The organism is Nonomuraea sp. NPDC001636, from assembly GCF_040298265.1.
GTDB lineage: Bacteria > Actinomycetota > Actinomycetes > Streptosporangiales > Streptosporangiaceae > Nonomuraea.
This window is the reverse complement of sequence record NZ_JBEOZT010000018.1, coordinates 1-112325: the sequence shown is the minus strand read 5'-3', so window position 1 is coordinate 112325 and position 112325 is coordinate 1. Positions and strand designations below refer to the sequence as shown.

The 112325-nt window shown below is 72.5% G+C and carries 112 protein-coding genes and 1 pseudogene (1 of these 113 running past the window's edge); 57 read left to right on the top strand and 56 right to left on the bottom strand.

The window, feature by feature from the left end; all coding sequences use genetic code 11:
* Window positions 1-1133, bottom strand: partial view of a cytochrome P450 gene (locus ABT158_RS30115; protein ID WP_352359067.1) — the 5' portion only. Its footprint begins 178 nt before the window's first position; only the first 1133 of its 1311 coding nucleotides appear in the window; its start codon is at window positions 1131-1133; its stop codon lies beyond the left edge, outside the window.
* 25 nt (window positions 1134-1158) lie between these two features.
* Here ABT158_RS30115 and ABT158_RS30110 point away from each other — a divergent pair, with 25 nt between their 5' ends.
* The 3 genes from ABT158_RS30110 to ABT158_RS30100 are packed head-to-tail and all read left to right on the top strand — an operon-like array spanning window position 1159 to window position 5124.
* Window positions 1159-1566, top strand: coding sequence for a PaaI family thioesterase (locus ABT158_RS30110; protein WP_352359065.1), 408 nt, complete (start codon window positions 1159-1161; stop codon window positions 1564-1566).
* Window positions 1567-1612: 46 nt separating this feature from the next.
* Window positions 1613-4279, top strand: a complete 2667-nt coding sequence (locus tag ABT158_RS30105) for a CocE/NonD family hydrolase (RefSeq protein ID WP_352359063.1) — start codon at window positions 1613-1615, stop codon at window positions 4277-4279.
* Window positions 4276-5124 carry an ABC transporter permease gene (locus ABT158_RS30100; protein ID WP_352359061.1) on the top strand — a complete coding sequence of 283 codons (849 nt, stop codon included), beginning with the start codon at window positions 4276-4278 and terminating at the stop codon, window positions 5122-5124. Before ABT158_RS30105 ends, ABT158_RS30100 begins: the two co-directional genes overlap by 4 nt.
* On the opposite strand, the gene ABT158_RS30095 is transcribed toward ABT158_RS30100, so the two are convergent.
* Both ABT158_RS30095 and ABT158_RS30090 read right to left on the bottom strand, forming a co-directional pair.
* On the bottom strand, window positions 5117-5593 hold the full coding sequence (locus tag ABT158_RS30095) for a VOC family protein (RefSeq protein ID WP_352359059.1): 477 nt from the start codon (window positions 5591-5593) through the stop codon (window positions 5117-5119). The genes ABT158_RS30100 and ABT158_RS30095 overlap by 8 nt on opposite strands.
* Window positions 5594-5742: 149 nt before the next feature.
* The gene (locus tag ABT158_RS30090; protein ID WP_352359057.1) at window positions 5743-6534 is read right to left on the bottom strand and encodes a helix-turn-helix domain-containing protein; all 792 of its coding nucleotides are present in this window, start codon (window positions 6532-6534) and stop codon (window positions 5743-5745) included.
* An 88-nt stretch (window positions 6535-6622) separates the two neighbouring features.
* Between ABT158_RS30090 and ABT158_RS30085 the strand changes: the two genes are divergently transcribed.
* From ABT158_RS30085 to ABT158_RS30075, 3 genes are all read left to right on the top strand, one after another.
* Window positions 6623-7003, top strand: a complete 381-nt coding sequence (locus ABT158_RS30085) for a nuclear transport factor 2 family protein (RefSeq protein WP_352359055.1) — start codon at window positions 6623-6625, stop codon at window positions 7001-7003.
* 64 nt (window positions 7004-7067) lie between these two features.
* Window positions 7068-7889 (top strand): MBL fold metallo-hydrolase, encoded by an 822-nt coding sequence (locus tag ABT158_RS30080; protein ID WP_352359053.1) that lies wholly within the window; start codon window positions 7068-7070, stop codon window positions 7887-7889.
* A 395-nt stretch (window positions 7890-8284) separates the two neighbouring features.
* On the top strand, window positions 8285-10405 hold the full coding sequence (locus tag ABT158_RS30075; RefSeq protein WP_352359051.1) for an ATP-binding protein: 2121 nt from the start codon (window positions 8285-8287) through the stop codon (window positions 10403-10405).
* Between the two features lie 10 nt (window positions 10406-10415).
* Here the strand turns inward: ABT158_RS30075 and ABT158_RS30070 are convergent, their stop codons facing one another.
* Window positions 10416-11336 (bottom strand): terpene synthase family protein, encoded by a 921-nt coding sequence (locus ABT158_RS30070; RefSeq protein WP_352359049.1) that lies wholly within the window; start codon window positions 11334-11336, stop codon window positions 10416-10418.
* Window positions 11337-11953: 617 nt separating this feature from the next.
* Between ABT158_RS30070 and ABT158_RS30065 the strand changes: the two genes are divergently transcribed.
* Together ABT158_RS30065 and ABT158_RS30060 are read left to right on the top strand one after the other, a co-directional pair.
* Window positions 11954-12853: a proteasome assembly chaperone family protein gene (locus tag ABT158_RS30065; protein WP_352359047.1), complete on the top strand. Its 900-nt coding sequence runs from the start codon at window positions 11954-11956 to the stop codon at window positions 12851-12853.
* Between the two features lie 35 nt (window positions 12854-12888).
* A complete protein-coding gene (locus ABT158_RS30060; protein ID WP_352359045.1) occupies window positions 12889-13929 on the top strand; it encodes a Gfo/Idh/MocA family protein in 1041 nt (346 codons plus the stop codon).
* A gap of 21 nt (window positions 13930-13950) precedes the next feature.
* On the opposite strand, the gene ABT158_RS30055 is transcribed toward ABT158_RS30060, so the two are convergent.
* Window positions 13951-14733 (bottom strand): tyrosine-protein phosphatase, encoded by a 783-nt coding sequence (locus ABT158_RS30055; RefSeq protein ID WP_352359043.1) that lies wholly within the window; start codon window positions 14731-14733, stop codon window positions 13951-13953.
* Window positions 14734-14806: 73 nt separating this feature from the next.
* On the opposite strand from ABT158_RS30055, the gene ABT158_RS30050 reads away from it, so the two are divergent.
* Window positions 14807-15814, top strand: coding sequence for a hypothetical protein (locus ABT158_RS30050; RefSeq protein ID WP_352359041.1), 1008 nt, complete (start codon window positions 14807-14809; stop codon window positions 15812-15814).
* 13 nt (window positions 15815-15827) lie between these two features.
* On the opposite strand, the gene ABT158_RS30045 is transcribed toward ABT158_RS30050, so the two are convergent.
* Complete coding sequence (locus ABT158_RS30045) at window positions 15828-18350, bottom strand: ATP-binding protein (protein WP_352359039.1); 2523 nt, start codon at window positions 18348-18350, stop codon at window positions 15828-15830.
* Between the two features lie 71 nt (window positions 18351-18421).
* The gene (locus ABT158_RS30040; RefSeq protein WP_352359037.1) at window positions 18422-20533 is read right to left on the bottom strand and encodes a M6 family metalloprotease domain-containing protein; all 2112 of its coding nucleotides are present in this window, start codon (window positions 20531-20533) and stop codon (window positions 18422-18424) included.
* Window positions 20534-20643: 110 nt separating this feature from the next.
* Here ABT158_RS30040 and ABT158_RS30035 point away from each other — a divergent pair, with 110 nt between their 5' ends.
* Together ABT158_RS30035 and ABT158_RS30030 are read left to right on the top strand one after the other, a co-directional pair.
* Entirely contained in the window at window positions 20644-21798 is a 1155-nt protein-coding gene (locus ABT158_RS30035) for a PucR family transcriptional regulator (RefSeq protein ID WP_352359035.1), read from the top strand.
* A 189-nt stretch (window positions 21799-21987) separates the two neighbouring features.
* Window positions 21988-23013, top strand: coding sequence for an amidohydrolase family protein (locus ABT158_RS30030; RefSeq protein ID WP_352359033.1), 1026 nt, complete (start codon window positions 21988-21990; stop codon window positions 23011-23013).
* Here the strand turns inward: ABT158_RS30030 and ABT158_RS30025 are convergent.
* Entirely contained in the window at window positions 22973-23392 is a 420-nt protein-coding gene (locus tag ABT158_RS30025) for a MarR family winged helix-turn-helix transcriptional regulator (RefSeq protein ID WP_352321555.1), read from the bottom strand. The genes ABT158_RS30030 and ABT158_RS30025 overlap by 41 nt on opposite strands.
* 71 nt (window positions 23393-23463) lie before the next feature.
* On the opposite strand from ABT158_RS30025, the gene ABT158_RS30020 reads away from it, so the two are divergent.
* The 4 genes from ABT158_RS30020 (at window position 23464) to ABT158_RS30005 (ending at window position 28596) form a co-directional block, all read left to right on the top strand.
* Window positions 23464-25197, top strand: coding sequence for an ABC transporter ATP-binding protein (locus ABT158_RS30020; protein ID WP_352359031.1), 1734 nt, complete (start codon window positions 23464-23466; stop codon window positions 25195-25197).
* A 119-nt stretch (window positions 25198-25316) separates the two neighbouring features.
* Entirely contained in the window at window positions 25317-26597 is a 1281-nt protein-coding gene (locus tag ABT158_RS30015) for an MFS transporter (RefSeq protein WP_352359029.1), read from the top strand.
* Between the two features lie 9 nt (window positions 26598-26606).
* Window positions 26607-28187 carry a gamma-glutamyltransferase family protein gene (locus ABT158_RS30010; RefSeq protein WP_352359027.1) on the top strand — a complete coding sequence of 527 codons (1581 nt, stop codon included), beginning with the start codon at window positions 26607-26609 and terminating at the stop codon, window positions 28185-28187.
* 82 nt (window positions 28188-28269) lie between these two features.
* Window positions 28270-28596: a DUF5709 domain-containing protein gene (locus ABT158_RS30005; protein ID WP_352359025.1), complete on the top strand. Its 327-nt coding sequence runs from the start codon at window positions 28270-28272 to the stop codon at window positions 28594-28596.
* Window positions 28597-28674: 78 nt separating this feature from the next.
* On the opposite strand, the gene ABT158_RS30000 is transcribed toward ABT158_RS30005, so the two are convergent.
* The 3 genes from ABT158_RS30000 to ppgK form a co-directional block, all read right to left on the bottom strand.
* Window positions 28675-29337 carry an HAD family hydrolase gene (locus ABT158_RS30000; protein WP_352359023.1) on the bottom strand — a complete coding sequence of 221 codons (663 nt, stop codon included), beginning with the start codon at window positions 29335-29337 and terminating at the stop codon, window positions 28675-28677.
* A gap of 34 nt (window positions 29338-29371) precedes the next feature.
* Entirely contained in the window at window positions 29372-33244 is a 3873-nt protein-coding gene (gene hrpA / locus ABT158_RS29995; protein WP_352359021.1) for an ATP-dependent RNA helicase HrpA, read from the bottom strand.
* 140 nt (window positions 33245-33384) lie between these two features.
* On the bottom strand, window positions 33385-34116 hold the full coding sequence (gene ppgK, locus ABT158_RS29990) for a polyphosphate--glucose phosphotransferase (protein WP_352359019.1): 732 nt from the start codon (window positions 34114-34116) through the stop codon (window positions 33385-33387).
* Between the two features lie 119 nt (window positions 34117-34235).
* Here ppgK and ABT158_RS29985 point away from each other — a divergent pair, with 119 nt between their 5' ends.
* Together ABT158_RS29985 and ABT158_RS29980 are read left to right on the top strand one after the other, a co-directional pair.
* Window positions 34236-35357, top strand: coding sequence for a TIGR03118 family protein (locus ABT158_RS29985; RefSeq protein ID WP_352359017.1), 1122 nt, complete (start codon window positions 34236-34238; stop codon window positions 35355-35357).
* 240 nt (window positions 35358-35597) lie between these two features.
* A complete protein-coding gene (locus ABT158_RS29980; RefSeq protein WP_352359015.1) occupies window positions 35598-35957 on the top strand; it encodes a hypothetical protein in 360 nt (119 codons plus the stop codon).
* Between the two features lie 59 nt (window positions 35958-36016).
* On the opposite strand, the gene ABT158_RS29975 is transcribed toward ABT158_RS29980, so the two are convergent.
* The gene (locus ABT158_RS29975) at window positions 36017-36607 is read right to left on the bottom strand and encodes an HAD family hydrolase (protein WP_352359240.1); all 591 of its coding nucleotides are present in this window, start codon (window positions 36605-36607) and stop codon (window positions 36017-36019) included.
* Between the two features lie 120 nt (window positions 36608-36727).
* Between ABT158_RS29975 and ABT158_RS29970 the strand changes: the two genes are divergently transcribed.
* Genes ABT158_RS29970 through ABT158_RS29955 form a run of 4 tightly spaced genes read left to right on the top strand, consistent with a single transcriptional unit; the run spans window position 36728 to window position 41186 of the window.
* Window positions 36728-37546, top strand: coding sequence for a DUF4253 domain-containing protein (locus tag ABT158_RS29970; RefSeq protein ID WP_352359013.1), 819 nt, complete (start codon window positions 36728-36730; stop codon window positions 37544-37546).
* A 53-nt stretch (window positions 37547-37599) separates the two neighbouring features.
* The gene (locus ABT158_RS29965; protein WP_352359011.1) at window positions 37600-39117 is read left to right on the top strand and encodes a hypothetical protein; all 1518 of its coding nucleotides are present in this window, start codon (window positions 37600-37602) and stop codon (window positions 39115-39117) included.
* Complete coding sequence (locus ABT158_RS29960; protein WP_352359010.1) at window positions 39114-39533, top strand: hypothetical protein; 420 nt, start codon at window positions 39114-39116, stop codon at window positions 39531-39533. Before ABT158_RS29965 ends, ABT158_RS29960 begins: the two co-directional genes overlap by 4 nt.
* Before the next feature lie 33 nt (window positions 39534-39566).
* The gene (locus ABT158_RS29955; protein ID WP_352359008.1) at window positions 39567-41186 is read left to right on the top strand and encodes an MFS transporter; all 1620 of its coding nucleotides are present in this window, start codon (window positions 39567-39569) and stop codon (window positions 41184-41186) included.
* 48 nt (window positions 41187-41234) lie between these two features.
* Here ABT158_RS29955 and ABT158_RS29950 read toward each other — a convergent pair whose 3' ends face one another.
* Window positions 41235-42053: an SAM-dependent methyltransferase gene (locus ABT158_RS29950; RefSeq protein WP_352359006.1), complete on the bottom strand. Its 819-nt coding sequence runs from the start codon at window positions 42051-42053 to the stop codon at window positions 41235-41237.
* A gap of 188 nt (window positions 42054-42241) precedes the next feature.
* A complete protein-coding gene (locus ABT158_RS29945) occupies window positions 42242-43498 on the bottom strand; it encodes a Scr1 family TA system antitoxin-like transcriptional regulator (RefSeq protein WP_352359004.1) in 1257 nt (418 codons plus the stop codon).
* 222 nt (window positions 43499-43720) lie between these two features.
* On the opposite strand from ABT158_RS29945, the gene ABT158_RS29940 reads away from it, so the two are divergent.
* The 5 genes from ABT158_RS29940 to ABT158_RS29920 all read left to right on the top strand — a co-directional run bounded on the left by ABT158_RS29940 (window position 43721) and on the right by ABT158_RS29920 (window position 48950).
* The gene (locus ABT158_RS29940) at window positions 43721-44452 is read left to right on the top strand and encodes a hypothetical protein (protein ID WP_352359002.1); all 732 of its coding nucleotides are present in this window, start codon (window positions 43721-43723) and stop codon (window positions 44450-44452) included.
* 477 nt (window positions 44453-44929) lie between these two features.
* The gene (locus ABT158_RS29935; RefSeq protein WP_352359000.1) at window positions 44930-45130 is read left to right on the top strand and encodes a hypothetical protein; all 201 of its coding nucleotides are present in this window, start codon (window positions 44930-44932) and stop codon (window positions 45128-45130) included.
* A gap of 37 nt (window positions 45131-45167) precedes the next feature.
* Complete coding sequence (locus tag ABT158_RS29930) at window positions 45168-45908, top strand: maleate cis-trans isomerase family protein (RefSeq protein ID WP_352358998.1); 741 nt, start codon at window positions 45168-45170, stop codon at window positions 45906-45908.
* Entirely contained in the window at window positions 45905-47089 is a 1185-nt protein-coding gene (locus ABT158_RS29925) for an FAD-dependent oxidoreductase (RefSeq protein ID WP_352358996.1), read from the top strand. Before ABT158_RS29930 ends, ABT158_RS29925 begins: the two co-directional genes overlap by 4 nt.
* Before the next feature lie 25 nt (window positions 47090-47114).
* Window positions 47115-48950: an RNA polymerase sigma factor gene (locus ABT158_RS29920; protein ID WP_352358994.1), complete on the top strand. Its 1836-nt coding sequence runs from the start codon at window positions 47115-47117 to the stop codon at window positions 48948-48950.
* A 31-nt stretch (window positions 48951-48981) separates the two neighbouring features.
* Here ABT158_RS29920 and ABT158_RS29915 read toward each other — a convergent pair whose 3' ends face one another.
* Complete coding sequence (locus ABT158_RS29915) at window positions 48982-50904, bottom strand: Xaa-Pro dipeptidyl-peptidase (protein ID WP_352358992.1); 1923 nt, start codon at window positions 50902-50904, stop codon at window positions 48982-48984.
* Window positions 50905-50980: 76 nt separating this feature from the next.
* On the opposite strand from ABT158_RS29915, the gene ABT158_RS29910 reads away from it, so the two are divergent.
* Together ABT158_RS29910 and ABT158_RS29905 are read left to right on the top strand one after the other, a co-directional pair.
* A complete protein-coding gene (locus ABT158_RS29910) occupies window positions 50981-51970 on the top strand; it encodes an ADP-ribosylglycohydrolase family protein (protein ID WP_352358990.1) in 990 nt (329 codons plus the stop codon).
* Window positions 51971-52001: 31 nt separating this feature from the next.
* Complete coding sequence (locus ABT158_RS29905) at window positions 52002-52661, top strand: FadR/GntR family transcriptional regulator (protein ID WP_352358988.1); 660 nt, start codon at window positions 52002-52004, stop codon at window positions 52659-52661.
* A 13-nt stretch (window positions 52662-52674) separates the two neighbouring features.
* Here the strand turns inward: ABT158_RS29905 and ABT158_RS29900 are convergent, their stop codons facing one another.
* The 9 genes from ABT158_RS29900 to ABT158_RS29860 all read right to left on the bottom strand — a co-directional run bounded on the left by ABT158_RS29900 (window position 52675) and on the right by ABT158_RS29860 (window position 61258).
* Window positions 52675-54024 carry an NADH-quinone oxidoreductase subunit N gene (locus ABT158_RS29900; RefSeq protein WP_352358986.1) on the bottom strand — a complete coding sequence of 450 codons (1350 nt, stop codon included), beginning with the start codon at window positions 54022-54024 and terminating at the stop codon, window positions 52675-52677.
* Window positions 54021-55484, bottom strand: coding sequence for a complex I subunit 4 family protein (locus tag ABT158_RS29895; protein ID WP_352358984.1), 1464 nt, complete (start codon window positions 55482-55484; stop codon window positions 54021-54023). The genes ABT158_RS29900 and ABT158_RS29895 overlap by 4 nt, the downstream gene beginning before the upstream one ends.
* A gap of 3 nt (window positions 55485-55487) precedes the next feature.
* The gene (locus ABT158_RS29890; RefSeq protein ID WP_352358982.1) at window positions 55488-57311 is read right to left on the bottom strand and encodes a proton-conducting transporter transmembrane domain-containing protein; all 1824 of its coding nucleotides are present in this window, start codon (window positions 57309-57311) and stop codon (window positions 55488-55490) included.
* Window positions 57308-57613, bottom strand: coding sequence for an NADH-quinone oxidoreductase subunit NuoK (nuoK, locus tag ABT158_RS29885; RefSeq protein WP_352358980.1), 306 nt, complete (start codon window positions 57611-57613; stop codon window positions 57308-57310). The genes ABT158_RS29890 and nuoK overlap by 4 nt, the downstream gene beginning before the upstream one ends.
* The gene (locus tag ABT158_RS29880) at window positions 57610-58107 is read right to left on the bottom strand and encodes an NADH-quinone oxidoreductase subunit J (protein ID WP_352358978.1); all 498 of its coding nucleotides are present in this window, start codon (window positions 58105-58107) and stop codon (window positions 57610-57612) included. Before ABT158_RS29880 ends, nuoK begins: the two co-directional genes overlap by 4 nt.
* A complete protein-coding gene (locus tag ABT158_RS29875; protein WP_352358976.1) occupies window positions 58104-59009 on the bottom strand; it encodes an NADH-quinone oxidoreductase subunit H in 906 nt (301 codons plus the stop codon). The genes ABT158_RS29880 and ABT158_RS29875 overlap by 4 nt, the downstream gene beginning before the upstream one ends.
* A gap of 4 nt (window positions 59010-59013) precedes the next feature.
* On the bottom strand, window positions 59014-60087 hold the full coding sequence (locus ABT158_RS29870; protein WP_352358974.1) for a hypothetical protein: 1074 nt from the start codon (window positions 60085-60087) through the stop codon (window positions 59014-59016).
* The gene (locus ABT158_RS29865) at window positions 60078-60416 is read right to left on the bottom strand and encodes an NADH-quinone oxidoreductase subunit A (protein ID WP_352358972.1); all 339 of its coding nucleotides are present in this window, start codon (window positions 60414-60416) and stop codon (window positions 60078-60080) included. The genes ABT158_RS29870 and ABT158_RS29865 overlap by 10 nt, the downstream gene beginning before the upstream one ends.
* Before the next feature lie 131 nt (window positions 60417-60547).
* The gene (locus tag ABT158_RS29860) at window positions 60548-61258 is read right to left on the bottom strand and encodes a TetR/AcrR family transcriptional regulator (protein WP_352358970.1); all 711 of its coding nucleotides are present in this window, start codon (window positions 61256-61258) and stop codon (window positions 60548-60550) included.
* A gap of 73 nt (window positions 61259-61331) precedes the next feature.
* On the opposite strand from ABT158_RS29860, the gene ABT158_RS29855 reads away from it, so the two are divergent.
* Window positions 61332-61664 carry a nuclear transport factor 2 family protein gene (locus ABT158_RS29855; protein WP_352358968.1) on the top strand — a complete coding sequence of 111 codons (333 nt, stop codon included), beginning with the start codon at window positions 61332-61334 and terminating at the stop codon, window positions 61662-61664.
* Window positions 61665-61805: 141 nt separating this feature from the next.
* Window positions 61806-62699 carry an NAD(P)-dependent oxidoreductase gene (locus ABT158_RS29850; RefSeq protein WP_352358966.1) on the top strand — a complete coding sequence of 298 codons (894 nt, stop codon included), beginning with the start codon at window positions 61806-61808 and terminating at the stop codon, window positions 62697-62699.
* Between the two features lie 33 nt (window positions 62700-62732).
* Here ABT158_RS29850 and ABT158_RS29845 read toward each other — a convergent pair whose 3' ends face one another.
* Window positions 62733-63647: a hypothetical protein gene (locus ABT158_RS29845; RefSeq protein WP_352358964.1), complete on the bottom strand. Its 915-nt coding sequence runs from the start codon at window positions 63645-63647 to the stop codon at window positions 62733-62735.
* 159 nt (window positions 63648-63806) lie between these two features.
* On the opposite strand from ABT158_RS29845, the gene ABT158_RS29840 reads away from it, so the two are divergent.
* Entirely contained in the window at window positions 63807-64049 is a 243-nt protein-coding gene (locus ABT158_RS29840) for a hypothetical protein (protein WP_352358962.1), read from the top strand.
* A 74-nt stretch (window positions 64050-64123) separates the two neighbouring features.
* Here ABT158_RS29840 and ABT158_RS29835 read toward each other — a convergent pair whose 3' ends face one another.
* From ABT158_RS29835 to ABT158_RS29825, 3 genes are all read right to left on the bottom strand, one after another.
* A complete protein-coding gene (locus ABT158_RS29835) occupies window positions 64124-64765 on the bottom strand; it encodes a class I SAM-dependent methyltransferase (RefSeq protein WP_352358960.1) in 642 nt (213 codons plus the stop codon).
* A 41-nt stretch (window positions 64766-64806) separates the two neighbouring features.
* Window positions 64807-65088, bottom strand: coding sequence for a metal-sensitive transcriptional regulator (locus ABT158_RS29830; protein WP_352358958.1), 282 nt, complete (start codon window positions 65086-65088; stop codon window positions 64807-64809).
* A gap of 71 nt (window positions 65089-65159) precedes the next feature.
* A complete protein-coding gene (locus ABT158_RS29825) occupies window positions 65160-65735 on the bottom strand; it encodes a YybH family protein (RefSeq protein WP_352358956.1) in 576 nt (191 codons plus the stop codon).
* A gap of 375 nt (window positions 65736-66110) precedes the next feature.
* Between ABT158_RS29825 and ABT158_RS29820 the strand changes: the two are divergent.
* Window positions 66111-66224, top strand: a pseudogene (locus tag ABT158_RS29820) (hypothetical protein); the annotation flags it as partial.
* Here ABT158_RS29820 and ABT158_RS29815 read toward each other — a convergent pair.
* Genes ABT158_RS29815 through ABT158_RS29780 form a run of 8 tightly spaced genes read right to left on the bottom strand, consistent with a single transcriptional unit; the run spans window position 66188 to window position 76499 of the window.
* A complete protein-coding gene (locus ABT158_RS29815) occupies window positions 66188-67276 on the bottom strand; it encodes a glycosyltransferase family 2 protein (protein WP_352358954.1) in 1089 nt (362 codons plus the stop codon). The pseudogene ABT158_RS29820 and the gene ABT158_RS29815 overlap by 37 nt on opposite strands.
* Complete coding sequence (locus tag ABT158_RS29810; protein WP_352358952.1) at window positions 67273-68256, bottom strand: iron-containing redox enzyme family protein; 984 nt, start codon at window positions 68254-68256, stop codon at window positions 67273-67275. Before ABT158_RS29810 ends, ABT158_RS29815 begins: the two co-directional genes overlap by 4 nt.
* The gene (locus ABT158_RS29805; RefSeq protein WP_352358950.1) at window positions 68256-68987 is read right to left on the bottom strand and encodes a class I SAM-dependent DNA methyltransferase; all 732 of its coding nucleotides are present in this window, start codon (window positions 68985-68987) and stop codon (window positions 68256-68258) included. The genes ABT158_RS29810 and ABT158_RS29805 overlap by 1 nt, the downstream gene beginning before the upstream one ends.
* 53 nt (window positions 68988-69040) lie before the next feature.
* Window positions 69041-69361: a nitrite reductase small subunit NirD gene (nirD, locus tag ABT158_RS29800; RefSeq protein ID WP_352358948.1), complete on the bottom strand. Its 321-nt coding sequence runs from the start codon at window positions 69359-69361 to the stop codon at window positions 69041-69043.
* The gene (gene nirB / locus ABT158_RS29795; protein ID WP_352358946.1) at window positions 69358-71787 is read right to left on the bottom strand and encodes a nitrite reductase large subunit NirB; all 2430 of its coding nucleotides are present in this window, start codon (window positions 71785-71787) and stop codon (window positions 69358-69360) included. Before nirB ends, nirD begins: the two co-directional genes overlap by 4 nt.
* Entirely contained in the window at window positions 71784-73178 is a 1395-nt protein-coding gene (locus ABT158_RS29790; RefSeq protein ID WP_352358944.1) for an FAD-dependent oxidoreductase, read from the bottom strand. The genes nirB and ABT158_RS29790 overlap by 4 nt, the downstream gene beginning before the upstream one ends.
* Complete coding sequence (locus ABT158_RS29785; protein ID WP_352358942.1) at window positions 73175-75187, bottom strand: molybdopterin oxidoreductase family protein; 2013 nt, start codon at window positions 75185-75187, stop codon at window positions 73175-73177. The genes ABT158_RS29790 and ABT158_RS29785 overlap by 4 nt, the downstream gene beginning before the upstream one ends.
* A 1-nt stretch (window position 75188) precedes the next feature.
* Window positions 75189-76499 carry an MFS transporter gene (locus ABT158_RS29780; protein ID WP_352358940.1) on the bottom strand — a complete coding sequence of 437 codons (1311 nt, stop codon included), beginning with the start codon at window positions 76497-76499 and terminating at the stop codon, window positions 75189-75191.
* 213 nt (window positions 76500-76712) lie between these two features.
* Here ABT158_RS29780 and ABT158_RS29775 point away from each other — a divergent pair, with 213 nt between their 5' ends.
* On the top strand, window positions 76713-77003 hold the full coding sequence (locus ABT158_RS29775) for a hypothetical protein (protein ID WP_352358938.1): 291 nt from the start codon (window positions 76713-76715) through the stop codon (window positions 77001-77003).
* 64 nt (window positions 77004-77067) lie between these two features.
* Here ABT158_RS29775 and ABT158_RS29770 read toward each other — a convergent pair whose 3' ends face one another.
* Complete coding sequence (locus ABT158_RS29770) at window positions 77068-77535, bottom strand: GNAT family N-acetyltransferase (protein WP_352358936.1); 468 nt, start codon at window positions 77533-77535, stop codon at window positions 77068-77070.
* A gap of 123 nt (window positions 77536-77658) precedes the next feature.
* Here ABT158_RS29770 and ABT158_RS29765 point away from each other — a divergent pair, with 123 nt between their 5' ends.
* The 3 genes from ABT158_RS29765 to ABT158_RS29755 all read left to right on the top strand — a co-directional run bounded on the left by ABT158_RS29765 (window position 77659) and on the right by ABT158_RS29755 (window position 81079).
* Window positions 77659-79581: a hypothetical protein gene (locus ABT158_RS29765; RefSeq protein WP_352358934.1), complete on the top strand. Its 1923-nt coding sequence runs from the start codon at window positions 77659-77661 to the stop codon at window positions 79579-79581.
* 125 nt (window positions 79582-79706) lie between these two features.
* On the top strand, window positions 79707-80684 hold the full coding sequence (locus tag ABT158_RS29760; protein ID WP_352358932.1) for an aldo/keto reductase: 978 nt from the start codon (window positions 79707-79709) through the stop codon (window positions 80682-80684).
* Window positions 80685-80773: 89 nt separating this feature from the next.
* Entirely contained in the window at window positions 80774-81079 is a 306-nt protein-coding gene (locus tag ABT158_RS29755) for a hypothetical protein (RefSeq protein ID WP_352358930.1), read from the top strand.
* A 220-nt stretch (window positions 81080-81299) separates the two neighbouring features.
* Here the strand turns inward: ABT158_RS29755 and ABT158_RS29750 are convergent, their stop codons facing one another.
* Both ABT158_RS29750 and ABT158_RS29745 read right to left on the bottom strand, forming a co-directional pair.
* Window positions 81300-81536 (bottom strand): PLDc N-terminal domain-containing protein, encoded by a 237-nt coding sequence (locus ABT158_RS29750; RefSeq protein ID WP_352358928.1) that lies wholly within the window; start codon window positions 81534-81536, stop codon window positions 81300-81302.
* A gap of 244 nt (window positions 81537-81780) precedes the next feature.
* Complete coding sequence (locus ABT158_RS29745) at window positions 81781-82476, bottom strand: GntR family transcriptional regulator (RefSeq protein WP_352358926.1); 696 nt, start codon at window positions 82474-82476, stop codon at window positions 81781-81783.
* A 115-nt stretch (window positions 82477-82591) separates the two neighbouring features.
* Here ABT158_RS29745 and ABT158_RS29740 point away from each other — a divergent pair, with 115 nt between their 5' ends.
* Window positions 82592-83335: an N-acetylmannosamine-6-phosphate 2-epimerase gene (locus tag ABT158_RS29740; protein WP_352358924.1), complete on the top strand. Its 744-nt coding sequence runs from the start codon at window positions 82592-82594 to the stop codon at window positions 83333-83335.
* Between the two features lie 395 nt (window positions 83336-83730).
* Window positions 83731-84804 carry an ROK family protein gene (locus tag ABT158_RS29735; protein WP_352358922.1) on the top strand — a complete coding sequence of 358 codons (1074 nt, stop codon included), beginning with the start codon at window positions 83731-83733 and terminating at the stop codon, window positions 84802-84804.
* A 31-nt stretch (window positions 84805-84835) separates the two neighbouring features.
* Here ABT158_RS29735 and ABT158_RS29730 read toward each other — a convergent pair whose 3' ends face one another.
* Window positions 84836-85765, bottom strand: a complete 930-nt coding sequence (locus tag ABT158_RS29730; RefSeq protein ID WP_352359238.1) for an ankyrin repeat domain-containing protein — start codon at window positions 85763-85765, stop codon at window positions 84836-84838.
* A gap of 342 nt (window positions 85766-86107) precedes the next feature.
* On the opposite strand from ABT158_RS29730, the gene ABT158_RS29725 reads away from it, so the two are divergent.
* Window positions 86108-86791 carry a thermonuclease family protein gene (locus ABT158_RS29725; protein ID WP_352358920.1) on the top strand — a complete coding sequence of 228 codons (684 nt, stop codon included), beginning with the start codon at window positions 86108-86110 and terminating at the stop codon, window positions 86789-86791.
* Window positions 86792-86884: 93 nt separating this feature from the next.
* Here ABT158_RS29725 and ABT158_RS29720 read toward each other — a convergent pair whose 3' ends face one another.
* Window positions 86885-87115 (bottom strand): hypothetical protein, encoded by a 231-nt coding sequence (locus ABT158_RS29720; RefSeq protein WP_352358918.1) that lies wholly within the window; start codon window positions 87113-87115, stop codon window positions 86885-86887.
* A gap of 123 nt (window positions 87116-87238) precedes the next feature.
* Between ABT158_RS29720 and ABT158_RS29715 the strand changes: the two genes are divergently transcribed.
* The 3 genes from ABT158_RS29715 to ABT158_RS29705 are packed head-to-tail and all read left to right on the top strand — an operon-like array spanning window position 87239 to window position 89070.
* Entirely contained in the window at window positions 87239-87619 is a 381-nt protein-coding gene (locus ABT158_RS29715) for an ArsR/SmtB family transcription factor (protein ID WP_352358916.1), read from the top strand.
* The gene (locus ABT158_RS29710; RefSeq protein ID WP_352358914.1) at window positions 87616-88308 is read left to right on the top strand and encodes a cation efflux transmembrane domain-containing protein; all 693 of its coding nucleotides are present in this window, start codon (window positions 87616-87618) and stop codon (window positions 88306-88308) included. Before ABT158_RS29715 ends, ABT158_RS29710 begins: the two co-directional genes overlap by 4 nt.
* A 33-nt stretch (window positions 88309-88341) precedes the next feature.
* On the top strand, window positions 88342-89070 hold the full coding sequence (locus ABT158_RS29705; protein ID WP_352358912.1) for a TSUP family transporter: 729 nt from the start codon (window positions 88342-88344) through the stop codon (window positions 89068-89070).
* 36 nt (window positions 89071-89106) lie between these two features.
* Here the strand turns inward: ABT158_RS29705 and ABT158_RS29700 are convergent, their stop codons facing one another.
* Both ABT158_RS29700 and ABT158_RS29695 read right to left on the bottom strand, forming a co-directional pair.
* Complete coding sequence (locus ABT158_RS29700) at window positions 89107-90243, bottom strand: RNA polymerase sigma factor (RefSeq protein ID WP_352359236.1); 1137 nt, start codon at window positions 90241-90243, stop codon at window positions 89107-89109.
* Window positions 90244-90281: 38 nt separating this feature from the next.
* Window positions 90282-90689, bottom strand: a complete 408-nt coding sequence (locus tag ABT158_RS29695) for a YciI family protein (protein ID WP_352358910.1) — start codon at window positions 90687-90689, stop codon at window positions 90282-90284.
* A 100-nt stretch (window positions 90690-90789) separates the two neighbouring features.
* Here ABT158_RS29695 and ABT158_RS29690 point away from each other — a divergent pair, with 100 nt between their 5' ends.
* Genes ABT158_RS29690 through ABT158_RS29680 form a run of 3 tightly spaced genes read left to right on the top strand, consistent with a single transcriptional unit; the run spans window position 90790 to window position 93057 of the window.
* Window positions 90790-91674, top strand: coding sequence for a DUF2268 domain-containing putative Zn-dependent protease (locus ABT158_RS29690; protein ID WP_352358908.1), 885 nt, complete (start codon window positions 90790-90792; stop codon window positions 91672-91674).
* Window positions 91675-91684: 10 nt separating this feature from the next.
* Window positions 91685-92443: a MerR family transcriptional regulator gene (locus tag ABT158_RS29685; protein WP_352358906.1), complete on the top strand. Its 759-nt coding sequence runs from the start codon at window positions 91685-91687 to the stop codon at window positions 92441-92443.
* Between the two features lie 56 nt (window positions 92444-92499).
* The gene (locus ABT158_RS29680) at window positions 92500-93057 is read left to right on the top strand and encodes a DUF6624 domain-containing protein (protein ID WP_352358904.1); all 558 of its coding nucleotides are present in this window, start codon (window positions 92500-92502) and stop codon (window positions 93055-93057) included.
* Between the two features lie 13 nt (window positions 93058-93070).
* Here the strand turns inward: ABT158_RS29680 and ABT158_RS29675 are convergent, their stop codons facing one another.
* Complete coding sequence (locus ABT158_RS29675; RefSeq protein WP_352358902.1) at window positions 93071-94333, bottom strand: serine hydrolase domain-containing protein; 1263 nt, start codon at window positions 94331-94333, stop codon at window positions 93071-93073.
* Window positions 94334-94471: 138 nt separating this feature from the next.
* On the bottom strand, window positions 94472-94882 hold the full coding sequence (locus tag ABT158_RS29670; protein ID WP_352358900.1) for a hypothetical protein: 411 nt from the start codon (window positions 94880-94882) through the stop codon (window positions 94472-94474).
* 433 nt (window positions 94883-95315) lie between these two features.
* Between ABT158_RS29670 and ABT158_RS29665 the strand changes: the two genes are divergently transcribed.
* The 7 genes from ABT158_RS29665 (at window position 95316) to ABT158_RS29635 (ending at window position 101801) form a co-directional block, all read left to right on the top strand.
* On the top strand, window positions 95316-96230 hold the full coding sequence (locus ABT158_RS29665) for a DMT family transporter (RefSeq protein ID WP_352358898.1): 915 nt from the start codon (window positions 95316-95318) through the stop codon (window positions 96228-96230).
* Window positions 96231-96369: 139 nt separating this feature from the next.
* A complete protein-coding gene (locus ABT158_RS29660) occupies window positions 96370-97839 on the top strand; it encodes an AMP-binding protein (RefSeq protein WP_352358896.1) in 1470 nt (489 codons plus the stop codon).
* A gap of 48 nt (window positions 97840-97887) precedes the next feature.
* Window positions 97888-98184 (top strand): acyl carrier protein, encoded by a 297-nt coding sequence (locus ABT158_RS29655; RefSeq protein WP_352358894.1) that lies wholly within the window; start codon window positions 97888-97890, stop codon window positions 98182-98184.
* A complete protein-coding gene (locus ABT158_RS29650; protein ID WP_352323183.1) occupies window positions 98181-98555 on the top strand; it encodes an ectoine synthase in 375 nt (124 codons plus the stop codon). The genes ABT158_RS29655 and ABT158_RS29650 overlap by 4 nt, the downstream gene beginning before the upstream one ends.
* Window positions 98556-98570: 15 nt before the next feature.
* Window positions 98571-99737, top strand: coding sequence for an acyl-CoA dehydrogenase family protein (locus ABT158_RS29645; protein ID WP_352358892.1), 1167 nt, complete (start codon window positions 98571-98573; stop codon window positions 99735-99737).
* Complete coding sequence (locus ABT158_RS29640; RefSeq protein WP_352358890.1) at window positions 99734-100402, top strand: transglutaminase-like domain-containing protein; 669 nt, start codon at window positions 99734-99736, stop codon at window positions 100400-100402. Before ABT158_RS29645 ends, ABT158_RS29640 begins: the two co-directional genes overlap by 4 nt.
* A gap of 34 nt (window positions 100403-100436) precedes the next feature.
* The gene (locus ABT158_RS29635) at window positions 100437-101801 is read left to right on the top strand and encodes a TrpB-like pyridoxal phosphate-dependent enzyme (protein WP_352358888.1); all 1365 of its coding nucleotides are present in this window, start codon (window positions 100437-100439) and stop codon (window positions 101799-101801) included.
* Between the two features lie 60 nt (window positions 101802-101861).
* On the opposite strand, the gene ABT158_RS29630 is transcribed toward ABT158_RS29635, so the two are convergent.
* Entirely contained in the window at window positions 101862-102233 is a 372-nt protein-coding gene (locus ABT158_RS29630) for a DUF5997 family protein (protein ID WP_352358886.1), read from the bottom strand.
* Between the two features lie 54 nt (window positions 102234-102287).
* Here ABT158_RS29630 and ABT158_RS29625 point away from each other — a divergent pair, with 54 nt between their 5' ends.
* Window positions 102288-103025 carry a LysR family substrate-binding domain-containing protein gene (locus ABT158_RS29625; RefSeq protein ID WP_352358884.1) on the top strand — a complete coding sequence of 246 codons (738 nt, stop codon included), beginning with the start codon at window positions 102288-102290 and terminating at the stop codon, window positions 103023-103025.
* 113 nt (window positions 103026-103138) lie between these two features.
* Window positions 103139-103444 carry a hypothetical protein gene (locus ABT158_RS29620; RefSeq protein ID WP_352358882.1) on the top strand — a complete coding sequence of 102 codons (306 nt, stop codon included), beginning with the start codon at window positions 103139-103141 and terminating at the stop codon, window positions 103442-103444.
* Window positions 103445-103477: 33 nt separating this feature from the next.
* Here the strand turns inward: ABT158_RS29620 and ABT158_RS29615 are convergent, their stop codons facing one another.
* The 4 genes from ABT158_RS29615 to ABT158_RS29600 form a co-directional block, all read right to left on the bottom strand.
* Window positions 103478-103621 (bottom strand): hypothetical protein, encoded by a 144-nt coding sequence (locus ABT158_RS29615; RefSeq protein WP_352358880.1) that lies wholly within the window; start codon window positions 103619-103621, stop codon window positions 103478-103480.
* Between the two features lie 43 nt (window positions 103622-103664).
* The gene (locus ABT158_RS29610) at window positions 103665-103811 is read right to left on the bottom strand and encodes a hypothetical protein (protein WP_352323191.1); all 147 of its coding nucleotides are present in this window, start codon (window positions 103809-103811) and stop codon (window positions 103665-103667) included.
* A gap of 104 nt (window positions 103812-103915) precedes the next feature.
* Window positions 103916-104221: a hypothetical protein gene (locus ABT158_RS29605; RefSeq protein ID WP_352358878.1), complete on the bottom strand. Its 306-nt coding sequence runs from the start codon at window positions 104219-104221 to the stop codon at window positions 103916-103918.
* Window positions 104222-104304: 83 nt separating this feature from the next.
* Window positions 104305-105099 carry a GNAT family N-acetyltransferase gene (locus ABT158_RS29600; RefSeq protein ID WP_352358876.1) on the bottom strand — a complete coding sequence of 265 codons (795 nt, stop codon included), beginning with the start codon at window positions 105097-105099 and terminating at the stop codon, window positions 104305-104307.
* A gap of 245 nt (window positions 105100-105344) precedes the next feature.
* Between ABT158_RS29600 and ABT158_RS29595 the strand changes: the two genes are divergently transcribed.
* A complete protein-coding gene (locus tag ABT158_RS29595) occupies window positions 105345-106625 on the top strand; it encodes a hypothetical protein (RefSeq protein ID WP_352358874.1) in 1281 nt (426 codons plus the stop codon).
* 27 nt (window positions 106626-106652) lie between these two features.
* A complete protein-coding gene (locus ABT158_RS29590) occupies window positions 106653-107498 on the top strand; it encodes an FkbM family methyltransferase (RefSeq protein WP_352358872.1) in 846 nt (281 codons plus the stop codon).
* Here the strand turns inward: ABT158_RS29590 and ABT158_RS29585 are convergent.
* The 4 genes from ABT158_RS29585 to ABT158_RS29570 all read right to left on the bottom strand — a co-directional run bounded on the left by ABT158_RS29585 (window position 107475) and on the right by ABT158_RS29570 (window position 109839).
* Window positions 107475-107744, bottom strand: coding sequence for a hypothetical protein (locus ABT158_RS29585; RefSeq protein ID WP_352358870.1), 270 nt, complete (start codon window positions 107742-107744; stop codon window positions 107475-107477). The two genes, ABT158_RS29590 and ABT158_RS29585, sit on opposite strands and share 24 nt — an antisense overlap.
* On the bottom strand, window positions 107741-108013 hold the full coding sequence (locus ABT158_RS29580) for a hypothetical protein (RefSeq protein WP_352358868.1): 273 nt from the start codon (window positions 108011-108013) through the stop codon (window positions 107741-107743). The genes ABT158_RS29585 and ABT158_RS29580 overlap by 4 nt, the downstream gene beginning before the upstream one ends.
* A 262-nt stretch (window positions 108014-108275) precedes the next feature.
* Complete coding sequence (locus tag ABT158_RS29575; protein WP_352358866.1) at window positions 108276-109202, bottom strand: hypothetical protein; 927 nt, start codon at window positions 109200-109202, stop codon at window positions 108276-108278.
* Window positions 109203-109245: 43 nt separating this feature from the next.
* Window positions 109246-109839, bottom strand: coding sequence for a hypothetical protein (locus ABT158_RS29570; RefSeq protein ID WP_352358864.1), 594 nt, complete (start codon window positions 109837-109839; stop codon window positions 109246-109248).
* Between the two features lie 159 nt (window positions 109840-109998).
* Between ABT158_RS29570 and ABT158_RS29565 the strand changes: the two genes are divergently transcribed.
* Window positions 109999-110832, top strand: a complete 834-nt coding sequence (locus tag ABT158_RS29565; protein WP_352358862.1) for a hypothetical protein — start codon at window positions 109999-110001, stop codon at window positions 110830-110832.
* Window positions 110833-110848: 16 nt separating this feature from the next.
* Here ABT158_RS29565 and ABT158_RS29560 read toward each other — a convergent pair whose 3' ends face one another.
* Both ABT158_RS29560 and ABT158_RS29555 read right to left on the bottom strand, forming a co-directional pair.
* Complete coding sequence (locus ABT158_RS29560; protein WP_352358860.1) at window positions 110849-111295, bottom strand: GNAT family N-acetyltransferase; 447 nt, start codon at window positions 111293-111295, stop codon at window positions 110849-110851.
* A gap of 69 nt (window positions 111296-111364) precedes the next feature.
* Window positions 111365-111658 carry a hypothetical protein gene (locus ABT158_RS29555; RefSeq protein ID WP_352358858.1) on the bottom strand — a complete coding sequence of 98 codons (294 nt, stop codon included), beginning with the start codon at window positions 111656-111658 and terminating at the stop codon, window positions 111365-111367.
* Window positions 111659-112325 lie beyond the last annotated feature (667 nt).

Below are 112325 nucleotides of genomic sequence, written 5' to 3'. Positions count from 1 at the left end.
AAGCTGACGTGGTCGTTGGGGGTGCGGGCGACGTCGAAGCGGTCGGGGTCGGCGAAGACGGCCGGGTCGCGGTTGGCCGAGGCGTGGTAGACGACCACCTTCTCGCCCGCCTGGATGCGCCGGCCGCCGAGCGTCAGGTCGCGGGTGGCCGTACGGCGGAAGTCCATCACCGGGGGCCAGTGGCGCAGCATCTCCTCGACCGCCGACTCCAGCAGCGACGGGTCGGCGCGCAGTCGGGCCAGCTCGGCGGGGTGGCGCAGCAGGCTGAGCAGGCCGCCGGGGATGCCGTTGCGCAGGGTCTCGTTCCCGGCGACGGCGAACAGGAAGAACATGTTCTCGAACTCGGCCCCGGTCAGGCCGCCCTTCCGCATGGCGGACATGACGGACTCGTGCGGAGTGTCGGCCAGGGCGTGGGCATAGGCGAACATGTCCGTCAGCGCGGCCCTGGACCTGGGGTTCATGCCCGGTTCGAGCTCGGGACGGGCGGCGACCGCCAGCCGGCCCACGGGCGTCAGGGACTCGACCTCGGCCGTGGACAGGCCGGCGTAGTCGTCGTCCTGGTAGCCGATGACGCGGGAGGCCCAGTCGTACAGCAGCCGCCTGTCCTGCTCGGGCACGCCCATCACGTGGGCCAGCGTCCAGACCGGCAGGTCGGCGGCCACCTCGACGAAGTCGCACGCGCCGGGCGCGAGCAGCGCCGCCACCCGGTCCTTGATCGTGCGTTCCAGCGCGCGGACCGCGCGCGGCGTGAAGGCGGCCGCCACGATCCGGCGCAGCCTGGAGTGCTCGGGCGGGTCCATGTTGAGCATCATCGACCGGACGAACTCCAGGTCGGCAGGGGTGTCAGGGTCACGGATCTGGGTGGCGCCGAGGTGGGAGGAGAAGTCGTCGGGGCTGCGCAGCACCCGTTTGACGTCGGCGTGCCGGAACACGCCCCAGTAGCCGGGCCCCTCGCGCCAGGGACCGACGGCCGGCTCGGGGATCCAGCAGACCGGGCTCTCCCGGCGGAGCCGGGCGTACAGGTCGTAGGGGACGTCCGCCGCGTAGGTGGCCGGCAGGAACACCTCGGCCAGGTCGCGCTCCTCCTCCTGCTCCGGGTTATCCACAGGACGCTCGCTCCGCTCCTCCGCCATGCCCTACAGCGTGCATGATGAGCGCGTGACTCCAGAAGACGCACAGGCGATTCTCCGGCAATACTTCGCTCCCTGGATCCAGGAGCTCGGGCTGCGGGTGGAGGAGGTGGGCGAGCGCCACGCCCTCGTCCGGCTTCCCTGGTCCGACTCTCTGGCCAGGGAAGGCGGCGGGTTGTGCGGCCAGGCGATGATGGCCGCCGCCGACACCGCCACCGTCGTCGCGATCTCCGCCGCCAGGGGCGGGTTCGTGCCGATGACCACCGTGCAGCAGTCGACCACGTTCCAGCGGCCGGTGGTGGGCCGCGACGTGCTGCTCGACGTGCGCGTCACCAAGCTGGGGCGCTCGCTGGCCTTCTCGGAGGTCACGCTGACGCCCGACGGCGACGGCGGCCCGGCCGCGCACGCCTCGACCGTCTACGCGATCCTCGGCTGAGGGCCGTCTCAGGGATCTCTCAGGTGCGGAAAGTAGGCTCACCGCCATGAAACGTGTGGCCGCGCTGGTCGCGGTGCTCGCCGTCATCGGGGTGACGACGTGGCTGGTGTGGCCGTCCGCCGCGGAGGCTCGCGGTCAGGACCAGCGGATCACGGTCGTCGACGGGCCCGCCGACGACCAGCGGGTGGAGCTCGACGCCACGTTCTTCCCGCCCGCCGGCGGCGGGAAGGCGCCCGCCGTGCTGGTCGCCCACGGGTTCGGCGGCAGCAAGCAGAGCGTCCGCCAGCAGGCCGCCCGCCTGGCCCAGGACGGCTACGCCGTGCTGACCTGGTCCGCGCGCGGTTTCGGCCGCTCCACGGGCGAGATCGCGCTCAACTCGCCCGACTACGAGGTCAAAGACGTCAAGCAGCTCGTCGACTGGCTGGCCAGGCGGCCCGAGGTGCAGCTCGACGCCGCCGGCGACCCGCGCGTGGGCATCACGGGCGGCTCGTACGGCGGGGCCATCGCCCTGATGGCCGCCGCCTACGACCAGCGCGTCGACGCCATCGTCCCGCAGATCACCTGGGCCGACCTGGCCGACGCCCTCTTCCCCAACGCCGCAGCCGGCTCCGCCACGGGCGCCCAGGCCGCGATCGGGCAGGGCGTGGCCGACGGCGTCTTCAAGCGCATGTGGGCGGGCATCTTCTTCGGCCAGGGCGTCTCCCTCGACACCTTCGCCGCCCAGTCACGCCGCGAGGCCGCCGCCCCGCTGACCGTCGAGCAGGCCAGGTGCGGCCGCTTCCTGCCGGCGATCTGCGCCATCTACCAGCAGGTCGCCGAAGACGGCCGGGCCACGCCCGAGGCCGTCGCGCTGCTGCGCAGATCCAGCCCGGTCACCGTGGCCGGCCGGATCAAGGCGCCCACCCTGCTGCTCCAGGGCCAGCGCGACTCCCTGTTCCCGCTCGCCCACGCCGACGCCAACGCCCGGGCCATCGCCGCCGCCGGCACGCCGGTGAGCATGGCCTGGTTCGACGGCGGGCACGACGGCGGCAACGGCGAGGCCGACTGGCTCTACGACCAGTCCTCGGCCTGGTTCGCCCGCCATCTCAAGCGCGAGGCCGCGCCCGCGGTGAGCGCGTTCACCGTCACCCGCGACGGCGGCCGCGACCCCGGCACCCGCCAGCGCATCAGGCTCCACCCCGAGGCCGCCGCCTACCCCGGCCTGGCCGGCACCGACACCGCCACGGTGCAACTTGCCGGCCCCGAGCAGAACGTCGTCAACCCGCCCGGCGGCGCCCCCGCCTCGATCTCGACCGTTCCCGGCGTCGGGGGGCTGCTGAGCGGCCAGGGCGGCGGCGCGGGCGTGTCCATCGACATGCCCGGCCAGAGCGCGGCGTTCGAGTCGCCGCCGCTCACCGCCCCGCTCCAGCTCACCGGCAGCCCCACGGTCAAGGTCAAGGTGTCGGGCAAGGGCCAGGCGACCCTGTTCGCCAAGCTCTACGACGTCGCCGACGCCGTCCAGCCGCCCGCGCTGCCTGCCGGGCTGGTGGCGCCGTTCCGGGTCACGATCCCCGAGGGGGCCGGCTCGGCCGAGGCCACGGTCACCCTGCCGGCCGTCGACCACCGGTTCGCCGTGGGCCACCGGCTGCGGCTGGTCGTGACCACCACGGACATGGGGTTCGCGACCCCGGCCGAGCCCGCCGCGTTCGGCGTCTCCCTGGCCTCGCCCGCGCTGGCCGTCCCTACGGTCCGCACGCTCGCCGCGCCGCCGACCGGCGTGGCCTGGTGGGTGTGGGCGATGCCGCTGGCCGCCGTTCTCGCCGCCGCCCTCCTCCTGGCCACCGGCCGTCCCTCGGGCCGCGGCTCGGCCGCGAAGGCCGACGTGAGCGCGACCGGCGACGGGGCGTCGGAGGCGCCGGGCGGTGACGGCGGGCGTGAGGCGCCGGGCGGTGACGGCGGGCGGGAGGTGCCGGGCGGTGACGGCGGGCGGGAGGTGCCGTTGGAGATCGTCGGGCTGACCAAGGCGTACCGCAACGGCGAGCGGGCCGTCGACGGGCTGTCGTTCCGGGTCGAGCAGGGCCAGGTGCTCGGCCTCCTCGGCCCCAACGGCGCCGGCAAGACGACCACGATGCGGATGATGATGGGCCTGATCCGCCCCGACTCCGGCGAGATCCGGATCTTCGGCGACCCCGTCACGCCCGGTGCGCCCGTGTTGTCCAGGCTGGGCTCGTTCGTGGAGGGCCCCGGGTTCCTGCCCCACCTGTCCGGCCGCGACAACATCGAGCTCTACTGGGCCGCCACCGGCCGTCCCGCCGCCGACGCCCACTTCGAGGAGGCGCTGGAGATCGCGGGCCTGGGCAAGGCGCTCGACCGCGCGGTGCGCACCTACTCCCAGGGCATGCGCCAGCGGCTGGCCATCGCCCAGGCCATGCTCGGCCTGCCCGACCTGCTGGTGCTCGACGAGCCCACCAACGGTCTCGACCCGCCCCAGATCCGGGAGATGCGCGAGGTGCTCAAGCGCTACGCGCGTGACGGCCGTACCGTCATCGTCTCCAGCCACATGCTGGCGGAGGTGGAGCAGACCTGCAGCCACGTGGTCGTCATGCACCGCGGCCGGCTGGTCTCCACCGGGCCCGTGTCGCGGCTGCTGAGCTCGGCGGCGGGCAACGGCAACGGGCACGGCGGTCCGCGCCTGGAAGACGTGTTCCTCGACCTCATCGGAGACAGATCATGACCGCCGCGCCCGGCTACGCGCCGCGCCGCACGCTGCCGCTGCGCGTGGAGATCGTCAGGCAGTTCAAGCGGCGGCGGACGCTGGTCATGTTCGGGCTGCTGCTGGCGTTGCCGTGGGTGCTGGTGATCGCGTTCCAGTTCGGGCCGCAGTCCGGCAACCAGGGGCAGTCGTCGGTGCGGATCAGCGACCTGGCCACCGCGAGCGGCCTGAACTTCGCGGCGTTCGCCCTGTCGGTGTCGGCGAGCTTCCTGCTGGTGGTGGCGGTCGCCCTGTTCTGCGGCGACACGGTGGCCGCCGAGGCCAACTGGTCGTCGTTGCGTTACCTGCTGGCCGCGCCGGTCCCGCGCGACCGCCTGCTGCGCCAGAAGCTCATCGTGGCGCTCGGCTTCTCGGCGGCGGCGGTGATCTGCCTGCCGCTGATGGCGCTGCTGGCCGGCACGGTCGCGTTCGGCTGGCACGACATCCAGGTGCCCGGCACCGGCGAGACGATCCCGGCGCTCGACGTGCTGCCCCGGTTCGGCATCGTGATCGGTTACGCCCTGGTCAGCCAGCTCGTCGTGGCGGCCCTGGCGTTCCTCGTCTCCACGGTGACCGACTCGCCGCTCGGCGCGGTGGGCGGGGCGGTGGGCCTGTGGATCGTGTGCACCATCCTGCAGGCGGTCGAGGCGCTGGGCACGCTGCGCGAGTTCCTGCCGACGTTCTGGAACAACGCGTGGCTGGACGCCCTGGCCCCCGAGCTCGACTGGAGCGGGATGGCCAAGGGCGCCTCGGTGTCGATCACCTATGCCGCGATCCTGATCGCCGTGGCCTTCCGCAGGTTCCGGCGCAAGGACGTGGTCAGCTGATGCCCTTGGCGGCGTCCTCCAGGCCCCTGATCTCGATCTTCCGCATGCCCAGCATGGCCTGCACGACCCGCTGGGCGGCGGCCGGGTCCGGCACGCTCATCAGCTCCTGCAGCGCCCTCGGGACGATCTGCCACGACAGGCCGTACCGGTCCTTCAGCCAGCCGCACTGCGACTCCTCGCCGCCGTCGGTGAGCCTGGCCCACAGGTCGTCGACCTCCTCCTGGGAGCCGCAGTCGACGTAGAGGGAGATCGCCTCGGTGAAGGTGAACTGCGGGCCGCCGTTCAGGGCGAGGAAACGCTGCCCGGCCAGCTCGAAGGAGACCACCATGGCCTGCCCGGCGGGCCCGGGGCCGCCCTCGGCGTAGCGCTGGACCTCCAGGATGCGGGAGTCGGCGAAGATCGAGGTGTAGAACTCGGCCGCCTCTTCGGCCTGGTTGTCGAACCACAGGTAGGTCGTGATCTTCTGCATGTCGCCGGTCGTCCTTTCGAGACGTGTCGCGGGGGCCGGGTCCGTGCCCGTCCCCTTCCTTTCATCGACGCGTCGAACGGGACGGGGGCGGATCGACACGCGTCCCGAAGAATTTCGGAAAAGATCTGAGACGTCCGGCACGGACGGGATCAGGCAGAGGGTTCTGTGGCCGCCGTCCTGAAGAAGCGGGCGGTGTCGTCGTCGGCCGGGAAGTACGCCTCGATGGCCAGCTCCTCCAGCGTGACGTCGAAGGCCGCGCCGAACGTCGTGATGGTGTTGATGAAACACAACTCCGCGCCGCGGTGGCGGATGCGGATGGGCAGCGCGATCTCGGCCGGATCCGGTGGCCGCGGATCGCCTGCCGGGCCGTAGGACAGCACCTCCTCGTACAGCGCGCTCAGTTCGGCGTCACCGCTCTGCGCCACCTGGCGGGCGAGCCGGGGCAGCAGGAATCCGCGGACCTGCCCGAGGTTGAGCAGCCGGGACGCGAACCCGCCCGGGTGCAGACCGAGCCGCATCATGTTGACCGGCGGCCGCAGCAGCGCCGCGTCGACGCCTTCCAGGAAGACGTCGATCGCCGAGTTGGCGAACAGCAGGTTCCAGCGCCGGTCCACGGCCAGCGCCGGATACGGCTCGTGCCCGCGCAGGATCCGCTCCAGGACGTTCCGCGCCGAGGCCAGGTGCGGGTCCTTCATCGGCCGTTCGCGGACGACGGGCGCGTGCCCGGCCGCGACCAGCAGGCGGTTGCGTTCCCGCAGCGGGACGCCCAGATGCTCGGCCAGGCGCAGCACCATCGCACTGCTGGGAATGGTCCGTCCCGTCTCCACGAAGCTGACGTGCCTGGCGGACACGTCCGCCTGCAGCGCCAGATCGAGCTGGCTGAGCCCCCTGCGGTGCCGCCACTCGCGCAGCAACTCGCCGATCGGCCGGTCCTGGTTCATCCGGCGATTATCGCCGCAACCCGCTGACCTGCGCGATTACATGCCATGTAATCGACACCGCCGGGCGCGCGCTGCGACGGTGTCCCCCATGAACGACAGCAGCACGACCACCCGCAACAAGCACCTGGTCCTCGACGGCTTCACCCGGTTCGCGGCCGGGGACGTCGACGTGCTCCGCACGCTCCTGCACGAGGACTTCGTCGAGCACAGCCCGGGCAACCCGTCCGGGCGGGACGCGTTCATCGCCCACATCGCCGAGGCTCCCGTGGCGCGTGCCCGGCTCGACCTCAAGCGGGTCGTCGCCGACGACGATCACGTGGTGACGCACTACCTCATGACCACGGACGACGACCCGCGCGGCGTCGCCGTCGTCGACATCTGGCGGCTGGCCGGCGGCCAGATCGTCGAGCACTGGGACGTGGTGCAGCCGGTGCCGGACGCGGCGCAGGTTCCGCACGGAATGTTCTGATGGCGAGGCGCGTGCGGCAGACGTCCACCCGTTCCACGATCGGCGCACCGGCGCCGGAGGTTCCATGAAACTCGCTCCCCATCTGCACCGCCTCGGCAACGACGTCGTGGCCTGCTATCTCGTCGACACCGACGAGGGCATCACCCTGATCGACGCCGGACTGCCCGGCCACTGGCGGGATCTGCGGCGCGAACTCCGTTCCCTCGGCAGGTCCGTGGACGACATCCGCGGACTCGTCCTGACCCACGGCGACTCCGACCACCTCGGTTTCGCCGAACGCCTGCGCAGCGAGCACGGGGTGCCGGTGTTCGTGCACGCCGCCGACGCCGTCCGCGCCCGTACCGGCCAGAAGCCCAAGGTGGCGGTCGGGCCGGTACGGCTCGGTCCGGCGCTCGGCTTCCTGGGGTACTCCATCCGCAAGAACGGGCTGCGCACCCGCCACGTCGGCGAAGTCACCGAGATCGGCGACGGCGACGTCCTGGACCTGCCCGGGAGCCCGGTGATCGTGGGCATGCCGGGGCACTCGCCCGGGAGCGTGGCGGTGCACGTCCCGCTCGCCGACGCCGTCTTCGTCGGGGACGCCCTGACCACCCGGCACGTCCTCACCGGACGCGAAGGCCCCCAGCCGGCCCCCCTTCACCGACGACCCGGCCCAGGCACTCGACTCCCTCGACCGGATCGCCCGGCTGCCGGCGTCCTGGGTGCTTCCCGGACACGGCGCCCCCTGGCGCACCTCACCGGCCCAGGTCAGCGCGACGGTCCGCGCGGGTGGCGTCGGCGGGTAACCGAGCACTGCCGCCCGGCAGCGGCGTGGCGGCTTCGGAGGCCGCTCGGCGTCCTTCGACGCGGCCTGCCGCCGACGTTCGCTCAGCCCACGAACGGCTGACGATCCGTTGAGACCGGCGAGCGGGATTCGGCGGGGCACAAGGGGGCGTACCGGGATAGGGCGGGCCCGGGTGCGGTGGGCCGGAAAGGGGGATCAGGCGGGCCGATTCGATGACGGCCGAGGCCAAGGAAGGCGGGCGCCCGGCCACAGGGCGGCGCGGGCGGCCAGGTCAGCCCCAGTGCGGAGGCTTGTTGTCGAGGTAGAAGGCGTCGGCGTCGGCGTCACGCCAGTCGCCCCAGCCGAGGTCGGTGTCGTCCGAAGTCTGCTCCGGGAGAAATTCGTCCACGGAAAACATGCTACCGAGACGTACAAACCAACACCGGTCGTCTTCCCGGCTCCACGGACAGCCCTTGCGCCCGGCGGTACGATGCCAGGGCAGGTGTCGCCGATCCCCCGTGAGGCTGCGCATGGCCACCCCTACAGGCTGGCGGAGAGAAGGCAATCTACCGGCGGAGCTCACCAGCTTCGTGGGGCGGACCCGGTTACTCGCCAACCTCAAGCGGCATCTCGCCGAGTCCCGGCTGGTGACCGTCACCGGCATCGGCGGGGTGGGCAAGTCGCGCACGGTGCTGCGGCTGGCGCACCAGGTCCGCACGCAGTACCCCGACGGCGTGTGGTTCGCCGACCTGGCCCGGCTGCAGGACGCGGGCATGGTCAAGCACACGATCGCCTCGGCGCTCGGCATCGCCGACCAGTCCTCGCGGGCGGAGTCGGAGTCGTTGTCGGAGTGGGTCGGCGAACGCGACATGCTGCTCATCATCGACACCTGCGAACACCTCGTGCAGGGCTGCGCCGAGCTGGTCCACGAGCTGCTGGAGGCCGCGCCCAACCTGAAGGTGCTGGCCACGAGCAGGCAGTCGCTGCACCTGCCGTACGAACAGGTGGTGCCGGTGCCGCCGCTGGTGGTGCCCGGCGACGACCCGACGGAGAACCTGTTCACCAACGAGTCGGTGCAGTTGTTCGCGCTGCGGGCCGGGGCGGTCGTGCCCGACTTCCAGCTCGACGAGGACAACATCGGCGCGGTGGCCGAGCTGTGCCGCAGGCTCGACGGCATCCCGCTGGCGATCGAGCTGGCGGCGGTGCGGCTGCGCGCCCTGTCGGTGGAGCAGATCCTCGGGCTGCTGGCCGACCGGTTCAGCCTGCTGGCCGGCGCGAGCCGTACGGCGCTGCCGCGCCACCAGACGCTGCGGGCGGCGATCGGCTGGAGTCACGAGCTGTGCGAGCCCGCCGAGCGGCTGCTGTGGGCGCGGCTGTCGGTGTTCGCCGGCGACTTCGAGCTCGACGCGGCCAGGTTCGTCTGCTCCGACGGGCGCCTGCCCTCGGAGGACATCACGGATCTGGTCACCGGGCTGGTGGAGAAGTCGATCCTGATGATCAGGAGCCACCACTCCGGCGTCCGCTACAAGCTGATCGACACGCTGGCCGAGTACGGCGAGGAGTGGCTGGACAAGCTCGGCCAGGCCCAGCAGATGCGGCAGCGCCACCTGGAGTACTACCTGAGCCTGGCCCAGCGCAGCGAAGACGCGTGGTCGGGTCCGCGGCAGATCTACTGGTTCGTGCGCATGCGTCAGGAGCACGACAACGTGCGGGTCGCGCTGGAGCACGCGTTGTCCTCGTCCATGCGCAGCGCCTCGGCGCTCACGCTGCTGGCGTCGTTGTGGTTCATGTGGGTGTGCTGCGGTTTCGTCCGGGAGGGGCGGCTGTACCTCGAACGCGCGCTGGAGGCCAACCCCTCGCCGAGCAAGGAGCGTTGCAAGGCCCTGTGGGTGCTGTCCTACGTGCGCAGCGCGCAGGGTGACAGCGAGGGCGCGCTGGCGGCGGCCGAGCAGTGCAGCACGGAGGCCGTCCGGGTGGGCGACTCCAGGGCGGTGATCCTGGCCTCGAAGATGCAGGGCACGGCCGCGCTGCTCCAGGGCGACCTGCAGAAGGCCAGCGCGCTGCTGGGCGTGGCGATCGAGTTCAACACCGACAACAAGGAGCTCAACCCGGGCCTGCTGCCCGCGATCGTCGAGCTGTCGCTGGTGTTGTCGGCGCAGGGCGAGCTGTTCGAGGCCGAGTCGCTGCTCCAGGACTGCCTTCAGGTGTGCCGGGAGCGCGGCGAGCTGTGGGTCAGCTCGTACGCCCAGTGGGCGATGTCGCGCACGAGGCTCGCGACCGGCAGGCCGGGCGAGGCGCTGCACAACGCCCGCGAGGGCCTGCGGATCAAGCGGCACTTCCACGACACGCTGGGCACGCTGCTGGTGCTGGAGACGACCGCGCGCATCCTCATCGCGCTCAAGCAGGCGCCGGCGGCGGCCAAGCTGCTGGGCGCGTTGCAGCAGAACTGGCGGACGGCCGGCCTGCCGCAGATGGGCGCCCCGTTTCTGACCGACGACCACGACGCGTGCGTCGAGGACTGCAAGTCGATGATGGGCGAGCTGGCCTACAAGAACGCCTTCGAGAACGGCGCCCGCCTCGACCTCGACGAGGCGTCCACGCTCGCGCTCGGCGACCTGGACGCCCCGGCCGAGGACTGATCCCGGGGCCTCACACGGCCTGGGGCCAGCAAGTCCCCTCCGGCCACGCGTGCACGTAACGCGCGCTGCCGAGCGAGAACTCGATGTGCCCGCGTACCCAGTGCTCAAGGCCGCGGACGTACGTGCGGACGGGCGGCGTGGCCCACTTCTCCAGGGCCGCGCGCCGGTCGAGGAAGGCGGCGAGCGCCTGGTTGTGCATGTCGGAGACCTCCAGGAGGGCGTCCTGGAGGGTGAGGTTCCGGTGGGTGGCCAGCACGGTGACAAGGTTGTGCCGGGCCTTGTCGTTGTCGCACTCCTTGGCGTAGGAGAGCAGGTCGTTGTCCCAGCCGATGAGGTCGCAGGCCAGGTCCGACAACATCCGTACGTCGGGATGGTGCCATTCCTCGGCCTCGAGGCGGTAGCCGCCGCCGGCGTCGATGAGGGCGAAGCAGGTGTAGGTGGCTCCGGTGATGCGGCGCATCAGGATGTAGTCCTGCGGGGTGGGGATCAGGTCGGCCTCGCGGTTGGCCGCCTCCCAGATCTGGGCGAACAGGTACTCCTTGACCGTGATGCGCCACCGGTCCACCTGCGCCGGGGTGGAGGTGGAGACGATGCGGTGGAGGAGTTCGTTGAGGGCGAGCCCGAAGGGGTCGTCGTCGTCGGGCTTTCTGCGGTCGTCCAGGATCTCCAGGAGCGGCGGCAGGGCGCGGGCGAGCGCGGAGGCCCGGTGGCCCATCAGCTCTCCCTCACAGAAGGCGTCGTCGAACGCGAAGAGCCAGTTGTACCAGTCGTTGATCAGCCGGAGGCTGTCGCGCGGGACCTCGGGGTTGGTACGCGCGGCGAGCAGGCCGATCTTGGAACGCCGGAAGTGCTCGATGGTGTCGGCGTCCTTGAGCATGTTGGAGGCGGCCAGCCACGTATGGCTCTCCGCGTCGACCTCCGTGGCGTGCACGTTGATCTCGTTGGGGAACGGGCACGGGAGCGGAGGGATGTGGAGCGGTCGCCTACTGAAGGAATGCGCAGAAGTTGCCACGCCCTTCAGCATGACGATCGGCTGTTCAAAAGGCCACACTCGACAACTTGGAGCCCTTTAATGCCTTTTTCACACTATGGATCCCTCCAAGGGAACCGGTGGATAAACTGGGCATTTGCCAACATTCAGGCCGGGTCCAATGCCGACAGGACGCCGTCCCGCTGATCGGCTCCCGTCTCCGGCAGCGCTCTGACCACGGCCGACTCCCGGGTGAACCCGTCCCCGGGAAGCGGCCCGCGCGCGCGATCGCAGGCGCGGCCGCAGCCGGATCCAGACGCGACGATCATTCACCGGGCCCCGCGCGACCATGATCGGCCGCCACCATCAGCAAAATGTCACCTTTGATGAGGGCGAGATTGACCGGAACGCCAGCCTCCGGCACCGGCGGACGACATCCTGGAGCCGCCGCGCCGGCCAGGGCGGACCCCCGCCTCCGACCGGATGCCGGATTGTGCCTCGATAGGGTGCCTTGCGCGGAATCGATCCGACTCGCCATAGGTTCTGGGGAAGAGTACCTAGGGAAAGGCTGTCCAACCGTGTTCGACCCGAAGGATCTCTACAGGCTCGCAGACGACGCGCCCGAGCTGACCGATCCGGTGTTGCTGTACCACTTCGACGGATTCGTCGACGCGGGCGGCGCCGGACGCCTCGCGCTGGGCCACCTGCTGGCCGAGCTGGAGCACCGGGTCGTGGCGACGTTCGACGTGGACCGGTTGCTCGACTACCGGTCGCGGCGGCCCATCATGACCTTCGACACCGACCGCTGGGTCGAGTGTGAGAGCCCCGAGCTCGCCGTCCATGTCGCCCATGACGCCACGGGCACGCCGTTCCTGTTGATGAGCGGCCCGGAGCCGGACCGGGAATGGGAGCTGTTCACCCGCGCGGTGGGAGAGCTGCTGGACCGGCTGAAGGTGAGCAAGATCGTCACGCTGCACGGCATCCCGATGGCGGTGCCGCACACGCGTCCGCTGGGCATCACCATGCACGCCAGCCGGCCCGAGCTGATCAACTCCCAGACCAGCGCCTTCGGCCGGGTCCAGGTTCCGGGGAGCGCGGCCGCGCTGCTGGAGCTGCGGCTGGGCGCGCAGGGGCACGACGCGGTCGGGTACGCGGTGCACGTGCCGCACTACCTGTCGCAGGCGGAGTACCCGACGGCGGCGGTGACCGGGCTGGAGGCGGTGACGCGGGGCACCGGCCTGGTGTTCCCGATGGAGGCGCTGCGCGACGCGGCCCACCGCACGACGGCGGAGATCGAGGAGCAGATCCAGGCGTCCTCGGAGCTGTCGACCGCCATCAGCGGGCTGGAGCAGCAGTACGACGCGTTCGCGGGCGGCACGGAACGGCAGAACCTGATGGCCGAGACGACCCCCATGCCCACGGGCGACGAGCTGGCCGCCCAGTTCGAACGTTTCCTGGCCGAACGCGACGACGAGTGACGGGCGGGCCGGGCCGTACCGGCTAACCTGGGCGGATGAGCGAGATCCGGGTCGGCCTGATCGGATACGGCACCGCGGGCGCGTACTTCCACGCCCCGCTCGTCCACGCCACTCCGGGCCTGCGGCTGTCTGCGGTCGTCACGCGCAATCCGGAGCGGCAGGCCGAGGTGGCCCACCGGTACGGCGCGGCCGGCGTGCCGGACGTGCGTGAGTTGTGGGAGCACAGCGACCTCGTGGTGGTCGCCTCCCCCAACCGCACGCACGTGAGCATGGCCGCCGCCGCGCTCGCCGAGGGTCTGCCCGTCGTCGTGGACAAACCGGTCGCCCGCACCGCCGAGGAGGCCCGCGAGCTGGTCCGGCTGGCCGAGCAGGCCGGCGTCATGCTGACGGTGTTCCAGAACCGGCGCTGGGACGGCGACTTCCGCACCGTGCGGCGGCTGATCGCCGAGGGGCGGCTCGGCGACGTGCTGCGCTACGAGTCGAGGTTCGAGCGCTGGCGGCCGGTGCCCAAGGGCGGCTGGCGGGAGACCGGCGGCGCGGAGGAGATCGGCGGCCTGCTCTACGACCTGGGCAGCCACCTGATCGACCAGGCGCTGCAGCTGTTCGGCCCGGCGCACGAGGTCTACTGCGAGAGCGACGTGCGGCGGCCCGGCGTGGCCTCCGACGACGACACGTTCATCGCGCTGCGGCACGCGGGCGGGGTGCGTTCCCACCTGTGGGCCAGTTCGGTGGCGGCCCGGCCCGGGCCGCGGCTGCGGGTGCTGGGCTCGGCGGGCGCGTACGTCAAGCACGGCATGGACGTGCAGGAGGAGCGCCTGCGAGCGGGCCTGACCCCCGACTCCCCCGGTTTCGGCGCCGACGAGGAGAGCCGCTGGGGCCTGCTGGGCACCGACGACGACGCCCGGCCCGTTCCCACCGAGCCGGGCGCGTACCTCGACTTCTACCGCGGGGTGGAACGCGCCCTGCGCGAGGGCGCGCCGCCGCCGGTCGACCCGCGCGGCTCGATCGACACGCTGGCCGTCATCGAGGCCGCCCATCTGTCGGCCGCCCAGCGCATGGTCGTCCACCTGGGCTGACAGCTGAGCCGATCGTGCCGATCAGTCGCGCAGGCGGGCGCGCAGGGCCGCGTCGTCGGCGTCGGTCCAGCCGTGGCCGCGCAGCCAGCCCATCGGGCCGTCGAAGCGGTCGTCCAGCACCTTGAGGAACTGCTCGATGTAGCGGGCCCTGGGCCTGTGGTCGTCCGCCGGGCGGGAGTCGAGGTCGTCCCGGTAGGTGTCGCTGGCGCGCAGGCGCTTGAGTATCAGCTCCAGGCGCTCGCCCGTGGCCACGTAGTCCCGCACGATGGCCTCGCGGGTGGCCCCGGCGACCTCCAGCGCCAGCGCCGACAGCACGCCGGTGCGATCCTTGCCCGCCGCGCAGTGCACCAGCGCGGCGCCGTCGTCGAGGGCCATGGCGCGCAGGGCCGCCACGACGGCGTCCGGACGGTCGCGCAGGTAGCCGAAGTAGAAGCCGGTCACGCGCAGTTCCTCGTCGACGTCCCGTTCCTGCCAGGGCAGCACGCGGTCGGCGTCGATGGAGTCGGCCTCGACGTCGGTGTGCCTGCCGCCCTCGGCGAACAGCGTCAGGTGGTGGTGGGTCACCTCCGGCACCCGGGTCAGCGGGCCGGGGCCCTCCAGGTTGACCTCGGCGGTCGAGCGCAGGTCCACGACGTGGCGCAGGTTCAGCTCGCCCACCAGGAGCGACACGTCCGCCGGGGTGAGGCCCTGCAGGTTGTCGGCTCGGAAGATCCGGCCGCGGCGGGTGAGCCCGCCGTCACGGGTGGGAAGTTCGCCCAGGTCACGTACGTTGACGGCGCCTTCCAGATCAATCCATCTTGTCATCTCATCCATTACTTCGACCTTATATGTCGGCCAATCATGAGCGGATTCCTTGTTCATAACGCAGCATGAACGTATGGATCCACGCGCGCTGCCTCCCCGGCTGGTGATCGATCCATCGCTGCCCCCGGACGTCTCGGTCGAGTTGCGGTCGAGCCCGCACATCCTTCATATGGCCCGTTCCGGCAGGCGGATGGATCCCAGCTTCAGCCCCGCCCTGCTCTTCGCGCTTCCGGCCCTGCTGATGTTGGTCCTGATCGTGACCGGCCAGCCCGAGGTCGTCTTCGTGGCCGGGCTCGGCATGGGGCTGATCGCCCTGATCCGGTGGATGGCGTTGGACAGCTCCCACCGGGTCGTCAAACGACGACTACGCCTGGCCACCACCCACGCCGACCGCTACGTCCTGCCCGAGGACCTCGACCGTCCCTGCCAGGTGCTGCTGCGCCGCGCCCAGGACGCGGCCACGGCCGTGCTCAACTCCAAGGTGCACAAGGCCGGGCTGATCGACTCGGTGGAGAACCAGGTGTCGCTGCCCGAGGAGGTCTGGCAGATCGCCCACCGGCTGCGCCGGCTGTCGTCGATGCACGCCGAGCAGGGCAGGCTCATCCCCCGCGAGCTGCCGCCGGGCATGGAGGACGCCTTCAAGCCGTACACCAGCGCCCTCGACGCCGCCTGGACCTCGCTCTCGCACCGCGTACGCCACCTGGAGAAGTACGCCAAGCAGGTGCTCAAGGCCGACAAGGTGTACCACGCGCACAGACGCCTGGAGGCGCTGGCCGCCAAGACCCCCGAGTACCAGCAGCTCCTCGCCGACACCGTACGGGACGAGCTGGCGCACGAACGCATCAGGGAGCTGTCCGACCAGGCGGCGCACGTGCGCAAGCTGTTCGAGGAGAGCGTGCTGCAGGCCAGGCAGGCGGCGGGCGAGCTGCTGAGAAGCCCCTTCAGCGACGCCTACGGCAGCGGCGCGCTCGGCCCCCGCACCGGCGGGCACGACCGCGCCGCGCACCGCACGACCGGCCCGCGTGACCGGCACGATCGCGGCGCGACCGGCCCGCAGCGACACCCCTCGCGCGACTCCTGACCCCCGTGGGCGGTCAGGGCCGGGCCTGCCGCAGGAGCTCCAGGGTGCGGCGCATGCCCGCCTCGTTCCCCAGGCTGCGGTAGATCTCCCTGGCCTGCTCCAGCGGCCCGACCGCCGCGTCCGGCCCGCCCGCGTCGAGGTGCGCCTCGCCGAGGTAGCGCAGGCTCCTGGCCATCCACCAGCGGTCCTCCAGCTCCTGGAACCCGCGTACGGCGCGGCGCAGCTCGTGCTCGGACTCCTCGATCCGGCCCAGCCGGGCCAGCGCGCGCCCGGCCGACACCGCGGTGCGCGCCACCCCCCACGAGTCGCCGAGCGCCACCAGGATCTCCTCGGCCCGCCGGACGTACTCCAGCTCGCGCAGTCCGCCCGCCGGATCGCCCACCTCGCCCGCGGCGCGCAGGCAGCGGGCCTCCTCCCACAGCTCGCCGCGCTGCCGGAACATCTCGGTCGCCCGGTCGAGACTGAACCCGGCCCGGACGAACAGGGCGTCGGAGGCCCGGTGGTCGCCGGCCCGGCGCTCGCCGCGCGCCTGGGCGGCCAGCACCTCGCCGTAGACGCGCAGGGTCTGGGCCTCGGAGTAGCGGTTGCCCGCCCGCTGGAAGATCTCCAGGGCGTCTTCGAGCAGGTCGCGGGCCTCCTCGGGACGGCGTTCCGCCATGCGCATCTCGGCCAGGTTGCGCTGGGTGCGGGCCATCCACCACAGGTCGTCCTCGTGTTTGAACGCGGTGATCGCCCCGATCAGGTAGTCCTGGGCGCGGTCGAGGTGCCCGCCGCTGATCAGGGTCATGCCGACCGTGCGCCTGGCCCGGGCCGCCCACCAGGTCTCGCCGAGGTCGCCGAAGATCTCCAGCGCCTGCTCGGCCTCGTGCAGAGCGCGCTCGCGCAGGCCCATGCCGCCGCGCACGATCGCGCTGTTCAGCAGCGCGATGGCCAGCGCGCGCCGGTCACCGGTACGCCGGCCCGCCTCGCAGCCGATGTCGGCGACGTCCGCCCAGTCGGCCCAGTAGGCCCGCAGCGAGTGGCACAACGAGCAGAACGCCCTGCTCAGCCCCCAGGTCAGCTCCCAGAGCCGGAGCTGCGCGGCCAGGTTGATCATGGCGAGCAGCGACAGCCGCTCGGCGTTGAGCCAGTCGCCCGCCCCGAGCTGGCCCTCGGCGTCGGCACGCCGGCCGCCCTTGCTCCAGTCCTGCGGCCAGCGGTTCTGGGCCGCTTCCTCGGCCCGGCGGCGGTATCCGTGCAGGACGCGCTCGACGGCGGCCCTGCGGCGTTCCTCCTCGTCCTGGCCGGCCAGCTCGGCGGCGAACACCCGGACCAGGTCGTGCAGGCGGTAGCGCATCGCGCCGGTCTGGTCGGTGCCTGAGCACTCGGCGAGCTGGGCGTCGATCAGCGCTTCGAGCTGGTCGGCGCCGTCGAGGCCGGAGATGTCGAGCAGCTCGCCGGCCACCCAGCCGGGCACGTCGGGCGCGGGCAGCGCGCTGAGCAGGCGCAGCAGGCGGCGCTGGATGCCGGTGCAGTCGTCGTAGCTGAGCTGCACCGAGGCCCGCACGCTCTTGTCCACGCCCTGGGCCACCTCCAGCTGGTCGAGACGGCGGCGCTCGTCGGTCAGCCGCCCGGCCATCTCGCGCAGGGTCCACTGCTCGCGGGTGGCCAGCCGGCCGCCGCAGATGTTGATCGCCAGCGGCAGGTGGTCGCAGAGCCGGACGATCTCCTTTGCCGACTCCAGGTCGTCCACGACCCGCGCGCCGCCGGCCAGCCGGGCCAGCAGCTCGACGCCTTGCGCCTCGGTGAGCACGCCGAGCCGGGTGTCGTGGGTGCCGTCCAGGAACAGCGGGGAGCGCGAGGTGACCAGCACCGCGCAGCCCGGCTCGGCCGGGATCAGCGGTTTGACCTGGGCGGCGTCGTGGGCGTTGTCCAGGCCGATGAGGATCTTGCGGCCCTTGGTCCAGGTCAGCCAGAGGGTGCGCAGCTCGTCGAGGCCGCCGGGGTCGGTGGCCAGGCGCACGCCCAGGCCGCGCAGGAAGCCGATCAGCACCTCCTCGGGGCGTACCGGGGCGTCGACGCCGCCGCGCAGGTCGGCGTGCAGCCGCCCGTCGGGGAACCAGTCGGCGACCTCCTGCCCGAACCTGGTCATCAGCGCCGACTTGCCGACGCCGCCGCGGCCGTACACGGAGACGACCAGGGGCGGGGACAGGTCGGAGGACTTGCGGCGGGCGGCGAAGACCTCGCGCAGGGTGGCGAGGGAGTCGGCGCGCCCGGTGAAGTGCTCGGGCACGGGCGGCCACTGGTCGGGCGGCCGCACGCCGGGCTCGGGCGCGGGCGCGGTGCGCCGCCGGGGCGTGGCCTCGGTGGTGGCCCACGTGGTCACGCCGACGAGCAGCGCCGCCGCGAGCGTCACGCCGATCTTGGCCGTCGGCGGGATGTCCCACTCCAGCGAGGCGGCCAGCACACTGGCGGCGCCGGCCGCGAGGCCCGCCGAGACGGGCGCTGCCCAGGTGACCCGCTTACGTCGCGGTTTGTCCGGTAAGTTTCCCGGCACCGAACACCCCCTTCCGGGGGTGATTCAAGCCGATGGGGCACGGCGAGCGCCAGCCGTACCCCATCGTTCCGCTACAGGCCGATCACGTGGCAGGTGGCCGTGGCGGTCTTGGTCGGGTCGCTCTCCGAGACGGCGGTGAGCTTGACGCGGGCCAGACGGTCGCCGCCGGGCGCGCGCACCGCGTTGACCGTCACCGGCGCCTGCTTGCCGAAGGCGACGGAGGCCAGGGCGTTGGGCACCTGGGCGGTCCAGCCCTTGCCCTGCACCTCGGCCTTGACCCGGTAGACGTCGGAGTTGAGGTAGGCGCTGACGTCCTCGGGGTGCTGCCCCTGGGCGGGGGCCGCCTTGCCGGTGTTGAACACCGGGAACGTGCAGGTGGAGACGTTCTTGCCGGTAGGGACGCCGGCCGCGGGCAGCACCCGCACGCCGCGCTTCTGCGGGCCCGCGCCGTCCAGCGACCGGATGGCGACGGTGTAGGACAGCTCGCCGTTCCGGTTGCGCTTGAGGTCGGTGACGTAGAAGTGCAGGCGGTTGGCCTGGTCCACGTACTCGTACTCGCTGCCGGAGTCGGTCCCGGCGTGGAAGAGGGCGTCGGAGAGCTGGCGGTAGTCGCCGACGGTGATCGGCACCTTGGTCCCGTCGGGCATCACGTAGTCGGTCATGCCGATGTCCTGCGGGTTGGCGTCGATCACCCACTCGAACGGCGCCCGGTCCTCGTTCTTGGTCTTGGCCAGGAGCACGCCGGAGTCGGGGGTGAAGGAGTCGGAGCCCATCCGGTCCACGACCTCGACCGTGTAGTTCTGGTAACCGCCGCGGTCGCACAGCGGGTCGGTCGCCGAGCAGGTGCTCTTGTCGCCGGGGGCGTCGAAGGAGATGTTGACGCCCGACAGGTCGTCCTGCCCCGGGCGCACGGCGCGGGCCAGGATCTTGGCCGTGACCAGGCCGGACTCGTCGAGCGCCTCACGCGACAGGCGCAGGACGTTCTGCTCGTCCACCATGCCGAGCTTGAGCTTGTTGCGCAGCATGTGCTGGGCGCCCATGGACGCGCCCGCCGTGGGCGGGATCAGCCAGCGGGAGTGCGGCCCGCCGGGGCCGTTGAAGCTGCCGCGGCTGAGCATCTCCCAGACGCCGGTGTACGCCCGGACCGGCGGCACCCCGTACGGGTTGTTGTAGTTGTCCAGCACGCCGAGGATGTGGCTGAACTCGTGGGCGTAGACCGCCATGCCGGAGCTCTCGGCCTGCACGGAGTCGACGCCGATGTTGGCGTTGGGCCAGAAGTTGGAGGCCGCCTGCCACGAGGACCACTCGACGTAGCGCGTCTTCAGCCAGTTGGGCAGGGCCGGGTCGGGCGGGCCCCACTCGTCGGGCACGTCCTCCTTGGTCGGGAACTTCATCATCCCGAACTCCTGCCAGGTGGACGACTCGTCCTGGCCGGCGCTGAGGTAGAAGACGAAGTCGTACTGCTTGGCGACCTCTTCGCCGACGGCGTTGATCCAGGCGTTGTGGCCGTCGGTGCGCAGGTTCTTGTTGCAGGTGTCGCCCGCCGGGCAGCCCGAGGTGCCGTTGAAGCCGGGCTCCAGCGCGTACTCGTGGTCCTTGCCCGGCATCGTGTACGGGCCGAACCCGGTCAGCTCGACGCCGTACCGGCCGCCGGAGTCCTCCATCCAGTACTCGTGGATGGTGTGACCCTTGTTGAGGTCGTTCGGGGTGTTGAGGAAGTCCTGGTAGAACTTGGCCACCTGGTCGCGGGGGACGTCATGGGCCTCGGCGCTCGGGTTGGCGTAGATCGTCGAGCCCTTCGGCTGGGTGACGACGAACGCCTGGTTGGGGTAGTCGAGCAGCACCAGCGCGCCCTTGAAGGTGCGCTTGGAGCCCTTGACGGCCGGGTCGTTCCAGTTCGTGCCCGGAGGCTTCTTGTAGTCCGCCCACGTCATGTGGTCGGGGTTCTCCCAGTTCTGCGGGTCGAGAGGCGTGAGGCCGCCGGGAGGACGGGCGCGCAACGTCTGGGCGTCGGCCGATGCGTCCTGCTGCCAGGGCTGGGTCTGCGGCCAGTGGTTCTGCCGCCAGGGGTACTCGGGATCGACGGTGGGGGGCGCTGCGGAAGCAGGGGTCGCCATCAGGCTCACCGGGAACAGCACGATGGCCGCCAGCAAGCCCTTCAGCAGCTTCTTCGGGGCATTCACGGATTGACGGTATAGACGTTATTGACGGAGATCACCGATCAGCTGTAGGGAAGACGGGTAGCAACCCTTCCGACATTTGTCGAAATGTCCAGCGTGACCTAGGTGGAGCAGTGGCGGATCTCCAGCGGATCGTGGACGACCTCGCCATGCGCCTCGGGCGTCCCCTCCTGCTGGAGGACCGCGTGCAGCGCGTGATCGCCTACAGCGAGCAGAACGGCGCCATGGACGACATCCGCCGCGACTCCATCCTGCGCCGGCACACCACCCCCGAGGTGCGCGAGTGGCTGCGGGCGGCCGGCGTGCACGAGGCGCAGGCCCCCCTGCGCACGGCCGGCGCGCCGCACCTGGGCCTGCTGCCGCGCGTGTGCGTCCCGTTGCGGCACGCCGACGGCCTGCTCGGCTTCCTGTGGTTCATCGACGCCGAGCCGGCCATGTCCGAGGAGAAGGTGGCCGAGGCCGCGGCGGCCGTCCCCGGGCTGGCGCTGGCGCTGTTCCACGAGAGCCTGGCGACCGGGCTGGCCTCCCACCGGGAGCTGGAGGCGGTCACCGGGCTGCTGCGCGGCGAGCGGGACGCGGCCAGGCAGCTCATCGAGGCCGGCGCGTTCCCGCAGGGCCAGCCGGTGACCGTGCTGGTGGCGCGGCCCCGCTCGGCCGAGCCCGACGAGGGGCTGCGCCTGGCGCTCGAACAGGGGCTGCTGGCGCTGCGCCGGCGGCTGAGCGGCCACCACCCGCTGCACCTGGTGCGCTACGACCACGCCGTGCTGCTCACCGCCGGGCCGCCGGTCCCGCCCGACGAGCTGCACGCGGCCATGCCGGTGCCCGTGGTGGTGGGGGTCGGGCGCACCCGGCTCGAACTCGCGCAGGCGGCCGGGTCGTACGCGGAGGCCCGGCACGCGGCGGAGGTGACCGCGCGGGTGCCAGGGCTCGGACGGTCGGCCGAGTGGGCCCGGCTCGGCGTCTACCGGACGCTCACCCAGCTCGCCGACCAGGAGGTGCATCCCGGGCTCGACGGGCTGCTGGCCGACGAGCAGTACCTGCCGCTGCTGGAGACGCTGGAGACGTACCTGGACCTGGCGGGCAGCGCGGTGGCGACGTCCCGGGCGCTGCGGCTGCACCGCACCTCGCTGTACTACCGGCTGCAACGGGTGGAGGAGCTGGCGCGCACGGACCTCAAGGACGGCGGCGAGCGGCTGGCCCTGCACCTCGGCCTGAAACTGGCCCGGCTGTCCGGCCGCTACCAGCCCCGGGACGCCCGCGGCGACTGATTGCCTTCGCCGCCGCCGCTCGCGTTTAATGCCAAAAGGGCAAATCCGACGGGAGCGCCGATGGCGGGTGCGAAGCGTGCTGCGCGGGTTCCAGGACGGGCTCCGGGCCCGGATTCGGGGCGGGTTTCGGGGTCGGGCCGGGGGGCGGCGTTGGGGCCGTTTCCGGGCAGGCGTGCGCCCTCGCCCGTCGTGGCCCATTCCGCTCCGCTGGTGCTGCCGATCTGCGCCGAGCCCGTGCGCGACGGGACGGTGGTGATCAGGGGCGGCCGGGTGCTCCAGGTGGGCTCGCGGGCCGAGCTGCTGTCCCGCTTCCGCGTCGCGGAGGAGGTCCGCTGGCCGGGCATGATCGTGGCCGGGCTGGTGGACGCCTGCTGCGCGCCGACGGCCCCGGGCCCCGGCGTCACCACGCGGGCCGCCGTGGTGGCCGACCCCGCCGATCTCGCGGGCGTTCCCGGCGTCTCGTACGTCGAGGCGTCCAGCGCGGGCGAGCAGGAGTGGGAGGACCACGACCGGGACGCGCTGATCACCGCGCTGCGCGAGGTGGACCGGCCGTGCCCGGTCGGCATCGCGGCCCGGACCCGCGACCCGCACGTGCTGGAGGACGTCGCCGTGCTGGCCAGGACGTTCGGCCTGCGGCTGCTGGCCGGGCTGGACCGGCACTCGCCCATGGCCCTGGACGAGGCCGGCGCGCTCGGCCCCCACTGCCACGTGGCCTGCGCCCGGCCGCTCGACCCCGGCGAGCGCAAGCTGCTGCGCCTGCGCCGGAGCGTGGTCGCGATCTGCCCGCCGGGGCAGGAGCAGGCCGCCGACGTGCTGGCCCTGCTGGAGGAGGGCAACCGCCTCGCCCTGGGCAGCCACGCCCTGGACGACCATGCTCCGGACAGCCCCGACCCGGCCGGCGCCGGGCCGGGCGACCTGCTCGGGCTCGCGGCCGGCGTCCGGCGGCGGGCCCGGGAGCTCGGGCTGCGGGTACGGGGGCTGGACCGCCGCCTGGTCGAGGCCGCGACGCTGGGCGGTGCGCGGGCACTGGGCCTGGACGCCGGGCCGGGCCGGATCGGCTCCCTCGGGCCGGGCAGCCGGGCCGACTTCGCCGTCTTCGACGCCCGGGGACGCTACCCGTACTCGGCCCTTCTGGCCCGCCCGCCCTGCCTGGCCACGGTCGTCGGCGGCGCGGTCACCGGAACTGGCCGTCCACCGCGCCGAGCAGATCCCTGAGCTGGTCGCGCTGCTCCTGGGAGAGCACCGCGAACAGGCCCTCACCGGCCTCCCTGCGCGCGTCCCTGGCCCGTTCAGCCATGGCCCGGCCCGCGTCGGTGATCACGACGAGCGTCGAGCGGCGGTTGGCCGGATCGACCTCCCTGCGCACCAGCCCGGCCTCCTCCAGCGCGTCCACGACGGGCGTCAGCGAGCGCGGCACGATCCGCAGCTCGTCGGCCAGTTGCACCATCCGCAGCGGCCGGCCGGCCTCGCCGAGCACGCGCAACGCCCGCGCCTGCCCCGGATTGAGCCCGAGCGGCACCAGCCGATGCACGTATCCGTGCCGCAGACGCCTGCTGACCAGGTGCAAGAGCTCCGCGAGCTCCTTCTCTCCCATATAGACGATTTTAGCCGGAACAATTATGAGTTAACCTCTGTTTGAGTGGACATCCGAAAGGAGGCCCCATATTGGCCGACGAACCACGCGCGCCGCTGCGGCGCATCATCGGACTCTTCACCCCCTATCGCGGCCGGCTGATCCTGGTGGGCGCGTTCATCCTGCTGTCGTCCCTGGTCGGGCTGGCCTCGCCGTTCCTGCTGCGCGAGGTGCTGGACGTGGCGATCCCGTCCCGCGACGCGCTGCTGCTCACGCTGCTGGCGCTCGGCATGATCGCGGTCGCGGTCACCACGAGCGTGTTCGACGTGCTGCAGACGCTCATCTCCACCACCGTGGGCCAGCGGGTGATGCACGACCTGCGCATCTCGGTCTACGCCCACCTCCAGCGCATGTCGCTGGCGTTCTTCACCCGCACCAGGACGGGCGAGGTGCAGTCGCGCATCGCCAACGACATCGGCGGCATGCAGTCGGTCGTCACCTCGACCGCGACCTCGATCATCTCCAACCTCACCACCGTGATCGCCACGATCGTGGCCATGCTCGCCCTCGACTGGCGGCTGACGGTGATCTCGCTGCTGCTGCTGCCGGTGTTCGTGTGGATCAGCAGGAAGGTCGGCGCCGAGCGCAAGCGCATCACCAACGAACGGCAGCGCAAGCTCGCCGTGATCTCCTCGATGGTCCAGGAGTCGCTGTCGATCAGCGGCGTCCTGCTGGGCCGGACGATGGGCCGCTCCGCCGAGCTGACCGACCGCTTCGGCCGCGCCTCCGACGAGCTGGCCGAGCTCGGCGTACGGACGAGCATGGCCGGACGCTGGCGGCAGTCGTCGATCCAGATCATCATGGCCGTGATGCCCGCGCTGATCTACTGGGCCGTCGGCTACACCGGCATGATCTCCGTCGGCACCCTCGTGGCCTTCACCACGCTGCAGTCGAGCCTGTTCCGGCCGACGGTGTCGCTGCTGCGGCTGGGCGTCGAGGTGCAGAGCTCGCTGGCGCTGTTCGGCCGCATCTTCGAGTACCTCGACCTGTCGGTGGACATCCACCCCGGCAGCCGCACCCTCGACGGGGTACGCGGCGAGGTGCGCTTCGAACAGGTCGACTTCGCCTACGAGGACGAGCGCACCCTGCACGCCGTCGACGTCACCGTCCCCGCGGGCACGACGCTGGCCGTCGTGGGCGAGACCGGCTCGGGCAAGACCACCCTCAGCTACCTGCTCCCCCGCCTGTACGACGTGACCGGCGGCCGGGTCACCATCGACGGCGTGGACGTGCGCGACCTGACGTTCGAGACGCTGAGCGAGGTCGTCGGGGTGGTCTCGCAGGAGACGTACCTGTTCCACGCCTCGATCGCGGACAACCTGCGCTTCGCCCGTCCGGCGGCCACCGACGAGGAGCTGGAGGCGGCGGCGCGGGCCGCGCGCATCCACGACCACATCGCCTCGCTGCCCGACGGCTACGACACGATGGTGGGCGAGCGCGGCTACCGGTTCTCCGGCGGCGAGAAGCAGCGCCTGGCCATCGCCCGCACGCTGCTGCGCAATCCGCCGGTGCTGATCCTGGACGAGGCCACCAGCGCCCTCGACACCCAGACCGAGCGAGCCGTCCAGGAAGCTCTGGACACGCTGGCGCGGGGGCGTACGACGATCACGATCGCCCACCGCCTGTCGACCGTCCGCGACGCGGACCAGATCGTCGTGCTCGACCACGGCAAGGTCGTCGAGCGCGGCACCCACGACGAGCTGATGGCGCTCGGCGGTCACTACGCGGCCCTGGTGGACCGGGACCGCCCCCTCGAACTGGTCTAATTTTTCACGCTAAACCTCTTTTAACCGTGTCTTACCTCACATTTCGGGCAAATCGGAATCGTCGCGATCGTGCCGCGCGTTGACCCCCGCGTTTCCCCGTACCGAGGCTAGGACCAGTCTTGCCACCGCGCTCCTCCACCTTCCGCGCCCTGCGCCACCACAACTACCGGCTCTGGGCGGGAGCCGACATCGTCTCCGTCACCGGCACCTGGATGCAGGTCCTGGGGGTGAACTGGCTCATCCTCACCATGACGGGGTCGGCCACCAGCGTGGGGCTCAGCCTGGTGATGCAGGCCCTGCCGACGCTGCTGCTGGGCATGTGGGGCGGCGCGCTGGCCGACCGGCTGCCGACCCGGCCCGTCGTCGTCGCCGCGCAGCTCGCGCAGGCCGCGCTGGCCGCCGTCCTGGCGCTGATCGCCTTCTCCGGCGCCGACTCCGTCGTGCCGATCTACGCGGTCGCGCTGGCGGGCGGCGTGGTCTCCGCGCTCGGCGGGCCCGCGCTCGGACGGTTCGGGGCCGAGGTGGTGCCACCGGCCGACCTGCCCAATGCCATGGCGCTCGGCTCGATCCTGAACTCCTCAGGACGCATCCTCGGCATGAGCCTGGCCGGCGTGCTGCTGCCGTTGACCGGCAACGGCGGGCTCTTCCTGCTCAACGCGGCCACCTTCTTCGTCGTGATCGCGGCCGTCGCGCTCATGCGGCGCGCGGAGTTCCACCGGCTCGCCGGCTCCGAGCGGCAGCCCGGCGCGGTCGCCGCCGGCCTGCGGTACGTGCTGCGCACCCCGTGGCTGCTCGTGGTCCTGGCGCTCTCGCTCGTGCTGGGCAGCCTCGGCCGCAACTACCAGGTCACCATGGCCGCCATGAGCGCCGGCCCGCTGGCGGCCGGCGCCGCCGGGTACGGCCTGCTGTCCAGCGTGTTCGCCGCCGGCACAGTCGTGGGCGGCTTCCTGGCCGCCGCCCGGCCGCACCTGACGATCCGGCTGCTGCTGATCACCGCGTTCCTGACGGGGGTCGCGCAGACGCTGAGCGGCCTGATGCCCGCCCTGGGGACGTTCGCCGCGATGATGCTGCCGATCGCGGCGGGCGCGGTGCTCATCGACACCACGGTCTCGGCGCGGGCGCAGCTCGACAGCCCCGACGAGATGCGCGGGCGGGTCATCGCCGCGCTGGGCATGGTGAGCGCGGGCGCGGGTGCGATCGGCGGGCCGCTGCTCGGCTGGCTGAGCGACGCGTTCGGGCCGCGCCTGTCGCTGGGCATCGGCGGCGTGTCGTGCGTGGCCGCGACGCTGCTCGCGGCGCTCGCGCTGGCCCGCCTGTCCGGCCGGACCGTCCGCCAGGCGGCCTTCCGTCCGCGCCTGGAGAATCGCCTGGAGAACCGGCTGGCCCCGGAACGGGCTTAGTCTCTTCACGTGCACAACACCAGATACGCCCCGAACGGCATGGTCTGCAGCGTCGACCACCTGGCCTCGGCCGCCGGGGTGGGCGCGCTGGACCGCGGCGGTTCGGCGGCCGACGCGGCGATCGCGGCCAACGCCGTGCTCGCCGTGGTCGCGCCGCACATGTGCGGGCTCGGCGGAGACCTGTTCGCGCTCGTCCACGACGGCACGGTCGGCGGCACGGTCGGCGGCACGGTCGGCGGCACGGTCACCGCGCTCAACGCCTCCGGCCGCGCCGGGTCGGGCGCCGACCCCGATCGGCTGCGCGCCGAGGGGCACACCCGCATGCCGCACCTGCACGACGTCAGGTCCGTGCCGGTGCCCGGCTGCGTCGACGGGTGGCTCGCCCTGCACGCCAGGCACGGCCGGCTGCCCATGGCCGAGCTGCTGCGGCCCGCGATCGCGCTGGCCCGCGACGGCTTCCCCGCGTCCCCGCTGCTGGTCCCCGGCGCCCGCACGGCAGCCTCGCGTCCGGGTGGCGGCGACTTCGCCCTCGTGCGCCGGGCCGGCGACCGCGTCACCCGCCCCGGCGTGGCCCGCGCGCTCCAGGCGGTGGCCGACGGCGGCCGCGACGGCTTCTACCTCGGCGAGTTCGGGCAGGGCCTGATCGAGCTCGGCGCGGGCGAGTACACCGCCGCCGACCTGGCCGCCCCCGGCGCCGACTGGGTCGAGCCGCTGCGGGTGCGCGCCTTCGGCCACGACGTCTGGTCGATGCCGCCCAACTCCCAGGGTTACCTGCTGCTGATGTCCCTGGCCGTCCTCGACGGGCTCGACCTGCCCGGCTCGCCCCGCCATCCGGCCTGGGCCCACCTGCTGGCCGAGGCCGCCAGGGCCGCCGGGCACGACCGGCTCGACCTGCTGCACGAAGACGCCAAAGACCTGCTCGACCCCGGCGAGATCGCCCGCCGCCGGGCCCTGGTCGACCCGGTCAGGCGCAGCCGCCTGCGGGCCCCGTCCGCCGACGGTGACACGACGTACCTGTGCGCGGTCGACGGCGACGGCATGGGGGTGTCGCTGATCCAGTCGAACGCGTCCGGGTTCGGCGGCATGCTCTTCGAGCCGCGTACCGGGATCAACCTCCACAACCGCGGCATCGGTTTCTCGCTGCGTCCCGGCCACCCGGCCGAGTACGGCCCCGGCCGCCGTCCGCCACACACCCTGGCCCCCGCGCTGATCACCCGTCCCGGCGGCGGGCTGCGCACGGTCGTGGGCACGATGGGCGGCGACGCCCAGCCGCAGATCCTGGCCCAGGTCATCACCCGCCTGCTGCGCCACGGCGAGGAGCCCGGCCAGGCGCTCGCCGCGCCGCGCTGGCGGCTGGGCAGCGGCAACGGCAACGGCTTCGACACCTGGGACGCCCCCGACGACGCCGTGCTCGACCTGGAGGAGGGCACGACCTGGGCCGACGGCCTGACCGCGCTCGGCCACCCGGTCCGCACGCTGCCGTACGGCGGCTCCTTCGGCCACGCCCACCTCATCGACGTGCGCCCGGACGGCATGCTGGCCGGCGCCGCCGACCCGCGCTCCCTGGTCGGCGCCGCGATCGGCCGCTAGATGGACAAGGATGAGCTACCGGAGGCCCTAAGCCGGGCCAAGTCGTAGGATTCCGGTCCGTACGGTGGGTAGAGGGCGCAGTATGAGCGAACTACCTCCGGACCGATTCGGCATGGCCGACGAGCAGGACATCGAGGTCAGGGAGTGGACCGACGACCTCGGCCTGCACCACGAGGTCAAAGAGGACGACCCCCAGCACGAGGCCACGCTCGACGAACGGCTGCGCCAGGAGTTGCCCGACCGCCCGCGCCGCGCCCCGCGCGAGGAGCACCGCCTGACCGAGCCCGACGAGGGCGCCCACCCCGACACCGAGGACGAGGCCATCGGCGTGGACTGGGACGCGGACCGGGAGGATTTGTCGGCCGAGGAGCGCGCCCTTCGCATCGACCCCGACGAGGACCTCACCTGACCCGCAGGGCCCGCGCGCGGCTCACCGGCCCGCCCGGTCCGCGCGGGCCTCAGGTGACCCGCACAGCCTTCGTGGGCCTCAAGTGAGGCGGCGCAGGGCGGGCAGCAGGGCGTGCAGGTCGTCGACGATCATGTCGGCGGCCTTCGCCTGCGGCCGCTCGGCGTGCAGGAAGCCCCAGGGGCCGCGGCGCAGCAACGCCGTGCGCATGCCCGCACGGGCGGCGGGCAGCACGTCGTTGTCCAGCCGGTCGCCGACGTAGAGGATCTCGCCGGGCTCGCGACCGGCCACCGAGGCCACCTTGGCGAAGAACTCGGGGGCGGGCTTGGACAACCCCCAGCCCTCGGAGGTGTGCACCGAATCGACCGGCAGCTCCATCGCCACCAGGGCGTCGAAGGCCCGGCTGGGCTGGTTGCCGGCGATGATCACCTGGAACCCGGCCGCGCGCAGCGCCGCCAGGGCCTCCCGCACGTCGGGGTAGAGGTCGTCGGCGTCGAAGTGGTTGCGCAGCCCGGCCGGGTCGTCGCGCTCCCAGGCGGCGATCTCCGCCTGGACGTCGAGACCGGGCCGGACGAGCTCGAACGCCTCGCGGTGGGAACGGTCGAGCGCCGCCATGCCGCCGAGCGCGCCCATGAGCACGAACCTGCTCACCCCCAGCCGGTCGGCCCAGCGCGACCAGATGCGCGTCTCGTCGATCAGCGTCTCGCCGACGTCGAGCACGACCGCCTTGACGGGCTTCACCATCACTCCCCCTGTACGTCCGTGTGCCGCCCCGAACTCAGGGCCGCAGCTTCTCCATCGCCTTGGCGATGCGCTTCTCCGACACCGGCGTGGGGGTGCCGAGGGTCTGGGCGAAGAAGCTGACCCGCAGCTCCTCGATCATCCAGCGGATCTCCGTCACGTCGGGGTCGCCCCGTCGGGCCAGGTGGAGGCTCGCCAGCAGGTCGTGGTAGTCGTCCTCGATCTTGTGCACGCGGTCCATCCACTCCTCGTCCCGCCAGGGCTCCTCCGGGAGCTTGGTGAGACGCCGCTCGATGGCCCGCAGGTAACGCAGGACGTCGGGCAGGCGGCGGGTGCCGGTGGCGGTGACGAAGCCCTTGAAGACGAGCTTGCCGAGCTGCTCGCGCACGTCGTCGGTCGAGGCGCTCGCGCGCAGGCCGTCGAGGCGGGTGCCCACGGCGTGCCAGACGCTCAGGATCTGCTCGACCTTGGCCAGCACGTCGGCCGCCGTGTCGTGCAGCTCGGCCCGGACGTGCTGGTGGAGGCGGTCGAAACCGGCCGGGTCCCAGGCCGGGCCGCCGAGGTCGAGCATCAGCTTGTCGACGGCCGCGTTGACGACGTCGTCGAACAGCGCCACGGCGCCGCCATGGGGGCTGCGCGACAGCGCCAGCTTGGCCTGGTTGGACAGCCCGCCCAGCAGCGACCTGGCCGGGTTGGTGACGTTGAGCAGAAGCAGCCGGCGGGTGCCTGGCCAGTGGGCGCGGCGCTGCTCGGCGGCCGTCTCGAAGATCTTGACGGACACCGACTCGCCCGCGTCGACGAGCGCCGGATAGCCCTTCATCCGGCCCTGCTCGAACACCTTGGGCAGGGTGCCGAAGCTCCAGGTGCGCAGGCCCGTGCGCTCCAGGTCGTCGCCGGCCTCCGACAGGGTCTTGCGCAGGCGCGGCGCGAGCCGGCGCTTGAGCGCGTCGAGGTCTTTTTCCTCGGCCACCGTGCGCTTGCGCTCGTCGATCACCCGGTAGGTGATGCGCAGGTGGTCGGGCACCTGGTCGAGCTGCCAGGCCTCGCGCGGCACCCGGACGCCGGTGAGCCGCAGCAGCTCGCGCTCCACGGCCTCCAGCAGCGGCTCGCCGCCCTGCCTGACCCCGGCCAGCACCTGCCTGGCGTAGTTGGGGGCGGGCACGAAGTTGCGGCGCAGGTGTTTGGGCAGCGACCGGATCAGCGCGGTGATCAGGTCTTCGCGCAGGCCCGGGATCTGCCAGTCGAAGCCGTCGGAGTTGACCTGGTTGAGCACCTGCAACGGCACGTGGACGGTGACGCCGTCGGCGTTGGCGCCCGGCTCGAACTGGTAGGTCAGCTTCATCCGCTGACCGAGCTGCTTCCAGGTGTCGGGATAGTCGCGGGCGCTGATGTCGGCGCCCTCGTTGACCAGCATCTCCGGCGAGAACGTGAGCAGCTCCGGCTGCTCCTGCCCGGCCTTCTTCCACCAGGAGTCGAAGTGCCTGGCCGAGACGACGTCGGCCGGGACGCGCTGGTCGTAGAAGTCGTACAGGACCTCCTCGTCGACCATGATGTCGCGGCGGCGGGCCCGGTTCTCCAGCTCCTCGACCTCTTCGAGCAGCCGGCGGTTGTCCTTGAGGAAGCGGTGGTGGGTGTCCCAGTCGCCCTCGACCAGGGCGTGCCGGATGAACAGCTCGCGCGACAGGTCGGGGTCGATGCGGCCGTAGTTGACCTTGCGGCCGACCACGAGCGGCACGCCGTACAGGGTGACCTTCTCCAGGGCGATCACCGCGCCCTGGTTCTTCTCCCAGTGGGGCTCGGAGTAGGTGCGCTTGACCAGGTGCTGGGCGAGCGGCTCGACCCAGTCGGGCTCGATCTTGGCGTTGACCCGGGCCCACAGCCGCGAGGTCTCGACCAGCTCGGCCGACATCACCCACTGCGGCTGCTTCTTGGCCAGGGCCGAGCCGGGGAAGATCGCGAAGCGGGCGTTGCGCGCGCCGATGTACTCCTGCATCGGCCGCCGCCCGTCGGCGGCGCGCTGCTTGTCCATGACGTCTTTGACGCCGATGTGCGACAGCAGCCCGACCAGCAGCGACACGTGCACCTGGTAGGGGTCGGCGGACACGCTGCCGGGCTGGGCGCCGAGCGCCTGGCGGACCTGGCTGTAGATGTCCTGCCACTCGCGGACCCGCAGGTAGTTGAGGAACTCGGCCTTGCACAGCCGCCGGAACGCGCCGGAGGACAGCTCCTTCTGCTTGTCGCGCAGGTAGTTCCACAGGTTGAGGTAGGTCAGGAAGTCGGACTCGGGGTCGGCGAAGCGGCGGTGCTTCTCGTCGGCCTGCTGCTGCTTGTCGGACGGCCGCTCGCGCGGGTCCTGGATGGACAGGGCGGCGGCGATCACCATGACCTCGCGCAGGCAGCCGTTCTTCTCGGCCTCCAGCACCATGCGGCCGAGGCGCGGGTCGACCGGCAGGGTCGCCAGCTTGCGGCCGATTCCGGTGAGCTTGCCCTGGGCGTCGAACGCGCCCAGCTCGTGGAGCAGGTTGACGCCGTCCTTGACCTGCCGGCGGTCGGGCGGCTCGACGAACGGGAACGCCTCGATGTCGCCCAGCCCGATCGAGGTCATCTGCAGGATGACCGAGGCCAGGTTGGTGCGCAGGATCTCCGGGTCGGTGAACTCCGGCCGGGAGAGGAAGTCCTCCTCCTCGTAGAGCCGGATGCAGATGCCGTCGGAGGTGCGGCCCGAGCGGCCCTTGCGCTGGTTGGCGCTGGCCTGCGAGATGGGCTCGATGGGCAGGCGCTGCACCTTGGTGCGGTGGCTGTAGCGGGAGATGCGGGCGAAGCCCGGATCGACCACGTATTTGATGCCGGGCACGGTCAGCGAGGTCTCGGCCACGTTGGTGGCCAGCACGATCCGGCGGCCGGTGTGGCGCTGGAAGACGCGGTGCTGCTCGGCGGCGCTCAGGCGGGCGTAGAGCGGCAGGATCTCGGTGTTGCGGAAGTCGGCCTTGGACAGGGCGTCGGCGGCGTCGCGGATCTCCCGCTCGCCGGACAGGAAGACCAGGATGTCGCCGGGCCCCTCGGTGACCAGCTCGCGGCAGGCGTCGACGATGCCGCCGGTCTGGTCGTCGTCCTCCGCCAGCGGGCGGTAGCGGACCTCGACCGGGTAGGTGCGGCCGGAGACCTCGATGATCGGCGCGTCGCCGAAGTGGCGGGAGAAGCGCTCGGGGTCGATGGTGGCGCTGGTGATGACGACCTTGAGGTCGGGGCGCTGCGGGAGGAGCTGTTTGAGGTAGCCGAGGATGAAGTCGATGTTGAGGCTGCGCTCGTGGGCCTCGTCGATGATCAGGGTGTCGTACTGGTCGAGCATGCGGTCGTTCTGCAGCTCGGCCAGCAGGATGCCGTCGGTCATCAGCTTGACCAGCGTGCGGTCGCTCGCCTGGTCGGTGAAGCGCACCTTGTATCCGACGACCTCGCCGAGCTCGGTGCCGAGCTCCTCGGCGACGCGCTCGGCGACGGTACGGGCGGCGATGCGGCGCGGCTGGGTGTGGCCGATCAGCCCGCGCACGCCGCGCCCGAGCTCAAGGCAGATCTTGGGGATCTGGGTGGTCTTGCCGGAGCCCGTCTCGCCCGCGATGATCACGACCTGGTGGTCGCGGATGGCGGCCAGGATGTCGTCCTTGCGCTGGGCGACCGGCAGGTTCTCCGGGTAGCGGACCTGCGGCACGGCCTCGCGGCGGCGCGCCAGCCGCTGCTCGGCGCGCTCGACGTCGGCGAGGATCTCGGTGACGATCTTGTCCCGGGCGTCGCGGGAGCGGACCCGGCGCATGCCGTCGAGCCTGCGCCGCAGCCGCCGCTGGTCGCGCGGCATGAGCTCGGGCAGGCGGGACTGGAGGTCGGCGAGCGGAGAGGACAACGAAGGCGTTCCCATACTGCTTTCAGGATATTTGAGCCCCGTGGCCCCGGAGCCAACGGCCCATGGTGCCCGACGCGACCCGCCTCCCGCATCCCAATATCGCGCCGGCACCGCCCGCCGCGCTTCCGGGCGCGCCGGGACGGGCCCCGGCCCCCCTACCGCGCCGGCCGGGTGGTGGCGGCGTGGCGGGCGGCGCCGATGATGCCGGCCTCGTTCTGCAGGGCGGCGGGGACCACCGGAGTGTCGATGGTGACGTGCGGCAGGAACTTGTCGGCCTTCTTGCTCACGCCCCCGCCGATCACGATCAGCCCCGGCGAGAACAGCATCTCCACGTGCCTGAGGTACTCCTCGACCCGCTCGGCCCACTTCTCCCAGCTCAGGTCGTGCTCCTCGCGGGCCCGCGCCGACGCGCGCTCCTCGGCGTCCTTGCCGCGCAGCTCCAGGTGGCCGAGCTCGGTGTTGCAGACGAGTGTGCCGTCGGCGAACAGGGCGCTGCCGATGCCGGTGCCGAAGGTCAGGATCAGCACCGTCCCCTTCTGGTCGCGGCCCCTGCCGAAGGTCATCTCGGCGATGCCGGCGGCGTCGGCGTCGTTGAGCACCGTCGCGCCGCCGAAGAGCGCGGCGGCGTCGACGCCGATCCACGAGTGGTGGACGTTGGCCGCCGTCTGCACGACCCCGTCGACGACGACGCCGGGGAAGGTGACGCCGACCGGGCCGTCCCAGTGGAAATGCTTGACGATCTCGCCCACCACCTCGGCCACCCCCTCGGGCTTGGCCGGCTGGGGCGTGGCGATGCGCAACCGCTCCTGGACGAGCTCTCCGGCCTCGGTGTCGACCGGGGCGCCCTTGATTCCCGAACCGCCGATGTCGATGCCCAACACGTTCATGACTCTCCTTCTCCCCCGCCCTGGACGGGAAAACTCGCCCGCCGATATTTCCGGCCCGGCTGAACCCGCTCCGCGCCCACCGCGTATCTCGCGTCACAAGCGCTCACTAGGAGGCACGGATGCGGCTCCGCATCATCACGCTCTGCGCTGTCGCCGTCGTGGCGGGGACGACCCTCACCGCCCCCGCGCAGGCGACCACCAGGACCCGTTTCGACGTCATCAACCTTGTGTCGGACGTCAAGGGCAAGGCCCCGGTCACCGACCCCAAGGTCGTCAACCCGTGGGGCCTGGCCATGGGCAAGACCTTGTGGGTCTCCAACGCCGGCACCGGCACCGCCACCGTCTACTCCGGCACGGGCCGCAAGGAGAAGACGGAGGTGTGGATCCCCGGCGGCTCCCCGACCGGCCAGGTGTTCAACCCGGGTGACGGCTTCACCGTGAAGGGGAGACCGGCCACGTTCATCTTCTGCAGCCCGAGCGGCGCGATCACCGGCTGGAACGCCGAGGCCGACCCGGCCAACGCCGTGATCGCCGCGTTCACCCGCGGCGCCGACTACAAGGGCCTGGAGCTCGTACGGACCGACGCGAGCGAGTTCCTGCTGGCCGCCGACTTCGCCCACGGCCGCGTGCACGCCTTCGACGAGAACTTCCGGCGCATCCGCCTGGCCGGCTGGCAGTTCCAGGACTCGCGGGTGCCGCGCGGCTACAACGCCTACAACGTGGCCGTGGTCAACGGCAGCGTCTGGGTGGCGTACGCGCTGCGCGACCGGACCACCGGCAAGCCCGTCTTCGGCGCCGGCAAGGGCTTCGTGAGCCGCTTCAACGCCGACGGCCGCCTGACCGGCCGCATCTCCAGGGTCGGGCTCGACGCGCCCTGGGCCATGACCGCCGCGCCGCGCGGCTGGGGCCAGTACGCGGGCGCCCTGCTGGTCGGCAACTTCGGCGACGGCACCGTGCACGCCTACAAGGGCGACCGGCACCTGGGCGCGATCACCACGTCCGGCGGCCGGCCCGTCAAGCTGCCCGGCCTGTGGGACCTCGAACCCGGCACCGCGGCCACCGGCGGCGTGAACACGCTGTGGTTCTCGGCCGGCATCGAGGGCGCCAAGCACGGCCTGATCGGCGTGATCGCCCCCGCCGGCACGAAGCCGACCTCCACGGCCGCCGCCCCCGCGAGCACGCCGGCGCCCACCCGCTCCGCCGCCCCCAAGACGAAGTCGCCCTACGGCGGCGGCTACTGACCGGACACTGACCGGGGGCCCCTTGGCGTTTCCGGCGCGGCCGGCGCGGGCCGCGCCGGAAACCCGGATTCCCGGAAAACCTGCGAACCACATATGGACACGGAATGCGACGGAGCAGATACTCAACGTGTCAACACCCTCATCCCTGCTCTCACGTCGCCCCCTTAAGCACCGCATGAGCCGGCGTGTCGTGTGCTGCCCGGAAACCGTGCCTGTCAGGGAACAGGACAAGGAGAGACCATGCCCGTCAAGAAGTCTCTGTTCCTTTCCGTCATCGCCCTCGCCACCGCGGCCTGCGTGACGGCCACCGTCGTGGCCCTCCAGGCGTCCAGCCCCGTCTCGGCGGCCACCCGCGCCGCGCTGCCGCCGGGCTACCAGCTCGTCACCTTGCCCAACTCCAACGTCCCCAACTTCCAGCGCCGCACCGTCTACTGCCCGGGCTCCAAGCACGTGCTCGGCGGCGGCGGCGAGGCGCGCGGCAACGGCGCGATCCTGGTGGGGTCGTTCCCCACCGATGACGCCCGCGGCTGGATCGCCCTCGGCCGCCAGATCGGTTACAACGACGTCGGCATCAGCGTGTTCGCCATCTGCGCCGACTGACAGCCCCGCCCGCCGGCCCCGTCCGCTCTCCCGCGGGCGGGGCCGGCGCACGTCCGGCCTCAGAGCCCGCCGAGGACGGCCGCCAGGTCGGCGACGGTGCGGTAGTGGACGCCCGTCATGCCGAGCGCCCTGGCGGCCTCCACGTTCGGCAGCCGGTCGTCGACGAACAGGCAGCGCGCGGGGTCGGCCCCGGCGCGTTCGGCGGCGATCTCGTAGATGCGCGGGTCGGGTTTGATCACGCCGACCCTGGCGCTGCTGACCAGGTCGTCGGCGAAGTAGGTGAGCCCGAGCCGGTCGAGGTGCTCCTCGACGGTGTCCGTGGCGTTGGTCACGATGACCACCGGCACGTGCTGCTGCGCCTTGGCCAGCAGCTCCCTGACCTCCTCGTCCACCCGGAACGGCACCGCCGCGAACTCGGCCACCGCCTGGCGGGCCCGCTCGTCGCCGCCGAGGGCGACCGCCACCGCCTCCAGCCATTCACGCTCGCTGATCCGGCCCAGGATGGCCGGCTCGATCAGCTCGGGGGCGAACGCCGTGGCCATGAGCGGCAGGGCGTACCGGGCCTCGATCTCGGCCTGGGCGGTGTGGTCGAAGAGGCGGAGCACGCCATCAAGATCGGTGAGAACCGCATCGAAGGGGATCACAGCCATCATTGTGCCGTGAAGTACCGCATCCGCTGGTCCGAGAAGGTTTCGCGTGCCACCAAAGCCCCAGGGCGACCGGCGGCACTACCATCTCCGAGACGGTATTCGGTATCGGAACGGTAGGGCATGGACGATCACCAGCTGCCACCTGAGCTGTGCCAGCTGTTCGCCGACGGCGGCAGGGGGCGCAGACTGCCCCCGGGCCTGCCCGCCGGCGACGTGGTCTGGCCCGACCCCGCCTACACCCGGCAGGCCGTGGCGGCCCGGCCGGCGTTCTGGATGAGCGACGAGCACGCCGCCGGCGAGGACTGGTCCTTCATGCGGGTCTGGCACGCGCACAGCGGCCTGTGGCCGGTCCTGCTCGACGAGTCGGCCCAGCCGTGGGCGATCGGGCAGATCGTGCCCGACGACCCGATGCTGATCGGCCACTTCACCGCCGAGGGGTTCATGACCGAGGTCTGGCAGGAGTGGGTGTCGCAGATGCCGCGCGACGCGCTGGCGGAGTTAGAGCCGTACGGGGCGCTCTGCCCGGGGCTGGCGCCGCCGGGGGTGACCCGCGCCGACCCCGGCGACGTGGCCGACTGGCTGGCCCGCGAGCTCGCCCCCAAGGGCATGCCGCTCGGGCTGGTCGCGGCCGGGCGGGGGGCCGACGCGCTCGCGGTCATGGGCTGGCAGGGCGCGCTGCACCACAACGAGTGGATGGTGCCGATGGCCGCCGTGGTGCGCAGCTGGGAGGACCGGTTCGGGGCCCGCGTGGTGAGCGTCGGGTTCAACACGCTCGACCTGAGCGTGGCCGCCCCGCCTGCCGACCCCGAGCACGCCCTCCACGTCGCCGCCGAGCACTGGGCGTTCTGCCCCGACAACGTCGTGCAGGGGCCGGGGGACCTCCAGGGGTACGCCGACCAGATCATCGGGCAACACGCCTGGTCGTTCTGGTGGGACTGATTCCCCGGCTTTTACGCTACTTTTAACCGCGACAGGGAGGGCTCGGTCACAGCATGTCACGGGGAGATCTCACTCCGGAGCTCCTGCATTCCTCGTCCTGGACGGACTGGCTGGTGCAGTCGGCCGGCATCCCCGTCCACGACGTGCCGCTGGTGTCGGTGGGCGGCGGGCTCGGCTCGTTCACGCTGGTCGACGTGCTGCGCATCAGGGGCGTGCCGATCCCGGCCATGCGGGTGCTCTCGACCAGCGACACCCCCTGGCAGACGTGGGAGTACCTGACCCGCGTCTCGCAGCTGCCCGCGCACGAGCGCATCCGGTCCGACGCGGGGGCGCGTCCCGACAACATCTGGGGCTTCCCCTCCTACGCGGTGCAGGAGGCCTGGCAGGACGGCTCGCTCAAGCCGATCCTCCAGGTGCTCACCGAGCCGCTGTTCACCGACTTCTACAGCCCGCGCGCCGGGCTGGTCACGCAGACCGTCCAGCGCGAGGCCGACCGCATCGGCTACTGGCACATGCTGGCCAAGGGCCAGGTGCGCATGGTCAGGAAGCGGCTGGGCGGCGGCTACTTCACCGTGCTGACGCCGCCGCCGGGCACCTCGCCGACCAAGCGGGTGGTGCTGCGCTCCCAGTACGTGCACCTGGCCGTCGGCTACCCGGGGCTGAAGTTCCTCGACGACCTCCAGGAGTTCCGGCAGGCGCAGGGCGAGCGTTACCGGGTGGTCAACGCCTACGAGCCGCACGAGCACGTCTACGACCAGCTGCGCAAGCGGCCCGGGGTGGTGGTCGTGCGCGGCGCCGGGATCGTGGCCTCCCGGGTGCTCCAGCGCCTGATGGACGACCGCGAGCGGTACGGCCTGCACACCCAGATCGTCCACCTGTTCCGCACGTACGTGGCCGGCCCGCACGGCCCGAGCGTGTTCATGCGGCGCAAGGGCGGCGACGGCTGGGCCTACCAGGCGTTCACGATGCCCAAGTCGGCCTTCGGCGGCCAGCTCAAGGCCCGCTTCAGGAAGGCCACGCCCGAGCAGCGCGCCCAGATCTCCAAGACGCTGGCCGGCACCACCACCCCGAAGCTGGCCCGCTGGCAGGAGCAGATGCGCAGGGGCCGGCAGGGCAACTGGTACCACCCCACGCAGGCCGTCGTCGACCGCATCGAACGGGCCCCCGACGGCCGCCTGGTCACCCACACCCGCAGCGTCAACGCCGCCGCCATGCAGTACGTGTCCGACTTCATCATCGACTGCACCGGCCTGGAGGCCGACATGCCGGAGCACCGCGTCCTCGACGACCTGCTGCGGCACGGCGGCGCCCGGCCCAACAAGGCCGGCCGGCTGAGCGTCGGCCAGAACTTCGAGGTGCTCGGCGCCGAGAGCGAGGGCGGCGTCCTGTACGCCTCCGGGGCCGCCACGGCCGGCAACCACTTCCTGGCCGTGGACAGTTTCCTCGGCATGCAGACCGCCGCGCTCGACATCGCCGCCGACCTGACCAGGCGCGGGTTCTGCAAGGGGCTCGGGCCGGTGCGGTCCACGGCCCAGTGGCTGCGGTGGGCGGGAAACAGGAGGCTCGCTTGATCCCGACGCTGGCCGGGCGGCTGCAGACCCGGCTGTTCACGCTGGCCACCGTGGGGGCGGCGCTGACCGCGCTGATCACCCTGGTGCTGCCGATGTCCTTCCGGGACGCCTTCCTCGTGCTGCTGGCCGTCGCCGTCGTGGGCGTCGGGTGGGAGCTGCTGTACCACCTGCTCATGCAGTTCCGCTGGGACAAGGACTGGCCGACGCTGTTCGGGCTGGTCACGGCCGTGCCCGAGGGGCTGCTGATGTGGGTGCTGCTGGACGGCGGGCTCGTCCCCGGCGTCGCCGGCCCGGTCAGGGCGTGGGCGTTCGCGGTGATGTTCGCCTTCGTCTGGCTCGGCCAGTGGTTGTTCGTGAACGGGCCGATGCGGGTGTTGTTCGTCGAATGGCGGCTGCGCGGCGGCCGCCTGCTCTGATCTCGGATCTGCGGTTCTGCTTACGGAGGGGCAATGGGGGGCGTCGAGCTGGCTCGACCGCTGTACTTCTGGCTCGGTTTCCTGGCCACGGTGGCCGGGGTCGTGCTGCATCTGCCGATGTACCTGCACGGCGCCGACATGCACTACCGCCTGGCGGGCATGCCGATGGACCTGCCGATGACGATCGGCATGGCGCTGATCGTGGCGGGGCTGGCGGTCACCGCGTACGGGCTGATCCCGCCCGGCGCGCTGACGGCCAGACCGGCCGCCGAGGTACGCGTCCGCGCGCTGGACGACGCGCGCATGCGCCCGGCGCACATCGGGCTGATCGTGGTCATGTCGGTCGCGGTGATCATCGACGCCATGAAGCCGATCACGCTCGGTTTCGTCGCGCCCGGCATGGCCAAGGAGTACGGCCTGAAGTCCGCGCTCAACCCGGCCGGCGAGCTGCCCGTGGCGCTGCTGCCGCTGGCCGGGCTCACCGGGACGGTGCTCGGCTCGCTGCTGTGGGGCTGGATGGGCGACAAGATCGGGCGCAAGCCGTCGATCCTGTTCGCCGGGGTGCTGTTCATCGGCACCGCGATCTGCGGCGTCATGCCGGACTTCGAGTGGAACCTGGCCATGTGCGTGGCCATGGGGCTGGGCGCGGGCGGCATGTTGCCGATCACGTTCTCGCTGCTGGCCGAGACGATCCCGCCGCGGCACAAGGGCTGGGTGATGGTGCTCATCGGCGGCAACCTGGCGGTCGCCTACCTGGCGGCCAGCTGGTTGTCGGCGTCGCTGGCGCCGACGTTCTCCTGGCGGGTGCTGTGGCTGGTGGGGCTGCCGACCGGCGTGTTCCTCATCCTGCTCAACCGCTTCATCCCGGAGTCGCCGCGCTTCCTGCTCGCGCACGGCCGCGACGCCGAGGCCCGCGCCGTCCTGGCCAGGTACGGCGCGGCCGCCACCGCCGAGGAGGCCACCGCCGGCGTCGAGCGGGTGGAGGACGAGCACGCGGGCGGCTACTCGCGGCTGTTCCGCCGCCCCTTCACCGGGCTGACGGTGGCCGTCGTGGTCCTCGGGCTGAGCATCGGCCTGGTCACCTACGGCTTCCAGCTGTGGATCCCGTCCAACCTGCAGAAGCTGGGCCTCGACCAGCAGACGGCCGACCGGGCGCTGCGCGACTCGACGCTGCTGGGCCTGCCGCTGATCTTCATCTCGGCCGCCATGTACGGCCTGTGGAGCGCGAAGAAGACGATCGTCACGCTGTCGGCGCTGGTCGGCGTGGCGCTGGCGGTGCTGGCCTTCTCCGGCGAGACGCTGGCGCACGACCGTACCTGGCTCTACCTGCTGCTGGCCGGGCCGATCGTGGGGACGGCGACGATCGCCGCGGTGCTGGCCGCCTACAGCTCGGAGATTTATCCGACCCGGGTGCGCTCGCGCGGCTCCGGGCTGTCGGCGGGCATGGGCAAGGCCGGCGGCGTGGCCGTGACCGCCGTGCTCGTGGCCGGGGCGGCGGCGCCGTCGATCGGCACGACCGCGCTGCTCGGGGCGGTCCCGCTCGTCCTGGCGGTGGTGGCGGTGCTGGCGTTCGGGGTCGAGCCGGCGAAGGACGCGGCCGGCGACCCGGCCACGCCCGCCGCCGCCTCGACAGGGGCCTCGACAGGGGCCTGAGGGCGCCCCGGCGTTCACCGGGGCCTGACGCCCGGGGCGCCCGGTCGTTCACGGGACGCGCGCCACCACGCCGTACGTGCCCGACGAGCTCGGCCGGCCGGAGCAGGCGGCGCCGTGGTCGTCGGGCCGCCACTCCGGGACCCACACCAGCCCCGGATCGACCAGCACCAGCCCGTCGAGCAGGGCCTCCATCTCCTGCCTGCCGCGGATCGCGTGACCGGGCAGCGTCATCGCCAGCAGGTCACGGACCGCCGGCAGCAGCTCGCCCGGCACGCCGTCGAAGGTGGTCTGCAACAGCGACAGGTAGCTGCCGTCGGACGCCGCCCGGCGGACCCGCTCGATCACGTGGTGGGCGTGCTCGTCGTCGGCCAGGCTGTGGGTGGACAGCAGCAGCACGGCCACGGGACGGTCCCAGTCGAGGAAGGCGCACACCACCCGGTCGCCGAGGATCGCGTCGATCTCGCGCACGTCGCCCTCGACCACGCGGACCAGATCGGTGCCCGGCTCGATGGTGGCCCGCGCGCCGGCCAGCACCATCGGGTCGTTCTCCACATAGACCATCCGGGCGGGCGCAACTCCGGGGCCGCCGCGGCAGCCCGCGGCCACGTCGTGCAACCGGCCGCCCGGGGGCAGGCCGCTGGGCACGCCGCTGCCCACGACGACGAACTGGTCCACGCCTTCGGCCGCCAGATGCCGGACCACGCGCACCAGGAACTGCAGCACGGCCCGCGCGGCGGTGGTCGTCACGGACGCGGCCTGGTCATATCGGCGTACCAGATCGCGGTCGGCCGAGAAGTTGTTCTTCCCGCCCGCGGCCGCGTCGAGCACCCGGGTGGTCATGGCTCGGGTCATCTCCAGCTTCGCCAAATTACGGATGGCACGCTGACGCATTGAGTGTTGCCCCTTTCCCCTCGCCCACTATCTCGGGAAAAGCCGGTCCTTTCGGACCCCACTCGATGACCCAGAGCTTATGATCCTCGTTACGCGCCGGAAGACAACAGGAAAAGCATGAATTCTGCGGAAATATGCCTTACCTGAATGGGGCCGGCCGGAGATCATTTCCCTGTCGCGCGCGACAGGCGTTCGCGGTGGGACTCCAGCACCTCGTACGTCTCCTCGCGGGTGGTGGTCGTCACCGACAACTTCGTGAACGCCTGGTGGTAGGTCTCGACCGCGGCGACGTCGGTGATCAGCTCGTCGGCCTCGACGCCGTGGGCGCAGGCGACGTCGGGCTCGAACGCCTCGGCGAAGCGCCACAGCGTGAACGGGCCGGTGCGGGGCACGTACGCCGGGTCGTCGATCGGCACGACGTGCAGCGAGACGTTGGGCCGCTTGGCGTGGTCGAGCAGCAGGTCGAGCTGGCGGAGCTGGGCGTGCGGGCCGACGATCGAGCGCAGCAGCACGGCCTCGTCGATCACCGCCCACAACACCGTGTCACCGGCCCCGGCCAGCGCCTCCTGGCGGGCCATGACCAGCGCCAGGGCCTCCTCCACCGACGCCTGGCCGAGCGTGGCCGGCCCGGCCACGGTGATCGCGGCCCGCGCGTAGTCCTCGGTCTGCAACATCGGCGGCACGAACTGCGGATGGTACGTGCGGATCACCGTGGCCCGCTGCTCCAGCGCGTAGGCCGTGGCCAGCCAGACGGGCACCGACTGGGCGTCGTACCAGGCGGCCTCGCGCTCGCCCCTGGCCAGCGAGAGCACGTACTCGCGGACGGGCGGGGCGGTGACGCCGTAGAGGCCGAGCAGGCGCTCGACCGTGATCGGCGTGGGCGCGAGACGGCCCTCCTCGATCGCGGGGATCGCGGCCGCGCCCTTGCCGAGCGAGCCCTCGACCTGCTCGACCGAGAGCCGCACGCCCATGCGCAGGCCGTGCAGCCGCTTGCCGAGCGCGCGGCGCTGTGAGTCGTTGAGCGGCGTGGCGGCCTCAGGGATCTCGGCGGCCGGCTCCGGCTCGCCCGGCAGCCCCTCGGCCCGGCGCGCCAGCTCCACCACGCCGCGCAGCACGGCCAGCGACCCCTCCGACAACCCGGAGGCCGACAGGCCGATCGCGGCCGCCCGCAGTTGCAGGTCCTCGACCGCGCCGGACTCGTAGTGGTCGTCGCCCACCAGCCAGCCCACGCTCACCTGGAGGCAGGCGGCCAGCGCCCGCAGCACCTGGAGGGTGGGGTTGGTCTGCTTGCCGGTGCGCAGCTGGCTGACGTAGGCGCGCGTGATGGGTATGCCCGCCTCGGTGAGGGCGGAGGCGACCTGGGCGCCCGTGAAGCCGCGCTTGGTCAGCGCGAGATCGAGCCGTTCGGCGAAGTTCGCCACGGCGCACCTCCTACCGCCCGTGAACTTTTCCCAGCCTAAGGTACGAGACCCCCACTGTCCCCTGCCACGCGAGCCAGCTCTGCCCGGCGGGTAGGTATCAACTTATTCGCAAAGTGTGAGTTGACATAGCCCCTCTTTCCAGCACAGTATCGGAGCGCGTGGTAACTGTGGCTTAACAGCCCGGACGATTCGCAAGAGTCTCCGGCAAGGAGGTGGCCGGACGTGACCATGGACTCCCTCGACGGCTCACGCTTCCTGGAGGATCCGGTCTCCCGGGGGCAGCAGCAGGTCGTCCGGCGCATCTGCGCGCGGGTCGCCGGCCCGCTGACGAGCCGCGACGTCCAGGTCGCCGAGCTGCCGCTGGGCGGGGTCGAGATCTGGCTGGACAGCCCCCGTCACCGCTGGCGTCTGCACCACCGCATGGCCCGCGAGCTGCGGCTGGCCGGCTGGCACACCGAGCCGGGACCCGACCGGCTGCTGCTGCTCGGCTGGAGCGCGGTCTGCCTGGGCCACCGCGCCAGGATGCTGGGCGCGGCCCTGTCCGGACGGCTGTCCCACTTCGACCGCACGTCGTTCGCGGCCGTCATGATCGCCACCCGGCTGCGGCACGAAGGGCTGCCCGCCGCCGAGCTGCCCGCCGCGGTGGTCGAGCGCTGCCGCGACGCGCTGCGCTGGCCCGCCCGGCTGGCCGACCTCGACGGGCTCGAACGCCGGTCGTCGCTGGAACCCATCAGGCTCAGGCTGGCCCAGGTGGCCGGGCTGGAGTCGACGGTGAGCCGGCGCTGCGCCGAGCACCTCGCGCTGGCCGCCAGGGTCGCGCGCACGGTGGCCGGCACCGCGCCGCCCGCCCGCTCGCGCGCCTCGGGGCCGCGCGCGGGGCTGACCGAGCGCATGGTCTGCGTCAGCGTGCCCAACAGGGCCGCCGCCGCGCTCGACCCGGAGGCGGCGCGATGACGCCGCTTCCCCTCCCCCGCCGGGCCTGGCCGCCCACCGGCCCGCCCGCACCGCCCGCGCCGCGCGCGGCCGTGCCGGCGGCCCTCATGCGGCCGGCTCCGGCGCTACCCCATCCCTCCGGCACCGTGCGTCACGTGCCCGACAAAGTCGGCACGGTGCTGTCGGCCGGCGCGGTAGCGGCTGGCGTGCCGGCCAAACCAAGGGGTAGTGCCTGGGGCCGGCTTTCCTCGCGGCCGTCCGCCCGTGATCGGGCGGCGGCCTCCCCGACCGGGGAGGCGGGCCCGCCCGGCCCCCCGGCCGGCGCCACCGGCACGGCGGCGACGCCGGGCGGGACGATCGGCGTGACGGGCGCCACGGCTCTGATCGACCGCCCCCTCAGGGGGCCGGCGCCCGCGCGGGCCCCCGTGCCGGTGGCCATGACGTCAGCGGGCCGCGCCCGGCCCGCGTCACCCGGATCCGCGACCGACAGGAGTGAGCATGCTTACCGACGAGGTGTCCAGGCGGCAGCCGCACGAGGTGCACGCCCGGGGCGCACGGCCCCAGCCCGCCGAGCCGAGGGGCGAGGGCCGGGACGAGCCGTCGCGGGCCGAGGCCCCGGCGCGCACCGTCCACCGGCTGCGCCGGATCCGGCAGGTGTCCGTGCAGGCGATCGGCGAGATCGACCAGGCGCTGGCCTGACCGTCATGCGGACGGTCCCCGACCCGGAAGGTACGAGATGAGCCGCGGCAGGGTGGGCGTGATCGTCGCCCCCGCCAATCCCTCGGCGGAGCCCGAGCTGACCCGCCTGCTCGGCTCACGCGCCGACATGCACGTCACCCGTTTCCCCGTGCACCGGGGCGTGTCGCTCGCCGAACGGCTGGAGAGCTACAACGAGGCCCTGCCCGGCATGGTCTGCGCGTTCGACGGCCTGCCGCTGGACGCCCTGGTCATGGCCTGCAGCGAGTCCCGCTACCTGCTGGGCCCCGACGATGACGCCGACCAGTGCGCGCGGCTGTCGGCCTCGACCGGCGTGCCGTTCGCCTCCTCCACGCAGGCCACCAGGGAGGCGGTGGAACACGTCGGCGTGAGCGACATCGTGCTGGTCTCGCCGTACCAGCCGTGGCTGACCGAGCTGGCCGAGCGCTTCTGGAAGACGGCGGGGCTCAACGTCACGCAGGTCGTCCAGGTGCGGGCGGCCAAGGGCGGCTACTCCTCCTACGCGGTCACCCCGGCCGAGCTGATCACCCAGGTCGAGCGGGCCGAGGTGCCCGGCGACGCGGTGCTGCTGTTCACCGGCACCGGCATGGCCACGCTGCCCGTGCTCGGGCCGCTCAGCGCCGGCAACGACCGCACGCTGCTCACGTCCAACCTCTGCACCGCCTGGTGGGCCCTGTCGCGGGCCATCGGCGAGCACGTCACGCTCAGCCGCGTGCCCTACCGCCGCCACATGGCGGAGCAGGGGAGGCGCCCCGCATGAACGGCGTGATCGTCGTCGGGGCCGGCCCGGCGGGGCTGACCGCGGCGCTCTCGCTGGCCCGGGCCGGGATCCCGGTCACCGTGCTGGAGCGGGAGAACGAGCTCGCCGGGCAGGCGCGGGCCTGCACCTTCCATCCGGCCACGCTCGACCTGCTCGACGAGCTGGGCGTGGCCTCGCAACTCGTCGCCAAGGGCCGCGTGGTCGACCGGGTGCAGTGGCGCGACCGGTCGGGCATCGTGCTGGCCGAGATGGGCATGAACCGGCTCAACGGCCTGACCAAGCACCCGTTCAGGATCCACGCCGACCAGGCCGCGCTCACCCCGCTGCTGCTCGCGGCCCTGAACGCCTACCCCGACGTCGACGTGCGCTTCGGCACCCGCGTCGACGGGGTCTCCGAGGGCGGCACCGGAATCCGGGTGCGCGTCGGCCAGACCTGGACGCGGGCCCGGTACATGATCGCCGCCGACGGCGGCCACAGCACGGTGCGCGGCTCGCTGGGGCTGCCCTTCCCCAGGTCGGCCTACCCGACGCAGGCGCTGCGGGTGTTCACCGACTCGCCGCTCGACCGGCTGCTGCCGAGCCTGGCGCCGCTCACCTACGTCCGCGACGTGCAGCAGTCGTGCACGCTGCTCGCGCTGCCCGACCACTGGCGGATCATCTTCAGGATCCCCTGCGACGCCACCGAGCCGCTGTCCTCGCCCAACGTCTCGATGCTGGTCCGCCGCGCCCTGCCGGGGGCGAGCGGGCCCATCCACGTGACCGGGGCCGACCGGTTCGGGCTGTCCAGGGGCGTGCTGACCTCCTACCGCTGCGGGCGGGTGCTGTTCGTCGGCGACGCCGCGCACCTGACCTCCACGGTCGGCGGCCTGAACATGAACGCCGGCATCCACGACGCCGTCGAGGCCGGCCAGGTGATCGCGGCCGTGCTCGGCGGTTTCGCGCCGCCCACCGCGCTGGAGGCGTGGGCGTGGCGGCGGCGGGCCGTGCTGCTGCAGCGGGTGATGCCGCGCGGCGAGACGCGGCCGGCCGGCGTGCGCGAGCGCGACAGCGCCCGGCTGGCCGCGGCGATGGCCGGACTGCGGGCCATCGCCGGCGACCCGGAGGCCACGCGGGCCTATCTCGCGCAGGCCTCGCTGCTCGACACCGTTCCCGGCTCCGCCGGTGGGGCCCGGCCCGTCTGACACCGCTGAGGAGGTGCGACACCGCATGTGGCGAACGCTCTCGGACGAAGCGCGCCAGGCCATCCGCGAGCTGTGCGACACGCACGGCTCCCGCCTCTACGACTACTGCCGCACCGAACTGGCCGCGGGCGACGCCGAGCAGGCGACCGCCGGCGCGCTGGTGTCGGCCCACCTCTACGCGGACCGGCTGCGCGACCCCGCGCTGCACCGGCCCTGGCTCTACGCCCTGGCCCGCGCCCACCGCGCGTTCGTGGCCAAGCCGGCCAGCATCGGCTCGTGGTCGCGGCCGGGGCGGATGTCGGAGCTGCTGCCCGAGGCGCTGCTCTCCCTCGACCGCCCGCTGCGCGAGCTGCTCGACCTGTCCCTGCGCCACGGCCTGTCCGACGCCGAGCTGGCCACCGTCTTCAGCCTGGGCCAGGACGAGGTCAGCGCCGTGGTGGCGCGGGCGGCCGACGCGCTGGAGGGCTGGTTCGCCGCGATCATCGCCGCGCGCGGCCGTACGGGATGTCCTGATCTGACCACGCGGGTGGCGGCCTGGGTCACCTCGCCGGGCCGACGGGCCCGCGCCCGGATCAGCCGGCACATCCAGGGCTGCGCCGCCTGCCGGGCCGCGCCCCGCACCATGTCGGCCGCCACGCTGCTGCGCCGGCTGCCGATCGCGGAGCTGCCCGGCACATTGACCAACCGGCTCGCCTCGGCGCAGCCGCTGCCCGGAGAGGGACCCCTCTGGCGGGCGGACGGCTTCCCCGTGCTGGCACGCACCCTGGTGGAGCCGCTCGCGGCCCCGCCGGGCGTGGGGGCGAGGCCGATGCCCCCGGTCGCCGACCCCACGACGGCGACACCGGGAAACCCCTGGTCGGCGGCGGGCGCGGCCGCCGCCGACCAGGAGCCCCCGGGGCGGGCGGCACGCGGGCGGCACCCGTTCACGCCGACGGGCCGCGCCCGGTCCCTCCGCGGCGGCTCCCCGGGCGACAAGCTCGTCTACGACAACCGCGCCGAAGGCGGCCTCAGCGGCACCGTGGTCGGTGGCCCGGTCGGTGGCCCGGTGAACAGCCCCGTCACCGGCCCCTTGAGCGCGCCGGTCGGCGGTGAGGCCGGTGGCGGTGACGGCGCCGCCGCCCCGCCCGGCGCGATGATCATCCGGTACGGCGGCATCGGCTGGAACGGCGAGCCGGGCGGCCTCGACCGGCTCGACGGCGAGGCGGCCTGGCAGGAGTTCTGGCGGGAGCAGCCGGCGGAGCCCGAGGAGGAGACCGAGGCCCCGATCCGCACGGTGGCCAGGCTGGGCCTGCTGCTGGGCGTCGGACTGCTGGTCGTGGGCCTGGTGTGGGCCGTGCTCAACGCGCGCGCGCATCCCGCGGTGGTCACCAGGGCGGCGGCGCAGGCGGCCGTCCCGGCCGAGACGCCCATCCGCTGGACGGCCGCGATCGGCCCGGCCGCCGGGTCCGCCCTGTCGTCCCAGGACCGGAAGGCCGACCTGCCGAAACCGGCGGCGCCCACGGCCCGGGTGTCGCCCCGGTCGGCGTGGCTGGGGTCCGGGCGGGCCGGGGCGTTCTCGCTGGCGTGCACCGGGACGTGCCGGGTCGTCTCGGCCACCGGCACGCGCGGCATCGTCGTCGACGGCACGACGTTCCGCGTCCTGGACCCGCGTTCGCGGCCCGGCTGCCCGGGCGGGCCCGACGTGCGGCGCGGCCGGATCACCATCGTCTGGACGGGCCGCGCCACCGGCGACGGCCTGCGCACCGGCGGCACGGCGACCGCCGGCGGCACGCTCACCCTGAAGGTGGGCTGGACCGTCGCCAGGGACAAGGGCGTGCGGCGGCTCGACGCCGGCGGCGTGCGCTGGAGCAACTGCCGATGAGGCCCCGGACCGGCCGGGGCCCCACGCGCGATCAGAAGAACCGGAACCCGGGCTCGGGCTCGGGCAGGTCGAGCTGCCGCGGCCCCCTGAACGTCGCGCTGTCCTTGGGCACGTCGGCCAGCGGCGTCCCGAGCACGAACGGCACGGACACGCTGCTCCTGGTCAGGTCGACGGTGACGGTCGCGCCGGTGCCCTCCTCACTGGTGTAGGTGGTGTCGGTCCCGGCCAGCACCAGGCCGATCCGGTGGCCCTTCCTGAAGGTGTAGTCCTGCGGCAGCGTCTGCCACCTGACCGTCCCGTACGTGCCGACGGGCAGCGGCTGGGCCTGGCTCAGCGAGTCGCGGTTCTGGACGTCGATCCAGCCGCGAGCGACGATCTCCAGCGGCCGGGTGGCCACGTTCGTGGTGACCTTCTTGTAGCAGGCGTCGTCGGCCGCGGTGCTCTCGCCGTGGCAGTCCTCCTCGGTGAGCGTGGTGACGCCCTGGCCGCGCCGCCAGTCGACGCGGGTGTCCTCGCCGAAGTCGACGAGCAGGGCGGTCAGGTTGGCGGTGGGCTTGTCGAGCTTGACCCGCAGGTCGGCGGTGGGGGTGCCGGACAGGCGCAGGTCGAGCGGGAGCGCGCCGGTGGTGAAGGCGGCGCGGCCCGGCTTGGCCGTGCCGACGTCGGCCACCATCTCGGTCTCGCTCAGCGCGAGGTCGGTGAAGGTGGCGGTGCTGGTGCCGCGGGCCTTGAGCAGGCCGAGCGAGCCGTCGGCGGCGGGCCGCAGCACGGCCTTGAGCGCGTACGGGGCCGGCCAGTCGCGCTGGGTGGTCCACTGCGCCGGGCCGAGCTGCACGTCGGCGCGGGGCTCGTCGGTGATCCCGTTGCGGACGCCGTGCAGCCAGTAGTCGAACCAGCGGTGCAGGGTGTCCACCCACAGGTCCCTGCGGCCTTCGAAGTCGAACGGGTCCACGTGCTGGTACTGGCCGACCCAGATCTTGCGCGGCACGTTCCGCTGGGCCAGGGCCTGCCACCAGGCGGAGAAGTTGTCCGGCCGGACGTTGAGGTCGTTGACCGTGTGCACGACGAAGACGCTGGCCTTGACCTTCGAGGCGTCGCCGAGCAGGCCCTTGAGGTAGTCGCGTTCGTTCCAGAAGGCGTTGTAGTTCCCGGTGTCGTCGCCGTCCTCGGCGTCCATGCGGTCGCGGACGGCCTGGCACTTGGCCTCGGGGTCGGTGTCGACGTAGTTGGTCAGCCAGGAGGCGTAGTCGTAGTTGTAGACCACGCCGTTCGAGCGCTGGTACTTGTACCAGGAGCTGATGGCCGAGATGGGGACGATCGTCTTCAGGCCCTCGACGCCGGTGGCGGCCACGGCGTTGGCCAGCGTGCCGTCGTAGGACTTGCCGATCATGGCGGCGGCGCCGGTGGTCCAGTCGGCCACGGCGGGGGTGCCGTCGGCCCTGACCGCCTTGGCGCGGCCGTTCAGCCAGTCGATGACCGCCTTGCCGCCCAGCACGTCGGCCTTGCCGCCCATGTCGGGGCAGCCGTCGGACCTGGTGGTGCCGAGCATGTCCACGTTGAGCACGGCGTAGCCGCGCGGGACGAAGTAGTTGTCGTAGAACAGGGGGAATTTGGTGACATTTCCGGAGGCGTCGTACTGCTTGCGCTCCCCCTCGTTCCCGCGCCCGGAGTTGTCGTAGTACGGACTCTCGTCGATGATCACGGGCACCTTCAGGCCCGGACCGGACTCCTTGGGACGGATGATGTCCACCCTGACCCGGTCGAGCGCGCCGTCGAGGTCGCTGTCCACGGTGGACTCGACGTACACGTGCTCGCGGACGGCGTCGGCGTAGGAGAAGACCGGCTGCGTCCGGCCGTCCTTGACGGTGATCGTGGGTCCGGCAGCGGCTTGTGCCGGGGTCGCGATCGCCAGGGTGAGGGCGACCGCGAAGAGGGCCGGGCGTAATTGTGACACGCGTGACCTCCGTGACAAGTGTCGTAATTTCCCCCGCAATGTCTCACCCGCCCAGAAAGCTGACAAGATCCCACCTATGGAGGCACAGGACCGGATCCGGGGCTGCCTGCTCGGCGGCGCGATCGGCGACGCCCTCGGCGCGCCCATCGAGTTCGAGTCGTTGCGGGAGATCCGCCGGCAGCACGGCCAGGACGGCGTCACCGGCTACGTCACCACCTGGCGGGGCAGGCGCGCGCTCGTCACCGACGACACCCAGATGACCCTTTTCACCGTCGAGGCGCTGACCCGCGACCGCACGCCCGGCGAGGTGCGGCAGGCGTACCTGCGCTGGCTCGACACCCAGGAGCACCAGGCTCCGCCGCCCGCCGACCGGCCGCACCGGACCGGCGCGCTGCGCGAGGAGGGCTGGCTGTACTCCCGGCGGGCCCCGGGCAACGCCTGCCTGTCCGGGCTGCGGCGGCCCTTCCCCGGCCCGTCGCCGTCCGGCGCGCCCGGCCCGGTGAACCCGGACTCCAAGGGCTGCGGCACCGTCATGCGCTCGGCGCCGTTCGGGCTGCTCGCGCCGTACGACGCGGACGCCGCGTTCGAGCTGGCGGCGGTCTGCGCGCAGATCACCCACGGCCATCCCACCGGCTACCTGGCCGCGGGCGCGTTCGCCGCGATCGTCGCCCGCCTGATGGCCGGCGAGCCGCTGGCGGCCGCCGTCGGCCACGCCCTCGATCTGCTCGCCGGTCGTCCGGGGCACGAGGAGACGTCCGGCGCCCTGCGCGCGGCGCTCGACCTGGCCGGGTCCGGCCCGCACTCCCCCGAGCGGGTCGAGACGCTGGGCGGCGCGTGGGTGGCCGAGGAGGCGCTGGCCATCGGCGTCTACTGCGCCCTGGCCGAGCCCTCGCCCGAGCGGGCGCTGCTGCTGTCGGTCAACCACTCCGGCGACAGCGACTCCACCGGCTCGGTCTGCGGCAACCTGGTGGGCGCGCTGCGCGGCGCGGACGCGCTCCCGGCCGCCTGGGTGACACCGCTGGAGGGCCGCGAGACGATCGAGCGCCTGGCCGCCGCGCTCCTCTAGGCTGGAGGCTCACCGGGACGGAAGAGATCGCATGCGAAACGTCGCGCGGACCTCGCTCGTCGATGCCGCCATCGAGGAGCTCCGCAGGGAGATCACCAGTGGGGTGTGGCCGGTCGGGACGAAGATCCCGTCCGAGAGCCGGCTCGCCGAGAGCCTCGGCATGAGCCGGTTGTCGGTGCGCGAGGCGGTGCGGGTGCTGGCCCACGCCGGGCTGCTGCAGACCAGGCAGGGCGACGGCACGTACGTCACCGCCACCGACGAGTCGCAGGTGGCGCTGCGCCGGCGGCTCGACCGGGCGGCCGCCATGGACATCATCGACGTGCGCCGCGGGCTCGACCTGGTGGCCGCCCGGCTGGCGGCGGTCAAGCGCACCGGCGACGACGTGGCCGCGATGCGCGAGGCGCTGGCCCGCCGCGGGTCCGCCGCGCGCGCGGGCGACCTCGACGGGTTCGCCGACGCCGACGCCGACTTCCACCTGCTGGTGGCCGACGCCGCGCAGAACCCGCTGCTGGCCGACCTCTACCGCAGCATGCGCGACGCGCTGCGCGACAGCGTCCGGGACAAGGAGCAGGCGGCGCTGGCGCCCGACCCGTCGCACGACGACCTGCTGGCCGCGATCGAGGCGGGCGACGCGGCCAGGGCGGTCGAGGTCTCGGTCGCCATCCTCGACGCCCAGGAACGCGAGCTGTGACCCGCCCGCCGGGTCAGCGGGCGATCAGCACGGCGAGCCCGGCGGCCGGGCCGAGCAGGATCGAGGCGGCGGCGCACACCTGCGCGACCGGGCTCGACGCGGCGGGCGCCGCCGGGCCCTCCGCGGCGAAGACCGGGCGGATCCAGCGCAGGTAGTAGAACAGGCTCGCGACGGTGTTGCCGGCGGCGACCACCGCGAGCCAGGCGTACCCGCCGTCCCAGGCCGCCGCGAACATCAGCAGCTTGCCGGCGAAGACCGCGGTCGGCGGCGTCCCGACCAGGCCGAGCAGGCACACCACGAGCGCGAACGCCGTCCAGGGCGAGCGGCGGCCGAGCCCCGCGTAGTCGGCCAGCCGCTCGGCCCCGGTGGCGACCACGACGGCGAACGCGCCCAGGTTCGTGACCGCGTAGGCGGCCAGGTAGACCAGCAGGGCGGGCGCGGCCAGGGCGGTGCGGCCGGCCACCGCGACCGGGACCAGCAGGTAACCGGCCTGGCTGACCGTCGAGTACGCCAGCAGCCGCCGTACGTTCTCCTGCTGGAAGGCGGCCAGGTTGCCCAGCGTCATCGTGCCGGCGGCCAGCACCGCGAGCAGCGCGGGCTCGTCCAGCACCGTCGTCGCCAGCCGGTACAGCGCCACCAGCGCCCCGATCTTGGGCACCGTGGTCACGAACGCGGCCACCGGCGCCGACGTGCCCTCGGTGACGTCGGGCACCCAGAAGTGCGCGGGCGCTCCCCCGGCCTTGAACAGCGGCCCGGCCAGCAGCAGCACCGCGCCCACCGCCGGGGCGCGCGCGGCGGGGTAGGCGGTGGCGCCGGACCAGCCGTACACGACGGTGGCCCCGGCCAGCATGAGCACGCCGAGGAAGGCGCCCATCAGGTAGTACTTGAGCGCCGCCTCGGTGCCGGACGCGTCCTTGGCGAACCCCGCCAGCGCGTACGCCGGGACGCTCGCCAGCAGGTACGCCGCCACCAGCACGAGCAGGTCGTCCGCCCCCGCCATGAGCACGGCCCCCAGCGCCGCCAGCACCATCAGCGTGTACAGCTCGGTCTCCCTGCCGTCCCCCCTGACCCGGCCGGTCGCCAGCCACACGGCCAGCAGGGTGGCCAGGCAGACGGTCAGCCGGGCGGCTCCGGTCGGCGGATCGACGGCGTAGGCGTCGAAGGCCAGGACGGCGGGGCGCGGCAGGGCGGCGGCGCTCGCCGCGGCGGCCCCGGCGAGCGCCGCCATGCACACCCTGGCGGCGACGCGCTGCCGCCCGCGGGCCACGAACAGCCCCACGACCAGCGCCGTCACCGCGCCCAGCAGCATCAGAACCTCGGGCAGCATCGCGGTCACCGCCGCGCCGCCGTGAGGTGCGCTCATCGGCCCGCCAGGGCGACGACGGCGCGGGCGGCGGGCTCGATCAGGTCCAGCAGCGGACGCGGCGCCAGGCCGATGACCAGCGACAGCACGAGCAGCGGGGCGATCGCGCCCAGCTCGCGCGGCCGCACGTCGGTGACCCGCGGCGTCAGCTCGCCCGGCTCGCCGAGGAACGCGCGTTGCAGCGCCCGCAGGAACAGCGCCGCGGTGATCAGGATGCCGGTCACGGAGAGCGCGCCCGCCACCACGGCCCCCGAGCCGATCACCCCGGTGAAGATCTGGAACTCGGCGATGAACCCGGACAGTCCGGGCAGTCCGAGCGAGGCGAACGCCGCCACCGCCGTGAGCCAGGCCAGCACGGGCGCGCGTCCGGCGATGCCGCCGTAGCGGCCGAGGGCGTAGCCGCCCGCGCGGTCCCACAGCACGCCGGTGATCAGGAACAGCGCGCCGGTGACCAGGCCGTGGCTGACCATCTGGGTGACCGCGCCGCTCACCGCCAGCTCCTTGGCCCGCGCAGGGCCGCCGGCCAGCCCGGCGGCGCCCAGGGCGAGCACGACGTAGCCCATGTGGTTGACCGAGGTGTAGGCGACGAGCCGTTTGAGGTTCTCCTGGGCGAGCGCCACCAGGGCGCCGTACAGGACGCTGACCAGGCCGATCACGATGACCAGCCAGGCGTACGCGCGCCACGGGCCGGGCAGCAGCGGCACGGCGATGCGGGCCAGCCCGTACGCGCCCATCTTGAGCAGCACCCCGGCGAGGATGGCCGACCCGGCGGCCGGGGCGTCGGTGTGCGCGGGCGGCAGCCAGGTGTGCACGGGCACGACCGGCGTCTTGACCCCCAGGCCGATCCCGATTGCGAGCAGCACGGCCGCGCCCGCGTCCGGCGGGCGGCGGGTGAGGTCGGCCAGGTCGAACGTGTGCGGGTCGGCGGCCAGGTAGAGGCCGATGAAGCCGAGCAGCAGCGCCAGCGAGCCCAGGAAGGTGTAGAGGAAGAACGTCAGCGCGGACCTGGCCCGGTCGCCGTGCCCCCAGCCGACGATCACGAAGTACATGCCGACGATGGACAGGTCGAAGAAGACGAAGAACAGCAGCAGGTCGAGCGCCGCGAACAGCCCGGTGGAGACCGTCTGCAGGAACAGGAACAGCGCCGCGTGCGCCTTGGGCCTGCTCGGCTCGCCCAGCGAGTGGACGGCGCAGAGCAGGAACAGCACCGCGGTCATGGCGATCAGCGGGAGCGACAGGCCGTCCACGCCGACGTGGTAGCCGGCCCCCGCCGTCGGGATCCAGCGCAGCCTGGTCTCGTACGCCAGGCCGCCTCCGTACCCGGTCCACAGGGCGACGACCAGGGCGAGGTCGGCGGCGGACGCGGCCACCCAGATCAGGCCGGCCGCGCGCGCCGTGACGCCGGGCAGGACGAACAGGGCGGCGGCGGCCAGCGGCAGGAACACGACGACGTCGAGCACGCCTCACCTCACGATCGCGAACACGACGGCCAGCACGACCAGGGCGACGGCGGCCTGGGCGAAGTAGGTGTGGACCTGTCCGGTCTGGGGGCGTCTGGCCAGCCCGCCGAGGCGTCGTACCGCGCCGCCGGTCCGCTGGACGAGCCCGTCGAGCCCGGACTCCAGCGGGCTTCCGGCCAGCCGCGCGGCCCGCAGTCCCGCCCGCGCGACGGCCTCGACCGCGCCGTGCACGACCCGCTCGTCGAACCGGGCCGCCCACCGCGCCGCCCGCAGCAGCGGCCGCCACACCACGGCCCGCGCCGCCCGCTCCAGCCCCAGCCAGCCCCCGAACACCGCGCCCGCGTGCGGAAGCGCGGCGGTCCCTGGCCGCACCGCGATCGCGGCGGTCACCAGGGCGAGCGCCGGGACGCCGGACAGGGCCAGCTCGCCCGCCGTGAGGCCGGGCGCGCCCGGGTCGCCCACCAGCCGGGACCACCAGCCGTGCACCGCGGGCAGCCCGACGATCCCGAACCCGGCCGCGACCAGGGCGAGCACCGGCAGCGGCAGCAGCTCGGGCCAGGCCATCCGGCCCGTGGCCCGCCGCTCGCTCCCGGTGCCGGTCGCCGCGTCGGCGGGCCGCCAGACCGCGGCCAGCGCCTTCCCCGCGTACAGGGCGGCCACCAAACCGGCGGCGAAGGCCACCACGCGCGGTCCAGGTTGCGCGACCCCGCCCAGGACGGCGTCCTTGGTCACCCACAACGACAGCGGCGGCAACCCGGCCAGGGCCGCGGCCCCCACCCCGAACGCCACCCCCACCAGCGGGAACCGCCGGGCCGCACCGTGCAGCCCGGCCAGGTCCTTGGTGCCGAGCGCCGCCAGCCAGGCCCCCGCCGCGAGGAACAGCAGGCTCTTGACGGCGGCGTGCGCGACCAGGTGGGCCGTCCCGCCGGAGACCGCCGGCGCCCCCGCCGCCAGCACCATGAACCCGACCTGCGCGCAGGTCGAGGCGGCCAGGAGCTGTTTGAGGTCCCGCTGCGCCAGCGCGACCAGGCCGAGCAGCAGCGCGGTCACCGCGCCCGTCCAGGCCGCCACCGCCGCCGCCCAGCCGGTGGCCGCGAGCAGGGCGTGCAGCCGCAGCAGCAGGTACGCCCCCGCGACCACCATGGTCGCCGCGTGCAGGAACGCCGACACCGGGCTCGGGCCCGCCATCGCCCGCGACAGCCAGAACGCGAACGGCCCCTGCGCCGACTTGCCCAGCGCGGCCAGCACGATCCCGCCCGCCACCACGTCCCGCCACGGCGGCGGCAGCCCCGGCAGCCCGGTGAGCGCCAGGCCGCCGCCCGCGGCCAGGGTCGCGCCGCAGGCGACGTACAGGCCCAGGTCGCCGGCCCGGGTGGTGACGAAGGCGACGGCTCCGGACCGTACGCGCTCGCGGTCGCGCCAGCGGCAGCCGATCAGCGCGTACGACATCGCGCCCATGACCTCCCAGCCCATCAGCAGCAGGACGAGGTCCGTCGCGGTCACCGTGGCCAGCATCGCGCCCAGGAAGATCAGCATCAGCCCGTGGAAGCGCCCCGACCGCTGCTCCGCCGCCGCGAACACCAGCACGGCCAGCCCGACCGCCGCCACGGTGACCACCATGACCGCCGAGAGCCCGTCCACGGCCAGCCCTTCGCCGAGGATCAGCCGGGCGGTCGCCGAGGGCCTGGTCGCCGCCGCGTGCCCGGCCAGGCCGAGGGTGAGCGCGGCCGTGGCGACGGACAGGGCGGGGACGGCGCGGCGCACCGGGATCAGCAGCGCGCCGGCGGCGGCGGGCAGCGCGGGCAGCAGCCACAGGGACGGGCTCATCCCTTGAGGTCTCCGGCGGCGTCGGTCGTGTCCACGTCGCGGGCGCGGAAGACGGCCGTCGTGACGGCGAAGCCCATCGCCATCTCCAGCGCCATCACGGTGACCGCGACCAGCACGAGGACCTGGCCGTCCGCGGCGGCCGGGGCGACGTGATACCAGAAGGCGCCGGCCGCCGCGAGCACGCCGTTGATCATGAGTTCGAGGCCCATCATGAGCATGACGATCGACTGCTGGGACAGCACGCCGTACAGGCCGACGGCGAACAGGGCGGCGGCCAGCAGCAGGAAGGCCTGGAGGGTCACCGGTCGTACCGTCCGCGGTGGGTGGCCAGCAGCACGGCCGAGATCATGGTCGCCATGATGGCCACCCCGACGACCATCATGACCAGCATCTTCGGCCCCATCAGGGACAGGCCGAGCGCGTGCGTGGGGTCCGCCGGCGGGCGTCCGCGCCGGCTCGGCGGGCGGACGAGCAGCGCCCCGGCGGCCAGCAGGACGAACACCGTTCCGGCGACGGCCGCCGCGCCCCGCTGGTTGTGCACCATCTTCATCGGCATGAGCCCGGCCGGGTTCATCATGTACATGATCATGAAGACGGCCATGACCAGCATCTCCATGACCATCATGAGGACGACCAGCACCCCCAGGTACTCCAGGTCGATCAGCAGCAGCGTCCCGCCCACGGCCAGCAGCGAGACCAGCAGCGCGAACGTCGCCCGCGCCATCGAGTCCACCACGAAGACCGCCACCCCACCCGCCACCGCGACGACCGCCAGCGCCCAGAACGCCACGTTCACGGCAGCACCGCCACCGCGACGACCAGCAGCTGCACGAGCGTGACCGGGATCAGCACCACCCACGCGAACTGCACGAACCGGTCCATCCGCACGACCGGCACCCGGTGCCCGGCCAGCACCAGCACGGCCAGCACCGCCGCCGTCTTGACCGGCCCCCACACCCAGCCGGGCAGCACGGGCCCCGCCGCGCCACCGAGGAACAGCGGCACCGCCCCGGCCGCCGCCACGACCACCAGCGCATGGCGTCCGGCCAGGAAGACCAGCCGGTCGGGGCCGCCCAGCTCGCCCGGCACGCCGCCGCACACGTCCCGCCCGACCGGCTGCCCCATCGGCCCCCAGAACGCCATCGCCACCGCCGAGACGAGGTAGACCGCGAACGCGACCGGCATCCACACCACGAACCACAACCCGCGCTGCGCCGCCACGAGGTCGGCGAACCGCAACGACCCCGCCCCCACGCCCGCGGTGATCAGCACGAACATGTGCGGCAGCTCGTACGCCAGGCCCTGGGCCAGGAACCGGTAGCCGCCGACCAGCGGCCACACGGCGTTGACCCCCCACCCGACCAGCCACAGAGCCCCCCAGACGCACACCTCCATGGCGTTGAACCACACCACCCCCGCTCCCAGGTCCAGCACCGCCTCGCCGCCGACCGGCAGGACGACGGCGGCCAGCAGCGCGGCCACCGGCAACGCCACGACCCCGGCCCGGGTGAGCAGGACGTCGGCCCGGTCCGTGCGCCGCCGCTGCTGCACCACCAGCCGCGCCGCCTCCCTGAACGGCGCCACCGCCGCGGCCCGCCACGCCTTCCGACCATTGCCGAGCGCCGCGTCGAAGGCCGCCGCCCCCCACGTCAGCACCGCCATCCCCAGGGCCGTGCCTGCGGCCGTGCCCGCAGCCACCGGTTCACCCGTCCCTGGCCGCCGACGGCAGCCGGTCGAGGTCCGGATCGAGACCGGCCACGATCAGCCGTGCCACGGCGAGCTCGGCCCCGGTCAGCAGTCCGGGCAACAACGCCAGCACCTCGTCCACCGGGACGTCGCCGCCGTCCCCGGGTTCGGAGCGCGCTTCGGTCAGGGCGTCCACGTCCTCTTCGGTCAGGGCGTCCACGTCGTCGAGCCACCGGCGCGCACGATCCAGGGTGTCCCCGCGCAGCCGCTGTGGGGCGCCGGGGCCGAGGTCACCCGCGCCGCGCAACATCCACCGCAGCACCCATGACCGGCGCACCCGCCGCGTGAACCGGACGCAACGACGTCTTCCCCGCTCGTCCACGGCGCCCGCGAGCAGGCGGTCGCGCAGGCGCCGGGCGTCCGCCGCGGCGGCGGGCCATCCGGCCACGCCGAGCAGCCTGCCGAGGCCGTCCAGCCGGGCCGCCGCCGTCCGCCGCCGCGCCTCTTCCCGGCTCGCGTCCGGCTCCGGGGCCCAGAACGCGTCGCCCGTGCCGTCGGCCGGCAGGGTTCGCACGTGCGCCTCCTGGATGACGTCCCCTTGCAGGACGGTCTCCACCACCAGCCCCGCGGGCCAGTCCGCGAGCACGGGTCCCAGCGGCACGTGCAGCCGGTCCAGCTTCAGCCTGTCCCGGTCGGCCCCTCGGCCGGCCATGGGAGTGTCGTCCGCGGAGGTCCCTGCGGCCAGGACGCCGGCCTGCCGCCACTGGCCGGGTTCGTCCCCCAGCACGTGGACGGCGTCGTCCAGCGCGGCCACGACGTCGCCGGGCGGGACGTCCGGCGGCAGTTCCACCAGCGCCCTCGGCACCGGAACCGCCCTCCAGACCTCCCCTACGGCCGCCGCCAGCTCCGCCCCGGGACGCCCGCACACCACCATCAGGCTCGCCTCCGCCGCCGACGCCGCCACCGGCCAGCCACGACGGTCCGCCTCCGCCTCGACCAGCAGCCGCGCGCCCGTCCCGTACGGGCAGGCGACCAGGAGCACCCGGGGCCGCAGCGCCGCCTGCCGCAGCAGCCACCCCCTCAGGCCCACCGGAACGCCCCTTCCCGCCACGCGTACAGGACGCCGACCAGCAGCAGCCCCAGGAACGCGAACATCTCCACCACCGCCGGCAGCCCCACCTCGGCCACCACGAGGGCCCACGGGTACATGAAGACCATCTCCATGTCGAAGGCGAGGAAGACCAGCGTCACGGCGTACCACCGGACGTGGAAGCGGGACACCGCGTGCTCCCGCGGCCGCGCCCCGGACAGGAACGGCCCCACCCGCACGACTCCGCCGGGCGAAAGGGCGAGGGAGGCGAGGTACACCGCGGCGACCCCGGCGGCGAGCAGCGCCACGAGCCCCAGCACAGCGCCCACCGCTCTCACCTACCGCAGAGCCCCGAAGATCAGAATCACCTGCCCCTCACGGTAGCAACCGGAATCCGACTTGCCCGCGACCGACATCCCCCCTTACCAGCACGAACGCGGCCGGGCCGGCGATCGGAGGGTCAGTGCGCGAGGCCGAGAGAGGTGACCAGGTCGCGCATCTCGTCGTCGTAGACGGCGGCCGGGTCGTGGACGAGGGCCCGCAGGTGCCCGTAGATCTCCAGGGCGACGAGCCCGTGCATACGGCCCCACACCCGAAGCGTCACCGCGATGGCCGCCGGCGGCAGGTCCGGGAAGTCCTCCCGGACGTGGGCGACCAGGGCGGGGTCGAAGTCGGCCCAGGTGTAGGCGCCGCCCCCGGACGCGCACTCCCGGGCCGCCGGCCAGGCCGCGGCGACCAGCCCGACGAGGCCGGCGCAGGCACGCGCTTCGGCCTCCTTGCCCGGCCCTTCGTCGGGCGGACGGTAACCCGGCACGGGGTCGCCGTAGATCAGCCGGAAGCCCTCGGGGCTGGCCAGCGCCCACTCGCGCATGGCTCGGGCCCAGGCCAGGATCCGGCCGCCCGGATCGTGCTGCGGCACCGCGTCGCGGGCGGCCTCGGCCGCGTCGACGGCCGAGGTGTAGACGTCGCCGATGAGCGTCGTGACCAGGTCGTCGCGGGTGGGGAAGTAGCTGTAGATCGCACCGGCCGTCATGCCCATCTCGCGGGCGATCGCGCGCAGCGAGATGGCGTCGGGACCGCCGTCGGCCATGAGCTGCAGGGCGATCGTCTTGATCTCGGCGCTGGTCTGGGCGCGTAGCCGGTCCCGGCGGCTCGTCCTGGGGTCGCTCACGGTCGACAGTTTACACGGCATGCTGTTTACTGAACGGCGTGTAGTAATCGAACGCTGTGTTGGGAGTCAGCAGGTGAGCACCATCGATGTGATCCACGCCTACCTCGACGTCTGGAACGAGCCGGACGCCGCCGCCCGGCCGGCCCTGATGAGGTCCGTCCTCACCGAGGACTCGCTCTACGTCGATCCCGAGAACGCGGGCCTGCGCGGGCACGCCGAGCTGTCCGAGGTGATCGGCCGCGTCCGGAGCGGGCTCGGCGACCTCCGGTTCACCCTCGACACCGTGGTCGGCGTCCACCATGACCGGGCGTTGTTCCGCTGGCGGCTCGGCCCGGCCGTCACCGGCTACGACGTCGTGGAGTTCGACGGGGGCCGCATCCGCAGCATCGTCGGCTTCTTCGCCTGAGCCGCATCCGCGGCATCGACGGGTTCTTCGCCTGAGCCGCATCCGCGGCATCGACGGGTTGTTCGCGTGAGCCGCATCCGCCGGACCGCGGACCCGCCATCCATCGCGGCGCAAGCCGTGCGAACCACACCAGGAGCACTCATGTCCCTCTCGTCCGCCTCCCGGGCGCCGGTCACCGTCGTCGGCCTCGGGCTGATGGGCCAGGCGCTGGCCACGGCCTTCCTGGCGAACGGTCACCCGACCACCGTCTGGAACCGCTCGGCGGCCAAGGCCGGCGACCTCGTCGCCAAGGGAGCCGTCCTGGCCGGCTCCGTCACAAGCGCGGTCGAGGCGAGCCCGCTCGTCGTCGTCTGCGTCTCGGACCACGACGCCGTGCACGGGTTGCTGGCCCCGGTCGCCTCCTCGCTGGCCGGCCGCACCCTCGTCAACCTGACCACGGCGACCTCCGTCCAGGCCCGCGACACCGCGAGGTGGGCGGTCACGATCGGCAGCGCCTACCTCGACGGGGCGATCCTCGCCCACCCCCAGGCGATCGGCACCGCCGACGCCACGGTGCTGTACTCCGGCCCGGAGGCCGCCTTCGAGGAGCACCTGCCCACCTTGCGGGCGCTCGCCGAGACCGGGACCGTCCACCTCGGCGAGGACCACGCCCTGTCCGCCCTGTACGACATGTCCGTCCTGAGCGTCATGTGGGGCGTACTGAACGGCTTCCTCCAGGGCGCCGCCCTGCTGGGCGCCGCGAACGTCAAGGCGACGACCTTCGCGTCCCTGGCCACCACCGCCATCGGCGTGACGACCGGCTACGTCTCCGCCTACGCCCGGCAGATCGACGAGGGCCGGTATCCGGCCGCCGACGCCACCCTCGCCGTCCACCTGGGCGGGATGGAGCACCTGGCGCAGGAGAGCCGGGCGCTCGGCGTCAACACCGAGCTGCCGGACCTGTTCCTGGAGCTGGCCCGGCGCGCGGCGGCCGGCGGCCGTGCCGGCGACGGTTACGCGGCGATGATCGAACAGTTCCGCGAGCCCTCGGCCTGACGTCTCCCTCCGGCGGCGCCGGGGGCCTTCGGGCTAACCGCCGATGACGATGGTCTCCGTGGAGCCGTCCTCGTCGGGCGGGTCGTCGGCGGCGGCGTTCCGGCGCGCGCCGGACGGACGTCCCGGCGTGCCGCGAAGGCGGGGCAGGCGGGACGTCACGAGCGCCATCAGCGCGCCGGCCAGCGCCGCGGGCACCAGCAGGTACGCCGGAACCCCGCCACTCGGCACCTCTCCGGCCGGAACCCGCGCGGCCGCACTCCCAGCGGCCAAGGCCCCGCCTCCGGCCTGCGTCCCGGCCCCGCCTCCGGCCTGCGTCCCGGCCCCGCCTCCGGCCTGCACCTCGGCCTGCGTCCCGGTCGGCGCCCCGGCCAGAGTCCCGGTCGGCGCCCCGGCCTGCGTCCCGGTCGGCTCACCGGTTGGCTCGCCGGTCGGCACCGGCGTGCTCTTGCCCGGCGGGAAGCCCGGCGGCCGGACGGCGCCCCAGGGGTCCTTCCCGTCCCCGCCGAACGTCGCCACCTTGTCCGGCGGCACCGGGTCGGCCAGCAGCCGCCCGGGAACCGTGAGCGTCCCCACGGCGTAGGGCTCGAACCAGCCCTGGAGGCCCTCCACCCGCCACACCCCGTCCGGCACGGCCACCGACGTGGCGTAGTGTCCGGCCTCCGGCAGCGGGGTGCCGGGGAAGGTGACGGTCCTGCCGTCGGCCCGGGTGAGGCGCAGGCCGACGGGGTCCAGCTCGCCCGCGTAGGGATGCGTGCCGTGCTGCAGCACCCAGAACCCCACCGTGTACGTCTTCCCGCCCGCGAACGCCGCCGGCGGCGGATCGAGGTAGGTCACCGCCCACCCCCCGCGCGAGGAGGCGGACGCCGCCCCCACCCACCAGCCGGCCACCACCAGGACGACCAGCGCGGCGGCCGCCAGAGCAGCCGGTACGGCCACGTTTCTCTTCATCACGCACCTCCGACCTCCCTACACCGCCCGGCCCCGCCAGGTTCCGCCCGCGAACCGAAGAAGCGGCCGGGTGCGACAATTCCCGGCGCGGCGCGCACAATGGAGTCAGCACGAAGGAATCAGGGCGAGAATTCGGCGAGGAGCAAGGAGGCTTACGCCGTGTCCGCCACCGAAGGCGAATATCTGACCGCGATGCTCGACGTTCTGGTTTACGAGAACGTATTGGTCGCCTGGCGCCGCGCGCCGGGTGGTCATCTGATCGTCACGCACGAGGGCGAGGAGATCCGGCTGACGGCGCAGCAGGCAGGGATGTGGGCGCAGGGGGCGTTCGCGGTTTATCTGGCGTTGGTGGATCAGCGCCGTATCACTCCGCGCATCCCCGGTGACACCACAACGCAATAACACGCATCAGAACAAAAACCCATTTTTCCAGATTTGTCGCCACAGCGGCCGTGAAGAACCGTCCGGGCAGCCGGTCAAGCCGGTTTACGGGCGCGTCCGAGAATGTGCGGCAACCTGGGCGACAACGGCAACGGCCGGAAGGCGAACCGTTCGCGCTCCTCGACCACCAGCCCGCTGTCGATCATGGCACGCTCGGTGTCGCGGTTGAGGCGGCACCCGCCGGCCATCCGCCGCCACAGCGGCGTCACGAGGTCCTGCACCAGCGCGCCGGCGGCCCGCGAGGAGCGCACGTGCTCGTAGAACCGCACCTCGCCGCCGGGCCTGAGCACCCGGGACACCTCGCCGAGCACCGCGCGCTGGTCGGGCACCGAGCACAACACCAGCGAGAGCACCACGGCGTCGAAGGAGGCGTCGGCGAAGCGCAGGTCCGCGGCGTGCCCGGCGACCACGCTCACGGGCACCGGCGCGCCGGCCGCGGCCTGCCCGGCCAGCCTCCGCAGCCGGTCCTCCGGCTCGACGGCGACCACCTCGCGCACCCCCGCCGGGTAGTGCGCGAAGTTCAGCCCGTTGCCCGCGCCGACCTCCAGCACCCGCCCGGCCAGCCCGGCCAGCAGGCGCCGCCGGTGTTCGGCCGCCCCCCGCCGCTCCGACTCGGCGCTCATCCGCTCGTACGCCTCGGCGAAGCGGGGGTTCTGGAACCGCGTCAGGTCCTGCACGTCCTCCACGCTAACCGGCCCGCGCGCCCCGCGCGCATCGGTCACGACCGGACGAGCCGGGCGATGGCGTCGGCCGCCTCCTTGACCTTGGCCTCCGCCTCGGCCCCGCCCTTCTGCGCCGCCTCGACCACACAGTGCGCCATATGCTCCTCCAGCAGCGACAACGCGAACGACTGCAACGCGCTCGTCGTCGCCGAGACCTGCGTCAGGATGTCGATGCAGTACTTGTCGTCCTCGACCATGCGCTGGATGCCCCGCGCCTGGCCCTCGATCCGGCGCAGCCGCCGGAGGTGGTCCTGCTTGCCGTCGGTGTACCCGGCCATCTCCCGGTCCTCTCGCTCGCTACACCGACCGCAACACGGTACCCCCCTACCGTATTCCGGAGCGGGGCCGGTCAGCCGCCCTGGTTGTTCATGAAGCGCGAGATCAGCCACTGGCCGCCCTGGTGCGAGAGCATGAAGAGCTCGCGGTAGGTGGTGTCGCCCTGCTTGCTGGTCGCGCGCGCGAAGGCGTCCTGGGTGCCCGCGTTCCGCGTCTCGTCGATGGTGTGCGTGGCCGACTTCAGGTCGGCGCCGTCCTTGAGCAGCTTCTCGTAGAGGCTGCGGACGGCCTGCGAGCCCGTGGCCGTGGCCTGCCCGTCGAAGGCCACCACGGCGTCGCTGGTGAACGTCTTCACCACCGCGTCCACGTTGCCGGACTTCAGGGCGTCGAAGTAGTTCTGGACGGCGGCACGCGGCTGGGTGGCCGCCGTCATGGTGCCGGTCGGCGTGGCGGTCCCGGTCATGGTCTCGGTCGTGGTCGGCGACTCCATGCCGGTCTCGGTGGGCGTCATCATGGTCTCGGTCGGTGTGGCCGGGCTGGCCTCGCCCTTCATCGCCTGCGTGTTGCTCCCCGCGGAGCAGCCCGCGACCAGGACGACGGGAACGATCGCGGCCAGCAGGAGTGCCCTGCGCTCAGAAATCTTGCTCATGGCCGGGTTGATGCCCTCGCCGGTCGTTCCCGAATGCCCGGTTTAGGCACTCCGCACGACCCCTTTACCTCATGTCGGTATTACTCACGGTAACGCTTCACTGTCATTGGTGAGACCGGTCAGAGCTGTGATCGTTGCCGCCCCGAGACCGGGCGGGGAAGGGCCGCCTATAGCGTCCCTCCAGTGCGGCCAACACAGGCGAATCCGGAACCACTGCCCCAGCGTGAGGACGCCGAACGCTGTGCCAGCGTCCGGTCCGGACGGCGGTGCGTCCTTCCCGCGGCCCACCCCACCCCGCACGTCTACCCGCCCGTGGAGGCCCTCTAGCGACGTCTTCGCAGGTGAGGGGGCCGGCCCGCGGGGCAGGTGACCACGATGGACGAAGAGACGACCACCGTCACGCCCTGCGAGGACGGCCCGCTGCTGATCAGAGGCCCCTTCGAGCTGCTGACTCAGGACGGCGAGCCGATCGACCCGGGAAGGGCCACGGTCGCGCTGTGCCGGTGCGGCCGGTCGTCGACCAAGCCGTTCTGCGACGGCTCGCACAAGTCCGTCGGCTTCCAGGCGTCGAGCGAGCCCGACCCGCCGGCCGACTCCTGAGCCCGCGCGCGCAGCCACCGCGCCGAGTGGGCGGCCCGCGCGAGCCGTCCCCCCGCGTACGGCACGCCGCCCGCGCAGGCCGCCCCCACCGCCAGCCAGGAGCACACCGCCCGCTCCAGCACCCACACCGGCGCGAACAGCGAGGCGCCGGCCGGGAAGACCCGCCGCCCGCCGGCCCGCCGCCGTCCGGCCTCGGCCAGCGCGACGGCCGCCCCGGCGGCGGCCAGCAGCGGCAGCGGACGGCGCACCAGCGCGAGCGCGGGCAGCACCGCCAGGAAGCACGCCAGCCGCGCCGGCTGGGCGAGGTCGTCGTAGGCCTGCCGCACCCGCTGCGACCAGAACCGCCGCGCGTCGCACGGCAGCCTCCGGACGTACAGGCCGGGCGGGCGCAGCTCGCGTCCGCCGTGGGCGCGCACGGTGCGGACGAGCTCCAGGTTCTCGAACAGCACGTCGCCGTCGTAGCCGCCCATGGCCAGGAAGAACGACCGCCGGACGCCGAACGTGCCCGGATAGTCGGCGCCGAACGCGCGGTTGAGCAAGGTGCGGGCGGTGTCCCAGCGGGCGTGCCAGGGGGCGGGGTCGAAGTAGTTCTGCGGCCTGACCAGCTCGGCGCGGGCGAGCAGGGCGTGCATCTCGGCCAGCGCGGGCAGGTCGTAGCGCACGTCGTCGTCGGCGATCACGACCCGGTCGCCCGCGGCCAGCCGCAGCCCGGTCGTCACGCCGTTGACCTTGCCGTTGGCGAAGGACAGACCGGCCGCCGGGCTGACGTGCCGGACCAGGCAGCGCCAGCGGCGGGCGTGGCGGGCGTACAGCTCGGGCCGGCTGCCGTCGACCACGGTCACGCGTACGTGCGGCGCGAGGGCGCGCAGGTACTCGGTCAGCTCGTCGAGGCCGGAGTCGTCCTGCCAGCGCAGCGGGATCACGTAGTCCAGGTCGATCACGCGGGCACCTCCTGGTCGAGCAGCGAGGACGCGCCGCGCTCCCAGTGGCCCATGACGTGCTCGGCCCAGCGGCGTTCGAGGGCCAGGGCGCAGGCGGCGCCGTACAGGACGTCGCCGGTCAGGGCGGGGAAGGCGGCCGCGAACCCGCCGCACAGGTCGGCCGCGGCGATCTGCTCGTGCACGGCGTCGGCCTGCACGTGCTCCTCGTAGAACCGGGCCGCCGCCGCGTCGCCGCCGAGCCGGCGCAGGCCCGCGGCGTAGCGGCGGTTGGGCAGCGACGAGGTCATCTCGATCGCGGCCAGATGGCCGACCAGCGCGCCGCGCAGCCGCCGGTGCAGCCCGAACAGCGACATCGCGTTGGTGACGGCCAGGGTGACCGCGGGGACCTGCGGCAGGTACGCGCCGTAGGAGTCGTCGAGGCCGAGTCCGCGCATGGTGTGGCCGAACAGCTCGCAGTGCATGCGCTCGGGCCGGCCGCCGCCGTACTCGTCGGCCTGGATCTCCACCAGGGCCGCCTTGGGCCGGCCGCGCAGGCGCGGGATGGCCCAGGTGTGCGGGTCGGCCTCCTTCAGGTGGTAGATCGAGCGGTGGATCACGAACTCGCGGAAGGTGTCGATCCCGGCCTCGCGCTGGAGGTGGAGCGAGAGCGACGGCTCGTCGTCGTCCTCGGCGGTCAGCGCGGTGAGCGCGCGCCGCACCTCGCCGGGCGGCACCGGCCCGGGACGCGGCACGGCCCCGGCCAGCTCCCGCTCGAAGCGCTCCTCCAGCGAGCCGCGCAGGCGCAGCAGCGACGGCTCCCACTCCCAGCGGTCGTCCACCTCGTCGAAGCCCTGGTAGTGCAGCTCGTAGCAGGCGAACAGGGCGAGCTGGAGATCCTCCTCGCCGTCGGGGCCTGGGACGTCGGGCAGCGTCGCGGGCGGCCGGGCGAGCCGGTCGAACAGCAGGTCGGTGAGCGGGCCACGCGCGGGCGGCAGGCGCATCAGGCGGCCTTGCGGTAGACGGAGACGTGCGCGCGGCTCTCGTCGGTGAACGGGGTGCCGATCCAGTCGGCCCAGCGGTGTTCCAGGGCCATCCCGGCCAGCCTGGCCATCAGGTCGAGCTCGCCGGGCCAGGCGTAGCGGTGGTTGGCGGGCAGCAGCCGCACGCCCTCGCCGGTCAGCCGTACGCGGGTGGTGCGCATGTGCTGGGTGGCCGGGGCGAGCCTGGCCGCCTCGATGAGGACGACGTCCTCGGCCAGCGACAGCAGCCGCAGCGCCGAGCCGTCGCGGAAGGCGGCCGGGTCGGGCACCCACGCCTCGACCACGAACCGCCCGCCGCCGCGCAGGTGCCGGGCCGCGTTGGCGAAGCAGTTGACCTGGGCCTCCTGGGTGGGCAGGGCGAAGATCGTGTTGATCGCGAGCACCACCAGCGCGTACGAGCCCTCGACCCGCATGGTGGAGAAGTCGCCCACCGTCACGGGGACGGCCGCGCCGCCGGGTTTGGCGCGCAGCTCTCGGGTCATCTCCGGCGAGGCGTCGATCCCGGCGACGGACAGGCCGCGGGCGGCGAGCGGCAGCGCCAGCCGCCCGGTGCCGATGCCGAACTCCAGCACGGGGCCGCCCTCGGCCAGCGCGGCCAGCCGCTCGACGGCCGCGCCGGTCGGCAGCTCCGTCACCGTGGAGTCGTAGATGTCGGCGATCGCGCGCCCGTAGGCGGAGGCGTCGTAGGCCACGCGCACCTCCTGTCCCCCGTGTTTCAGCAGGTCAATGCCCCTGCTCTGATCGGCTAAACGCTGACCTCCACCCGCCCGGCCGCCACCCGCACGGCGTAGACGGGCACCTGGACGGCCTCCTCGTCCAGGCACGTCCCCGACACCAGCGAGAAGACCTGCTTGTGCAGCGGCGAGGCCACGGTGGGCTCGCCCCGCCTGGTGCCGACGATGCCGCGCGAGAGCACGTACGCGCCGCTGAACGGGTCGAGGTTGTCCAGGGCGTGCACGTGCCCCTCGTAGGTGCGGAACAGCGCCACCTGCCGGTCGCCGACCAGCGCGCAGACGCCGCGCTCCGGCGGCAGGGCCGCGTACTCGCAGACCGGGGTCCAGCTCATCGGGCCATCACCGGCCTGATCTGGCCGCGCTCGGAGGCGAACACGATCGACGGGTCGGGCACGCCGGGGGCGTTGACGAAGCTGACGAACCTGCCCAGCTTCTCCGGGTCGTCCAGGGTCGCCGCCCACTCGTCGGCGTAGGTGGCGACGTGCTGTTCCATCTGGGCGTCGAGGTCGGCGCAGATGCCGAGCGAGTCTTCCATGATCACCTTCCGGAGATGGTCGAGGCCGCCGTCCAGCGACTCCAGCCAGGCGGCGGTGCGCTGCAGCCGGTCGGCGGTGCGGACGTAGAACATCAGGAACCGGTCGACGGTCCTGATCAGGTCGCCGGTGCTCAGGTCGGTGGCCAGCAGGTCGGCGTGGCGTGGCCGGAAGCCGCCGTTGCCGCCGACGTACAGGTTCCAGCCCTGCTCGGTGGCGATGACGCCGAAGTCCTTCGACCTGGCCTCGGCGCACTCGCGGGCGCAGCCGGACACGGCCGACTTGAGCTTGTGCGGCGAGCGCAGGCCGCGGTAGCGCAGCTCCAGGGCGATGGCCAGGCCGACGGAGTCCTGGACGCCGTAGCGGCACCAGGTGGAGCCCACGCACGACTTCACCGTGCGCAGCGCCTTGCCGTAGGCGTGGCCGGACTCGAAGCCGGCGTCCACCAGCCGTCGCCAGATCTGCGGGAGCTGCTCGACCCGGGCGCCGAACAGGTCGATGCGCTGGCCGCCGGTGATCTTGGTGTAGAGCCCGAAGTCGCGGGCGACCTCGCCGATCACGATGAGCTTGTCCGGCGTGATCTCGCCGCCCGGGATGCGCGGGACGACCGAGTACGTGCCGTTCTTCTGGATATTGGCGAGAAAGGCGTCGTTGGTGTCCTGCAACGCGGCCCGCTCGCCGTCGAGCACGTGCCCGTTGTGCAGCGAGGCCAGGATCGAGGCCACCGCGGGCTTGCAGACGTCGCAGCCGCGCCCCTGCCCATGCTCGGCGATGAGCCGGGAGAACGTCGTGATCTTCCGCACCCGGACGATGTCGAACAACTCGGCCCGCGAGTACGCGAAGTGCTCGCACAGCGACCTGCCGACCTCGACCCCCGACTCCTCCAGGAGCTGCCTGAGCATCGGCACGCAGCTCCCGCACGTGGTGCCGGCCCGCGTGCACGCCTTGAGGCCGGGCACGTCGGTCACGCCCAGCTCGGCGACGGCGTGCCGGACGTCCCCCGCGCACACGTTGTTGCAGGAGCAGACCTGCGCGTCGCCGGGCAGGTCGAGCGGCGCTGCGGAGCCGCTGAACAGCAGGTCGGAGGGCGGCGCGGGCAACGGCTTGCCGACGAACGGCCGCAGCGCCGCGTACGGCCCGGCGTCCCCCACGCAGATGCCGCCGAGCAGCGTGCGGGCGTCGTCGCTGATGAACAGCTTCTTGTAGATCCCGGCGACCGGGTCCATGTAGGTGACGTCGAGGGCGCCGTCCATCGCGCCGAACTGGGCGACCTCGACGCCGAGCAGCTTCAGCCTCGTGGCGGTGTCCCCGCCCGCGAACGAGGACGTCCCGCCCATGATCCGGTCGGCGGCCACCTCGGCCATCGTGTTGCACGGCCCGACCAGGCCGTGGACCGTGCCACCGGCCAGCGCGCACTCGCCGATCGCGTAGACCGACGGGTCGGAGGTGCGCATGCCGTCGTCGACCACGACGCCGCCCCGCTCCCCCACCGCCAGCCCGCACGCCCTGGCCAGCTCGTCGCGCGGCCTGACGCCCGCCGAGAACACCACGACCTGGCCCTCGATCAGCGTGCCGGACGGCGTGCGCACCCCGGCGACCCGGCCGTCCGGCCCGGTGACGACCTCCTGGACGCCCGACCCGGCGTGCACGCCGAGCCCGAGGGCCTCGATGTGGCCCTTGAGCACCGCGCCGCCGCCCTCGTCCACCTGGCGGGGCATCAGCCAGGGGCTCATCTCGACGATGTGCGCCTTCAGGCCGAGCGTCCGCAGCGCGTCGGCCGCCTCCAGGCCGAGCAGGCCGCCGCCGACCACGACGCCTTCGGCCGCGTGCCGGGCGGCCGCGCGGATGGCGTCCAGGTCGTCGATGGTGCGGTAGACGTGGGCGTGCTCGCGTCCCGGCACCGGCGGCACGAACGGCGCCGACCCGGTGGCCAGCACGAGCACGTCGTACGGCTCGGCGGCCCCGCCCTCGACGGTCACCGTCCGCGCCGCCCGGTCGACGGCGACGGCCCGGCGGCCCAGCCGGGTCACGGTCCCGGCGGGCACCGGGTAGGTGAGGTCGGCCACGGTGGCCCCCGACAGGTACGAGGTCAGCGCCACCCGGTCGTAGGCCGGGCGCGGCTCCTCCCCGATGACGGTGACCCGCCCGTCGAAGCCCCGGCTCGCCAGGGTCTGCACGAAGCGGTGCGCGGCCGGGCCGTACCCGACGACGACGATCCTCCTCATACCGGCACTCCTTCCTGATCGCACAACCAGCCGACGATGCCCTCCACGGCGTCGCGGCAGGTGCCGCAGCCGGTGGTGGCCCTGGTGGCGGCGGCCACCCCGGCCACGTCACGGGCGCCGGCCGCCCAGCACGCCCGGATCTGTCCCTTGGTCACGTTGTTGCACCGGCAGACCTCGGCCGCGTCCGGCATCAGCACCGGACTGCCCGCGACCGGCGCCGGCGACAGGCCCGGGAACAGCAGGCCCGCGCGGTCGCCCGGCACCGGGCCGCCGCGGTCGAAGAGCTGGGTGAGGGTGCCGACGGCGTCGCTCTCGCCCAGCAGGATCGCGCCCACCAGCCGCCCGTCGCGGATGACGAGCTTGCGGTAGGTGCCGCGGGCGCGGTGGCTGAAGCGCACCACCTCGGCGTGCTCCTCGTCGAGCTGCGTCTCGCCCATGGCGGCCAGCTCGACGCTCCTGGCCTTGAGCCTGGTGACCAGCCGGGAGCCGCGGTAGCGGGCCTTGCCGCCGGTGATCACCTCGGCCGCCACGGCGGCCTGCTCCCAGGCGGGGGCGACCAGGCCGTACACCGTGCCGTCGTGCTCGGCGCACTCGCCGACGGCGAAGATCGACGGGTCGCCGGTGCGCAGCTCGTCGTCCACGACGACGCCGCGCCGCACCTCCAGCCCCGCCGCGGCGGCGAGCCCGGTGACCGGGCGCACGCCGCAGGCCAGGACGACCAGGTCGGCCTCGACCAGCTCGCCGCCGGCCAGGCGGACGCCGTCCGGCTCGACCGCGGCCGCGCTGACGCCGGTGCGGGCCGCCACGCCGAGCCCGGCCAGGGTCTCGCCGAGCACCTGGCCCGCCTCGGCGTCGAGCTGGCGTTCCATCAGGTGCCCGGCCAGGTGCAGCAGCGTGACCGGCAGGCCGCGCCCGGCCAGGCCGCGGGCGGCCTCGACGCCGAGCAGCCCGCCGCCGACGACGGCCGCGCGGCGCGCCCGCCCGGCCGCCCGCACGATGCGCTCGCAGTCCGCCAGCGTGCGGAACGGCACGGCCCGACCGACGCCGGGCAGCGGCGGCACGACCGCCTGGCTGCCGGTGGCCAGGACCAGCAGGTCGTACGGCTCGCGCCGCCCGTCCGCGGTCACCACGTGCCTGGCGTCCCGGTCGATGCGGGCGACCTCGGCGCCGGGCACGGCCTCGACGCCGTGCGCGGCGTACCAGGAGGGGTCCAGCAGGCGCACCTGGTCGGGACGCGCGCTCCCGGCCAGCACGTCCGACAGCAGCACCCGGTTGTACGGCGGGCCCGCCTCGGCCCCGAACACGGTCACCCGCATCCGCGGGTCGCGCGCCCGCACCTCGCCGACCAGGCGTGACCCGGCCATCCCGTTCCCCACGACGACGAGCCTCACGAGTCCCTCTCCACCCTGACCGCGCAGACCTTGAACTCCGGCATCCCGGACACCGGGTCGAGCGCCGGGTTGGTGAGCCGGTTGGCGCCCTCCCAGTGGAAGGGCATGAACACGGTGTCGCGCCTGATGGCGTCGCTGATCCTGGCCACCGCCCTGCTCCGGCCCCTGCGGCTGCTGACCCGCACCAGGTCGCCCGCGGCGACGCCGAGCTGCGCCGCCAGGTCGGGATGCAGCTCGACGAACGGCTCGGGGGCGGCCCGCACCAGCGAGGCGATCCGGCGGGTCTGGGCGCCGCTCTGGTAGTGGGCCAGGACGCGGCCGGTGCTCAGGTACACGGGGTAGTCCGCGTCGGGCTCCTCGGCCGCGGGCCGGTGCTCGACCGGGACGAACCGGGCGCGGCCGTCCGGGTGGGCGAAGCGGTCCAGGAACGGCCGGGGCGTGCCGGGATGGTCCTCCGACGGGCAGGGCCAGAAAACGCCGGTCTCGGCGGCGATGCGCTCGTAGGTGATGCCGGAGTAGTCCGCGACGCCGCCCGCGGCGGCCCGGCGCAGCTCGTCGAAGACGGCGGCCGGCTCGGTGTCGAAGCGGTGGCCGAGCCGGGCGGCCAGCCCGGCGATGACGTCCAGGTCGCTCCGGACGCCCGCCGGCGGCGCGACGGCCCGGCGGCGCAGCAGGACGCGGCCCTCCAGATTGGTCATCGTGCCGCTCTCCTCGGCCCACTGGGTGACCGGGAGCACCACGTCGGCCATGGCCGCGGTCTCCGAGCGCACCACGTCGGCCACGACCAGCAGGTCCAGCCCGGCGATCCGGCCGCCGACGTGCCCGGACGCGGGCGCCGACACCACCGGGTTGGACCCGAACAGCAGCAGCGCCCGCGGCCCCCGCGGGGTGCCGAGCGCGTCCAGCAGCTCGTACGCCGTCCGCCCCGGCCCCGGCAGGTCCTCGGCCCGCACGCCCCACACCCCCGCGACGTGCGCGCGGGCCGCCGGGTCGTCGATCCTGCGGTAACCGGGGAGCTGGTCGGCCTTCTGGCCGTGCTCCCTGCCGCCCTGGCCGTTGCCCTGGCCGGTCAGGCAGCCGTAGCCGGAGCCGTGCCGGCCGGGCAGGCCGAGCGCCAGGGCCAGGTTGATGAACGCGGTGACGGTGTCGGTGCCCTTGGCGTGCTGCTCGGCGCCGCGTCCGGTCAGCACGTACGCGTTCCGGACGGCGGCCAGCGCGCGGACGGCCTGCCGCATCCGGTGCACCGGCACCCCGGTGACGCGCTCGACGCGTTCCGGCCACCAGGCGGCCAGCGAGGTGCGCACGTCGTCGAAGCCGGTGGTCCTGGCGGCCACGTAGTCGGCGTCCACGAGGTCGTCGGCGATCGCCAGGTGCAGCAGCCCGAGCGCGAGCGCCAGGTCGGTGCCGGGCGTGGGCTGCAGGTGCAGCCAGGCGAGCCGGGCCGTCGGGGTGCGGCGCGGATCGACGACGATCAGCCGCGGCCCCGACAGGTGCCGGACGAACGGCGGCATGGTCTCGGCCACGTTCGCGCCGGCCAGCAGCACGACGTCGGCGTCGGCCAGGTCGGTGACCGGGAACGGCAGGCCGCGGTCCATGCCGAAGGCCCGGAGGGAGGCGGCGGCGGCCGAGGACATGCAGAAGCGGCCGTTGTAGTCGATCTGGCTGGTGCCGAGCGCGACCCTGGCGAACTTGCCGAGCTGGTAGGCCTTCTCGTTGGTCAGCCCGCCGCCGCCGAACACGGCCACGGCGTCGGGGCCGTGCTCGGCGCGGATCGCGCGCAACCGGGCGGCGACGTGGTCGAGGGCGGTCTCCCACTCCACCGGCTCGCCGTGCAGCAGCGGCGTGGTCAGGCGTGCGCCGTTGATGAGCAGCTCGGCCGCCGTCCAGCCCTTCTGGCACAGCGCGCCGGGGGCGTTGGCCGGGACGTCGGTCCTGGGGCTGATCTCCAGTGCGGGGCCGATCTCCATGCCGCACTGGAGGGCGCAGTAGGGGCAGTGTGTCTTCGTCATGTCAGACCCGGGCGTGGGCGAGGCTGGCGGCGGCCGTGACGCCGACGGTGCGCGTGTAGCACCACCAGGTCAGCGCCAGGCAGCCGGCGTAGAAGACGGCGAAGGCCAGGAACGCCGGCGCCGGGGTGCCGGCCGCGGCGAACGCCATGCCGAAGGCCCGGTTGACGAGGAACCCGCCGAGCGCGCCGACCGCCGAGATGACGCCGATCGCCGCCGCGGCCTGGCGCCGGCCGTGCAGCAGGGCCTCCGCGCCCGCGCCGCGCTCGGCGACCGCCTTGGCGTGGAAGATCGCCGGGATCATCCGGTACGTCGAGCCGTTGCCGATGCCCGCGGTGAGGAACAGCAGCTGGAAGGCGAGGAAGAACAGCCAGAAGCCGCCCGCGGCGCCGGCCGCCCAGGCCAGCAGCACCCCGGCGCCCATGGCCGCGAAGTTCCACTGCGTCACCCGCGCGCCGCCCAGCCGGTCGGCCAGCCAGCCGCCCACCGGCCTGATCAGCGAGCCGAGCAGCGGCCCGGCGAACGCGACCGCCGCGTACGGCGCCTCGGGGAACAGGCTCTTGCTCAGCAACGGGAACGCCGTCGAGTAGCCGATGAACGACCCGAACGTGCCGACGTACAGGACCGACATGATCCACGTCTGCGCCCGTCCGGCCACCGCGAGCTGCTCGCGCGGCTCGGCCCTGGCGCCGGCCAGGTTGTCCATGAAGAACCACGCGCAGGCCGCGGCCACCACGATGAACGGGATCCAGAACCAGCCGGCGGCGGCCGTCCCGAGCGAGCCGATCACCAGCGGCACGACGAGCTGCACCGAGCTGACCCCGACGTTGCCGCCCGCCGCGTTCAGCCCGAGCGCCAGCCCCTGCCTGTCGCGCGGGTAGAAGTAGGTGATGTTGGCCATGCTGGAGGCGAAGTTCCCGCCGCCCACCCCGGCCAGCGCCGCGATCACCAGGAACAGCCAGTACGGCGTGCCGGGATCGTGCACCGCCACCCCGAGCAGCACGGCCGGGACCAGCAGCAGCGCGGCGCTGGCCACGGTGAAGTCGCGCCCGCCGAACCGGCCGGGCCCGAACGTGTAGGGCACCCGCAGCACGGCCCCCACCAGGTTCGGCAGCGCGACGAGCCAGAAGAGCTGGTCGGTGGAGAAGTCGTAGGCCCCCATCCTGGTGGCCACGACGCTCCACAGGGTCCAGACGGTGAACCCGAGATGCTCGGCCACGATGGAGAAGACCAGGTTGCGCAGGGCGACGTGCCTGCCGGTCCGCTGCCAGAATGCCGGGTCGTCGGGGTGCCACTCGGTGATCCAGCGCGCCATCGATCTCTCCTCCGCTCGGCGTCGGGAGCACCACGGTAGGAGTGCCGCGTTACGCGTTCCGGCAGCCGCCGGGGGTACGGCGGTTACGGGTGATTCACCGCGGTAACAGGACGCGCACAAGCGTCACCGGCGAAACGCGCCGGTAATGAACGGAGTTCTGGCTGGTTACGTGGCCTTTCCGGGGGTAACAGCACTCATGGCAAGGGGGGAATAATGATCAAAAAGCTGCACCAGATGGGCATCAAGTCAGGCCACATGTACGCCGCGGGGCTGGCGTCCATCGGCCTGTCGTTCTGTTCCTGGATGATCTCCAAGAACAAGGAGGGCGCGGGCCTCGACCGGGCCGACCGGTGGGGGATCTTCATCGGCGAGTGGGCGCCCACGTTCTTCGCGATCGGCGTCGCGCTGCGGATCGAGGAGACCCACAAGGACCTCGAAGAGCGCGGCACCGAGATGTTCGACAGCACGCAGGGCCAGCGGTCCCGCTCGCACGTCGGCGTTTGACCAGGAGGCCGCGCAGGTCACGCCGGGGGGCCGGCCTGCGCGGCACACCTGTGCACCGGCGTCCTCAGCGGGACAGCCGCTCCAGCGGCTCGTCGGTCAGCCGGTACTTCAGCCACTCGTCCTGCCGCACGGCGCCGAGCTTGTCGTAGAAGGCGATGGACGGCTCGTTCCAGTCGAGCACCGACCACTCCAGGCGCTGGTAGCCGCGTTCGGCGCAGATCCTCGCCAGTTCCGCCATCAGCGCGCGGCCGTGGCCGCCGCCCCGGTGCTCGGGGCGCACGTACAGGTCCTCCATGTAGATGCCGTGCACGCCGCGCCAGGTGGAGTAGGTCAGGAACCAGATCGTGCAGCCGACGGGCTCGCCGTCCTGCTCGGCGATGTGCGCGAACACGGCGGGCCGCTCGCCGAAGAGCGAGCTCCGCAGCATCTCCTCGGTCACGCGCACCTCGTGCGCGGCGTTCTCGTACGTGGCCAGCTCAAGGATCATGCGCACGATGGCGGGGACGTCTGCTGGGGTGGCGGGGCGAATCATGCGCACAGGGTAGCCAGCGCATTCGGCTGAACCGGCCACCGCCCCCGTACGTCGTTACGGCAGAACGGTATTCGGGGGACCGTCCGGAAGCTCAGCCCGGATGACCGAATGGGGACGGAAACCGTGGGCGTTTCAGAGGAGCTGGGGGTTCGCCTGCCCCCGTATCCGGACATCAGGCTCGCGCTCGTGCTCGGTGAGCGCGCTTTGTACGTGAACGGGGATCTGCAGACCGCCAGACGCTGGTTCGACTCGGCCTACCGGCAGGCCGAGGCGGGCGGCGACGTGCCCGCCCTGGCCAGGGCGGCGCTCGGCCTGGGCGGGGTGTGGGTGCAGGAGCACCGCACGTGCGCGGAGTCGGAGATGGTGCGCGCGCGTCAGCGGCACGCGTTGTCGCTGATCGATCCGTCCTCGTCGCCGGCGCTGCGGCTGCGGATCAGGATGACCGGGGAGGAGGACTACAGCGCGGGCGGGCACGAGGAGATCCTCCGGCTCGTCGAGCGGGCCAGGAGCGCGGGCGATCCGGCGGCGCTGGCCGAGGCGCTGAGCCTGGCCCACCACTGCCTGCTCGGCCCGGAGCACGGGCCGATACGGCTGGAGCTGGCCAGGGAGCTGATCGGCCAGGCGGCGGTCACCCGGCGCAGGGGCGATCTGCTGATGGGCCTGCTGTGGCGGACGGTCGACCTCTACCTGGCGGCCGACCCGCACGCCGGACGCTGCCTGGAGGAGCTGCGGGGCCTGCTGGCCGAGCACGACCACCTGGCCGTCGGGTTCGTGACCGACGTGATCGGGGTGATGCTGGCCCTCCGGGCGGGCCGGTTCGAGCAGGCGGAGAAGATGGCCGGCGACTGCTTCGAGCGCGGCGTCCAGGCCGGCGACATGGACGCCACCGGCTGGTACGGCGGCCAGATCGCCGCCATCCGCTGGTACCAGGGCCGCACGGCCGAGCTGCTGCCGGTGCTGGCCGACCTGGTCAGCTCGCCCACGCTCAGCCCGGTCGACAACTCCTACCTGGCGGGCCTCGCGCTGTCCGCGGCCACCTCGGGCGACCGCAGGGCGGCGGCCGGCCACCTGGCCCGGCTGCGCGGCCGGGACCTGGCCGACCTGCCGAGGTCGAGCACGTGGCTGTTCTCGATGTACTGCGTCGTCGAGACCGCCCACCTGCTCCAGGACGCCGGCGCCGCCGCCGAGGCGTACGCGCTGCTGCTGCCGTTCGCGGCTCTGCCGGTGGTGGCCAGCCTGGGCGTGCTCTGCCTCGGCTCGGTGCAGCACAGCCTGGGCATGGCCGCGCTCACGACCGGCGACCTGGACCGCGCCGCCGGGCACCTGGCGGAGGCCGTCCGGGCCAGTCTCGCGCTCGGCCACTGGCCCGCCGCGACGCTGTCGCGCTGGCGGCTCGGCCAGACGCTCGCGCTGCGCGACGGGCCGCACGACAAGGCGGCGCGGGCCGCCCGGAACGCCGCCGCGCAGGAGGCCAGGGAGCTCGGCATGGTGCTGCCCGCCGTGGTCGGCAGGGCGGGCGCGGCCTCCGGGACGTTCCGGCTGCGCAGGCACGGACGGCACTGGCAGGTCGAGCACGGCGGGCGGCTGGTGGTCGTCGAGCACAGCGTCGGCATGCGGCACCTGGCGACCCTGATCGCCAATCCGGGGCGCGAGATCCTGGCCGCCGACCTGGCCGCGGGCGCGCCGGCGCAGGACAGCGAGCCGGCCTCGGCGCAGCCGGTGCTGGACGACCTGGCCAGGGAGACCTACCGGCGGCGGCTGACCCAGTTGCAGGCCGACATCGACGAGCTGGAGGCGATGAACGACCTCGAACGGGCCGCCGCGCTGCGGCTGGAGCGCGAGTGGCTGGTGGCCGAGCTGTCGGCGGCGACCGGGATCGGCGGGCGGGCACGGCCGTTCACCGGCACGGAGGAACGCGCGCGGATCGCGGTGGGCAAGGCGATCCGGCGGGCGATCTCCCGCGTCTCGTCGGCCGATCAGGCACTGGGGGACGAGCTGCGGGCCACCGTGCACACGGGCGTGCGGTGCAGTTACCGGCCCCGGTGACGGCCGTACGGGCGTGCGGTGCAGCTTCCGGCCCCGATGACGGCCGTACGGGCGTGCCCCCGCGGCGCGCCCGTACCTTTCGTCCGGGACACTGGTCGCAGGAACCAGACGAACGGACAAACAGCATGGAACACCGCACACTCGGACGTACGGGACGCCAGGTCGGCGTCGTGGGCCTCGGCGCCTGGCAGCTCGGCGCCGACTGGGGCGAGGTGAGCGAGGACGAGGCGGTCGCCACCCTGGAGGCGGCCGTGGCAGCGGGCGTCACGTTCGTCGACACCGCCGACGTCTACGGCGACGGCCGCAGCGAGCAGATCGTCGGCCGCTTCGCCAAGGCGCATCCCGGGCTCACCGTGGCCACCAAGATGGGCCGCCGGATGGCGCAGGTGCCGGCCAACTACGTGATGGACAACTTCCGCGCCTGGAACGAGCGCTCCCGCCGCAACCTCGGCGTGGACACCCTCGACCTGGTCCAGCTCCACTGCCCGCCCACCCCGGTGTACTCCTCCGACGCGGTCTTCGACGCCCTGGACACGCTGGTCGCCGAGCAGAAGATCGCGGCGTACGGCGTCAGCGTGGAGACCTGCGAGGAGGCGCTGACCGCCATCGCCCGGCCCGGCGTGGCGACCGTGCAGATCATCCTCAACGCGTTCCGGCTCAAGCCGCTGGAGCGGGTCCTGCCCGCCGCCCGCGCGGCCGGGGTGGGCGTCATCGCCCGCGTCCCGCTGGCCAGCGGCCTGCTGTCGGGCCGCTACGACGAGCACACCATGTTCGCCCCCGACGACCACCGCACCTACAACCGGCACGGCGAGTCGTTCGACGTCGGCGAGACCTTCTCCGGCGTGGACTTCGGCACCGGCCTGGAGGCGGTGCGGCGGCTGGCCGGGCTGGTGCCCGAGGGGGCGTCCATGGCCCAGTTCGCGCTGCGCTGGATCCTCGACCAGCCCGGCGTCTCGGTCGTCATCCCCGGTGCGCGCAACCCGGGCCAGGCACGGTCCAACGCGGCCGCGGCCGACCTGGACCCGCTCCCGGAGAAGACGCTGGAGGCCGTGCGGGCCGTCTACGACGAGCTGATCCGGCCGCAGGTTCACGACCGGTGGTGAACCGTTGACGGTACGGCTTCCCGGGTTCTAATGTTTAGGAAACTTTCCTAAGCAATTCTCGCCGCGCGCACACCTTCGAGGAGCCCCGCATGAACGCGAGAAGACGGACCGCCGGCTGCGCCGCCCTCGCCACGGGCCTGGTCCTGCTGGGCGCCCCGGCCGCCGCCGCCGCGCCCACCGGCTGCACGTACCAGCTCAACCAGGCCGAACGCTGGGCCACCAGCTACTGCCCGAGCGGCACCGGCGAGCACCGCATCCACGTGATCCAGCGCCACTTCCTGCCGGAGGTCGGCCTGATCCCGATCGAGGGCCCGTGGGTGCCGGCCGGGCAGACCTCCTACACCGGGATCACACCGCACACCACGGTGAGCGTCTGGGTGGACACCCGCGGATGAACACCAACGGATACGGCGGTTTCTGTCCGCACGCGACCATGAACGCCAACGGCTACGGCGGCTTCACCGCCCGCTGACGCGCGGCTTCACCCGCTTACGCGCGGCTTCCCTGCCCGCTTTCGCGCGGCTTCCCTGCCCGCTTTCGCGCGGCTTCACCGCCCGGCGGCACGGGAGCTTCGACGTCCGCCTCAGGGGTGGCTCGCGTCAGGGGTGGCTCGCGTCAGCGCCCGCGGCCCCTTCGCCTGCCGTACGTCAGGTAGGCGATGGGCCCGAACGGCTGCACGAAGATGCCCAGCCACCAGACGCCCTTCCAGCCGTGGATCTCCCGCTGCGGCCGGCGCCACAGATCCACGGCGGCGGCCCCGGTGAGCACCAGCTCCGCCGAACCGAGCCCGAGCAGCACCGCCCGCCGAACCGAGCCCGAGCAGCACCGCCCGCCGCCGACCCGACATGTCACTCCATCGCACGGCCGAACACCCCGATCGACCTCTCTGACGCATGATCGAACACCCCGATCGACCTCTCTGACGCATGGCCGAACACTCCGATCGACCTCTCCATCGCACGGCCGAGCACCCGGATCGACCCCTTTGTCGCATGGGGCCGGGCTTTCCGATCGACCTCTTTGAGGACAATCGCGTACTTCCGTCGTCTACCCCACCCGTCGCCTCCCGGCAAGCCCCCTTCGCCCCGGCCGGCCCTCACCGCCGGATCGCGAGCTCGTAGGAGTAGCGGTCGCCCCGGTAGATCGACTTGGCCGCCTCGACCGCCCTTCCCCGCTGGTCGTAGGCCACCCGTTCGACCAGCAACGCCGGCGCCAGCGGCGCCGCCTCCAGCAGCTCCGCCTCCTCCGGCTCCAGCACCGTGGCCCTGATCGACTGCTCGGCCCGCTCCAGCCTGATCCGGTACGCCTCCGCCAGCACCTCGTACAGCGACCCGCCGAGCGGCCGGTCGAGCAGTCCGGGCACGAACGCGGCCGGCACGTGGGCACGCTCCAGGCACATCGGCGAACCGTTGGCCGTACGCACCCGGCACAGCCGCACGACCGCGTCCGCCGGGCTGATGCCGAGCGCCTGCCCCACCCGCGCCCCCGCGGGCAGCTCGGCCGCCTCCAGCAGCCGCGACCCCGGCTCCAGCCCCCGCCCCCGCATGTCCTCGCTGAACGACGTCAGCTCGATCGTCTTGGCGATGCTCCGGTGAGCGACGAACGTCCCCGCCCCCTGGACGCGGTAGACCCGCTGGCCGGTCTCCAGCCGGTCGACCGCGCGCCGGACGGTCAGCCTGCTGACCCCGAACTCCTCGGCGAGATCGCGCTCGGCGGGCAGCCGTTCGCCCGGCTTCAGCTCGGTCTCGATGAGCGTGAGCAGATGGTCTGTGAGCCGGCCGATCTTCGTCACGGGTGGTCGTCCTCGGTCAGGGGGTGCTCTTGACGCTCCGATCGTAATTGGGCTATACCAATCAGGCAAGTGAGGTGGGTTTCTGCCTTTATGCCGGAAGATTGGGCTGTACCAAATGGATGTGGTGACCGCGATCGAAGGCGGCCTGGTCGTGAGCTGCCAGGCCCCCGAGGGCCACCCCCTCCGCGACCCGCACACCATCGCGCTCCTCGCCCGCTGCGCCGAACTCGGCGGCGCGGCCGGCCTGCGTGTGAACGGCCCCGAGGACGTCCGCGCGGTCAAGGCCGTCACGGACCTCCCGCTGATCGGCCTGGCCAAGGTCCCCCGCCCGCACGCCCGCCCCCTGATCACCCCTACCTTCGCCCTGTGCGAATCCCTGGTACGAGCCGGCGCCGACATAGTGGCCCTGGAGGTGACGGCGGAGGCCGAACCGGAAGCGGGCGACCTGCCGTCCCTGGTCGAACGGGTGTGGAGGGAGCTGGGCGTGCCCGTCATGGCGGACGTCTCGACAGCGGAGGAAGGACTGCTGGCCTGGAACCGAGGCGCAGCCCTGATCTCCACCACCCTCGCCGGCTACACCCCCTACACCGCCCCCGCCCCGCCCGCCGCCCCCACCTCCCGCCCTGGGACGGGGTCCGCTCCTCGGCCGGGGCTCCCCCATGAGCCCGACCTCGACCTGGTCGGAGAACTCGCCGCCCTCGGGGTCCGTACGGTCGCCGAGGGCCGGCTCCGCACCGACGCCCACGTGGCGGACGCGTTCGCCCGCGGCGCCTGGTCGGTCGTGATCGGCGCCGCCATCACCGACCCCCTCGCCCTCACCCGCCACCTCACCGCAGCCACCCCCCGGGCAAGCCGATGACCCCCACCCCACCCTGCGCTCACCCTCACCACACCGGCGACCCCATGCCCACCTCAGCACGCCCCCCAGCCGCCGCCCGCGCCACCTCCCCGAACAGCACCCCGCAAGTCCCCGCAGCCGAACACCCGACCCCGAACACCACCGGCCCACTCCCCGTAGCCGAACACCCCCACCCCAACAGCACCGCCCCACTCCCCGCAGACAGCACTCCAGCCGAACACCCGCGCCCGAACAGCACCACGCCACTCCCTCCAGCCGAACAGCCGCACCCGAAGATCGACGCGCCACCCCCCGCGGACAGCACGTCAGCCGAACACCCCCACCCGAGCAGCACCGCGGCACCCCTCCCAGGCAGCACCCCGGCGGTACACACCCACCTGAACAGCGCCCCCACCGTGCGACGCCACACCACCAGCGCCCCCACCGTGCGACGCCGCACGAACGGCATCCCCGTCGTGCTCGGCGTCGACATCGGCGGCACCAAGACCGCCGCCGCCCTGATCCCTGCCTCGGCCACCGGGGGCGAGACGGAGATCCACCTCCCCGCCCGCGTCCCCACACCCGCCGGAGGTGGCGCCGCAGCGGTGCTGGCCGCCGCGCTGGAACTGGCCGAAGACCGGCTCACCCAGGCACGCGCCGCCGGAATGGACGTCATCGCCTGCGGAGTCGGCAGCGCCGGGACGATCGACGACAACGGCGTGGTCACGCACGCCACCGACGCCCTGCCCGGCTGGCGGGGCACCGACCTGGCCACTGCCTTCACCCAACGGCTCGGCCTGCCCGTCACCGTGCTCAACGACGTCCACGCCTGGGCGCTCGGCGAGGCCCGGTACGGCGCGGCCCGGGGCAGCCGCCTGGCCCTGGTCCTCACGATCGGCACCGGCGTCGGCGGCGCCCTCGTACGGGACGGCGAACTCCTGCGTGGCCGCAACGGCATGGCGGGCTCCCTCGGCCACACCCCGGCCGTCCTGCCCCCGGACGCCGACGCCGACCGCCCGTGCCCCTGCGGCGCGACGGGCCACCTGGAGGCGTACGCGTCGGGCCCCGCGATCCTGTCGGCCTACCACGCCCGCGGCGGCACCGCCCCCGACCTCAAATCCCTCCCCCTGGCCCGACACAACACCAGGTCCCCCGCCCTACGACACCCGGCCGAAACCACCGATCCGCGGAACCCCCTCGGGATCGGGCAGCAGGCTGGGTCGGAGACCGTCGACGACCTGGCCCGCGAGGTGATCCGTGAGGCCGCCGTCATCCTCGGCCGTTCGATCGCCTCCGCCGCCACCCTCCTGGACCCGGACGTGATCGTCCTGGGCGGCGGCGTCACCGGCCTCGGCGAGCTCCTGACCGTCCCCCTGATCGAGACGATCCGCCGGTACACCCCCCGCGGCCTGGACTCCGTCCCCGTCCGGTTCTCGACCCTGGGCGCACACGGAGCCGTGCTGGGCGCGGCCTCGGCCGCCATGCCCTGACCGCGGGGCAGCACGTACCGGCCGACGGGCGTCAGCCGCGAGGCGGGAGGTGCAGCCAGATGTCGGGCGGCCCCAGCACGGGCCGGGCGTCGGTGAGCCGCAGCCCCGTGTACGCGCAGCAGTACGCCACGCCCTCCCCCTGGTAGAGGAAGGCGTTCAGCACCTCGCCGGCCGAGCTGTCCGGCGACACCCAGCCGCCGCCCGGAAAAGCGTCCCACTCCTCGACGACACCGTCCCGCGAGCTGCAGCCCTGGTTGCCGCCCTTCGGATCGGCGTACATCGCGTAGCAGACCGTCCCGGCCGAGAGGCGGTTGAGAACGTCGGCGCCGGCCACCTCGGCACCCCGGCGCCGGCTGAGCACGCATCCGCCCGGCACGTCGGTGGCTCCCACCAGGCCGTTCCCCTCGCCCGGGTACGGCCCGTCGAGGACCCCGTCGATCCCGGCTCCCTCGGCCACCGTCGCCCCGAGCCGTCGTGCGGCCTCCGCCGCGGTGACGCCCGCAACGCACACCAGCCCCAGCCCGTCGTAGTCGAAGTCGCCCAGGGCCTCGATGAGCCGCTCGGCCTCCACGACGGCGGCGTTCTCCGCCTCCGACAACGTGGGCTTGTCGCGCGGGAAGGGGAAGAACAGCCCCGGGTTGGGACCGGCCAGGCTGAGCCGCCCGGGCGACCAGCCGCCCGTCATCGGCCGCCACGGATCGGCCCCGGCGGCGACCAGGGCGAGCGCGTTGTCCCTCTGATGGGCGAACACGGCCCGCCAGAGCGCGCTGTGCCCTTCGTACGCGGCGTCGACGTCGCCGACCCGGCGGGCCAGCTCGGCGACCACTTCGGGCGAGCCGTACTCGGCCGCGAGGTGGAGGGGCGGCCCCTCGTGCCACAGGTCGGCATGCGGATCGGCGCCGGAGTCGAGGCGGGCGCGGATCTCGCTCAGATCGGACCAGTCATCCCAGCTCAAGCCCACCCATCCGGCTTCCTTGGCGACAACCACGACACTCCCCCAGAGGCAGGCAGCTTATCGAACACCAGTACGAGCATATCGTGGCTCCGGCGCCGGACCGTCCCTGACAACCCACCCGGCCCCGCCCGCGCAACCGTCCGCGCGGGGCAGGCCGAGGAGGGCCGCACAAGCCTCTGACCTTGGACGTCGGCCACTCCGAGCGGGGGCCGGCGACCAGTCAAACCCTAAGCGCAGCGTCGCCACACCTCGACCAGGAGTGACATAACCGTGCCCTTCCGGCGGTACACCCCTGTCTCCGTCGGCGCGTCTCCTCACGTCCGGACCATCCGTCCCTGGAGTCACGCCATGCTTACGAACGCGAGCACGACCAGGATCGTCACCGCCACGGCCGCCCTGCTGCCCCTCACCCTTGCCCTGAGCACGCCGGCCGACGCGGCCGCCGTCCCCAAGGGCACGGTCGCGGCCCGGGTCGTCAAGATCGTGGACGGCGACACCATCGACGTCGTGCGCGGCACCACGAAGATCCGCGTGCAGCTGCTCGGCGTCGACACTCCCGAGCGCGGGCGGTGCTGGTCCAGGGCGGCCACCGCCCGTACGGCGGCGCTCCTGCCGCCCGGGACGACGGCCCACCTGCTCACCGCCAGGACCCCGGGCCACCCGCCCTCGCACGTGTGGAACGCCAAGGGCGTGCACGTCAACCGCAACCTGATCCGCTACGGCTACGGCAAGGCCGTCCCGTTCAAGCCGGACGACGGGTACCAGAGCCTCTTCCGCGCGGAGCAGGCGAAGGCCAAGGCGGAGAAGTTGCGGATCTGGTCCGGCAGGTGCGACACGTCCACCTCCACGCCGACCCCGTCCCCGAAGCCGACCCCGTCCCCCACGCCGACCCCGCCCGCCGGCACCGACCCACGCTTCCGCACCTGCGCCGAGGCGAACGCCGCCGGCTACGGCCCGTACCGCCGCGGCATCGACCCCGAGTACGCCTGGTACCAGGACCGCGACGGCGACGGCGTCGTCTGCGAACGCTGACCCGCGCGAGCCCGCCGACCCTCCTGCCCGAACGTCCCGCCTGAACGCCCGGCCGACCGGCCGGGACACAGACGGGGCGGCACGGGCGCCGGGTCAGCGAGCAGAACGTGCCAGGATCGCCGCCTCGACGCGCAGACCGACCCCGACCAGCGCGACGACGAGCAGGAACGCCAGCCAGGGCAGCGGCGGGCTCGACCACTGCAGCAGCACGAACGCGGCCGAGGCCAGCCCCGCCGCGATGCCGGTCGTCCCGAGCACCCGAAGGATCACGACGGTCTCGCGCTCATCGGTGGCGGGGCGGCCCCGCGGCCCTGGTTCACTCACAAAGGCGAGTTTCCCAAACCCCACCGCGTCCCGAAAGAACCTGACAGGACTCCGACGAGCACTTCACGCATGGACACAGCACCACCCTCGCCATAGATGACAAATTCGGGCTAACATCGCCGCATGGCGATTGATCCTGAAGGTGGCCGTTGTGTCAGTGCCGACATCGCCGCCGGCATCTCCCCCGCGGCCGCGCTGTTCCACTCCCTGGCCGACGAGACCCGGCTGCGCATCGTCCAGCGCCTGGCCCGCGGCGAGGCCCGCGTGGTGGACCTGACCACCCAGCTCGGCCTGGCCCAGTCCACGGTGTCCAAGCATCTGGCCTGCCTGCGCGACTGCGGCCTGATCGACTACCGCGCCGAAGGCCGCCAGTCGTTCTACTCCCTGACCCGGCCCGAGCTGATGGACGTGCTCGCCGCCGCCGAGCAGCTGCTGGCCGCCACCGGCCACGCCGTGACGCTGCGTCCCGGCCCCGTCGAGGTCACAGAGGAGCCGGTGTCGTGACCGCCGCGCACCTCACCACCCCGGCGCGCCGGACGGTCCTGCGGCGCCGCATCCGCCTGCTGGTCGCGGCCACCATCACCTACAACGTGATCGAGGCGGTGGCGGCCATCACCGCCGGCACCCTGGCCTCCTCCGCCGCGCTGGTCGGGTTCGGCCTGGACTCGGTGGTGGAGGTCGCCTCGGCCGCCGCGGTGGCCTGGCAGTTCTCCGCGGCCGACCATGAAAGGCGGGAGAGGACGGCACTGCGCGTCATCGCGGTCTCCTTCTTCGCGCTGGCCGCCTACGTCACCTTCGACGCCGTCCGCACGCTGCTGGGGGTGGGCGAGGCCGAGCATTCGACGCCCGGCCTGATCCTGGCCGCGTTGTCACTCGTGATCATGCCGTTCCTGTCCCACGCGCAGCGCCGTGCCGGACGTGAGCTCGGCTCCGCCTCCGCGGTGGCCGACTCCAAGCAGACCCTGCTGTGCACCTACCTGTCCGGCGTGCTGCTGGTGGGGCTGGCGCTCAACAGCCTGTTCGGCTGGTCCTGGGCCGACCCGGTCGCCGCGCTGGTGATCGCGGCGGTCGCGGTCAAGGAAGGCTGCGAAGCCTGGCGCGGCGACGCCTGCTGCGCCGTCCCGGCCGGCCCGCTGGAGCCGGCGGACGGACGTGCCCCCGGCTGCTCCTGCTGCTCCGCGCCCGGAGAATGACGGGCCGCGCATCCCTGGGGAGAGGTGAGGAGCGTGAACACCGTCCTGGTCGTGGTCGTCATGGTGGCGGCGACGTTCGCCACCGCGACGCTGTCGGCGGTGGCCGGGTTCGGCGGCGGGGTGCTGCTGCTGCCGGTGTTCGTCGCGGTCCTGGGCACCCGGGACGCCGTCGCCGTGCTGACCGTCGCGCAGCTCGCCGGCAACGGCAGCCGGGTGTGGTTCAACCGGGACGAGGTCGACCGCCGTCTGGTGGGCGTCTTCGCGGCCGGGGCGGTTCCGGCCGCCGCGGCCGGCGCGCTGGTGTTCGCCGCCGCCCCGCTGGCCGCGCTGACCCGGGTCATCGGGGTGTTCCTGCTGGTCATGGTGGTCTGGCGACGCAGGCGGCCGCATGGCGTCCGGCTGGACGACGCGGCGTTCGCGGCCGTCGGAGCCGTGTCCGGGTTCGGTTCGGCGCTGGTCGGCTCGATGGGGCCGATGGTCGCGCCGTTCTTCCTGGCCCGCGGCCTGCTGCGCGGCGCCTACATCGGCACGGAGGCCGCGGCGGCGGTGGTGATGCACCTGACCAAGCTGGTCGTCTTCGGCGCGGCCGCGGTGCTCACCACGTCCGGCGTCGCCACCGGGCTGGCCCTGGCGCCGGCGAGCGCGGCGGGGGCCTGGGCGGGCAAGAAGATCGTCGACCGGCTGCCCGCCGGCGCGTTCGTGGTGGTGGTCGAGGTGGGGCTGGTCGCGTCGGGGCTGGTGCTCGTCGTCACCGGAGGGTGAGGATCCGGCCGCCTGGACGACCTCGGCCCCGTACTCTCACGCCCCGCGCAGCCGGGCCGCCTGGCGGGTGAGGTGGTCACGTTCGGGGAGGGTGGGGGCTGATCGGGCGGCCTCGGCGTAGAGCCGGGCCGCGGTGGCCGGGTCGCCCGCACGTTCGTGCAGGTAGGCCGCGACGGCGGCGTGGCGGGGCAGGGACGGGTCGAGCTCGGCCAGGGCGGCCAGACCGGCCCGCGGGCCGTCGGCCTCGCCGACGGCGACGGCCCGGTTGAGACGGGCCACCGGGCTACCGGTCAGGCGCACCAGCTCGTCGTACCACTCGACGATCTGCGGCCAGTCGGTCTCCCCGGCCGTCGGGGCGTCGGCGTGCAGCGCGGCGATGGCGGCCTGGGCCTGGAACTCGCCCAGCCGGTCGCGGGCGAGGGCCGCCTGGAGCACGTCGACGCCCTCGGCGATCAGGCGGGTGTCCCACAGGCCGCGGTCCTGCTCGGCGAGGGGCACGAGGCTCCCGTCGGGAGCGGTGCGGGCCGGCCGCCGGGCGTGGTGCAGCAGCATGAGCGCGAGCAGGCCGGCGACCTCCTCGTGCCTGATCTTCGCCGCGAGCAGCCGGGTGAGCCGGATCGCCTCGGCGGCGAGGTCGACGTCGCCGGAGTAGCCCTCGTTGAAGACCAGGTAGAGCACGCGCAGCACGGTGGCGACGTCGCCGGGCTGGTTGAACCGCACGCCGGAGACGGTGCGCTTGGCCCGGCTGATCCGCTGGGCCATGGTCGCCTCCGGCACCAGGTACGCCTGCGCGATCTGGCGCGTGGTCAGCCCGCCGACCGCGCGCAGCGTGAGCGCGACGGCCGAGGCCGGCGTCAGGGACGGGTGCGCGCACAGGAAGTACAGCTGGAGCGTGTCGTCCACCGCCTCACCGGGGCCCGGCGGGGGCTCGCTGTCGACGCGGGTCTCGCGGTGCCGCCGGGAGGCGTCGGCACGGGCGGCGTCGAGGAACTTGCGCCAGGCCACGGTGACCAGCCAGCCCTTGGGGTCGCGGGGCGGGTCGTCCGGCCACACGCGCACGGCCTCGGTCAGGGCGTCCTGGACGGCGTCCTCGGCCGCCGCGAAGTCCGCGCCGCGCCGGACGACGACGCCGATCACCGCGGGCACCAGCTCCCGCAGCAGCGACTCGTCCACCCGTCCATCAGGTGCGGCCTGGTCAGGGAACGACTCGTTCACTCGGCCACCAGGTGGGTCCCGGTCAGGAACGGCCGCACCTCCAGCCATTCGTGGATCGGCTCGCCGCCCGCGCCCGGAGCCGCGGACAGCTCGCCGGCCAGGAGCAGCGCCCGTTCGTAGCTCGCGACGTCGATCACCATCCAGCCGGCGATCAGGTCCTTGGTCTCGGCGAACGGGCCGTCGGTGACCGGCGGCCGCCCCTCGCCGTCGTAGCGGACGAACGTGCCCTCGGGCGAGAGCCCCTGACTGTCGACGAACTCACCGCTCTCCTGCAGCCGGGCGGCGAAGTCCCGCATGTACTGGACGTGGGCCGCGACCTCCTCCGGCGTCCACTGGCCCATCGGCACGTCGTTGACCGCCGCCGGCGCGCCCCGGTAGTGCTTGAGCAGCAGGTATTTGGCCATCAGGTTCTCCTTCGAACTGTCCGGCCCAGTCTGGCCGGGTTCCGCCCCCGGACAAAACTCGGTTGACGTTGACGCCGCGTCAACTTCTAGCATCGGGGCCATGGCGATCACCGTTCTTGACACCTGCTCCGCCATGCGGCGGATCCTGCAGGCCCCGATGGCGGACCGGGCCGGCCTGCTGCGTTCGATGCTGGAGCCCAACGCCGGCATGTACCGCTACTACCCGGGCGAGATCGATCTGGTGTCCGTGCATCACCAGACGTCCGGGTTCCCCATCGACCGTGACGAGGAGCGTTGTCTCGACGCGCTGGACACCCTGGAGGCGGCCGGCGCCTGGGAGCGGATGCAGCGCGCGCTCGACGACGCTCTCGCCGTGCTGCTGGAGGCGACGCCCGGGCTGAAGGCTCCGGACATCACCGTGCTGTTCGTGCTCGGCGACCCGGCTGACCAGCATTTCATGGGGCCCTGCCTGGGACTGACCGGGTTCGGCGGCATCTCGGGCAACATCGCCATCACGTTCTGGCCCTTCCCCGAGAACGTGGAGCGGCTGGAGGCCACCGCCGTGCACGAGCTCCACCACAACCTGAGGTTCAGCCCCGGCGGGGTCGTGTGGAACCCGGCGACCGTCACGGTCGGCGAGCACGTCGTCTCCGAGGGCCTGGCCGACGCCTTCGCCCGCCAGCTCTACGGCGACGAGCTCGGCCACACCCGCATCGGCGTGCCGCACCTGCACGACGACGCGGTCTTCGACAAGGTGCTCACCGGCCTCGACGTCACGGGCATGGAGAACTTCACCGCCTGGGTGCACGGCGACCCCGGCGCCGAGCACCTCGGCGTCACCCCGGTGGGCCTGCCGATGGGCGCCGGGTACGCCGCGGGCAACCGGCTGGTCGACGCCTACCTGGCGGCGACCGGCCGGACGGCGGCGCAGGCCCTGCACGCCGACAGCGCGGAGATCATCGCGACCGCGCTCCGCCGCGGGTGACACCGGAACGATGGAGTGGACGATCCAGGAGCTGGCGGCCAGGGCCGGCGTCAGCAGCCGCACCCTGCGGCACTACGACAGCGTCGGGCTCCTGGTCCCGTCCCGGGTGGGCGCGAGCGGCCACCGCCATTACGACTCCGCCGCGGTCCTGCGGCTGCAGCGGATCCTGCTGCTGCGCCGGCTCGGCATGGGCCTGCCGGCCATCGCCGAGGTGCTGGCCGAGGAGGTGGACGCGGCCGACGGGCTGCGGGCCCACATCGCCGCGCTGGAGGAGGAGCGCGACCGCATCGACCGGCAGGTCAGCTCCGTGCGTCACGCGCTGGACGCCCTGCTGGCGGGGGCGGAACCGCGGATGGACGTCATGCTGGCCGGCTTCAACGACCACTACAGGGACGACGTGATCGCACGCTGGGGCGAGCGCGCGTTCCAGGTGAGCAACGACTGGTGGCACGGCAAGACGCTCGACCAGCAGCGGGCCTGGAAGCGGGCGGCCGAGGACCTGGTCGCCGCGTGGGTCGCCGCGGTGCAGGCCGGGGTCTCGCCGACGTCCGAGCGCGCCCAGTCGCTGGCAGCCCAGCACGTGCGGTGGCTGGGCCAGATCCCGGGCACGCCCACGGCCGAGGGCGACCGGGAGCGCTCGATCGAGATGGTGAGCTGCCTCGGCGACATGTACGTCGACGACCCCCGCTTCGCCGCCATGTACGACGACGCCGCCGGGGCGAGGTTCGTCCGCGACGCGCTGCAGGCGTACGCGCGTACCCGGATGTAGGCGCGCGTAGCGGTCATCTCTCGCGTCCCGCGACGGTCGGAGGGATGATCGAGGGCATGCGGGTCTTGTCCCTGTGGCTGTTCGCGGCGTTCCTCATGGTCACGGCGTGCGGTGACGACGCCCCGAGGAACCCCGCGCTGCGGGCCGAACTGTTGAAGATGCTCAAGACGGACCAGGAATTACGCACTCCGGAGGCCAGTCAGGAGGACTGGGACCGGACCGAGAAGGCCAACACCGAGCGCATGCGGCAGATCCTCGACGCCTACGGCTGGCCGGGGTACGAACTGGTCGGCAAGGACGGCGCGCAGGCGGCGTGGGCGCTCGTCCAGCACGCCGACCGCGGCCTGGCCTTCCAGCGCCGGGGCCTGGAGATGATGCGGCGGGCGGTGGACGACGGCGACGCCGACCCGTCCGACCTGGCCTACCTGGTGGACCGGGTGCGGGTGGCGGAGAAGAAGCCCCAGGTGTACGGGACGCAGTGGGAGACCACCCCCGAGGGCGAATGGCGGCCCCGCACCCCGATCGAGGACGAGGCGCGGGTCGACGAACGGCGCGCGGAGGTGGGTCTCAAGCCGCTGAAGGACTACCTCAAGGAGCTCCGGTCACTGAAATGACGGCTCAGCGTCCTCAGAAGTAACGGGACGTCAGGTCCGTCGTGGGCCAGGAGGAGACGGTGACCTTGTTCATGTCGTCGTCGAGCGTGTCGAAGTCGAGCGACCCGGTCTCCTCCCTGCGGTTGAACACGACCGCGTAGCTGAAGCCGTTCTGCAGCCGGGCCAGGTAGGAGTACGTGCCGGGCATCGAGCCGTCGTGCCAGGTGTTGAGGTGGCCGGTGACCTGGCGCACCCACCAGCCGCCGCCGTACCAGGATCCGTACTGGTTGACGCCGATCTCCGGCTTGGCGACCAGCTTGGCGATCGAGGCCGAGCTCAGCACCGTGCCGGGCCTGTCGAAGGCGAGGGTCCAGCGGACCAGGTCGACGGCGGAGGCGAGCCAGCCGCCGTTGGCGTCCTGGTTGGGCATGTTGAAGCCGCCGTACTGGTAGGGGACGACGGTGCCGGAGGCGTCCACCACCGACTTGTTGGTGTACTGCGACTCGTAGGCGACCTCGCCGGGCGCGGCCTCGCTCCGCAGGCTGCGGCCGAGCCGCATGCGGGTGATGCCGAGCGGCTGGAGCAGCTTGGTCTTGACGTACGACTCGTACGACATCCCGGAGACCTTCTCGATCACGCGGCCGAGCAGCAGGTAGCCGTAGTTGCTGTAGACCATCTTGCTGCCGGGGTCGAAGTCGAGCCGCCGGGCGGTGGCGTACTTGACGATGTCGGCGTGGCTGATCGGCAGCGGCACGTCGAGCGCGGCCGAGATGGTGTGGTCCAGCCAGAGCTGGTCCTTGGAAACGCCGCGATCCCAGCCGCCGAGGTGCTGCATGAGGCGCAGCACGGTGACCTGGCCCATGCGCTCGTCGAGGGGGGTGAGCCCGAGGAGCTGGGTGACCTTGGCCGACAGGCTGAGCTTGCCGTCCTGCACCAGCCGCATGATCGCGGCGGAGGTGATGTTCTTGCTCAGGCTGGCGATCCGGAACAACGACGTCGGCGAGACCGCGGGCAGCGCCCTGGAGAAGTCGTTGTAGCGGTAGCCCCGGGCCAGCACGATCTTGCCGCTCTTCATGATGGCGAGCTGCGCGGCGGTGATCTGCCGGTCCAGCACGAACTTCTTCACCAGGTTGTCGAAACCGGCCAGCGAGGCGGGCGCGACGCCCGACATCTCGACCCCGGGCAGCTCGGGCCGCGCGGCCCGAGCCGCCTGGGCCGCCGTTGCGGGTGCGAGGATCGCGGCCGGAACCGCGATCGCGCCGGTTTTGAGAAGATTTCGCCGGGACAGCAGCGTCACGTCAGGGCCCCCAAGTCACATCCGTACCATTAGGGCCCGTATCTTACGGACTTTTCAGTCATCCTTGACAAGGATCTGCCAGATCACGCCCGGCCGCAGCCCGACGACCTCGCCGCCGGGCCGGAGCGCCGAGTGGGGCTAGACCCGGGTCATCGTGGACTGGTAGCCGCCGCCGGGCCACTCCCAGGCGCCGGCGTTGGTGTTGCCGTCCTCGCTGAACTTGCCGACGAAGCGGGCGGGCGAGCCCTGGTCGCCGTACCAGATGGTCAGCGTGTCGTCGCTGACCTCCCAGGTGTACTTGAGGATCTCGGCGGACTGGCCGAACAGGTGCGACTTGAGGGTCTTGCTCTCCTCGTCGTAGCCGATGTACTCCACGGCCTTGGTGTCGGCCAGGTCGACGTGCTGGACCAGGAAGTTGCCGCCCTCCAGCCATTCGAAGCGCACGGTGCCGGCGTCGGTCGCCTTGCCGTCCTCGACGTTGCTGACCCGCCAGGTGCCGATGAGGACGTCGAGCTGCCGGAGCGCGGGATTGGGGGATTTATCGGTCATGGTGGTTTCCCTCCGTTTCAGGGTGACAGTGCACGGCTTGGCGCGGCGGGACCAACGGCCCGATGCCGTCCGGCGAGGGCCGGTGATTTCGCGGCTGACCTGCGAGGACACCGATCGGCAGCACTCCGGTCGCGCGTCCAGCATCCCTTGGCGTCCAGCTGATTGTCCACTGAAAGAGCACGTTGAAAGAAGCCGCGACACGGGCGGCGTGCGATTCTCGGGAAGAATTGCTTTCGTGCGGGAATTGTCGCGCGGCAGCGAATAGGCTGGAGGATTTTCATGGATTCGCCGTCGGTCTTCCGCAGGCCGCCGGCCCGCATCCCCGGCGCCGCTCCCGCCCCTCCGGCCGCTCCCCCGCCCTCCGCCTGAGCAGACCGTCCGTGAGCAGACATTTCATGAGCAGGCCGTCCATCTCGACCCCAAGGAGACGCATGTGAGCCGCCGTGGCTGGGTGCTGTTCGCCCTGATGTCCGTGATCTGGGGCATCCCCTACCTCCTCATCAAGGTCGCGGTCGGCGGCGTGCCGGTGCCCGTGCTGGTCTTCGCGCGCACCGCGATCGGCGCCGCGCTGCTGCTGCCGCTGGCGATCCGCGGCGGGCAGCTGGCGATGGTCCGGCGGTACTGGCGGCCGGTCTTCGCGTTCGCCTGCCTGGAGATCCTGGCGCCCTGGTGGCTGCTGTCGGACGCCGAACGGCGGCTGACCAGCTCGACCAGCGGCCTGCTGATCGCCGCGGCGCCCATCCTCGGCGTGGCGCTGGCCCGCCTGAGCGGCGGCAGCGAACGGCTCGGCAGGGCCCGCTGGATCGGGCTGGTGATCGGCCTGGCCGGCGTCGCCGTGCTGGCCGGGCCGCACCTGGGCGGCGGGGACGCCTGGGCGATGGGCGAGGTGCTGCTGACCGCGCTCTGCTACTCGATCGCCCCGCTCGTCGCCGACCGGCACCTGCGGGACCTGCCCACCATCCCGCTGACGGCCGCCTGCCTCACCCTGGCCGCGCTGGTCTACACGCCCGCCGCGATCTGGACCTGGCCGTCCGCCATGCCGAGCTGGCAGGTGCTGGCGGCGCTGGGCGGCCTCGGCGTGGTCTGCACCGGGCTGGCGTTCGTGGTGTTCGTGGAGCTCATCAAGGAGGCCGGGCCGTCGCGGGCGCTGGTGTCGACGTACATGAACCCGGCGGTGGCCATCGTCGCCGGGGTGCTGATCCTGGACGAGCCGCTGACCGCCCTGATCGTCGTCTCGTTCGCGCTGATCCTGGGCGGCTGCGTGCTGGCCACCCGCGCCGAGGAGGAGCCGCCCGCCCCGGCGGCCGGCCCGCCGGAGCGGGCCGAGGAACTGGAAGTACGGTCCTGACCCGTTCCCGTGGTCGAGGCGTTGCAGGAAGCTGCCGGACGCGGGCAATTAGCTGACGCCCGCATTTCCCATTCCGCGGTCGCACATCGAACAAAATTATTGGTATCCGGCAACCAAGAAATCGATGGGTGACCTTCCGATGACCACAGAACTGCTCCGCGATTTCATCGCGCACGCCGAGAGAGAACCGTCCGCGCCGGCGCTGCGCACCAGGACGGAGAAAGTCAGCTACGCCGAACTAGCCGCCATGGCAGGACGGGCCCAGAAAGAACTGGACGCATTTCCGCCGGGCCCGGTCGCGGTGCTCGCCCGTAAGTCGCCGCAGGCGGTCGCGCTCGTGCTCGGCTGCCTGGCGGCCGGGCGTCCGCTGCTGCTGCCGCCGATCGACCTCGGCACGGTCGCGCTGGGGGAACTGTGCGCGCGGGCGGGCTGCGTCGAGGTGCTGGCCGCCACCCCCGAGGACGCCGCCGAGCACCCCGACGTGGTCACCGCCGTGATCGGCAGGCCCGACAGCGGGCACAGCGGCGGGCCCGCGGTCCCGAAGCCGGTGGCGGTCGCCGATCAGGACATCGCGTTCATGCTGACCACGTCGGGCTCGACCGGCACCCCGAAGATCGTCCCGCTGTCGGCGGGCGCGGTGGCGCGGTTCACCGCCTGGGCCGGCGACGCGTTCGGCCTCGGCCCCGGCGAGGTGGTGTTCAACTACGCGCCGCTCAACTTCGACCTGTGCCTGCTGGACGTGTGGGCCACGCTGCGGCACGGCGGATGCGTCGCCCTGGTCGACCCCGCGCTGGCCGCCAACCCGCGCTACGTCTGCGACTTCTTCGCCGCCTCGGAGGTCACCGTCGTCCAGGGCGTGCCCATGCTGTACCAGCTGCTGGAGGAGGGCGTCTTCCCCGGCGTGCGGCACGTCATCGTCACCGGCGACCACGCGCCGGTCCCGCTGCGCGCCGGCCTGCCGCGCAGGTTCCCGCGCGCCCGGCTGCACAACGTCTACGGGTGCACCGAGACCAACGACAGCTTCTGGCACGAGTTCGACGCCGCCGAGGCGGCCGGGCCCGCCCCGCTGCCGATCGGCCGCCCGCTGCCCGGCGTCGTCGTGGCCTTCGGCCCCGGCCTGGACCCCGTCCCGCCGGACGACGGCGGCACCGAGCTGCTGGTCTGGACGCCCTTCCAGACCGACGGGTACGTGACGCCGGACCCGGCCGCGGCGACCGGCAGGTTCGTGACCGGGCCGGACGGCCGCCGCTTCTTCCGCACCGGCGACCTGGTCCGCCGGGACGCCGCCGGCCGGCTGTTCCTCGTCGGCCGGGACGACTTCCAGCTCAAGGTGCGCGGCATCCGGGTCAACCTGGAGCAGATCGAGCGGGTGCTGCTGGAGCACGACGACGTCCTGGAGGCCGCCGTCGTCCCGGCCGTGGACGGGGCCGAGACCCGGCTCACCGCGTTCGTCCGCGGCACCGGGCCGGGGCGGCTGTCGGGGCTGCGCCTGCGTACGCACTGCGCGATGCGGCTGCCGCGGGCCGCGATCCCGTCCGCCATCAGGCTGGTCGAGCAGCCGTTCCCGCGCACCTCGACCGGAAAGGTGGACAGAAAGCGCATCGGCTGACACGCAAAAGCCTATTCCGGGCACGCGCATTCTCGGAGATGCGGCCGCGTGCGCGCGCGTGTGATGCTGCCTTTCGTGGACATCACACACAAGATTAAAGAATTCGTGGTGACCGAGTATCTCCCCGATACTCCGCCCGACGAACTCGAGGCCGACTACGACCTTTTCCGCAACGGGGTCATCAGCAGTCTTGGCCTGTTGAAGCTCATCGGCTGGATCAAGGACGAGTTCGACGTCCCGGTCGACGAGCTGGACATCGCCCCGGAGAACTTCCGGACCGTGGCCGCCATTCGTGAATTCGTCGGAAAAGCATTATCAGCACCAGCAGAACGGACACTGCAATGATCATCCGCAAGATCTCTGACGTGACGCCGGTCGAGTGGGGGAACGGCCTGAGCCACCGTTTCCTGGTCGAGCGCGACGGCATGGGCTACTCGCTCACCGACACGATCGTCTGGGCCGGCACCAGCTCCCCCCTCCAGTACCGCAAGCACCTGGAGGCGTGCTACTGCATCAGCGGGCGGGGTGCCGTGATCGACGCCGACGGCCGCCAGCACGTCCTGGAGCCGGGCACCATGTACGCGCTCGACCAGAACGACCCGCACCACCTGATCGCCGACCCCGGCGAGGACCTGCGGCTGATCTGCGTCTTCTCCCCCGCGCTGCAGGGCGACGAGCGCCACCAGCTCGCTGAGGCTGAGTTCTCCCACTACTGACGGATCTGGTCACCCATGGACGAGTGGAGCGACACACACCGCGCGCTCAGGGCCGAGTTCGCGGACTGGTACGAGGTGCTGGGCGAAGGCCACCTGGACGCCGACCGGGACGCCGACCGGACCGCCGGCCTGCCGGCGCACAAGTGGGAGCAGGTGCGCGCCTCTGGGCTGCTGCGCCTGCCGTTCTCCCCCGAATGGGGCGGCCGCGGCCTGGACCTGCTCAGCACCATGTACGTCCTGGAGGGCCTCGGCGAGGGCTGCCGGGACGGCGGGCTGTGCTTCTCGCTCTGCACGCAGATCGTGAGCGCCGGGATCCCGCTGCAACGCTTCGGCAGCCCCGAGCTGAAGGCCCGCCACCTGCCGGGCATCTGCGACGGCACGACGATCACCGCGCACGCGATCACCGACCCCGGGGGCGGGTCCGACGTGCTGGGCATGGGCATGACCGCCAAACCGGACGGCGACGACTGGATCCTCGACGGCGACAAGGTGTTCGTGACCAACGGCCCGGTCGCCGACCTGATCGTGGTCTACGCGGTGACCGACCGCGACCTGGGCCCGTTCGGCCTGACCGCCTTCCTGGTCGAACGGGACACCCCCGGCCTGCTGACCGGCCCGGACGTGCCCAAGATGGGGTTGCGCACCTCCCCGCTCGGCGAGCTGACGCTGCGCGACTGCCGGGTCCCGGCCGCCAACGTGGTGGGCCGGCCCGGCATGGGCTTCACCGTGCTGGAGCACGTGATGCGGTGGGAGATCCTGTGCTCCTTCATCGTCCAGGCCGGCGCGATGCGGCACCGGCTGGACCGCTGCGTCGAGCACGCCTCCCGGCGCCGCCAGTTCGGCCGGCCGATCGGCTCGTTCCAGATGGTCGCCGGCCAGATCGTCGACATGAAGATCGGCGTGGAGACCGCCCGGCGCTGGTTGTACGACGCCGCGCGCGGCTTCGCCGCCGGCCGGGACGTCGCCACCGACATCGCGATCGCCAAGGTGGTCACCAGCGAGGCGAACGTCAGGTCGGCGCTGGCCGCGATCCAGATCTTCGGCGGCAGCGGCTACCTGACCGGGACCGGGCTGGAGAAGGAGCTCCGGGACGCGGTCGGCGGCACCATCTACTCCGGCACCTCGGAGATGCAACGGATCCGCATCGCCCGGATGCTCGGCCTCAAGGAGTCACACACATGACCGCTGACCCGGCCGCTGACCTGGCCCCCACGAAGTTCCTGGACGCCGGCCACCCCGTGGTGCGCGAGTTCGCCGAACGGGCCGTCGAGGGCGCCACCACGCCCACCGAGCAGGCCGTACGCCTCTACTACGAGGTGCGCGACACCATCCTGTACGACGTCTACGACATCGACATGTCCCGCGACGGCCTGCGGGCCAGCACGATCATCGCCCGCGGCAGCGGCTTCTGCCTGCACAAGTCGGTGGTGTACGCCGCCGCCGCCCGTGCGCTCGGCATCCCGTCCCGGCTGGTGTTCGCCGACGTGCGCAACCACCTGGCCTCCGGCCGGCTCAAGGAGCTCGTCGGCGGCGACGTGTTCCGCTTCCACGGCCTGGTCTCCGTCCAGCTCGACGGCCGCTGGGTGAAGGCCACCCCCGTGTTCAACAAGATGTTGTGCCGGCTGTACCGCCTGAAGCCCCTGGAGTTCGACGGCACCGCCGACAGCGTCTACCACCCGCACGACGAGTCAGGCCGGCGGCACATGGAGTTCCTGCACTGGCACGGCGAGTTCGACGACTTCCCCTACGAGCTGGTCCTGGAGGGCTTCAGGACGTCCCACCCCGCGCTGCTGGGCGGCGGGGACCAGACCGTGAAGGGCTCGCTGACCGCGGAAGCGGGCGTCTGACATCCATCGACGAAGTCCTTATGAGAGGTATCCGTTGAACGACAGCGTCAAATACACCCTGAACGAGGACGACATCCCGTACACGTGGCTGAACATCGCCGCGGACTTCGGCGAGCCGGCCCCCATCCTCGACCCGGCCACCGGCGCGGCGATCACCCGGGCGGAGCTGTGCAGGACGATCGCCGAGCCCCTGGTGGACCAGGAGCTCAGCACCGAGCCGGAGTTCGAGATCCCCGGCCCGGTGCGCGACATCTACCGCCAGTGGCGGCCCACCCCGCTCTACCGGGCGCGCCGCCTCGAACGCGCCCTCGACACGCCCGCCCGCATCTACTACAAGTACGAGGGCGTCTCGCCGGTCGGCAGCCTCAAGCCCAACTCGGCGGTGCCGCAGGCGTACTACAACAAGCAGATCGGCAAGACGGGCCTGGTCACCGAGACCGGCGCGGGCCAGTGGGGCAGCTCGATCGCCTCGGCCGCGGCCATGTTCGGGCTGAGCGCGCAGGTGTTCATGGTGGGCGTCAGCTACCGGCAGAAGCCGTACCGCCGGGCCCTCATGGAGGCGTACGGCGCGGTCTGCAACTCCAGCCCCAGCCCGCTGACCGCGGCCGGACGGGCCGTGCTGGCCGAGGACCCCGACCACCCCGGCAGCCTCGGCATCGCCAAGTCCGAGGCCCTGGAGGTCGCCTACGCCAACCCCGACCTGGGCTACACCCGCGGCAGCTCGCTCAACCACGTGTGCGCCCACCAGACCGTCATCGGCCAGGAGGCGATGCTCCAGATGGAGCTCGCCGAGGACTACCCGGACATCGTGGTCGGCCCGTGCGGCGGCGGCAGCACCCTGGCCGGGATGTGCTTCCCGTTCCTGCGCGACAAGCTGCGCCGCGGGCGCGAGATCCGGCTCGTCGCCGCCGAACCGGTCGCCTGCCCCACCCTGACCCGTGGCCGCATCGCCTACGACCACTCCGACGCGGCCCGGCTCACCCCGCTGTCGCGGATGCACACGCTGGGCCACAAGTTCGTGCCGCCGCCCGTGCACGCCGGCGGGCTGCGCGCCCACGACATCTCGCCGCTGATCAGCCGGGCCGTCGAGAACGGGCTGATGGAGGCGGTCGCGGTGCGGCAGACCGCCTGCTTCGAGGCCGGCGTGCTGTTCGCCCGCGAGGAGGGCATCGTGCCCGCCCCCGAGTCGGCGCACGCGGTGCGGGCCGCCATCGACGAGGCGCTGCGCTGCCGCGAGCAGGGCCAGTCGAAGGCGATCCTCATCGCGCTGTCCGGGCACGGCCACTTCGACCTGGCCGCCTACGAGATGTTCCAGGCCGGCCTGCTGCCCGACGACGAGCCGACGGACGACGACCTCGCACACGGCCTGTCCAGCATCCCCGACCTGGCCCGCGCCTGACCGGGCGGTGGCGCGGCCTGCCCACCGGCGGGCCGCGCCGTCATGTCCGGGACGCGGCGACTAGCGCTGCTTGAGCCGGAGGGCTTCCTTGCGGGCCTCCGCCTGGACGGTGCGCTCCCGCTCCAGCCAGTCGGGGTTCTCCGCCTTCAGCGCGTCGATCTCGGCGGTGGTGAGCGGCTCGGTGATCCCGGCCCGCAGCAGCCCCGAGATGGAGACGCCGAGCTTGGCGGCCACGACCTGCTTGGGGTGCGGCCCGTTACGACGCAGGTCGGCGAGCCACGCGGGCGGCTTGGCCTGCAGCTCGTTCAGCTCGTCCCTGGAGACGACGCCCGCCTGGAACTCCGCGGGCGTGGCCGAGAGAAGGACACCCAGCTTCTTGGCCGCCGTCTCGGGCTTCATCGTCTGGATGCTCTTCGATTTGGACGAGGTCATGCCCCCAAGCCTAGCCAGTCGGGACAGCGTCCCCGACATCGATACCCTGAGGACGTGACTGACGAGAGCGGCGAAGACTTCCGGCTGGCGTACGCGCCCGGCGTGACCCCGGCCAAGTGGGCCGGCGTCTGGGCCGAGAGGCTGCCCGACGTGCCGCTCACCCTGGTCACGGCCCCCACCCCCGAGGCGCTGGCCCTCCTGCGGGGCGGCGGGGCCGACGCCGCGTTCGTCCGGCTCCCGATCGACCGCGAGGGCCTGAGCGCGATCCCCCTCTACGTCGAGACCACGGTGGTCGTGGTGCCGAAGGACCACGCCGTGGCCGCCGCCGACGAGGTGGCCCTCGCCGACCTGGCCGGGGAGGAGATCTTCCATCCCCTCGACGACGCCATCGAGTGGGCGACGCGGCCCGGGCAGCCGGCCTTCACCCGTCCCGCCACCACGGCCGAGGCGGTCGAGATGGTGGCCGCCGGCACCGGCCTGCTCCTCGTCCCCCAGTCGCTGGCCCGCCTCCACCACCGCAAAGACCTCACCTACCGCCCGGTCACGGACGCGCCCCAGTCCCAGGTCGCCCTGGCCTGGCCCACCGACGCGACCACCGACCTGGTGGAGGACTTCATCGGCATCGTGCGCGGCCGCACGGTCAACAGCTCCCGGGGCCGCGCTCCCGCCGCCCCTGCCAGTCCCCAAGAGAAGCAGGCACGACGCCAGCCCCCCAAGCCCGCCGCCCAGAACCGCGCCGGGCGCCGCGCCGCGCCGGCGAGCCGCAAGAAGAAGGGCCCGCGTCCCCGCTGACGGCGGCGTCCCGGCGACCGGACAGGGGCTTGACGGCGGGGACGGTGCGACTACTTTCTCTTAAGAAGCTTTCCTAAGAGTGCACTGCCGGACGACCCACTGGAGGTCAGCACATGCGCGCGAGAAAGCACTTGACCCTCCCCCTCGCGACCGTCCTCACCACCGTCGCCCTCTTCGGCGCCGCCTCCCCCGCGCACGCCTCCCCCACCGGCTGCACCACCGGCCGGGACGGCAAGACCGCCTGGGCGTACTGCAGCGGCGGTTCCGGCAACTACGCCGTGGTCATCCGCGTCACGCATCCGGACCCCACGGTCGGCTCGTGGCCGGAGGTCGGCCCCTGCGTCTCCCCCGGCCAGCGGTCGGAGTACACGCCGTACCACAACATCCCGTTCACCGTCACGGGCATCACCTACTGCTGAACCGGAAAGGGCCGGGCGGCCGGTCTCCTTCGCCTACGTGACGATGAGACCGGCGTCCGCCAGCACGGACATGAACAGTCCCCCGCACAACAACGCGATGGGCCACACCCTCTGGGTGAGGGCGAGCAGGATTCCGGCGAGGAGTGCCAGCAGAGCGACGATGGTGAGGGCGTCCATGTGCGTGTTCCTGCCCGTAGGGGGTGGTCTCAGGCGCCGGGGGTCAGAGCTGGCCGAGCTTGGGGATGATCTCGCTGAGCACCCAGAGCGCCAGACCGAGCGCGAGCAGGTTGACGCGCGCGCCGCCGATGTTGAAGGCGGACAGGACGAAGCAGGCCAGGGCGAGGATGAGCAGAATGAGAGTGATCATGCCGTGTTCCACTTCTGTAGCCGGGGTGGTCGCACAGCGCTACCCGTGATCATCCGATGTAGGCATGACCGCACGAAGTCCGCCTCCGACACCCGTACGTCCGGCTACTTGAGCAGCATCGGCCACGCCAGAAGAGCGGCCACGGCGAGAAGGGCCACACCGAACACGATCGCGGCGGCACGCCGCCCGGAGAGCAGCGCGAGCAGCAGCCCCAGCACGGGTACGCCGATCCCGACGATCATCATGCCGTTCCCGCAGAGCTCCGAGAGCCGGCGGTCGGCGGCCTGCCCTCCCACCAGGGCGAAGCCGTAGCTGAACCACAACACCCCGAGGACGGGCGTGCCCAGGATCCACAGCAGGAACAACAACCAGGGCCAGGCGGCGTCCTTCGGCGGGGGACCCGATCTCATGACCCGAATTGTCCCGGGAAGACCTCGGACCCACCAGTGCCCGGCTCCCACGCGTATGGGCCCGACCCGAGCCGACGGCGTGGTCAGGCCGGGGCGAGTTGGAGGAAGTGGATCGCCGTGTTGGCGCGGCAGCCGATGCGTTCGTAGACCGGCTGCCCGGCCGGCGTGGCGTGCAGGACCAGCCGCCGGTGCCCACTGCGCCTGCCGCCTTCGTGGATCGCCTTGCGGGTGACGGCCTCGCCGTACCCCTTGCGCATCTCCTCCGGCAGGGTGGCGACCAGCGCCAGGAAGATCGAACGAGGCCCGGCGACGGTGGCGGCGCAGGTCACCGGCCGTCCGTCGCGGTATCCGAGGTAGGCGTGCACGTCGCCGCGCCACAGTTGGGAACCGGCCAGGGCGATCCTGCCCGCCTCGGGCGTCATGCCGTAGGCGCGTGCGTTGATGTCGCCGTACGCGGCGAGATGCTCCTCGTCCTCCACCCGCCGGAACTCCAGATCCGGATGAACCGGCTCGGGCACGGACAGGTCGCCCGCCATGCCCCGCCCCGAGAACGCCGGCTCCAGCCCCGCTTCGGCCGCACGCCGGAACAGGCTCTCCCGCGCCTCGGGGCTCAACAGATCCTCGAAGATCCACAGATATCCGCTTGCGGACGTGCCCCTCATGAAGGACGCCGCCCGCGCGAGCCGCTCGCCGAGCGCGTCCGCCGGGATGCCCGTACCGGCCAGGGTCACGGTGTTCCAGAAGCCGAAGGGGCTGTCGGCCCACATGTGCACGACGCCGTCGTCCGTACCGATCCGGCCGCCTCTGTCCCGTACCAGCTCGCTCCAGACGGCGACGAGATGATCCCTGGACTCCACGGCCTCTTCGAACGACGACACAACCGGCCCCTTCCCCAGGGAGATACCACGACCGACCCAAGCGGATCGTACGACGCGGGCCCCCCGGCCGTGCCACTATCCACGACGACCTTCCCTGCGGTACCCGGCTGTGCTTCCCTTAGGTGGCGACCGAAGGGTGGTATCTCGAAGAGATGAAGCGCGATGACTCCCGCTCCATCAACGCCTTGCGCGCCACGTCCCAATTCGCCGCCTTGGAACCGATCTGGGCCGGTATCAGCTCCACCATGCAGCTGCGGGCCCTGCTGGTGTTCGGGGCGCTCTTCAACGAGCGGGTCTACGTGCATGACACGCAGCTCGTGGACAACCCCCGGGTCGTGGGCGACTTCAGCAGGTCGGACCTGCGGGAGAACAACTTCTACCGCCTGCTCAGAGATCTCGTCGCGGGAGGCGTCGTCGCGGTCGGGCTCCGCGCCCACAACTACCTCTACCAGGAGGACCGGCTCGATCCCTGCGACTCCCTGGCGGACGTCCTGGACAGCTGGAAGCGGAACAGCCCCGACGGGAAGGGATGGGTCGTCTCGCCGGTCTCGGCCGCCCGCGACCGCATGATCAGGGAACTCGACGGCGTTCTCGCCGGAGACGGTTCCGTCGTCGTCCGCTACGACTATGTCACCGCCAAGGACGACTTCATGCGGCAGGTCCGCGAGGCCGCCAACTCCCCTGACTCCGTCCTGACCGGCCTGCTGTCGGCGCAGCCGATCGAACTGAGAAGGCGGTACGACGACATCCTGTCGAGGCCGCGGTTCTCCCACACCCCCATCTTCGCGCTGCTCCACGACTCCGGACTGCCGGTGAGCAGCGAGCTGATCCAGATCCACGGCCTCTTCGACGAGACCGCGCACGCACGCGCGTTCAACGCGAGGATCATGGGCTCGGACTGGAACTCCGGGGACGCCACCGGCCTCGCCGAGGCCGTCCTCACCGACGAGCGGCATGCGCCCAGCCGGCCGGATCCCCAGTTCGACATGCGGGAGCTTGTCGAGACGGCCTATCGGATGGTCGAGGGTCCGCCGCCCGACCTGCTGGCCATGCTGCGTTTCGAGGAGATCGTCGAACTGCGCGAACAGGCCAGGGAGCTGTTCGAGATCCAGTCCTACCTCGAAGTCTCGAACGCCCATGACGCGGACGACGTCCTGGCCGCGGCCCTGGCCGACTGCGCCGCCGACTACTGGCAGCGCATATGCGACCACATCCGGGCGACACGTCCTCATCTGGCGGTCAAACCCACGAAGCTCGGCATCTTCCTGCGCAGGAAGATGCCCGCACTGGCGAGGGTCGCCGAACGGTTCGCGATGACCGGCCTGTCGACGCTCACCGAAGTGGCGGTCAACGCGGTCCCGCTGGTCGGGGGCCTGCTGGGCGAGGAGGCGAAACACAGCATGCTGCGGCGGGCCAACCTGGAGTTCGTCTTCTTCACGGACTCCTCGCGCATGCGGGAACTCAGGAGCTACTACCCGCACCGAAGCTGGATCTCCTCCGACGCGAGAACGATCACACGTGGGTGAGCGCGGAACACCTCCCCGGGAGTCCTGATGTCGACGACACCTTCCCTCTCGCAGCGCGACGGACTCACCTGGGCCCTCCGGCCCGCCAGCGGTGACCGCGTCGGTCCCGGGCCGCACGAGCAGGACATCTGGCGCCTCCTGCAGTCCTTCGCCGAGCCGGGCTCGGCCTTCCTCGACGTCGGCGCCCACGTCGGCCACTACGCCTTACGGATGGCCAGCGTCTTCACCAAGGTCGTCGCCGTCGAGCCGAACCCGGTCGCGCTGCGCGCGCTGCACCTCAATCTGCAGCTCAACGAGATCGCCAATGTCGACGTCCACCCGGTGGCCGCCCACGACTCCGGAGCACGACTGCGACTCTGGGATCCCTACGACGTCACCGCCGGCCCCTGCACCCGTACGCTCGCGGCCGGCGAGCCGGCGACCATCCCCGCCGACTGCGTCACGTCCACCCTCCACCACGGCGAGGAGGGGTACGGCGCGTTCCTCGGCGAGACCGACGCCCTGCCGATCGACCTCATGACCTCCCGGTCCCGGGAGAGGATCCGGCTGGTCAAGATGGACATCGAGGGTCATGAGGGCAAGGCGCTGGCGGGCGCGGCGGAGACGATCGCCCATCACCAGCCGGCGCTCCTGATCGAGATGCACGACTCCATGTACGGCGCACACATCAGGGAGGAGGTGATCGAACAGCTCACGCGGCACGACTACGCCTGGTGCGACTTCTCGCTCTACCAGCGATCGAAGATGACGCGGTCGGACATGTGCCCTTACATCTACGCCGAGCCAGTCAGCACGCGGCGGATGCGGGACGTCCGCGACTTCGCCGTCCGGGCGAACGAGGACGCGGCGTCACGCTGGGTGACGACTCCGTGAGACGGTCAGGATCACCAGGCTCATCTCCTCGTGCCGCGCCCAGCACAGGACCTCGAAGTCGCCTATCTCCGCCTTCAGCAGGCCCGCTTCCTTGTCGATCGTGCGCAGCAGACCCGAGTCGAGGTCGGTGGAGAGATACTCCAGGAAGTTGAGGACGAAGGTGGCGGCCATCGGCTCCGCGGCGTGCACGGCACGGATCTGCCGCACCGCCGATGACGAGAGCTGGATCTCGTAGTAGCCCTTCATGAGGCAAGCTCACGGCGCAGGTCGCTGAGCCGCATCGTCTCCATGCCGGCTTCGAGCTCCGCGATCAGCCTCAGCCCCGACAGCCGGTCAGCGGCGTCCTGGGCCTCGTTGAGCAGGTCGACGCCGGCGGCGGCCACCTCGTAGGGCACCACCGCGGCCACGAGGCGGCCGTCCTGCTCCAGCAGGACGACCTCTCCCGCCGTCGCCTGGTCGATGGCTTCCTGGACGGCGGCAGCGGTGGCGGGGATCCGCAACGTGCGATTTCGCATGGCAGGTGGCTCTCCGTTCGCGGACTGCGCAGCCCCTTCGGCTTAAGAGCCCTTACCCCGGGGACCTCCACCACAATACTTCGCCGCCGCTACGGACAAGTCGCAGTCAGTGCACATCGACCTGGCGATCGGACAGGGTTCCCGCCCGGCCGGCTCGTGTGCAGGAGCCCGGAGCTGAGAGGCGGGCGACGCCGGCGAGCACCTGGTCGAGTGCCGCATCTGCTCCTTGCAGCTGATCAGCCCCGGCGTGCCCCGCCCCGGATCAGGACTTCAGCTTCAGCCTCTTCCTCGACGTGCCCGGGAACACGACGACCAGGTGCTCCTCCCCCGCCTCGCCGACCCGCGCGTGGACACGGAGCCGGTAGCGGCCCTTCCCGGCGATCGCCAGGTTCGGCATCGGGGCGCCCGCGCCCACGTCAGCGCCGTCGGCCATCTCGGGCACCGCGAGCCGGCCGCCGCGGCTGACGATCGGCACCTCGTGGACCTGGTCCCACCCGGCGGTCCGCAGGGGCGGCGCGGCGCGGAAGGCCTTCACCGTGAGGCACAGATCGATGACGTCCTCGACGTGCCCGATGAGCACCGCGCCGCCGGCCACCCCGATGAGGGCGCCGTCGTCGTAGAACCGCTCCGTCGCCAGTTCCCCCTCCTCCGCCGTCGACCGCAGGTCGGGACGGGTGGCGCCGATGATCTCCGGGCAGGCGTAGATGAGCTCCTCGGGGTGCACCCGCCAGGCGGCCCGGGCGCTGCCGGCCCGCGTCAGGATCGCCTCCTGCTCATCGGTGTCCTTCGCCCGGCACAACGCCCGTCCGTACGCGAGTACCGCCTGGTCCGACGTGGTCTCCGGGAACATCGGCGGGCCTGCGCCGTCTGCGCTCCGCGCCCGGCACAGGAACACGACGTCGCGTTCCGCCGACCCGGCGGTGTAGGCCAGGCGCGCGTCCTGCTCCGGATTGATCAGTACGACGAGCGACAGCACGGCCACGGCCGCCACCGCGACGCGGGACCCACGCCGCCGGACGAGCCGAAGATCCACCGGGCGGCCATCGGCGGCCAGCTCACGAGCGGTGGCCGCGATCCACACGGTGCCGACGAGCCCCACCGCGTCCGTCAGGATCACCATCGCCAGGCCGCCGCCGAAGCGCCCGCCGACAAGGAAGCTGAACGGGATCACCAGCGCGTGAACGCCCACCGACGACAGCCCGGCGATCTGTGTGCCGCGGCTCCAGTGGCCGTCACGCCACTGCCCGAGGACGGTGACGAAGGTCGCCAGAACTCCACCTCAGATCAGGCCCTGCTGGATGACGCCGCCCGGTCCGAGCGCCGGGAGGTCGAGCTCGTCGAGCAGTCCGTCGGCTATCCCGGCCAGTTCGACCGCGAACAGCACCGGCCGCCCCGCGCAACAGGCGGGACCGCCACCGGATGACGAGCAGGTAGAGGACGTCGACCGCGGCCCACAGAACGAGCGTGAATGCCGCATCGACCGCGTCCGGGAGCAGCGCCACCGAGTACCACAGCACGAGCGCGTGGGCCACCGCCAGGTACAACAGCCGGCGCAGCGCCCTCTCCCCGCGGTCCAGCGGCCCCCATTCCGGGGTGCGCAGAATCAGCCACAGGAACGCCGCCTTCACCAGGGCGGCCCCGAACAGCGCAAGACCGACCGAGGCGTCGGACCCGTCGGCCGTGTAGAGCTCGCCGAAGGTCGGCGGCGCCCACTCGGCGGCCACCCAGAGCCAGGTGTCGCCGAGCACCAGCCCCGCGACCGCCGCCAGAAGAATCAGACTTACTAATCCGATCCTGATAAACCGCCATAAATGTTCCGAAGACAAGGGACGCGATCTTAGTGCGACCTAGGCGCGGCACCGCCACACCGGCAGGCACAGCGGAACAAACGATGCCGTACCGGTGACGGCCAGGCGCCCCCATTCACCGGCGATCTGATTTGATCATCACTGTTCGACCGGCATCGGCACGCACGGGAGACCGCCTTGACCGCAGACAGCCGCACCAGGAATTCACGCAGAACCGGGTACGTCATCGTCGTCATACTCGTTCTGCTCGCCTGTCTGGCCGAAGGCGTGCACCTGTTCGGCGGGCGCGCCGAACGCATGCGTGAGGTCTATGGCGGCGCCTTTCAGGTGGCGCATCCGGAGTACGACGTCATCGTGGGCCACGAGGTGGGTGTGGACCCCCTGTCGATGGGCGTGACGGTCAGCAGTTTCGAGACGCATCCGAGTTTGCGAGGTCGTCCAGCACACGAAGAGATAGTGACCGACGTGCTGGGCACGACCTCCGCTCCGGCCATGCCGGAGGCGATGATGAGCCCGTTGCTGCGCTCGTTCCACGGCGGCGAGGGGGTCGACGAGCCGGCCAAAAGCCAGGCCCGCCAGGCAATAGCGGCCCTGGGCAAGAATGACTTCTCCACCGCCGTCGTGGAACTGACCGCCCCCATGACCGAGAACGAACTGACCACCACCTTGGACGTGCGAGGAATCCGATCGGACGCCGTGTTCCTGTTCCTCTCCCGATCGCGCGGGGACGCCGACAAACCGGTCTACTGGCGGTCGTGCGCGGTCTATGAAACCGAATGCGAGAACACTTCGCCGATCGAGCTGTACAGACGTTGGGCGGCCAAGTTGCAGTGGACCGACGCACTGAACCTGAAGTCGTTCGGGCTCGATCTCCGCCGTTTACGTCAGGCGGCACATGAAGGCAGGATCTATGGATTGGTCGTCTACGGACACTCGAAACCGGCACTCGCCGAGCTGATCGGAAAACGCGGAGTGCGCACGATCAAAATCGTCGCCTCATCGCCCATGTAGCCCTGACCACCCCGCTTCAGAACGACAGTTTGAACCCGTGGTGACTGCGGACGAAGCCGAGAGAGTCGTAGAAACGATGGGCCTCGGTGCGGCGCTTGTTGCTGGTGAGCTGGACCAGGGTGCAACCGCGGGCGCGTGCCCGCTCGATCGCCCAGGTCAGCAGTTCGCGCCCGAGCCCTGCCCCACGTCGATCGGCACGCACCCGGACCGCCTCGATCAGCGCCCGCTCCTGCCCGTGTCGTCCCAGGCCGGGGATGTACGTCAGTTGGAGGCAGCCGACGACCGTACCGTCTTCCTCATCCAGAACGATCATCTCGTTGCGCTCGTCGGTGTCGACGGCCTTGAAGGCGCGCTCGTAAGCCTCGTCGACCTCAACGGTTCGGGGATCGACCACGGTGTCCTCGTCGGCCAGGAGCGCGATGATCGCGGGCAGATCCCGGCGCGTCGCAGTACGAATTGTCACGCCACAGAGCATGCCAGGTACCTGAGCCCAGCCAAGCGCCAGCCACCGCCGTTGACGCGGTTGGCCACTCTATCCGTCTGAAACGGATATGCGTCGCCGCGAAAGGAAGGCGGCGAACAACGTGACCCCGCCTGCAGCGATCAGTACGGTCGCGGGAATCCTGACGAGACTCCGCAGGTCTGTGCAGTTTTCCAAACGTTGCAGCCGGTCGGCCCAGGCGGAGGACGGGTCGAACTGCGTCCAGGCAACTCCGACAAATGCCGAGCCGCAGGATTCACCGCCTGACGTAACGGACATCAGGCCGGTGAGAATGCCCGAGCCGATCAACAGGAGGGCGACAAACGCCATCGCTTTGGGAGACATACCAGTCCTCACGTGGATCCAACCGCAGCGGATCATTTCATGGCGAGGCTTGAGCCGGGAAGCCGTCTGGATCGGCCATTGGGGACAACAAGCGTCAGTGGACGCCAACCCTCATCGCTCCGCCTTGCCATCCCGTCTACCGTTGCCCCTCCGCGGAGCGGCAGCGGAGGTACAAGCTCGGCTTCGCGCGTCCCTTCGCCGAAGGCGGGCGAGAGCGGCTGGGATTCACAATAATTCGCCAAACCTACCAGTCGTACATCGTGGAGTTCTACAAGCGAAACGGCTTCGAAGACTGCCACGAGAATCGCGGCCCGGACCTCGCGTGCGAAACTCTCAGCGTGCGATCGCGAATCTGCACACAGTAGTGCCGGCTCGGGACTTCGACCTCTACGGGCCGATGCGGTCGACCCGGGCTATGCCTAGCGCGATTGCAGGACTTGAGCGGTCCTGTTGTGTAACGGTGCAAACCGCACCCGCTGTCGGCGCGTCCTACGCGTGCACCCCTACTCCCGCAGGAGCCTCACATGGCGCATCCCGGCCCTCAGGACCAGGACGGCCAGCCGTATCCCCAACTGAGGTGCCCAGCAGATTCCGGACAGTCAGCTACATAAGCTGACAGAAGTCTGGAAGAGGTAGGTACGTGACGAGGCGTCGTAGGCAGTTCTCG

Bases quoted from the DNA above. Each gene is read 5' to 3' on its own strand.
- ABT158_RS30105 (WP_352359063.1), top strand. From the start codon at position 1,613: ATGAAACGTGTGGCCGCGCTGGTCGCGGTGCTCGCCGTCATCGGGGTG.
- ABT158_RS30100 (WP_352359061.1), top strand. From the start codon at position 4,276: ATGACCGCCGCGCCCGGCTACGCGCCGCGCCGCACGCTGCCGCTGCGC.
- ABT158_RS30095 (WP_352359059.1), bottom strand. From the start codon at position 5,593: ATGCAGAAGATCACGACCTACCTGTGGTTCGACAACCAGGCCGAAGAG.
- ABT158_RS30090 (WP_352359057.1), bottom strand. From the start codon at position 6,534: ATGAACCAGGACCGGCCGATCGGCGAGTTGCTGCGCGAGTGGCGGCAC.
- ABT158_RS30085 (WP_352359055.1), top strand. From the start codon at position 6,623: ATGAACGACAGCAGCACGACCACCCGCAACAAGCACCTGGTCCTCGAC.
- ABT158_RS30080 (WP_352359053.1), top strand. From the start codon at position 7,068: ATGAAACTCGCTCCCCATCTGCACCGCCTCGGCAACGACGTCGTGGCC.
- ABT158_RS30060 (WP_352359045.1), top strand. From the start codon at position 12,889: ATGAGCGAGATCCGGGTCGGCCTGATCGGATACGGCACCGCGGGCGCG.
- ABT158_RS30055 (WP_352359043.1), bottom strand. From the start codon at position 14,733: ATGACAAGATGGATTGATCTGGAAGGCGCCGTCAACGTACGTGACCTG.
- ABT158_RS30050 (WP_352359041.1), top strand. From the start codon at position 14,807: ATGGATCCACGCGCGCTGCCTCCCCGGCTGGTGATCGATCCATCGCTG.
- ABT158_RS30025 (WP_352321555.1), bottom strand. From the start codon at position 23,392: ATGGGAGAGAAGGAGCTCGCGGAGCTCTTGCACCTGGTCAGCAGGCGT.
- ABT158_RS30005 (WP_352359025.1), top strand. From the start codon at position 28,270: ATGAGCGAACTACCTCCGGACCGATTCGGCATGGCCGACGAGCAGGAC.
- ABT158_RS30000 (WP_352359023.1), bottom strand. From the start codon at position 29,337: ATGGTGAAGCCCGTCAAGGCGGTCGTGCTCGACGTCGGCGAGACGCTG.
- hrpA (WP_352359021.1), bottom strand. From the start codon at position 33,244: ATGGGAACGCCTTCGTTGTCCTCTCCGCTCGCCGACCTCCAGTCCCGC.
- ppgK (WP_352359019.1), bottom strand. From the start codon at position 34,116: ATGAACGTGTTGGGCATCGACATCGGCGGTTCGGGAATCAAGGGCGCC.
- ABT158_RS29985 (WP_352359017.1), top strand. From the start codon at position 34,236: ATGCGGCTCCGCATCATCACGCTCTGCGCTGTCGCCGTCGTGGCGGGG.
- ABT158_RS29980 (WP_352359015.1), top strand. From the start codon at position 35,598: ATGCCCGTCAAGAAGTCTCTGTTCCTTTCCGTCATCGCCCTCGCCACC.
- ABT158_RS29975 (WP_352359240.1), bottom strand. From the start codon at position 36,607: ATGGCTGTGATCCCCTTCGATGCGGTTCTCACCGATCTTGATGGCGTG.
- ABT158_RS29970 (WP_352359013.1), top strand. From the start codon at position 36,728: ATGGACGATCACCAGCTGCCACCTGAGCTGTGCCAGCTGTTCGCCGAC.
- ABT158_RS29965 (WP_352359011.1), top strand. From the start codon at position 37,600: ATGTCACGGGGAGATCTCACTCCGGAGCTCCTGCATTCCTCGTCCTGG.
- ABT158_RS29955 (WP_352359008.1), top strand. From the start codon at position 39,567: ATGGGGGGCGTCGAGCTGGCTCGACCGCTGTACTTCTGGCTCGGTTTC.
- ABT158_RS29935 (WP_352359000.1), top strand. From the start codon at position 44,930: ATGCTTACCGACGAGGTGTCCAGGCGGCAGCCGCACGAGGTGCACGCC.
- ABT158_RS29930 (WP_352358998.1), top strand. From the start codon at position 45,168: ATGAGCCGCGGCAGGGTGGGCGTGATCGTCGCCCCCGCCAATCCCTCG.
- ABT158_RS29925 (WP_352358996.1), top strand. From the start codon at position 45,905: ATGAACGGCGTGATCGTCGTCGGGGCCGGCCCGGCGGGGCTGACCGCG.
- ABT158_RS29920 (WP_352358994.1), top strand. From the start codon at position 47,115: ATGTGGCGAACGCTCTCGGACGAAGCGCGCCAGGCCATCCGCGAGCTG.
- ABT158_RS29910 (WP_352358990.1), top strand. From the start codon at position 50,981: ATGGAGGCACAGGACCGGATCCGGGGCTGCCTGCTCGGCGGCGCGATC.
- ABT158_RS29905 (WP_352358988.1), top strand. From the start codon at position 52,002: ATGCGAAACGTCGCGCGGACCTCGCTCGTCGATGCCGCCATCGAGGAG.
- ABT158_RS29900 (WP_352358986.1), bottom strand. From the start codon at position 54,024: ATGAGCGCACCTCACGGCGGCGCGGCGGTGACCGCGATGCTGCCCGAG.
- ABT158_RS29890 (WP_352358982.1), bottom strand. From the start codon at position 57,311: ATGAGCCCGTCCCTGTGGCTGCTGCCCGCGCTGCCCGCCGCCGCCGGC.
- ABT158_RS29850 (WP_352358966.1), top strand. From the start codon at position 61,806: ATGTCCCTCTCGTCCGCCTCCCGGGCGCCGGTCACCGTCGTCGGCCTC.
- ABT158_RS29845 (WP_352358964.1), bottom strand. From the start codon at position 63,647: ATGAAGAGAAACGTGGCCGTACCGGCTGCTCTGGCGGCCGCCGCGCTG.
- ABT158_RS29830 (WP_352358958.1), bottom strand. From the start codon at position 65,088: ATGGCCGGGTACACCGACGGCAAGCAGGACCACCTCCGGCGGCTGCGC.
- ABT158_RS29825 (WP_352358956.1), bottom strand. From the start codon at position 65,735: ATGAGCAAGATTTCTGAGCGCAGGGCACTCCTGCTGGCCGCGATCGTT.
- ABT158_RS29810 (WP_352358952.1), bottom strand. From the start codon at position 68,256: ATGCGCCTGCCGCCCGCGCGTGGCCCGCTCACCGACCTGCTGTTCGAC.
- nirD (WP_352358948.1), bottom strand. From the start codon at position 69,361: ATGAGCTGGACCCCGGTCTGCGAGTACGCGGCCCTGCCGCCGGAGCGC.
- nirB (WP_352358946.1), bottom strand. From the start codon at position 71,787: ATGAGGAGGATCGTCGTCGTCGGGTACGGCCCGGCCGCGCACCGCTTC.
- ABT158_RS29785 (WP_352358942.1), bottom strand. From the start codon at position 75,187: ATGACGAAGACACACTGCCCCTACTGCGCCCTCCAGTGCGGCATGGAG.
- ABT158_RS29780 (WP_352358940.1), bottom strand. From the start codon at position 76,499: ATGGCGCGCTGGATCACCGAGTGGCACCCCGACGACCCGGCATTCTGG.
- ABT158_RS29775 (WP_352358938.1), top strand. From the start codon at position 76,713: ATGATCAAAAAGCTGCACCAGATGGGCATCAAGTCAGGCCACATGTAC.
- ABT158_RS29770 (WP_352358936.1), bottom strand. From the start codon at position 77,535: ATGATTCGCCCCGCCACCCCAGCAGACGTCCCCGCCATCGTGCGCATG.
- ABT158_RS29760 (WP_352358932.1), top strand. From the start codon at position 79,707: ATGGAACACCGCACACTCGGACGTACGGGACGCCAGGTCGGCGTCGTG.
- ABT158_RS29755 (WP_352358930.1), top strand. From the start codon at position 80,774: ATGAACGCGAGAAGACGGACCGCCGGCTGCGCCGCCCTCGCCACGGGC.
- ABT158_RS29740 (WP_352358924.1), top strand. From the start codon at position 82,592: ATGGATGTGGTGACCGCGATCGAAGGCGGCCTGGTCGTGAGCTGCCAG.
- ABT158_RS29725 (WP_352358920.1), top strand. From the start codon at position 86,108: ATGCTTACGAACGCGAGCACGACCAGGATCGTCACCGCCACGGCCGCC.
- ABT158_RS29715 (WP_352358916.1), top strand. From the start codon at position 87,239: ATGGCGATTGATCCTGAAGGTGGCCGTTGTGTCAGTGCCGACATCGCC.
- ABT158_RS29695 (WP_352358910.1), bottom strand. From the start codon at position 90,689: ATGGCCAAATACCTGCTGCTCAAGCACTACCGGGGCGCGCCGGCGGCG.
- ABT158_RS29690 (WP_352358908.1), top strand. From the start codon at position 90,790: ATGGCGATCACCGTTCTTGACACCTGCTCCGCCATGCGGCGGATCCTG.
- ABT158_RS29685 (WP_352358906.1), top strand. From the start codon at position 91,685: ATGGAGTGGACGATCCAGGAGCTGGCGGCCAGGGCCGGCGTCAGCAGC.
- ABT158_RS29680 (WP_352358904.1), top strand. From the start codon at position 92,500: ATGCGGGTCTTGTCCCTGTGGCTGTTCGCGGCGTTCCTCATGGTCACG.
- ABT158_RS29670 (WP_352358900.1), bottom strand. From the start codon at position 94,882: ATGACCGATAAATCCCCCAATCCCGCGCTCCGGCAGCTCGACGTCCTC.
- ABT158_RS29660 (WP_352358896.1), top strand. From the start codon at position 96,370: ATGACCACAGAACTGCTCCGCGATTTCATCGCGCACGCCGAGAGAGAA.
- ABT158_RS29650 (WP_352323183.1), top strand. From the start codon at position 98,181: ATGATCATCCGCAAGATCTCTGACGTGACGCCGGTCGAGTGGGGGAAC.
- ABT158_RS29645 (WP_352358892.1), top strand. From the start codon at position 98,571: ATGGACGAGTGGAGCGACACACACCGCGCGCTCAGGGCCGAGTTCGCG.
- ABT158_RS29640 (WP_352358890.1), top strand. From the start codon at position 99,734: ATGACCGCTGACCCGGCCGCTGACCTGGCCCCCACGAAGTTCCTGGAC.
- ABT158_RS29630 (WP_352358886.1), bottom strand. From the start codon at position 102,233: ATGACCTCGTCCAAATCGAAGAGCATCCAGACGATGAAGCCCGAGACG.
- ABT158_RS29620 (WP_352358882.1), top strand. From the start codon at position 103,139: ATGCGCGCGAGAAAGCACTTGACCCTCCCCCTCGCGACCGTCCTCACC.
- ABT158_RS29615 (WP_352358880.1), bottom strand. From the start codon at position 103,621: ATGGACGCCCTCACCATCGTCGCTCTGCTGGCACTCCTCGCCGGAATC.
- ABT158_RS29610 (WP_352323191.1), bottom strand. From the start codon at position 103,811: ATGATCACTCTCATTCTGCTCATCCTCGCCCTGGCCTGCTTCGTCCTG.
- ABT158_RS29605 (WP_352358878.1), bottom strand. From the start codon at position 104,221: ATGAGATCGGGTCCCCCGCCGAAGGACGCCGCCTGGCCCTGGTTGTTG.
- ABT158_RS29595 (WP_352358874.1), top strand. From the start codon at position 105,345: ATGCAGCTGCGGGCCCTGCTGGTGTTCGGGGCGCTCTTCAACGAGCGG.
- ABT158_RS29590 (WP_352358872.1), top strand. From the start codon at position 106,653: ATGTCGACGACACCTTCCCTCTCGCAGCGCGACGGACTCACCTGGGCC.
- ABT158_RS29585 (WP_352358870.1), bottom strand. From the start codon at position 107,744: ATGAAGGGCTACTACGAGATCCAGCTCTCGTCATCGGCGGTGCGGCAG.
- ABT158_RS29580 (WP_352358868.1), bottom strand. From the start codon at position 108,013: ATGCGAAATCGCACGTTGCGGATCCCCGCCACCGCTGCCGCCGTCCAG.
- ABT158_RS29555 (WP_352358858.1), bottom strand. From the start codon at position 111,658: ATGTCTCCCAAAGCGATGGCGTTTGTCGCCCTCCTGTTGATCGGCTCG.